97 protein-coding genes, 3 tRNA genes and 2 pseudogenes (1 of these 102 only partly in view) are annotated in these 113,856 nt (G+C 72.7%); 45 read left to right on the top strand and 57 right to left on the bottom strand.

Annotated features, from left to right (window positions below; genetic code table 11):
* Positions 1-347: the beginning of a metal ABC transporter ATP-binding protein gene (locus ACZ407_RS03310; RefSeq protein ID WP_468125467.1), read on the bottom strand. The gene continues 472 nt to the left of window position 1, outside the view; only the first 347 of its 819 coding nucleotides appear in the window; its start codon is at positions 345-347; its stop codon lies beyond the left edge, outside the window.
* Positions 348-376: 29 nt separating this feature from the next.
* On the bottom strand, positions 377-1,345 hold the full coding sequence (locus tag ACZ407_RS03305) for a metal ABC transporter substrate-binding protein (protein ID WP_468125079.1): 969 nt from the start codon (positions 1,343-1,345) through the stop codon (positions 377-379).
* A 155-nt stretch (positions 1,346-1,500) separates the two neighbouring features.
* On the opposite strand from ACZ407_RS03305, the gene ACZ407_RS03300 reads away from it, so the two are divergent.
* Positions 1,501-2,883: a glycine--tRNA ligase gene (locus tag ACZ407_RS03300; RefSeq protein WP_468125077.1), complete on the top strand. Its 1,383-nt coding sequence runs from the start codon at positions 1,501-1,503 to the stop codon at positions 2,881-2,883.
* A gap of 109 nt (positions 2,884-2,992) precedes the next feature.
* Here the strand turns inward: ACZ407_RS03300 and ACZ407_RS03295 are convergent, their stop codons facing one another.
* The 4 genes from ACZ407_RS03295 to ACZ407_RS03280 form a co-directional block, all read right to left on the bottom strand.
* On the bottom strand, positions 2,993-3,697 hold the full coding sequence (locus tag ACZ407_RS03295; protein ID WP_468125075.1) for a VC0807 family protein: 705 nt from the start codon (positions 3,695-3,697) through the stop codon (positions 2,993-2,995).
* 168 nt (positions 3,698-3,865) lie between these two features.
* Positions 3,866-4,453 carry a TetR/AcrR family transcriptional regulator gene (locus tag ACZ407_RS03290; RefSeq protein ID WP_468125074.1) on the bottom strand — a complete coding sequence of 196 codons (588 nt, stop codon included), beginning with the start codon at positions 4,451-4,453 and terminating at the stop codon, positions 3,866-3,868.
* Between the two features lie 20 nt (positions 4,454-4,473).
* A complete protein-coding gene (locus ACZ407_RS03285; protein ID WP_468125072.1) occupies positions 4,474-5,487 on the bottom strand; it encodes an aldo/keto reductase in 1,014 nt (337 codons plus the stop codon).
* Between the two features lie 112 nt (positions 5,488-5,599).
* Positions 5,600-7,054: an MFS transporter gene (locus ACZ407_RS03280; RefSeq protein WP_468125070.1), complete on the bottom strand. Its 1,455-nt coding sequence runs from the start codon at positions 7,052-7,054 to the stop codon at positions 5,600-5,602.
* 38 nt (positions 7,055-7,092) lie between these two features.
* On the opposite strand from ACZ407_RS03280, the gene dusB reads away from it, so the two are divergent.
* The 3 genes from dusB to ACZ407_RS03265 all read left to right on the top strand — a co-directional run bounded on the left by dusB (position 7,093) and on the right by ACZ407_RS03265 (position 12,810).
* On the top strand, positions 7,093-8,253 hold the full coding sequence (gene dusB / locus ACZ407_RS03275) for a tRNA dihydrouridine synthase DusB (RefSeq protein WP_468125069.1): 1,161 nt from the start codon (positions 7,093-7,095) through the stop codon (positions 8,251-8,253).
* A 354-nt stretch (positions 8,254-8,607) separates the two neighbouring features.
* On the top strand, positions 8,608-11,319 hold the full coding sequence (ppdK, locus tag ACZ407_RS03270) for a pyruvate, phosphate dikinase (RefSeq protein ID WP_468125068.1): 2,712 nt from the start codon (positions 8,608-8,610) through the stop codon (positions 11,317-11,319).
* Positions 11,320-11,811: 492 nt separating this feature from the next.
* Positions 11,812-12,810, top strand: coding sequence for an ArsR/SmtB family transcription factor (locus tag ACZ407_RS03265; protein WP_468125066.1), 999 nt, complete (start codon positions 11,812-11,814; stop codon positions 12,808-12,810).
* Positions 12,811-12,912: 102 nt separating this feature from the next.
* Here ACZ407_RS03265 and ACZ407_RS03260 read toward each other — a convergent pair whose 3' ends face one another.
* A complete protein-coding gene (locus ACZ407_RS03260; RefSeq protein WP_468125065.1) occupies positions 12,913-14,073 on the bottom strand; it encodes an alkaline phosphatase PhoX in 1,161 nt (386 codons plus the stop codon).
* Between the two features lie 306 nt (positions 14,074-14,379).
* Between ACZ407_RS03260 and ACZ407_RS03255 the strand changes: the two genes are divergently transcribed.
* Positions 14,380-14,793, top strand: a complete 414-nt coding sequence (locus tag ACZ407_RS03255) for a VOC family protein (protein WP_468125466.1) — start codon at positions 14,380-14,382, stop codon at positions 14,791-14,793.
* 13 nt (positions 14,794-14,806) lie between these two features.
* Here the strand turns inward: ACZ407_RS03255 and nirD are convergent, their stop codons facing one another.
* The 5 genes from nirD to ACZ407_RS03230 form a co-directional block, all read right to left on the bottom strand.
* Positions 14,807-15,163, bottom strand: a complete 357-nt coding sequence (nirD, locus tag ACZ407_RS03250; RefSeq protein ID WP_468125064.1) for a nitrite reductase small subunit NirD — start codon at positions 15,161-15,163, stop codon at positions 14,807-14,809.
* Positions 15,160-17,727 (bottom strand): nitrite reductase large subunit NirB, encoded by a 2,568-nt coding sequence (nirB, locus tag ACZ407_RS03245; protein WP_468125063.1) that lies wholly within the window; start codon positions 17,725-17,727, stop codon positions 15,160-15,162. The genes nirD and nirB overlap by 4 nt, the downstream gene beginning before the upstream one ends.
* 1 nt (position 17,728) lies before the next feature.
* The gene (locus tag ACZ407_RS03240; protein WP_468125061.1) at positions 17,729-19,024 is read right to left on the bottom strand and encodes an NAD(P)/FAD-dependent oxidoreductase; all 1,296 of its coding nucleotides are present in this window, start codon (positions 19,022-19,024) and stop codon (positions 17,729-17,731) included.
* 183 nt (positions 19,025-19,207) lie between these two features.
* Entirely contained in the window at positions 19,208-19,921 is a 714-nt protein-coding gene (locus ACZ407_RS03235) for a class F sortase (RefSeq protein WP_468125059.1), read from the bottom strand.
* A 199-nt stretch (positions 19,922-20,120) separates the two neighbouring features.
* Positions 20,121-20,645: a hypothetical protein gene (locus ACZ407_RS03230; protein ID WP_468125058.1), complete on the bottom strand. Its 525-nt coding sequence runs from the start codon at positions 20,643-20,645 to the stop codon at positions 20,121-20,123.
* 729 nt (positions 20,646-21,374) lie between these two features.
* Between ACZ407_RS03230 and cutA the strand changes: the two genes are divergently transcribed.
* A complete protein-coding gene (gene cutA, locus ACZ407_RS03225; RefSeq protein ID WP_468125057.1) occupies positions 21,375-21,734 on the top strand; it encodes a divalent-cation tolerance protein CutA in 360 nt (119 codons plus the stop codon).
* Complete coding sequence (locus tag ACZ407_RS03220; RefSeq protein WP_468125056.1) at positions 21,731-22,162, top strand: gamma-glutamylcyclotransferase family protein; 432 nt, start codon at positions 21,731-21,733, stop codon at positions 22,160-22,162. The genes cutA and ACZ407_RS03220 overlap by 4 nt, the downstream gene beginning before the upstream one ends.
* An 83-nt stretch (positions 22,163-22,245) precedes the next feature.
* Here the strand turns inward: ACZ407_RS03220 and ACZ407_RS03215 are convergent, their stop codons facing one another.
* The 3 genes from ACZ407_RS03215 to ACZ407_RS03205 all read right to left on the bottom strand — a co-directional run bounded on the left by ACZ407_RS03215 (position 22,246) and on the right by ACZ407_RS03205 (position 26,098).
* Complete coding sequence (locus ACZ407_RS03215) at positions 22,246-24,339, bottom strand: molybdopterin oxidoreductase family protein (RefSeq protein ID WP_468125055.1); 2,094 nt, start codon at positions 24,337-24,339, stop codon at positions 22,246-22,248.
* Between the two features lie 252 nt (positions 24,340-24,591).
* Positions 24,592-25,350, bottom strand: a complete 759-nt coding sequence (locus tag ACZ407_RS03210) for a glucose 1-dehydrogenase (protein WP_468125054.1) — start codon at positions 25,348-25,350, stop codon at positions 24,592-24,594.
* 91 nt (positions 25,351-25,441) lie between these two features.
* Positions 25,442-26,098 (bottom strand): SanA/YdcF family protein, encoded by a 657-nt coding sequence (locus tag ACZ407_RS03205; protein WP_468125052.1) that lies wholly within the window; start codon positions 26,096-26,098, stop codon positions 25,442-25,444.
* A 434-nt stretch (positions 26,099-26,532) separates the two neighbouring features.
* On the opposite strand from ACZ407_RS03205, the gene ACZ407_RS03200 reads away from it, so the two are divergent.
* The 4 genes from ACZ407_RS03200 to dnaG all read left to right on the top strand — a co-directional run bounded on the left by ACZ407_RS03200 (position 26,533) and on the right by dnaG (position 31,950).
* The gene (locus tag ACZ407_RS03200; RefSeq protein ID WP_468125051.1) at positions 26,533-27,297 is read left to right on the top strand and encodes a sirohydrochlorin chelatase; all 765 of its coding nucleotides are present in this window, start codon (positions 26,533-26,535) and stop codon (positions 27,295-27,297) included.
* 45 nt (positions 27,298-27,342) lie between these two features.
* Entirely contained in the window at positions 27,343-28,641 is a 1,299-nt protein-coding gene (locus ACZ407_RS03195; RefSeq protein ID WP_468125050.1) for a deoxyguanosinetriphosphate triphosphohydrolase, read from the top strand.
* Positions 28,642-28,734: 93 nt separating this feature from the next.
* Entirely contained in the window at positions 28,735-29,997 is a 1,263-nt protein-coding gene (locus ACZ407_RS03190; protein WP_468125048.1) for an NAD(P)/FAD-dependent oxidoreductase, read from the top strand.
* 48 nt (positions 29,998-30,045) lie between these two features.
* Entirely contained in the window at positions 30,046-31,950 is a 1,905-nt protein-coding gene (gene dnaG / locus ACZ407_RS03185) for a DNA primase (RefSeq protein ID WP_468125047.1), read from the top strand.
* Positions 31,951-31,977: 27 nt separating this feature from the next.
* Here the strand turns inward: dnaG and ACZ407_RS03180 are convergent, their stop codons facing one another.
* Both ACZ407_RS03180 and ACZ407_RS03175 read right to left on the bottom strand, forming a co-directional pair.
* The gene (locus ACZ407_RS03180; RefSeq protein WP_468125045.1) at positions 31,978-33,000 is read right to left on the bottom strand and encodes a nucleotidyl transferase AbiEii/AbiGii toxin family protein; all 1,023 of its coding nucleotides are present in this window, start codon (positions 32,998-33,000) and stop codon (positions 31,978-31,980) included.
* Entirely contained in the window at positions 32,997-33,560 is a 564-nt protein-coding gene (locus ACZ407_RS03175) for a hypothetical protein (RefSeq protein ID WP_468125043.1), read from the bottom strand. The genes ACZ407_RS03180 and ACZ407_RS03175 overlap by 4 nt, the downstream gene beginning before the upstream one ends.
* A gap of 182 nt (positions 33,561-33,742) precedes the next feature.
* Here ACZ407_RS03175 and ACZ407_RS03170 point away from each other — a divergent pair, with 182 nt between their 5' ends.
* Positions 33,743-34,873, top strand: coding sequence for an RNA polymerase sigma factor (locus tag ACZ407_RS03170; protein WP_468125465.1), 1,131 nt, complete (start codon positions 33,743-33,745; stop codon positions 34,871-34,873).
* Positions 34,874-34,949: 76 nt separating this feature from the next.
* Here ACZ407_RS03170 and ACZ407_RS03165 read toward each other — a convergent pair whose 3' ends face one another.
* The 4 genes from ACZ407_RS03165 to ACZ407_RS03150 form a co-directional block, all read right to left on the bottom strand.
* Entirely contained in the window at positions 34,950-36,872 is a 1,923-nt protein-coding gene (locus tag ACZ407_RS03165) for an ABC transporter ATP-binding protein (protein ID WP_468125042.1), read from the bottom strand.
* Positions 36,869-38,602, bottom strand: a complete 1,734-nt coding sequence (locus tag ACZ407_RS03160; RefSeq protein ID WP_468125040.1) for an ABC transporter ATP-binding protein — start codon at positions 38,600-38,602, stop codon at positions 36,869-36,871. Before ACZ407_RS03160 ends, ACZ407_RS03165 begins: the two co-directional genes overlap by 4 nt.
* Positions 38,603-38,731: 129 nt before the next feature.
* Positions 38,732-40,177 carry an FGGY family carbohydrate kinase gene (locus ACZ407_RS03155; RefSeq protein WP_468125039.1) on the bottom strand — a complete coding sequence of 482 codons (1,446 nt, stop codon included), beginning with the start codon at positions 40,175-40,177 and terminating at the stop codon, positions 38,732-38,734.
* Positions 40,178-40,272: 95 nt separating this feature from the next.
* A complete protein-coding gene (locus ACZ407_RS03150) occupies positions 40,273-40,569 on the bottom strand; it encodes a YtxH domain-containing protein (protein WP_468125038.1) in 297 nt (98 codons plus the stop codon).
* Between the two features lie 158 nt (positions 40,570-40,727).
* Between ACZ407_RS03150 and ACZ407_RS03145 the strand changes: the two genes are divergently transcribed.
* The 3 genes from ACZ407_RS03145 to ACZ407_RS03135 all read left to right on the top strand — a co-directional run bounded on the left by ACZ407_RS03145 (position 40,728) and on the right by ACZ407_RS03135 (position 41,142).
* A tRNA-Asn gene (locus ACZ407_RS03145) sits at positions 40,728-40,800 on the top strand.
* Positions 40,801-40,805: 5 nt separating this feature from the next.
* Positions 40,806-40,878, top strand: a tRNA-Asn gene (locus ACZ407_RS03140).
* 190 nt (positions 40,879-41,068) lie between these two features.
* A tRNA-Ile gene (locus ACZ407_RS03135) sits at positions 41,069-41,142 on the top strand.
* A 134-nt stretch (positions 41,143-41,276) separates the two neighbouring features.
* On the opposite strand, the pseudogene ACZ407_RS03130 reads toward ACZ407_RS03135, so the two are convergent.
* Positions 41,277-41,510: pseudogene (locus ACZ407_RS03130) on the bottom strand (site-specific integrase); the annotation flags it as partial.
* Between the two features lie 56 nt (positions 41,511-41,566).
* Between ACZ407_RS03130 and ACZ407_RS03125 the strand changes: the two are divergent.
* A complete protein-coding gene (locus tag ACZ407_RS03125; RefSeq protein ID WP_468125037.1) occupies positions 41,567-42,421 on the top strand; it encodes a hypothetical protein in 855 nt (284 codons plus the stop codon).
* Here ACZ407_RS03125 and ACZ407_RS03120 read toward each other — a convergent pair.
* From ACZ407_RS03120 to ACZ407_RS03080, 9 genes are all read right to left on the bottom strand, one after another.
* Positions 42,409-43,269: an aldo/keto reductase gene (locus tag ACZ407_RS03120; RefSeq protein WP_468125035.1), complete on the bottom strand. Its 861-nt coding sequence runs from the start codon at positions 43,267-43,269 to the stop codon at positions 42,409-42,411. The genes ACZ407_RS03125 and ACZ407_RS03120 overlap by 13 nt on opposite strands.
* Entirely contained in the window at positions 43,203-44,414 is a 1,212-nt protein-coding gene (locus tag ACZ407_RS03115) for a JmjC domain-containing protein (protein WP_468125033.1), read from the bottom strand. Before ACZ407_RS03115 ends, ACZ407_RS03120 begins: the two co-directional genes overlap by 67 nt.
* A gap of 87 nt (positions 44,415-44,501) precedes the next feature.
* Positions 44,502-44,663, bottom strand: coding sequence for a hypothetical protein (locus ACZ407_RS03110; RefSeq protein WP_376117963.1), 162 nt, complete (start codon positions 44,661-44,663; stop codon positions 44,502-44,504).
* A 139-nt stretch (positions 44,664-44,802) separates the two neighbouring features.
* Entirely contained in the window at positions 44,803-45,156 is a 354-nt protein-coding gene (locus ACZ407_RS03105) for a hypothetical protein (RefSeq protein WP_468125031.1), read from the bottom strand.
* 35 nt (positions 45,157-45,191) lie between these two features.
* Complete coding sequence (locus tag ACZ407_RS03100; RefSeq protein WP_468125030.1) at positions 45,192-45,779, bottom strand: class IV adenylate cyclase; 588 nt, start codon at positions 45,777-45,779, stop codon at positions 45,192-45,194.
* Entirely contained in the window at positions 45,779-46,450 is a 672-nt protein-coding gene (locus ACZ407_RS03095) for a class I SAM-dependent methyltransferase (RefSeq protein WP_468125029.1), read from the bottom strand. Before ACZ407_RS03095 ends, ACZ407_RS03100 begins: the two co-directional genes overlap by 1 nt.
* Positions 46,368-47,009, bottom strand: coding sequence for a P-loop nucleotide/nucleoside kinase family protein (locus ACZ407_RS03090; RefSeq protein WP_468125028.1), 642 nt, complete (start codon positions 47,007-47,009; stop codon positions 46,368-46,370). The genes ACZ407_RS03095 and ACZ407_RS03090 overlap by 83 nt, the downstream gene beginning before the upstream one ends.
* On the bottom strand, positions 47,002-47,904 hold the full coding sequence (locus ACZ407_RS03085; protein WP_468125026.1) for a radical SAM protein: 903 nt from the start codon (positions 47,902-47,904) through the stop codon (positions 47,002-47,004). Before ACZ407_RS03085 ends, ACZ407_RS03090 begins: the two co-directional genes overlap by 8 nt.
* A 109-nt stretch (positions 47,905-48,013) precedes the next feature.
* On the bottom strand, positions 48,014-48,706 hold the full coding sequence (locus ACZ407_RS03080; protein ID WP_468125025.1) for an HAD family hydrolase: 693 nt from the start codon (positions 48,704-48,706) through the stop codon (positions 48,014-48,016).
* Between the two features lie 95 nt (positions 48,707-48,801).
* Here ACZ407_RS03080 and ACZ407_RS03075 point away from each other — a divergent pair, with 95 nt between their 5' ends.
* Both ACZ407_RS03075 and ACZ407_RS03070 read left to right on the top strand, forming a co-directional pair.
* The gene (locus ACZ407_RS03075) at positions 48,802-49,575 is read left to right on the top strand and encodes an XRE family transcriptional regulator (RefSeq protein ID WP_468125023.1); all 774 of its coding nucleotides are present in this window, start codon (positions 48,802-48,804) and stop codon (positions 49,573-49,575) included.
* A complete protein-coding gene (locus ACZ407_RS03070) occupies positions 49,562-50,029 on the top strand; it encodes an NUDIX hydrolase (protein WP_468125021.1) in 468 nt (155 codons plus the stop codon). The genes ACZ407_RS03075 and ACZ407_RS03070 overlap by 14 nt, the downstream gene beginning before the upstream one ends.
* On the opposite strand, the gene ACZ407_RS03065 is transcribed toward ACZ407_RS03070, so the two are convergent.
* Positions 49,996-50,580 (bottom strand): HD domain-containing protein, encoded by a 585-nt coding sequence (locus ACZ407_RS03065; RefSeq protein ID WP_468125019.1) that lies wholly within the window; start codon positions 50,578-50,580, stop codon positions 49,996-49,998. The two genes, ACZ407_RS03070 and ACZ407_RS03065, sit on opposite strands and share 34 nt — an antisense overlap.
* Before the next feature lie 215 nt (positions 50,581-50,795).
* A pseudogene (locus ACZ407_RS03060) lies at positions 50,796-51,832 on the bottom strand (amino acid--tRNA ligase-related protein); the annotation flags it as partial.
* A 655-nt stretch (positions 51,833-52,487) separates the two neighbouring features.
* Between ACZ407_RS03060 and ACZ407_RS03055 the strand changes: the two are divergent.
* The 4 genes from ACZ407_RS03055 to ACZ407_RS03040 all read left to right on the top strand — a co-directional run bounded on the left by ACZ407_RS03055 (position 52,488) and on the right by ACZ407_RS03040 (position 62,332).
* On the top strand, positions 52,488-53,309 hold the full coding sequence (locus ACZ407_RS03055; RefSeq protein WP_468125018.1) for a DUF4231 domain-containing protein: 822 nt from the start codon (positions 52,488-52,490) through the stop codon (positions 53,307-53,309).
* Between the two features lie 602 nt (positions 53,310-53,911).
* A complete protein-coding gene (locus tag ACZ407_RS03050; protein WP_468125016.1) occupies positions 53,912-54,829 on the top strand; it encodes an exonuclease domain-containing protein in 918 nt (305 codons plus the stop codon).
* Between the two features lie 649 nt (positions 54,830-55,478).
* Positions 55,479-61,718: a DNRLRE domain-containing protein gene (locus tag ACZ407_RS03045; protein ID WP_468125463.1), complete on the top strand. Its 6,240-nt coding sequence runs from the start codon at positions 55,479-55,481 to the stop codon at positions 61,716-61,718.
* Positions 61,719-61,804: 86 nt separating this feature from the next.
* Positions 61,805-62,332 (top strand): hypothetical protein, encoded by a 528-nt coding sequence (locus tag ACZ407_RS03040; protein ID WP_468125015.1) that lies wholly within the window; start codon positions 61,805-61,807, stop codon positions 62,330-62,332.
* A gap of 243 nt (positions 62,333-62,575) precedes the next feature.
* On the opposite strand, the gene ACZ407_RS03035 is transcribed toward ACZ407_RS03040, so the two are convergent.
* Entirely contained in the window at positions 62,576-63,733 is a 1,158-nt protein-coding gene (locus ACZ407_RS03035; RefSeq protein ID WP_468125013.1) for a carboxylate-amine ligase, read from the bottom strand.
* A 316-nt stretch (positions 63,734-64,049) separates the two neighbouring features.
* On the opposite strand from ACZ407_RS03035, the gene ACZ407_RS03030 reads away from it, so the two are divergent.
* Positions 64,050-65,351 (top strand): MFS transporter, encoded by a 1,302-nt coding sequence (locus tag ACZ407_RS03030; RefSeq protein WP_468125012.1) that lies wholly within the window; start codon positions 64,050-64,052, stop codon positions 65,349-65,351.
* 398 nt (positions 65,352-65,749) lie between these two features.
* Here the strand turns inward: ACZ407_RS03030 and ACZ407_RS03025 are convergent, their stop codons facing one another.
* From ACZ407_RS03025 to ACZ407_RS03015, 3 genes are read right to left on the bottom strand one after another with little or no spacing between them, the layout of a single operon-like run.
* Positions 65,750-67,096: a carboxyl transferase domain-containing protein gene (locus ACZ407_RS03025; RefSeq protein ID WP_468125010.1), complete on the bottom strand. Its 1,347-nt coding sequence runs from the start codon at positions 67,094-67,096 to the stop codon at positions 65,750-65,752.
* Complete coding sequence (locus ACZ407_RS03020) at positions 67,089-68,534, bottom strand: acyl-CoA synthetase (protein ID WP_468125008.1); 1,446 nt, start codon at positions 68,532-68,534, stop codon at positions 67,089-67,091. The genes ACZ407_RS03025 and ACZ407_RS03020 overlap by 8 nt, the downstream gene beginning before the upstream one ends.
* 17 nt (positions 68,535-68,551) lie before the next feature.
* Complete coding sequence (locus ACZ407_RS03015; RefSeq protein ID WP_468125007.1) at positions 68,552-69,220, bottom strand: LysE family transporter; 669 nt, start codon at positions 69,218-69,220, stop codon at positions 68,552-68,554.
* 69 nt (positions 69,221-69,289) lie between these two features.
* Here ACZ407_RS03015 and ACZ407_RS03010 point away from each other — a divergent pair, with 69 nt between their 5' ends.
* Positions 69,290-69,727, top strand: coding sequence for an Lrp/AsnC family transcriptional regulator (locus ACZ407_RS03010; protein WP_468125005.1), 438 nt, complete (start codon positions 69,290-69,292; stop codon positions 69,725-69,727).
* Between the two features lie 33 nt (positions 69,728-69,760).
* On the opposite strand, the gene ACZ407_RS03005 is transcribed toward ACZ407_RS03010, so the two are convergent.
* Together ACZ407_RS03005 and ACZ407_RS03000 are read right to left on the bottom strand one after the other, a co-directional pair.
* Positions 69,761-71,401, bottom strand: a complete 1,641-nt coding sequence (locus ACZ407_RS03005) for a sensor histidine kinase (protein ID WP_468125003.1) — start codon at positions 71,399-71,401, stop codon at positions 69,761-69,763.
* Complete coding sequence (locus ACZ407_RS03000) at positions 71,398-72,435, bottom strand: rod shape-determining protein (protein ID WP_468125002.1); 1,038 nt, start codon at positions 72,433-72,435, stop codon at positions 71,398-71,400. Before ACZ407_RS03000 ends, ACZ407_RS03005 begins: the two co-directional genes overlap by 4 nt.
* 229 nt (positions 72,436-72,664) lie before the next feature.
* On the opposite strand from ACZ407_RS03000, the gene ACZ407_RS02995 reads away from it, so the two are divergent.
* Both ACZ407_RS02995 and ACZ407_RS02990 read left to right on the top strand, forming a co-directional pair.
* On the top strand, positions 72,665-73,375 hold the full coding sequence (locus ACZ407_RS02995) for an alpha/beta fold hydrolase (RefSeq protein WP_468125001.1): 711 nt from the start codon (positions 72,665-72,667) through the stop codon (positions 73,373-73,375).
* A gap of 172 nt (positions 73,376-73,547) precedes the next feature.
* Positions 73,548-74,489 carry an SCO2400 family protein gene (locus ACZ407_RS02990; RefSeq protein WP_468125000.1) on the top strand — a complete coding sequence of 314 codons (942 nt, stop codon included), beginning with the start codon at positions 73,548-73,550 and terminating at the stop codon, positions 74,487-74,489.
* A gap of 27 nt (positions 74,490-74,516) precedes the next feature.
* Here ACZ407_RS02990 and ACZ407_RS02985 read toward each other — a convergent pair whose 3' ends face one another.
* Positions 74,517-74,951 carry a MarR family winged helix-turn-helix transcriptional regulator gene (locus tag ACZ407_RS02985; RefSeq protein WP_468124999.1) on the bottom strand — a complete coding sequence of 145 codons (435 nt, stop codon included), beginning with the start codon at positions 74,949-74,951 and terminating at the stop codon, positions 74,517-74,519.
* A 110-nt stretch (positions 74,952-75,061) separates the two neighbouring features.
* Between ACZ407_RS02985 and ACZ407_RS02980 the strand changes: the two genes are divergently transcribed.
* The 3 genes from ACZ407_RS02980 to ACZ407_RS02970 all read left to right on the top strand — a co-directional run bounded on the left by ACZ407_RS02980 (position 75,062) and on the right by ACZ407_RS02970 (position 77,471).
* Positions 75,062-76,081 (top strand): NADP-dependent oxidoreductase, encoded by a 1,020-nt coding sequence (locus ACZ407_RS02980; protein ID WP_468124997.1) that lies wholly within the window; start codon positions 75,062-75,064, stop codon positions 76,079-76,081.
* Positions 76,082-76,147: 66 nt separating this feature from the next.
* Entirely contained in the window at positions 76,148-76,573 is a 426-nt protein-coding gene (locus tag ACZ407_RS02975) for an organic hydroperoxide resistance protein (protein WP_468124995.1), read from the top strand.
* Positions 76,574-76,646: 73 nt separating this feature from the next.
* Positions 76,647-77,471 (top strand): EI24 domain-containing protein, encoded by an 825-nt coding sequence (locus ACZ407_RS02970; RefSeq protein WP_468124994.1) that lies wholly within the window; start codon positions 76,647-76,649, stop codon positions 77,469-77,471.
* 631 nt (positions 77,472-78,102) lie between these two features.
* On the opposite strand, the gene ACZ407_RS02965 is transcribed toward ACZ407_RS02970, so the two are convergent.
* Together ACZ407_RS02965 and ACZ407_RS02960 are read right to left on the bottom strand one after the other, a co-directional pair.
* The gene (locus ACZ407_RS02965) at positions 78,103-78,810 is read right to left on the bottom strand and encodes a carbon-nitrogen hydrolase family protein (protein ID WP_468124993.1); all 708 of its coding nucleotides are present in this window, start codon (positions 78,808-78,810) and stop codon (positions 78,103-78,105) included.
* Complete coding sequence (locus tag ACZ407_RS02960) at positions 78,807-79,436, bottom strand: TetR/AcrR family transcriptional regulator (protein WP_468124992.1); 630 nt, start codon at positions 79,434-79,436, stop codon at positions 78,807-78,809. The genes ACZ407_RS02965 and ACZ407_RS02960 overlap by 4 nt, the downstream gene beginning before the upstream one ends.
* 315 nt (positions 79,437-79,751) lie before the next feature.
* Here ACZ407_RS02960 and ACZ407_RS02955 point away from each other — a divergent pair, with 315 nt between their 5' ends.
* Positions 79,752-82,139, top strand: a complete 2,388-nt coding sequence (locus ACZ407_RS02955) for a beta-glucosidase (RefSeq protein ID WP_468125462.1) — start codon at positions 79,752-79,754, stop codon at positions 82,137-82,139.
* An 82-nt stretch (positions 82,140-82,221) separates the two neighbouring features.
* Here the strand turns inward: ACZ407_RS02955 and ACZ407_RS02950 are convergent, their stop codons facing one another.
* Positions 82,222-83,142 (bottom strand): SGNH/GDSL hydrolase family protein, encoded by a 921-nt coding sequence (locus ACZ407_RS02950; protein ID WP_468124991.1) that lies wholly within the window; start codon positions 83,140-83,142, stop codon positions 82,222-82,224.
* 324 nt (positions 83,143-83,466) lie between these two features.
* On the opposite strand from ACZ407_RS02950, the gene ACZ407_RS02945 reads away from it, so the two are divergent.
* Entirely contained in the window at positions 83,467-83,961 is a 495-nt protein-coding gene (locus ACZ407_RS02945; protein ID WP_468124989.1) for a DUF3145 domain-containing protein, read from the top strand.
* Between the two features lie 97 nt (positions 83,962-84,058).
* Here ACZ407_RS02945 and fabF read toward each other — a convergent pair whose 3' ends face one another.
* From fabF to ACZ407_RS02920, 5 genes are all read right to left on the bottom strand, one after another.
* Entirely contained in the window at positions 84,059-85,321 is a 1,263-nt protein-coding gene (gene fabF / locus ACZ407_RS02940; RefSeq protein ID WP_468124988.1) for a beta-ketoacyl-ACP synthase II, read from the bottom strand.
* A 78-nt stretch (positions 85,322-85,399) separates the two neighbouring features.
* Positions 85,400-85,648 carry an acyl carrier protein gene (locus ACZ407_RS02935; RefSeq protein ID WP_468124986.1) on the bottom strand — a complete coding sequence of 83 codons (249 nt, stop codon included), beginning with the start codon at positions 85,646-85,648 and terminating at the stop codon, positions 85,400-85,402.
* Positions 85,649-85,720: 72 nt separating this feature from the next.
* The gene (locus tag ACZ407_RS02930) at positions 85,721-86,722 is read right to left on the bottom strand and encodes a beta-ketoacyl-ACP synthase 3 (RefSeq protein ID WP_468124985.1); all 1,002 of its coding nucleotides are present in this window, start codon (positions 86,720-86,722) and stop codon (positions 85,721-85,723) included.
* Positions 86,723-86,740: 18 nt separating this feature from the next.
* On the bottom strand, positions 86,741-87,661 hold the full coding sequence (locus ACZ407_RS02925) for an ACP S-malonyltransferase (RefSeq protein ID WP_468124983.1): 921 nt from the start codon (positions 87,659-87,661) through the stop codon (positions 86,741-86,743).
* Positions 87,662-87,750: 89 nt separating this feature from the next.
* Positions 87,751-88,968, bottom strand: a complete 1,218-nt coding sequence (locus ACZ407_RS02920) for a PucR family transcriptional regulator (protein WP_468124982.1) — start codon at positions 88,966-88,968, stop codon at positions 87,751-87,753.
* 58 nt (positions 88,969-89,026) lie between these two features.
* Here ACZ407_RS02920 and ACZ407_RS02915 point away from each other — a divergent pair, with 58 nt between their 5' ends.
* Positions 89,027-89,698 carry a pirin family protein gene (locus tag ACZ407_RS02915; RefSeq protein WP_468124981.1) on the top strand — a complete coding sequence of 224 codons (672 nt, stop codon included), beginning with the start codon at positions 89,027-89,029 and terminating at the stop codon, positions 89,696-89,698.
* Positions 89,699-89,707: 9 nt separating this feature from the next.
* Here the strand turns inward: ACZ407_RS02915 and ACZ407_RS02910 are convergent, their stop codons facing one another.
* Entirely contained in the window at positions 89,708-91,993 is a 2,286-nt protein-coding gene (locus ACZ407_RS02910) for a peptidoglycan recognition protein family protein (protein WP_468124980.1), read from the bottom strand.
* A 121-nt stretch (positions 91,994-92,114) separates the two neighbouring features.
* A complete protein-coding gene (locus ACZ407_RS02905; RefSeq protein WP_468124979.1) occupies positions 92,115-92,936 on the bottom strand; it encodes a serine hydrolase domain-containing protein in 822 nt (273 codons plus the stop codon).
* Between the two features lie 104 nt (positions 92,937-93,040).
* On the opposite strand from ACZ407_RS02905, the gene ACZ407_RS02900 reads away from it, so the two are divergent.
* Together ACZ407_RS02900 and ACZ407_RS02895 are read left to right on the top strand one after the other, a co-directional pair.
* Positions 93,041-93,418 (top strand): MerR family transcriptional regulator, encoded by a 378-nt coding sequence (locus ACZ407_RS02900; protein WP_468124978.1) that lies wholly within the window; start codon positions 93,041-93,043, stop codon positions 93,416-93,418.
* The gene (locus ACZ407_RS02895; protein ID WP_468124976.1) at positions 93,415-94,434 is read left to right on the top strand and encodes an aldo/keto reductase; all 1,020 of its coding nucleotides are present in this window, start codon (positions 93,415-93,417) and stop codon (positions 94,432-94,434) included. The genes ACZ407_RS02900 and ACZ407_RS02895 overlap by 4 nt, the downstream gene beginning before the upstream one ends.
* Positions 94,435-94,487: 53 nt before the next feature.
* On the opposite strand, the gene ACZ407_RS02890 is transcribed toward ACZ407_RS02895, so the two are convergent.
* The 3 genes from ACZ407_RS02890 to ACZ407_RS02880 form a co-directional block, all read right to left on the bottom strand.
* Positions 94,488-95,363 (bottom strand): DUF4429 domain-containing protein, encoded by an 876-nt coding sequence (locus ACZ407_RS02890; protein WP_468124974.1) that lies wholly within the window; start codon positions 95,361-95,363, stop codon positions 94,488-94,490.
* Positions 95,364-95,437: 74 nt separating this feature from the next.
* Entirely contained in the window at positions 95,438-96,577 is a 1,140-nt protein-coding gene (locus ACZ407_RS02885; RefSeq protein ID WP_468125460.1) for an alpha/beta hydrolase, read from the bottom strand.
* Between the two features lie 226 nt (positions 96,578-96,803).
* A complete protein-coding gene (locus ACZ407_RS02880) occupies positions 96,804-97,481 on the bottom strand; it encodes a TetR family transcriptional regulator (RefSeq protein ID WP_468125458.1) in 678 nt (225 codons plus the stop codon).
* A 353-nt stretch (positions 97,482-97,834) separates the two neighbouring features.
* Between ACZ407_RS02880 and ACZ407_RS02875 the strand changes: the two genes are divergently transcribed.
* Positions 97,835-98,257, top strand: a complete 423-nt coding sequence (locus tag ACZ407_RS02875) for a peptidase inhibitor family I36 protein (protein WP_468124973.1) — start codon at positions 97,835-97,837, stop codon at positions 98,255-98,257.
* Here ACZ407_RS02875 and ACZ407_RS02870 read toward each other — a convergent pair.
* Complete coding sequence (locus ACZ407_RS02870) at positions 98,238-99,029, bottom strand: potassium channel family protein (protein WP_468124972.1); 792 nt, start codon at positions 99,027-99,029, stop codon at positions 98,238-98,240. The two genes, ACZ407_RS02875 and ACZ407_RS02870, sit on opposite strands and share 20 nt — an antisense overlap.
* 98 nt (positions 99,030-99,127) lie before the next feature.
* Positions 99,128-101,860 carry a pyruvate dehydrogenase (acetyl-transferring), homodimeric type gene (gene aceE / locus ACZ407_RS02865; protein ID WP_468124971.1) on the bottom strand — a complete coding sequence of 911 codons (2,733 nt, stop codon included), beginning with the start codon at positions 101,858-101,860 and terminating at the stop codon, positions 99,128-99,130.
* Positions 101,861-102,330: 470 nt separating this feature from the next.
* On the opposite strand from aceE, the gene ACZ407_RS02860 reads away from it, so the two are divergent.
* From ACZ407_RS02860 to ACZ407_RS02835, 6 genes are all read left to right on the top strand, one after another.
* On the top strand, positions 102,331-102,762 hold the full coding sequence (locus ACZ407_RS02860) for a DUF3052 domain-containing protein (protein ID WP_468124969.1): 432 nt from the start codon (positions 102,331-102,333) through the stop codon (positions 102,760-102,762).
* A 155-nt stretch (positions 102,763-102,917) separates the two neighbouring features.
* A complete protein-coding gene (locus ACZ407_RS02855; protein WP_468124968.1) occupies positions 102,918-103,385 on the top strand; it encodes a peroxiredoxin in 468 nt (155 codons plus the stop codon).
* Positions 103,386-103,505: 120 nt separating this feature from the next.
* Complete coding sequence (locus ACZ407_RS02850; protein WP_468124966.1) at positions 103,506-104,081, top strand: TerD family protein; 576 nt, start codon at positions 103,506-103,508, stop codon at positions 104,079-104,081.
* 130 nt (positions 104,082-104,211) lie between these two features.
* Positions 104,212-104,787, top strand: coding sequence for a TerD family protein (locus ACZ407_RS02845; RefSeq protein ID WP_468124964.1), 576 nt, complete (start codon positions 104,212-104,214; stop codon positions 104,785-104,787).
* A gap of 23 nt (positions 104,788-104,810) precedes the next feature.
* Positions 104,811-105,950 (top strand): DUF475 domain-containing protein, encoded by a 1,140-nt coding sequence (locus tag ACZ407_RS02840; protein WP_468124962.1) that lies wholly within the window; start codon positions 104,811-104,813, stop codon positions 105,948-105,950.
* 150 nt (positions 105,951-106,100) lie between these two features.
* On the top strand, positions 106,101-106,838 hold the full coding sequence (locus ACZ407_RS02835; protein ID WP_468124960.1) for a TerD family protein: 738 nt from the start codon (positions 106,101-106,103) through the stop codon (positions 106,836-106,838).
* Positions 106,839-106,920: 82 nt separating this feature from the next.
* Here ACZ407_RS02835 and ACZ407_RS02830 read toward each other — a convergent pair whose 3' ends face one another.
* Positions 106,921-107,712, bottom strand: coding sequence for a TerD family protein (locus ACZ407_RS02830; protein ID WP_468124959.1), 792 nt, complete (start codon positions 107,710-107,712; stop codon positions 106,921-106,923).
* Between the two features lie 198 nt (positions 107,713-107,910).
* On the opposite strand from ACZ407_RS02830, the gene ACZ407_RS02825 reads away from it, so the two are divergent.
* The 4 genes from ACZ407_RS02825 to ACZ407_RS02810 all read left to right on the top strand — a co-directional run bounded on the left by ACZ407_RS02825 (position 107,911) and on the right by ACZ407_RS02810 (position 113,304).
* The gene (locus tag ACZ407_RS02825) at positions 107,911-109,074 is read left to right on the top strand and encodes an HpcH/HpaI aldolase/citrate lyase family protein (protein WP_468124957.1); all 1,164 of its coding nucleotides are present in this window, start codon (positions 107,911-107,913) and stop codon (positions 109,072-109,074) included.
* 248 nt (positions 109,075-109,322) lie between these two features.
* The gene (locus tag ACZ407_RS02820) at positions 109,323-111,809 is read left to right on the top strand and encodes a phosphoribosyltransferase (protein WP_468125456.1); all 2,487 of its coding nucleotides are present in this window, start codon (positions 109,323-109,325) and stop codon (positions 111,807-111,809) included.
* A complete protein-coding gene (locus tag ACZ407_RS02815) occupies positions 111,806-112,639 on the top strand; it encodes an HAD family hydrolase (protein WP_468124955.1) in 834 nt (277 codons plus the stop codon). The genes ACZ407_RS02820 and ACZ407_RS02815 overlap by 4 nt, the downstream gene beginning before the upstream one ends.
* A gap of 5 nt (positions 112,640-112,644) precedes the next feature.
* A complete protein-coding gene (locus ACZ407_RS02810) occupies positions 112,645-113,304 on the top strand; it encodes an O-methyltransferase (protein ID WP_468124954.1) in 660 nt (219 codons plus the stop codon).
* A gap of 120 nt (positions 113,305-113,424) precedes the next feature.
* Here the strand turns inward: ACZ407_RS02810 and ACZ407_RS02805 are convergent, their stop codons facing one another.
* Positions 113,425-113,625 carry an FmdB family zinc ribbon protein gene (locus ACZ407_RS02805; protein WP_468124953.1) on the bottom strand — a complete coding sequence of 67 codons (201 nt, stop codon included), beginning with the start codon at positions 113,623-113,625 and terminating at the stop codon, positions 113,425-113,427.
* Positions 113,626-113,856 lie beyond the last annotated feature (231 nt).

The following is a 113,856-nucleotide window of genomic DNA, read 5'->3' as shown; positions in this document are numbered from 1 at the left end:
ACCACCTCGCGGACGGTCGCGGGCACCCCGCCGGCGGCGGTGGTGCGCTGCGGTACGTAGCCGATCCGGGACCAGTCGCGGAAGCGCTTGAACGGGGTCCCGAACAGGGCGAGTTCGCCCCCGCTCAGCGGCACCTGGCCGACGACCGAGCGCACCGCGGTCGACTTGCCGGAGCCGTTGGCCCCGAGCAGGGCGACGACCTCGCCGCGCCGGACGGTGAGGTCGATGCCGCGCAGGACGGTGCGCGAACCGAGCGAGGCGGTGGCCCCGCGCAGGGATATGACGGTCCGGTCCGCCGCTGCGGGACCGTCCGGTCCGGGTGCCTGTGCGGGCAGGGTCGACTCCATGGCCTGCGCCTCCGTCACTGCTGTGGTGGTCACTTGGCGCCGAGCGCCTTTTCGAGGTTCTTGAGGTTGGACCGCATGACCTCGAAGTAGTCCTTGCCCTGGGACTTGTCGGAGATCCCCTCCAGGGGGTCCAGCACGTCCGTCTTGAGGCCGAGGTCCTCGGCGAGGGTGTCGGCGGTCTTGGGGCTGGCCAGGGTCTCGAAGAAGACGGTCGAGACCTTCTCCTTCTTCGCCAGCGCCTGGAGCTCCTTCATGCGGGCGGGGCTGGGCTCGGACTCGGGGTCCACGCCCGCGATGCCCTCCTGGTCCAGCCCGTAGCGCTCGGCGAGGTAGCCGAAGGCGGAGTGGGTGGTGATGAAGGTCTTGCCCGCGGTGTCCTTCAGGCCGTTCTTGAACTCGGTGTCCAGGGCGCCGAGCCGGGCGACCAGGTCCGCGGTGTTCTTCTCGTAGTCGGCGGCGTGGGCCGGGTCCGCCTTCTCGAAGGCCTTGCCGACCCCGCGGGCGATCTCCGCGTACTTCACCGGGTCCAGCCAGACGTGCGGGTCCTCGCCGGCCTCGCCGTGGTCGTGGCCGTGCCCGTCGCCCTCGGCGCCGTGCTCGTGGTCCTCCTCGCCGGCGAGGTGGTGGACCTCCATGGTGGTCAGCGCGGCGGCGTCGATCTTCGTCTCGGCCCCGGCCTGCTCCACGGCCTTGTCCACGGCCGGCTGGAGCGACTTCAGGTAGAGGACCACGTCCGACTCGTCGAGCCGGGCGGTCTGGCGGGGGGTGATCTCCAGGTCGTGGGGCTCGACTCCCGGCTTGGTCAGGGAGGAGACCGCGGTGTGCTCCCCGCCTATCTGCTCGGCGAGGAACTGGAGGGGGTAGAACGACGCGACCACGCTCAGCTTGCCGTCCGCCGAGCCGGCGGCGTTGGCTCCGGAGCAGGCGGTCAGGGCCGTCGCGCCGAGGGCGACTGCTCCGGCGAGGGCGGTGGCGGGTATGAGGCGTCGTACGTTCATGACAGTCATTTTCATCAAAAATGGAAACGATTGTCAAAAGCCCCGGCGTGCGCGCCTGCCTCGCGCGCGGTATAGAGGAACCGATTTGAAAGTGGGGGTGAGGGCGCCGGTACCCTGAGGCCTTCGCCGTTCATCCTCGTAATGAAGAGAGCACCGTGGCCGCCGACAAGATCGACACCATCGTCAGCCTCAGCAAGCGCCGTGGCTTCGTCTACCCGTGCAGCGAGATCTACGGCGGTCAGCGTGCCGCCTGGGACTACGGGCCGCTGGGTGTCGAGCTCAAGGAGAACATCAAGCGCCAGTGGTGGAAGGCGATGGTGACCTCCCGCGAGGACGTCGTCGGCATCGACTCCTCCGTGATCCTGGCGCCCGAGGTCTGGGTGGCCTCCGGTCACGTCGCGACCTTCTCGGACCCGCTGACCGAGTGCACCTCCTGCCACAAGCGCCACCGCGCCGACCACCTGGAGGAGGCGTACGAGGCCAAGCACGGCCGCCTCCCCGAGAACGGCCTCGCCGACGTCAACTGCCCCAACTGCGGCGTCAAGGGCCAGTTCACCGAGCCCAAGCAGTTCTCCGGCATGCTGGAGACCCACCTCGGCCCGACCCAGGACACCGGCTCCAAGGCGTACCTGCGCCCCGAGACCGCCCAGGGCATCTTCACCAACTTCGCCCAGGTGCAGCTGACCTCGCGCAAGAAGCCCCCGTTCGGCATCGCGCAGATGGGCAAGTCCTTCCGGAACGAGATCACTCCGGGCAACTTCATCTTCCGCACCCGCGAGTTCGAGCAGATGGAGATGGAGTTCTTCGTCAAGCCGGGCGAGGACGAGCAGTGGCAGGAGTACTGGATGCAGGAGCGGTGGAACTGGTACCGCGACCTCGGCATCCGCGAGGACAACATCCGCTGGTACGAGCACCCGAAGGAGAAGCTGTCCCACTACTCGAAGCGCACCGCCGACATCGAGTACCGCTTCAACTTCGGCGGCTCCGAGTTCTCCGAGCTCGAGGGCGTGGCCAACCGCACCGACTTCGACCTGAAGGCGCACTCCCAGGCCTCCGGCCAGGACCTGACGTACTTCGACCAGGAGGCCGGCGAGCGCTGGACCCCGTACGTCATCGAGCCGGCGGCCGGCGTCAACCGCGCCATGCTCGCCTTCATGCTCGACGCGTACATCGAGGACGAGGCCCCCAACGCCAAGGGCGTCATGGAGAAGCGCACCGTCATGCGCCTCGACCCGCGCCTGGCGCCGGTCAAGGTCGCGGTGCTGCCGCTGTCCCGCAACCCGCAGCTGTCCCCGAAGGCCAAGGGCCTCGCCGCCGACCTGCGCCGCAACTGGAACATCGAGTTCGACGACGCGGGCGCCATCGGCCGCCGCTACCGCCGTCAGGACGAGATCGGCACCCCGTTCTGCGTCACTGTCGACTTCGACACCCTGGACGACAACGCGGTGACCGTGCGCGAGCGCGACACCATGAAGCAGGAGCGCGTGTCCCTCGACCAGATCCAGGCCTACCTGGGTGCGCGTCTGATCGGCTGCTAGCAGCCGGTCGATCCGGAAGGCGATCCGGAACGGCGGAAAAGGCCGTGGCCCGTGTGCAGACGCGCACGGGCCACGGCCATTTCGGGTGCCAGGCGCCGGGTGCCGGGTGTCAGGAGGCGGCGGCGGACGCCGCGGCAGCGGCCTCGGCGGCGCGGGCCTCGCCCCGGGCCCGCGACCGCTTGCCGTACACGGCGGTCCACGCGGCCAGGGCGCCGAGCACCCCGTAGATCATGACCGGGCTCAGTGCCACCATGGTGTCGGTGTCCAGCGTGTAGGCGAGGGCGATGCGCACCAGGGCCTCGGCCACGTAGGCCACGCCCCACACGGTGGTCATCGTGATCATGGTGCGCCGGAAGCCCTCGAACTCCCACAGGCCGTTCCACCACGCCGTGCTCTCGGGAGTCCCGTCGGTGGCGAACTTGCGGCCGAAGTAGAACATCAGCGGACGCGGCGCCAGCAGGGTGCCCAGGCAGAGCAGCCCGAACAGCCCGGTGACCCCGGAGTCCTTGACGAGCAGCGCGCGCGCCGAATGCGTGCCGACCAGCGACACCACCGCCGTGATCACGATGAACACGAGGGTGACGAGGGCGAACTCGTCGAGCTTGCGCCGCCAGGCGACCATGACCGCGGTGTCGAGCACCGGCCAGGCGCTGCTGGCCAGCAGCGCACCGAACTCGCTCCACCCGTGGTCGACGAGTGCGTTGTACGTGAGGATCGGCGCCACGACGTTGAGGCCGATGGTCAGGACCCAGCCGATTGCGGCGGCGGGTCCGGAACGTGCGGGAGGCGCCGGGCGGGCCGGAGCGCTGGACATGCTTCCCCCTGAGAAGTGCCTGATGAATGGGGCAGGGGGCAACCTAGTGGGGGCACGGTCAGGGGCGCAGGCCCTTTTGCCCAAAATGATCGCCAAGGTGACCGGAAGCAGCAGCTCCGGCCGCCTCGGCCCCGCCGTCGGGCGGGGAGGCGGTCGGGCGGTGGGCGATCAGGCGCGCAGGCCGCGGAGGATCAGGGCGGCGACCGCTTCGAACTCCGCGTCGATCTCCGGGCGCCGCCATTCCGGGGCGTACTGCGGATCGTGGAAGCGGCCGCTGGCGTCGAAGACGGCGCGGGCCGCCGCCGGGACGTCCGGGGCCGTGAACTCGCCGGCCGCCGCGCCCTCCGCGATGATCCGGGCCAGCTGGGCGATCAGCTCGGTCAGGTGGGCGTCGACGACCCCGCTGTTCTCGGCGAGCAGCACGGTGTACGTGGCGAACAGCTCGGGGTCGTCGCCCGCCTTGTGCTTCTTGGCCTCGAACAGGGCGGCCAGCCAGTCGGCCAGCCGCTCGGCCGCCGGGCGGCCCGGCTCGGCGGCGATCCGCTCCAGGACCCCCACCGTGCGGCCGAGCCAGCGGTCGGTGACCGCCTCGCGCAGGGCCGCCTTCGAGGGGAAGTGCCGGTAGACGCTGCCGTGGCTGACCCCCAGGGCGCGGGCCACGTCCACCACGGTGGCCTTGCCCGGGCCGTAGCGGCGCAGCACCTCCTCGGTCGCTTCGAGGATGCGCTCGGGGGTCAGGGCTTCGGCGGCAGGCATGGAACGACGGTACCCGGCGCTCAGTGCTCGCTGTCGAGGTGGGCCATCTGGGCGGCCGGGTAGCGCTCGCCGGAGGCCGCGCCGGCCGGGACGGCCGCCTCGATCGCGGCGATGTCCCCGGCGTCGAGGACCAGGTCCATGGCACCGAGTGCCTCGGCCAGCCGGTCCCGGCGGCGGGCGCCGACCAGGGGCACGATGTCCTCGCCGCGGGAGAGCACCCAGGCGATGGCGGTCTGGGCCACGGAGACCCCCTTGGCGTCGGAGACCTTCCGCAGGGCCTCGACCAGGTCGAGGTTGCGGTGCAGGTTCTCGCCCTGGAAGCGCGGGCTCATGCCGCGGAAGTCCCCGGGGGCCAGCAGCCGGTCCCGGGTGAAGTGGCCGCTGATCAGGCCGCGGGAGAGCACTCCGTACGCCGTCACGCCGATGCCGAGCTCGCGGGCGGTGGGCAGGATCTCCGCCTCGATGCCGCGGGAGATCAGGGAGTACTCGATCTGCAGGTCGGCGATGGGGGCCACGGCGGCGGCCCGCCGCATGGTCTCGGCGCCCACCTCGGAGAGCCCGATGTGCCGGACGTGCCCGGCCTCGACGGCCTCGGCGATGGCGCCGACGGTCTCCTCGACCGGGACGTCCGGGTCCACCCGGGCGATCCGGTAGATGTCGATGTGGTCCCGGCCGAGCCGCTGGAGCGAGTAGGCCAGGAAGTTCTTCACGGCCTCGGGCCGGCCGTCGTAGCCGGTGAAACCGCCCTCGACGGTGCGCAGCGCGCCGAACTTCACGCTGGTCAGGGCCTGCTCGCGGGAGGCGGCGGGGGCGGTGCGCAGCGCCTCGTTGATGAGCAGCTCGTTGTGGCCCATGCCGTAGAAGTCGCCCGTGTCGAGCAGGGTGACCCCGGCTTCCAGGGCGGCGTGGATGGTCGCGATCGACTCGGCGCGGTCGGCCTCTCCGTAGAGGGCGGACATCCCCATGCAGCCGAGGCCGAGGGGGAAGACGGCGGGGCCGGTGGTGCCGAGGACGCGGGTGCGGTGAGTGGTCATGCGACAAGAATGGCATGACGGATGACAGATTTCAATTTTTGTCATTCGTGACCGTGGTGGAGGTGTGGGGTTGGGGGAAGGACACGGTCGGGAGGGCGGGGCGGCGGTCGGTTCAGGTCCGGGCGGCCGGTGCGGTTCCCGCCGACCCCGGCCCCGGCCCCGGTGCCGCCAGGGCCCGTGCGGTGCGTTCCGCGGTGGCCCGGGCCCAGGGGCCGCTGGTGGCCGCACCCACCCCGAGCACCGCCAGCCCGCAGCCGGCGATGATCCACCAGCCCGGGCGGGCGGCCTCGGCGTACGGGGCGCCGGTCAGGCCGGAGGCCAGCACCGCGCCGATCACCGCCACGCCCAGGGCGGTCCCGGTCTGCCGGCTCGTGGAGGCCACGGCCGCCGCCACCCCGGCCTGGGCGCGCGGCATCCCGGACACCGCCGTATGGGTGATCGGCGCGTTGACCAGGCCGAAGCCCAGCCCGAAGAGGACGTAGCCGGTGAACAGCAGCGCCGTGCCCGACCCGGGCGGGGCGAGGGCGAACAGCAGCCCGCTGGCGCCCATCGCCAGGCCCGCGGCCAGCAGCGGCAGCCGCGGCCCGCGGCTGCCGACCAGCCGGCCGGACAGCGGCGCCACCACGAAGGTCAGCGCGGCCATCGGGAGCATCCAGAGCCCGGCGTGCAGGGCGTCGAGCCCGCGGACGTCCTGGAGGTAGAGGGTGTTGAGGAAGAGGAACCCGGACAGGGCGGCGAACGCGCAGATCGCGATGACGACGGCGCCGGCGAACGGGGCGCTGCCGAAGAACCGCGGGTCGATCAGCGGCTCCGGGTGCCGCCGCTCGTACCGAAGCAGGACCCCGAGGGCGGCCGCAGCCACCGCCGCGCAGCCGAGCACCGCCAGCGAGGTCCAGCCCGCCGCCGGCGCCTCGATGATCCCGTACGTCAGGGAGCCGAGCAGGGCCACGACCAGGAGCTGCCCGGCCGGGTCGGGGCGGCGCGGCCGGTCGGCCCGGGACTCGGGCACGTACCGCAGGGTCAGGGCCAGGGCGAGCAGGCCGACGGGCAGGTTCATCCAGAACACCGCGCGCCAGCCGACCGAGTCCACCAGCAGGCCGCCGACCAGCGGGCCCGCGGCCATGGAGAGGCCCACGACCCCGCCCCAGACTCCGATGGCGCGGGCCCGCTCCCGGGGGTCGGTGAAGGTGTTCGCGATGATCGACATCGCCACGGGGTTCAGCATCGAGCCGCCCACCGCCTGGACCACGCGGAAGGCGATCAGCCAGCCGAGGCCGGGCGCCAGCGAGCAGAGCGCCGAGCCGGCGGTGAAGAGGACCAGGCCCGCGGCGAACACCCGGCGGCGCCCGATCCGGTCGGCCGTGGCGCCGGCGAGCATCAGCAGCGAGGCGAGGGTCAGCGTGTACGCGTCGATGGTCCACTGCAGGCCCGCGACCGAGGCGTGCAGCTCTCGGCGCATCACGGGCAGGGCCACGTTCAGGGCCGTGGTGTCCAGGCTGACGATCAGCAGGCTCATGCAGCAGATCGCCAGCACCAGTACGCGCCGCCGGGGGCCGGGCTCGGACATGTCTCGATAGTACGCCTAACTAATGGTTCGAGTGCCGAATGGGCGACAATGGGGGGATGACCACGCTCCCCGCCGCCCTGCAGATCGGCCCGCACACCGTGCAGCCGCCGGTGGTGCTCGCGCCCATGGCCGGTATCACCAACGCTCCCTTCCGCACCCTCTGCCGCGAGTTCAGCGGCGGGAAGGGGCTGTTCGTGAGCGAGATGATCACCACCCGGGCGCTGGTCGAGCGCAACGACAAGACCATGCAGCTGATCCACTTCGACGCGTCCGAGACCCCGCGCTCGATCCAGCTCTACGGAGTGGACCCGGTCACCGTCGGCAAGGCCGTGCGGATGATCGTCGAGGAGGACCGGGCCGACCACATCGACCTGAACTTCGGCTGCCCCGTCCCCAAGGTCACCCGCAAGGGCGGCGGCTCGGCCCTGCCGTACAAGCGGAACCTGCTGCGGGCCATCCTGCGCGAGGCCGTGGCCGGCGCCGGGGACCTGCCGGTGACGATGAAGATGCGCAAGGGCATCGACGACGACCACCTCACCTACCTCGATGCCGGCCGGATCGCCGTCGAGGAGGGGGTCACCGCGATCGCCCTGCACGGGCGCACCACCGCCCAGCACTACGGCGGCACCGCCGACTGGGAGGCCATCGCCCGGCTAAAGGAGCACGTGCCGGAGATCCCCGTGCTCGGCAACGGGGACATCTGGTGCGCCGAGGACGCCCTGCGGATGGTCCGGGAGACCGGGTGCGACGGCGTGGTGGTCGGGCGCGGCTGCCTGGGCCGGCCGTGGCTCTTCAACGACCTGGTGGCGGCCTTCGAGGGCCGGCCGCAGGACTACACCGCCCCCGGGCTGCGCGAGGTCGCGGACGTCATGGTGCGCCACGCGACGCTGCTGGGGGAGTGGATCGGCGACGAGGCCCGCGGCGTGATCGACTTCCGTAAGCACGTGGCCTGGTACCTCAAGGGCTTCTCGGTGGGCTCCGAGATGCGCAAGAAGCTGGCCGTGGCCTCCTCCCTGGACGAACTGCGCGCTCATCTGAGCGAGCTGGACCTGGACCAGCCCTGGCCCGAGGGCGCGGACGGCCCGCGCGGCCGGACGTCCGGAAACAACCGGGTTGTCCTCCCGGAGGGCTGGCTCAAGGATCCGTACGACTGCGCCGGGGTGAGCGAAGAAGCCGAACTGGACACGTCCGGGGGCTGAACAACGGGCGTGATATGCGCCACGCATGCGAGGGGTTGCGCTCAGATGAGCGCAAAAATCGCGGATGCACTTCTCAAAGGGTGGCACTGGGTGCCACCCTTTGAGCGTTCAAGAGTTGAACGCAAATGGATCGATGATCGCTCATCTGAGCGTAAACAAGCCGAAGCGAGCGCCTCTCCCTTCGGGAGGTGAATGCTCTTCGGAGGTTCTGGCTACCGTGCAGTCACTTTCGATCCGCTGGCGGACGGGTGGTTGAAGCCGTACGACGACCAAGTGGGCGTACCGAGATGCCTTCGATCTGGGTATGTTCCTCGCCGTCAGGGCAGCCACCGAGTCCTCGAGGAGTCGAGACCCGTGTCGGAAAACAAAGATCAGAAGTTCGTCTACGACTTCACCGAGGGCAACCGCGACCTCAAGGACCTTCTCGGCGGCAAGGGTGCCAACCTCGCCGAGATGACCAACCTGGGTCTGCCGGTGCCCCCCGGCTTCACCATCACCACCGAGGCCTGCAAGGTCTACCTCGAGAGCGGCGAGGCCCCGGCCGAGCTGCGCGACGAGGTCAGTGCGCACCTGGTCGCCCTCGAGGCGAAGATGGGCAAGAAGCTCGGCCAGTCGGACGACCCGCTGCTGGTCTCCGTCCGCTCCGGCGCCAAGTTCTCGATGCCGGGCATGATGGACACGGTGCTCAACATCGGCCTCTCCGACGAGTCGGTCCAGGGCCTGGCCGCGCAGGCCGGCAACGAGCGCTTCGCCTGGGACTCGTACCGCCGCCTGATCCAGATGTTCGGCAAGACCGTGCTGGGCGTGGACGGCGAGCTCTTCGAGGAGGCCCTCGAGGAGGCCAAGGCCGCGAAGAAGATCACCGTCGACACCGACCTCGACGCCGCCGACCTCAAGAAGATCGTCAAGACCTTCAAGAAGATCGTCGCCAAGGAGACGGGCCGAGAGTTCCCGCAGGACCCGCGCGAGCAGATGGACCTGGCCGTCACGGCCGTCTTCGACTCGTGGAACGGCGACCGCGCCAAGCTGTACCGCCGCCAGGAGCGCATCCCGGGCGACCTCGGCACCGCCGTCAACATCTGCTCCATGGTCTTCGGCAACCTCGGCCCGGACTCCGGCACCGGCGTCGCCTTCACCCGCGACCCCGCCAGCGGCCACCAGGGCGTCTACGGCGACTACCTGCAGAACGCGCAGGGCGAGGACGTGGTGGCGGGCATCCGCAACACCGTCCCGCTGGCCGACCTGGAGCAGCTGGACAAGAAGTCCTACGACCAGCTCATGGGCATCATGGAGACGCTCGAAACGCACTACAAGGACCTGTGCGACATCGAGTTCACCATCGAGCGCGGCCAGCTGTGGATGCTCCAGACCCGCGTCGGCAAGCGCACCGCCGGCGCCGCCTTCCGCATCGCCACCCAGCTCGTGGACCAGGGCCTGATCGACGAGGCCGAGGCCCTCCAGCGCGTCAACGGCGCCCAGCTGGCCCAGCTGATGTTCCCCCGCTTCGACGAGGACGCGAAGGTCACCCTGCTGGGCCGCGGCATCGCCGCCTCCCCGGGCGCGGCCGTCGGCAAGGCCGTCTTCGACTCGTACACGGCCGTCAAGTGGTCCCGCTCCGGCGAGAAGGTCATCCTGATCCGCCGTGAGACCAACCCCGACGACCTCGACGGCATGATCGCCTCCGAGGGCATCCTGACCTCGCGCGGCGGCAAGACCTCGCACGCCGCCGTCGTCGCCCGCGGCATGGGCAAGACCTGTGTCTGCGGCGCCGAGGAGCTGGACGTCGACACCAAGCGCCGCCGCATGACCACGTCCTCCGGACAGGTCATCGAGGAGGGCGACGTCGTCTCCATCGACGGCTCCACCGGCAAGGTCTACCTCGGCGAGGTGCCCGTCGTGCCCTCCCCGGTCGTCGAGTACTTCGAGGGCCGCATGCACGCCGGCGCCGACGACGCCGACGAGCTCGTGCAGGCCGTGCACCGGATCATGGCGTACGCCGACCGCGTCCGCCGCCTGCGGGTGCGCGCCAACGCCGACAACGCCGAGGACGCGATGCGCGCCCGCCGCTTCGGCGCCCAGGGCATCGGCCTGTGCCGCACCGAGCACATGTTCCTCGGCGAGCGCCGCGAGCTGGTCGAGCGCCTGATCCTCGCCGACGCCGAGGAGGAGCGCGAGGCGGCACTCAGTGCCCTCCTGCCGCTCCAGAAGAAGGACTTCGTCGAGCTCTTCGAGGCGATGGACGGGCTGCCCGTCACGGTCCGCCTGCTGGACCCGCCGCTGCACGAGTTCCTGCCCGACATCACCGAGCTCTCGGTGCGCGTCGCCCTCGCCGAGGCCCGCAAGGACCACAACGAGAACGACCTGCGCCTGCTCCAGGCCGTGCACAAGCTGCACGAGCAGAACCCGATGCTGGGTCTGCGCGGCGTCCGCCTCGGCCTGGTCATCCCCGGCCTGTTCGCCATGCAGGTCCGGGCGATCGCCGAGGCCGCGGCCGAGCGCAAGAACGCCAAGGGCGACCCGCGCGCCGAGATCATGATCCCGCTCGTGGGCACCGTCCAGGAGCTGGAGATCGTCCGCGAGGAGGCCGACGCGGTCATCGCCGAGATCGAGGCCGCCACCGGCACCAGCCTCAAGCTGAGCATCGGCACCATGATCGAGCTGCCCCGGGCCGCGCTGACCGCCGCCCAGATCGCCGAGGCCGCGCAGTTCTTCTCCTTCGGCACGAACGACCTGACCCAGACGGTGTGGGGCTTCTCCCGCGACGACGTCGAGGCCAGCTTCTTCACCGCGTACCTGGAGAAGGGCATCTTCGGGGTCTCCCCGTTCGAGACCATCGACAAGGACGGCGTGGGCTCCCTCGTCCGCCACGCGGTCAAGCAGGGCCGGGCCACCCGCCCCGACCTGAAGCTCGGCGTCTGCGGCGAGCACGGCGGCGACCCCGAGTCGGTGCACTTCTTCCACGAGGTCGGCCTCGACTACGTCTCCTGCTCGCCCTTCCGGATCCCGGTGGCGCGCCTGGAGGCCGGCCGCGCCGCCGCCGAGGCCAAGGGAAGCGACAGCCGCTGATCCCGGGCCCGCCCCCAGTCCGCGCCCTCCCCCGGGGACCCTGACCCCCTGGGGAGGGGCGCACCCAACCCGGAACCGTCGTCGGCACCCTCATGCCGGCGGCGGTTCCGTCACGTCCGGGTCCGCCGCATGCGGGTGCGGCAGAGGTGCAGCGGTTCCGCGCGGACGGCCCTGCCGGGCCGATCAATGAGAAACGGGAATTGAACACCAGCAGGCGGCGGACGGATCCCCACCCGCCCGCCGCCTCCTGTCAATCTGCCGGACACGTCGGCGCTTCCCAGGTCGACCGACCGCCAGGCTCCGCAAAGCCCCCCACGGCCTTCGCGGAGCGTTTCCGGTCGCCCCGGAGTGTGCCCGGCGGAGTACAGCATTTCGCTTGTCACGCCCCTGCCGAAAGGGGTTTCAACTGTGGCCGAAAGGGCGTGGTCACGTCGCGTGACGGTGTGCATACTCGTGGGGCGGGGGGATTGCGGTTGCACAGGTGGGGGTTCGGTGCTGCGTATCCATTTCACTGGAGTGGACCTGGCACGGGTGCGGATGGCGGGAAGACCCGATGCGTTGTGGGAAACGATTCTGAGTTTCCATCGATTAAGAGACCGGCGGGATGTCCGACTGTTCGGTGAATGGCGTACGGAAACACGTACCCGGTTGAATGGTGAAACACGCCTCCTGGGCGCGCTGATACCTACCCGTGGGTATTTCCCGGACTTTCTGACCCCCGGCGAGGGGCAGTACGGCATGGACCTCGGGCTCGACGCGCTCATGGGGACGCGCTCCCACCGGATCCGCCGCGAGGCGGCCCTCGTGGCGGGCAGCGGGCAGCCGGTGCCGCCCCGGATACGGGAGTTCGCCGAGGGCGGGCCCGAGCAGCTGGGCCGGCTCGTCACCGAGCTGCGGCGGTACCACCGGGCGGCCGTGGAGCCGTACTGGACGCACATCCAGGCGCAGATCGAGGCCGAGCGGGCCGCCCGCGGCCGCGCCCTGCTCGACGGGGGCGCGGACGAACTCCTGGCCTCCCTGCCGCCGATGATGCGGTGGCGGGCCCCGGTCCTGGAGTGCGACTACCCCGTGGACCGGGACGTCCGGCTGCGCGGGCGGGGGCTGCTGCTCCAGCCCTCGTTCTTCTGCCGGCGCACCGCGGTGACCCTCCAGGACCCCGAGCTGCCGCCCGTGCTGGTCTACCCTGCCGCCGCGGAGCTCGCCACCGCCCACCGCGGGACCGAGTACGCGCGGCCGGAGGAGCACCGGCAGCGGACCCTCGGGAAGCTGGTCGGGCACACCCGCTCGGTCGTGCTGCGCGCCATAGGGGACGGGGCCACGACCAGCGAGCTGGCCCGCCGGGCAGGGGTCTCCCTGGCCTCGGCCAGCCAGCACGCCTGCGTGATGCGCGAGGCGGGCCTGGTGACCACCCTGCGGCACGGCAACGCCGTCCTGCACACGGTCACCCCCCTGGGCGCGGCCCTGCTGCGCGGCGGCGCGGTCGCCTCCTGAGCGGCCGCCCCGCCACCGGGGCGCCGGTGGCGGAAGGCGGCTGCGGACCGCACGAAGGCCCCCGGCCGGGACGAGTTCCCGGCCGGGGGCCTTCGTACCCGCTCAGGTGCGGAACGGGCCCGTCACCTCGTAGGTGATGCCGCCCGAGGAACTGCCGCTCGTGCCGCGCTGGCTGGAGAAGTACAGCCGGTTGCCCGCGGGGGAGAAGGCCGGGCCGGTGATCTCCGAGGAGGACTGGCCGGTGACCCGCAGGAAGGGGGCCACCACGTCGTCCGGGGTGATCACGCAGATCTCCATGTTGCCGCCGTCCTCGGCCACGTACAGGTCCCCGAAGGTGGAGCCGGTGACGTTGTCCACGCCGGTCAGCGGTGCGCCGCCGCCCACCACGAGGGAGTCGTCGTAGGCGAGCTCGTACGTGCCGTTCGCCAGGTTGACCTGCCAGACCCGGTTGTCGCCCTTGGTGGTGAACCAGACCGTGTCGTTCGCGTAGTGGCAGCCCTCGCCGCCGTTGAAGCGCTTGGCCCCGGACACCTGGTTGCGGGTGGCGGTGGGGGAGCCGTCCGGGTCCGGGACCGTCTGCCAGGTGAAGGAGCCCGAGGCGGCGGTGCCGGCCTTGAGCACCTGGAGGGTGCCGGCGGAGAGGTTGCCCCAGGTGGTGGGCAGGAAGCGGTAGAAGCAGCCGTCCGTCTCGTCCTCGGTCAGGTAGACCGCCTGCCGCACCGGGTCGGCGGCCGCGGCCTCGTGCTTGAACCTGCCGAGCGCCGGCCGCTGCACGGCCGCGTTCACGCCCCACGGGTCGGTCTCGTAGACGAAGCCGAGGCTCACCTCCTCGCAGGACAGCCAGGTGTTCCAGGGGGTCTTGCCGCCGGCGCAGTTCTGCCGGGTGTTCGACAGGACCCGGTAGGCGCCGGTGATCGTGCCCGAGGAGTTGAACTTCACCGCGCTCGCGCCGCCCGAGGGGTTGATCTCGGAGTTGGAGACGTAGATCCAGCCCGATCCGTCGGCGAAGCAGGCGCCGCCGTCCGGGGCGCTGTGCCAGGCGTACGAGGTCCCGGCGACGGTCTGGCCGGAGCGGGCGACCACCCGGCTGGTGAAGCCGGCCGGCAGCATGATCCCGTTGGCGTCGGCCGCGCCGAGGGCCCCGTACGGGCCCGGGCCGGGCTGGGCGGGGGCGGCGTAGGCCGCGCCGCGCATCAGGGAGCCGCCGAAGGCGGCGGCCGAGGTGCCGATCACGGCTCCGCGCAGGAAGGTGCGACGTTCCACGGTCACTCCAGGGGGAGGGCGGGCCCCTGCGCACCGGCCGGTCCGCAGGGGTCGAGCGCCGAGGAAACTAGGCGCGCCGCGTGGCCTCCGGGGCAACGCGGCGTGTCGGGACGGGGACCGCCGCCGGTCGGCCCGGGGGAAAGCCCTGGCCAACGCTCCGGCCTTCGCCCCCGGCGAGCCGGGGGTGCGCCGACCGAGGCGGCGAAAAAAGTTCGAAGGAACCTTCGGAGGGCCGATGAGTTCCGGACCGGCCCGCGGTCTACCTTCTCGCAAGGAGCACACAGCACCGAGAGAGACGTGAGCACGATGTCCGCAACCATGATCTTCGTGAACCTGCCGGTCAAGGACCTGGAGGCCGCCAAGGCCTTCTGGGGCAAGGTGGGCTACTCCTTCAACCCCGAGTTCAGCGACGAGACCGCGGCCTGCATGGTCATCAGCGACACGATCTTCGCCATGCTCCTGACCGAGCCGAAGTTCAAGCAGTTCACCGGCAAGGAGATCGCGGACGCCACCCGCACCACCGAGGCCATCCTCGCGCTGAGCGCCGGGAGCCGGGAAGCGGTGGACGAGCTGGCCGACGCGGCCCTCGCCGCCGGCGGCACCGAGACCCGGCCCGCCGACGACTACGGGTTCATGTACTCCCGCTCCTTCGGCGACCTCGACGGCCACCTCTGGGAGGTCGTCTGGATGGACCCGGCCGGGGCCGGGGCCCAGGGCTGAGCCGCCGGGCTCCTCAGACCGCGGTCGGCGCCGGCGCGGTGGCGGTGCGCACCCGGTAGGTGGGCACCGCCACCCCGTCGTCGTCCAGGCAGCGCCCCGACTCCAGGTCGAAGCGCTGCTTGAGCAGCGGGGAGGCCACGAAGGGCCGCCCCGAGGCCGAGCCCAGCAGGCCCCGGGAGAGCACCTGGGCCCCGGTGAAGGGGTCCTGGTTGCCGATGGCGTACGGGCGGCCGGCCCGGTCGAGGAAGACCGCGGCCTGGCTCCCGTCGGGCAGCAGCGCGGCCACCCCGCGGCCGGGGACCAGCGCGGCCACCTCGCACACCGTCAGCCAGGAGCCGTCCAGGCACAGTTCGAGGGTCTCGGGCATCATCGTGCGGAGCTTCCTTCCAGGGGGCGGCGGTCCGCGGGAGCCGCGGGGCGGATGTCGAGCAGCGCGAGATCGGGCTTGACCTGGTCGCGCTCGGGGACGAACCGCACCGACGGGTCCGGCGCGCCGGGCGCGTTCACGAAGGACACGAACCGGCGCAGCCGCTCCGGGTCCTCCAGGGTCTCGGCCCATTCGTCGCGGTAATGCGCCACGTGGTCGGCCATCATCGATTCGAGTTCTCCGCACAGCCCCAGGGAATCGTGGACGATCACGTCCCTGAGGTGGCCGAGCCCGCCTTCGAGGCGTTCCAGCCACGTGGACGTGCGCTCCAGCCGGTCGGCGGTGCGGATGTAGAACATCAGGAAACGGTCGATGAGACGGACGAGTTCCGTGTCGGACAGGTCCTGGGCGAGCAGATCGGCATGGCGCGGAGTGGCCCCGCCGTTGCCCCCGACGTACAAGTTCCAGCCATTCGCCGTGGCGATGACCCCGAAGTCCTTGCTCTGTGCCTCCGCGCACTCGCGGGCGCAGCCGGACACCGCCGACTTCAGCTTGTGCGGGGCCCGCAGCCCGCGGTAGCGCAGCTCCAGCTCGATCGCCATCCGCACGCTGTCCTGGACCCCGTACCGGCACCAGGTCTGCCCCACACAGGACTTCACCGTCCGCAGCGCCTTGCCGTACGCGTGCCCCGACTCGAAGCCCGCGTCCACCAGCCGGGCCCAGATCGCGGGCAGCTGCTCCACCCGGGCGCCGAACAGGTCGATCCGCTGGCCGCCGGTGATCTTCGTGTAGAGCCCGTAGTCGCGGGCCACCTCGCCGATCACGATCAGCTTGTCGGGGGTGATCTCCCCGCCGGGGATCCGCGGCACCACCGAGTACGAGCCGTTGCGCTGCATGTTCGCGAGGAAGTGGTCGTTGGTGTCCTGCAGGGCGGCCTGCTCCCCGTCGAGCACGTAGCCCCCGGCACCGATCGTGGGCGCGAGCGAGGCGATGATCGAACCCACGGCCGGCTTGCAGACCTCGCATCCGTCGCCGCCGCGGGCCCCCGGCCGGCCGTGGCTGTCCAGCAGGGCGGCGAACGAGGTCAGGCGCAGCGTGCGGACGATCTCGTACAGCTCGGCGCGGGTGTGCGGGAAGCAGCCGCACAGGCCCTTGTCCCCGGCGGCCGGCAGCAGCTGCCCGATCACCTTCACGCAGGAGCCGCAGCCGGTGCCCGCCCTGGTGCACTTCTTGACCTCGGGCAGGGTCGCACAGGCGGTGATGGCCTTCTTCGTGACGTTGTGGCAGGAGCAGACGACGGCGTCGTCGGGCAGCGCGGCGGGGCCGAGCGACACCGGCGCCCCGACCCCGGCCGGCAGCACCAGCTGCTCGGGGGAGGCGGGCGGCACCGTGCCGGTCAGCGGGCGCAGCAGCCCGTACGCCTCGGCCTCGCCGACGAGGACCCCGCCGAGCAGGGTGCCGTCGCTGCCGATCACCAGCTTCTTGTAGACACCGGAGCGGGAGTCGGAGTACACCACGTCGAGGCAGCCCTCGGCGGTCCCGTGCGCGTCGCCGAAGGAGGCCACGTCCACGCCGAGCAGCTTCAGCTTCGTGGACAGGTCCGCCCCGGTGAAGGTGCGCTCCCCGGCGGGACCCGCCAGGTCGGCCGCGGCCGTCTGGGCCATCTCGTAGCCGGGGGCCACCAGGCCGTAGACCCGGCCGTCGGCCGCGAGGGCGCACTCGCCGATCGCGTAGACGTGCGGGTCGGAGGTGCGGCAGTGCGCGTCCACGACGATGCCGCCGCGCTCGCCCACCTCCAGGCCGGCCGCCCGGGCCAGCTGGTCGCGGGGGCGGACGCCGGCGGAGAAGACGACCAGCTCGGTGTCCACGGCGGTGCCGTCCGACAGCAGCATCCCGCTGACCGAGCCGTCCTCCCCGGTGACGACCTCCTGGGTGCCGGTGCCGGTGTGGACGGTCAGGCCCATGGACTCGATGGTGCGGAGCAGGGCCGCGCCGCCGCCCTCGTCCACCTGCACGGGCATCAGCCGGGGCGCGAACTCGACGATCCGGGTCTCCAGGCCGAGCCCCTGGAGGGCGCCCGCGGCCTCCAGCCCGAGCAGCCCGCCGCCGACGACCGCGCCGCGGGTGCGGCCCCTGGCGTACTCCTCGATGGCCAGCAGGTCCTCGATGGTGCGGTAGACGAAGCAGCCGGGGGCGTCCCTGCCGGGCACCGGGGGCACGAACGGGAAGGAGCCGGTGGCCAGTACGAGCGTGTCGTAGCCGAAGACCCGCCCGGACCGGGCCGTCACGGTACGGGCCGTGCGGTCGATGCGCTCGGCGGGGTCCCCGAGGTGCAGCTCGATCCCGTGCTCGGCCATGAACCCGGCCGGGGTCAGGGACAGGTCCTCGGGGGTGCTGCCGGAGAAGTACGAGGTCAGGTGGACGCGGTCGTACGCGGGGCGGGGCTCCTCGCCCAGCACGACGATCCGGTGGGTGCGGCCGGTCACGCCGTGTTCGGTGAGCGCTTCGAGGTAGCGCTGACCGACCATGCCGTGCCCGATGAGCACGATCGTCGGGGGGTTGGTCATGTCAGGAGCCTCCGTCGTCGGTGAGCAGGTGGAGCAGCGGATTCCGTGGGGAATCCGGAAGCGGTTCGTCGCCCTCCCAGGCGCGGGCGAGGGCGCCCACGGCGGAGAGCTCGCCGAGCAGCACCCCGCCCACCAGGCGGTCGCCGCGGACGACGACCTTCCGGTAGGTGCTGCGGGTGGCGTCGGCCAGGCGGAGCACGTCGTCGCCCGGCTGCGGGGTGGGCTCGCCGAAGGCGGCCAGGTCCAGGGGGCGTTCGCCGGCGGCGAGGGTGAGGCGGGTCAGGGCGCGGGTGCCGGTGTAGCGGGGGGCGGTGCGGGCGCGGGCGCCGGTGCCGGGACGGGCGCCGGGACCGGTGCGGGCCCGGGTGCCCGATCCGATCAGCTCGGCCAGGACGTCGGCCTGTTCCAGCGCCGGGCCGGCCAGCCCGTACACCCGGCCCTCGTGCTCGGCGCAGTCGCCGATGGCGTGGATGCGCGGGTCGGTGGTGCGCAGCTCGTCGTCGACGACCACGCCCTTGCGGACGGCGAGCCCCGCGGCCCGGGCCAGGCCGGTCCGCGGCCGCACCCCGCAGGCCAGCACGACCAGGTCGGCGTCCAGGCGCAGCCCGTTGGCGAGCTCGACTCCCGTCACCCGGCGGGGGGCCGGGGCGGTCAGCAGGCCGCGGACCCGGCACTCGGTGTGCACCTCCACGCCCAGTCCGGCCACGTGCTCCCGGAGCAAGGCCGAGGCGCCCTCGTCGAGCTGCCTCTCCATCAGCCGGTCGCCCTGCTGGGCCAGGACCACCTCGCCGCCCGGACCGGCCCGCTCGGCGAGGGCGCGGGCCGCGGAGACCCCGAGCAGGCCGCCGCCGACGACCACCGCGCGCAGCCCGGGCCGGGCCTGCGCCGACAGCGCGAGGCAGTCGGCCATCGTGCGGAACGGGTGCACCCCGTCCGGCAGGTCCCGGCCCTCCGGCTCGAACAGGCCGCGCAGCGGGGGCAGGACCGGGTTGGAGCCGGTGGCCAGCACGAGCGTGTCGTACGGCTCGGCGGAACCGTCGTCGCACTGCACGGTCCGGTTCCCGCGGTCGATGCGCACCGCCCGGACACCGCGGCGCAGCACCGGGCCGGGGTCCGGGAGGGCCGCGACCTCGGGGCCGTAGCGGCCCGCGAGGACCTCGGCGAGCAGCACCCGGTTGTACGGGGCGTGCGGCTCTTCGCCGAGTACGGTCACGGAGGCGGCCGGGCCGAGGCGCTGGGCGAGGCGCAGCCCGGCCAGTCCGCCGCCGATCACCACCACACGCTGTTGCGAGGTCATACCAGCGAGGGTGCGGGCGGGCTGTTTCCCGCGGGCATCCCTCCTGTTTCCCCGGGGGAACGCTGCCCTCACCCGGCGGGGCGGGGGCTGTGAGCGGGGGCGGGGCGGGGGGCGTGGTGCGCCGCGCGGCGGCAGGGGCGGGACGGCGCGGGTCGGCGCGGGTCGGACCCGGGGCCGGGCGGGTCAGTAGGTGCCGGTCAGGTGGGCGAACACCACCACGTTGCCCCGGTAGCCGGTGCGCTCGGAGAAGCCGCCCCCGCAGGTGATCACGCGCAGCTCGGCGCGCGAGGACGGGCCGTACACCTTCCGGTCGGGGAAGCGCCGGGCGTCGTACACCTCGACGGCGTGCACCGTGAACACCGCGGTACGGCCGTCCTGCCGCGCCACCTCGATCGCCGCGCCCCGGCGCAGCGCGCCGAGCTCGTAGAAGACCGCGCGGCCCTTGGCGTGGTCCACGTGCCCGGCGACGATCGCGGTGCCGGTGGCGCCCGGTGCCGTGCCGTCCCGGTACCAGCCGGCCAGGTCGCGGCGCTCCGGGGGCGGCACCTCCAGCCGGCCGTCCGGCTGGAGGCCGAGCCCGGTCAGCGGGGCGTCCACGCGGATGGCGGGAATCCTGATCCGCCGGGGCGGCGAGGGCGGCAGCGGGGCGAGGTCCCGGCCGGCGGGGCCGACCCGGCCGGGCGGGGTGCCGGCGGCCGCCGGGGGCCGGGTGTCCGCTGCGGCCGCCGGGGCTTCGGCGGCTTCGGCGGATTCCGCGGCGGCGAAGGACTCGGCGGCGGCGGGCTGCGGGGGTTCCTCCCGGCCGCCGCCCAGTCCGATGCCGATCAGCCAGATTCCGGTGCAGGCGGCGAGGGCCACGATCCCGCCGTGGCGGGCGGTGCGCTTCTCGCCGGTCATGGGGGCGACCCCCTAGGTCTGACGGGTCGGGTGGGTCGGGTGGGTCGGGTGGGCGGCGGGCGGGGCGGTGGTGCGGCCGGCCCCGTCCGCCGGGGCGCGGTCGGCGCCCGTTCGGGGGAGGACGGCCGTCGCCCGCCGCCACGAGCGGGGACCTCGCGGGGCGGGCGACGGGGACGGTACCTGCGGACCGGGGAGTCCGTCAGGCCTGTGCGCCGCTCGCCCGGCGCCGCAGGATCCAGGTACCGCCGACGGCGGCCGCGGCCAGCAGGGCCGCTCCCGCCGCGATCGTGACGGGGTCGGCGGTGTCCCTCGTACCGCCGCCCACGCCGGTCTGCACGTGGCCTTGGGGGCCGCGTCCGGTCACGGTCACATCGCCGGTGGCGAACGTGCCGTCGGCGCAGGTGACCCCGATGCCGTAGGTGCCGGGGGAGGTGTCCGGGGCGATCCGGAACCGCCCGGCCACGGTGTCCCCGGCCCCGCCGTGCCCGGGTGCCAGCCGGAACCGGCCGCCGCCCACGGTGGTGGCGTCCCCGTCGGCCTGGCCGTCGCGCCCGCAGGCCGAAGTGCTCGCCGTCACCGTCTCGCCGGGCGCCGCCGAGCGGGGGCTCAGCTCCAGCGGAGCGAAGTCCCCCGCCGCCGCGAACGCGACCGCCGGCACCGGGCCCAGCCCCAGCAGGAGCGCGGCCAGGATGCCGGTCGGCAGGAATGCGGTGCGGCGGGGCATGCGGGGTCCTCCGGAGGTCGGGCCGGTGCGGCACGGACCACGGCCGGCGGCCGGGAGCTGCCCCCCGTCCGAAGCCGGTGCCCGTGCCTCCGAGCTAAGGCCCGGCACGGCCTCCGCGCCTTCCGGCAGACCACCGGATCCGCCCCACCCGCCGCCCGTTCGCCCCCCGGCCCGCCCGTTTCCCCACGTCAACGCGTCGCCAACTTTCTCCGCGGCATCCGGGCCCCTCCGGCCCGTCCGGGTGACGCCCGCCCCGACCGCCCACCCCCGCACGGCCCTCGCCTCGCCGCGCGCCCCCACGGCACGCTGCCGAGACCGGGCGCCCCGGCGCCCTCGTCCAGCACCCGAAACCGCCTCCTGAGCCCCCGGCTCGTCCTGCCCCCCACACCCGCCCCCTTCGCCCCCCCGCACCCGCCCGGCCCGCCACCCCGCTGCCCGGCAGGCCCGGCCCGGCCCGCCTGCTCTGCCTGCCCGGCGAGGTCCGGTCCGGCCAGGCCCCGCCCGGCAGGGTCCGGTCCCGGGCAGGGGGACGGTCCGGCCTGGCGAGGTCCGGTCCGGTCCGGCCAGGCCCCCTCCGGCCCCGGACCGCGGCCGGACGACCGACCGCAGGCCCCCTCCGTCACGGCCGCCGGGAGGATGGGGGACAGCGGCGCATACGATGCGCCCGCACACGTCGTTCGGGACGTTCGGCCGGGCCGGACCTCCCGTTGCATCCGAGGGAGGCACCCCGTGACATCGGTCGATCGGCCATCTCCGCCCGCCCCCGCCGGCCCCGCCGTCCTGGCCGTGCTCACCACCGTCGGCTCGGAGGAGGCGGCCCGCGAGCTCGCCGAGGGCGCCGTCGGGGCCCGGCTCGCCGCCTGCGCGCAGACGGCCGGACCGGTGACCTCCGTCTACCGCTGGAAGGGCGAGGTGACGCAGGACCGGGAGTGGCAGGTGCTGCTGAAGACGACCGCCGGCGCGTACGAGGCCCTGGAGGCCTGGCTGTCGGCGGCGCACCCCTACGAGACCCCGGAGATCATCGCCACCCCCGTCGTACGGGGCAGCGCCGCGTACCTGGCGTGGGTGGCCGCAGAGGTCTCCGCATGAGCCCCGCGCCCGAGCTGCCGTTCTTCGTCTACGGGACCCTGCGCCCGGGCGAGGTCAACCACGACCTGTTCCTGCGCGGCCGCACCGCCGCCGAGGTCCCCGCCCGGCTCCCGGGCGCCGCCCTCTACGACGGGCCCGGCTACCCGTACGCCGTGGCCCGGGCGGACTCCGAGATAGTCGGCGAACTCGTCACCCCGGCCCCCGGCGGGTACGCGGAGCTCCTCGCGGAACTGGACCGGCTGGAGGAGTACCACGGCCCCGGCCGCCCCCGGAACCTGTACGACCGGGTCGCCTGCCGGGTCCGGCTCGCCGACGGCACCGAGGCCGAGGCCTGGGTCTACCTGGCCACAGCCCCCCTGGCCACTCGGCTCGCCACCTCCGGCACCCCGATCCCCGGCGGCGACTGGACCCGCCGCCACCGCGGCTGACCGCGGCCCCGACCCCTCCGCCCGGCCGAGCCGGGCCGGGGGACCTGGCCGCGCCCGGCCACGCCGATGCCGACCGCAGCCGCTCAGGCCGGCTGCACCCGCACCGCGCACACCTTGAACTCCGGCATCCGCGACACCGGGTCCAGGGCCGGGTTCGTCAGGGAGTTGGCCCGGCCCTCGCCCGGCCAGTGGAACGGCATGAACACCGTGTCCGCCCGGATCCCGTCCGAGATCCGGGCCGGCGCCACCGCCCGGCCCCGCCGCGAGACCACCTCCAGCGGCTGCCCCTCCACCGCCCCGATCCGCTCCGCGAGCCGCGGGTGCAGCTCCACGAACGGCCCCGGCGCGGCCGCGTTCAGCTCGTCCACCCGGCGGGTCTGCGCCCCCGACTGGTACTGGGCCACGACCCGGCCCGTGGTGAGCAGCAGCGGGTACTCCGCGTCCGGCAGCTCGTCCGCATCCCGGTGCGCCACCGGCACGAACCGGGCCCGGCCGTCCTCCGTGGCGAACCGCTCCAGGAACAGCCGGGGGGTGCCCGACGCCCCCTCCGGACAGGGCCAGAACACCCCGTCCTCCGCGGCGATCCGCGCGTAGTCGATGCCCGAGTAGTCCGCCGGACCGCCCGCCGAGGCCCGCCGCAGCTCCTCGAAGACCTCCTCGGGATCCTCCGGGAAGCCCTTGTCCACGCCCAGCCGGGACGCCAGCCCGTGCAGCACCGACAGGTCGCTGCGCACCCCCGGCGGCGGGGTCAGGGCCTGGCGGCGCAGCAGCACCCGCCCCTCCAGGTTGGTCGTGGTGCCCGTCTCCTCCGCCCACTGGGTCACCGGCAGCACCACGTCCGCCAGCGCCGCCGTCTCCGACAGCACCACGTCCGCGACCGCCAGGAAGTCCAGCGCGCGCAGCCGCTCCTCCACGTGCGCGGCCCGCGGGGCCGACACCACCGGGTTCGACCCCATCAGCAGCAGGGCCTTCACCTCCCCGCCCAGCGCGTCCAGCAGCTCGTACGCACTGCGCCCCGGCCCGGGCAGGGACGCGGGGTCCACCCCCCAGACCCCGGCCACGTGGGCCCGGGCCGCCGGGTCGGTCAGCTTGCGGTAGCCGGGCAGCTGGTCCGCCTTCTGGCCGTGCTCGCGGCCGCCCTGCCCGTTGCCCTGCCCGGTCAGGCAGCCGTACCCGGACAGCGGGCGGCCGGCCCGGCCGGTGGCCAGGCACAGGTTGATCCACGCACCCACCGTGTCGGTGCCCTTGGACTGCTGCTCGGGGCCGCGGGCGGTGAGGACCATCGCCGCCTCGGGGGCGCAGAACATCCGCACCGCCTCCCGCAGCTTCGGCACCGGCACGCCCGTGATCCGCTCGACCAGCTCCGGCCAGTGCGCCATCGCGGCCGCCCGGGCCTCAGGCCACCCCGAGGTGCGCTCCGCGATGAACCCCTCATCGGTCCGGCCCTCCGCCACCACCAGGTGCAGCAGGCCCAGGGCCAGCGCGAGGTCGGTGCCGGGCCGCGGGGCCAGGTGCAGGTCGGCCTGCTCGGCGGTGCGGGTGCGGCGGGGATCGACGACGATCAGCGTGCCGCCGTTCTCCTTCAGCTCGGTCAGGTAGCGCAGGGCGGGCGGCATGGTCTCGGCGAGGTTGGAGCCGACCAGGATCACGCAGCCGGTGCGGGGCACGTCCTCCAGCGGGAAGGGCAGCCCCCGGTCGAGGCCGAAGGCCCGCTGGTGCGCGGCGGCTGCCGAGGACATGCAGAACCGGCCGTTGTAGTCGATCTGCGAGGTGCCCAGCGCCACCCGCGCGAACTTGCCCAGCGCGTACGCCTTCTCGTTCGTCAGCCCGCCGCCGCCGAAGACCCCGACGGAGTCGGGGCCGTGGGCCCGGCGGGTGCGCGCGAGGCCGTCGGCGACCGCGTCGAGGGCCTCCTCCCAGGTGGCCGGTTCGAGCTGCCCCGTGGCGTGGGTGCGGACGAGGGGCGAGGTCAGGCGCACCCGGGAGGAGAGCAGTGCGGGCGCGGTGCGGCCCTTGCCGCACAGCGCCCCCCGGTTGACCGGGAAGTCCGGGCGCTCGGCCACCGCCACGCCGTCCCCTGCGGGTGCCGGGTGCAGGTTCATGCCGCACTGGAGGGCGCAGTACGGGCAGTGGGTCGCGGTGGCGGCCGGCGGGGCGGGGGTGTGCGGGGTGGACATGCGGTCCAGCGTGTGCGGCCGGTGTTACGCGGGCGGCCGTCCTGCGTTACGTACCGGGTACGCGCGGCTCAGCGGAGCCGGTCCTGCACGGTGAGCGGGCCCGCTCCGGGGGCTCCGCCCCCGTGCCCCAGCGCCCCCGCGCGTCCCGCCCGCCCGTTGCGCCGGACGTGCGGCCCGCCGGTGGTTTTCGGGGCTCCGCCCCGGACCCCGGTCCTCAAACGCCGGACGGGCTGGAGTGTGCCCCCCGCAGGGCTACCGGGTGCGGGCCGGGCCCGCCGTCCAGCCGCCGTCCACGGCCAGTTCCGCCCCCGTCACGTACGCCGCCCCGTCCGAGAGGAGGAACGCGACCGCGGAGGCGATCTCCTCGGGGACCGCGATCCGGCCCATCGGGGCCTTCGGGAAGAGGCCCTCTCCGGCCCGGGCCCCGGCCGCCGCGGCCATGGGGGTCAGGGTCATGCCCGGGTGCACCGAGTTCACCCGGATCCGGTCTGCCGCCAGCTCCACCGAGCCGATCTTCGACAGGCCGCGCACCCCCCACTTGGAGGCCCCGTACCCGGCGGTCAGCGCCAGTCCGGTCAGTCCGGCCGCCGAGGACACGTTGACGATCGAGCCGCCCCCGTTCGCACGGAGCAGCGGTACGGCGGTCTTGATGCCGATGAACGCGCCCAGCAGGTTCACCTCCAGCACCTGCCGGAAGGACTCCACGCTCTCGTGCTCCAGCGGCCCGGTGGAGAGGATCCCGGCGTTGTTGACGAGCCCGTCGAGCCGGCCGAACTCGGCCACGGCGTGCTCCAGCGCCGCCTTCCAGTCCTCCTCGCTGGTCACGTCGTGCCGCAGGAAGCGCGCCGCCCCGCCCAGCGCGGCCGCGGTGGCCTCGCCCTCCTCCGCCAGCACGTCCGTGATCAGCACCCGGCCGCCGCCGTCCACCACGGCCCGCGCCGCCGCCGCTCCGAGACCGCGGGCCCCGCCGGTGATCACGACCGCCTTGCCGGACAGATCCACTGCAGCCACGGAGAACCCCTCGACGCCCGGTACGCGAACGGGATGTGACGGGCCGCCACACACCGACGGTCGGCCAGTCTGCCAGAGCGCCCCAGCCCTGTCAGCGCCCCTCAGCCGCCGCGAGCGCATGCTCCACGCCCGGCTCGCGGGGGCCGAGGAAGTGCGGATCCGGCTTCAGCGCCGCGTCCAGGGCCGCCTTGCCCGCCGCGAACACCTCCCGGGCGCCGCCGTAGTACCAGACCGAGTCCAGCGGCTCGGACACCCCGACCCCGTACGACTCCACCCCGGCGGCCCGGCACAGCGCGACCGCCCGGCGTATGTGGAAGCCCTGGCTGATCAGCACGGCCCGGTCCACGTCGAATATCTTCTTCGCGCGCACGCACGAGTCCCAGGTGTCGAAGCCCGCGTAATCGCTCACGACCCGGTCGTCGGGCACGCCGTGCGCCGTCAGGTAGGTGCGCATCGCGTCCGGCTCGTCGTACTCGGTGCGGCTGTTGTCCCCGGTCACCAGCACCACCTTGACCTTGCCCGTCCGGTACAGCTCGGCGGCCGCGTCCAGCCGGTGCGCCAGGTACGGCGTCGGGCGCCCGCGCCACAGCCCGGCCCCGAACACCACGGCCACGTCGGACGCCGGTGCGTCCGCCGTCGTCCGCAGCCGGTCCGCGGCCGTCACATGGGTCCAGGCGGAGGGCAGCAGCGCCAGCACGCACACCGCCATCACGGCCTGGACGGTCCGCCGCCACGCTCGGATGCTCATGGTCCCCCCGTCCTGGCGCGGCCGGGGCCGCGCCGATGATCTCCCCCCTGTGGACGCGCCCCGCCCCGCCGCGGTTTCATCCGGCGGGCCGGCGATCCGCCGGCCCGCACCCCCGTCCACCTGCTGCGACCAGCAAAGCACCCGCCACTGACAACCGGCCGCCCCGCCCGGTGAGCCGCCGGAAAACACTCGTCACGCCCGCGCAACGGCACGGCAACCTGCGCCCGCGAGGATCGGCCCATGACGGAGCCGGCCCGCCCTCCCGAGTCCCCTTCCCCGTCCTCACCGCCGCCCTCGCCCGCACCCCCGCCGCCACCCCAACCGCTGTTCCCCTTCGCCAGCGCAGCCGACCTGCTCGGCCGCATCACCGCCCAGCTCGGCACCCAGCTCAGCGGCCTTCGCCCGCCGGGGCCCCGCCGGAACGGAGCCCCCGCATGCAGCACCGCACCCCCGCCGATCCCGCCGCCCCCACCCTCGTCGCCGTCGCGCACGGCAGCCGCGACCCCCGGGCCCTGCACAGCGTGACCGCCCTGCTCGACCGGGTCCGCGAGCTCCGGCCCCGGCTCCGCGTCCGGCTCGGGCACATCGAGCTGAACGAGCCCCTCCTCGACGACACCCTCGCCGCCCTCGACGGATCCGGCGAGGCCGTCCTCGTCCCGCTCCTCCTCGGCCGCGGCCACCACGTCAAGCACGACCTGCCCCGGGCCGCCGCGCGCGCGGCCGCCGCCACCGGCCTGCGCACCCGCACAGCCGCCCCCCTCGGCCCGCACCACCTCCTCGTCGAGGCCCTCGCCGACCGGCTGGCCGAGACCGGCTGGACGCCCGGCGCAGGCGCCGCCGTGGTCCTCGCCGCCGCCGGCTCGCGCGACCCGCAGTCCGCCGACGACGCCCGCCGCACCGCCCGCATGCTCTCCGAACGCCTCGGCGGCACCCCCGTGCTCCCCGGCTACGCCTCCGCCGCCGCGCCCACCGTCCCCGAGGCGGTCCGCGCCCTCACCGCCCGCGGCCACCACCGCATCGCCGTCGCCTCGTACTTCACCGCCCCCGGCCGCTTCGCCGCCCAGTGCGCCGCCGCCGGCCCCGGCCCCGCCGCCGCGCCCCTCGGCGACCACCCGGCCCTCGCCCGGCTGCTCCTGCACCGCTACGACCGGGCCCCGGCCCGCCCGCACCCCGCCGCCCGCCTGGAAACGGCCGCCTGAGCCGTTTGCACCCGGATTGTCGGTCCGTCCGGTTAACGTCTCTGCATGGAAGGCAGCACCGCACCCGACACGTTCTACGACCCCTCCGCCACCGAACGCTGGGCCCCCGAGCCCGACAAACGGCCCGGCCGCACCGCCTTCCAGCGCGACCGCGCCCGCGTGCTGCACTCCGCCGCGCTGCGCCGCCTCGCCGGAAAGACCCAGGTCGTCACCCCCGGCACCCGGTCCTGGGACTGGGACGCCAGCCCCCGCACCCGGCTCACCCACTCCCTCGAATGCGCCCAGGTGGGCCGCGAGCTCGGCGCCGCCCTCGGCTGCGACCCCGACCTCGTCGAGGCCGCCTGCCTCTCCCACGACATGGGCCACCCGCCCTTCGGCCACAACGGCGAAGAGGTCCTCAACGAGTTCGCGAAGGACTGCGGCGGGTTCGAGGGCAACGCGCAGTCCCTGCGGCTGCTCACCCGCCTCGAACCCAAGCGGTTCACCACCGACCCCGGCACCGGCGAGCTGACCAGCGTCGGCCTCAACCTCACCCGGGCCTGCCTCGACGCCGCCACCAAGTACCCCTGGGCTCGCGGCGGCCACCCCACCGACCCCGACTCGGTGAAGTTCGGGGCGTACGAGGACGACCTGCCGGTCTTCGAGTGGCTGCGCCGCGGCGCCCCCGCCGACCGCAAGTGCTTCGAGGCCCAGGTCATGGACTGGTCCGACGACGTCGCGTACTCCGTGCACGACTTCGAGGACGGCCTGCACGCCGGGCACCTCGACCCCAACCTGCTCTTCGCCGAGCCCGAGCGCACCGACATCTGGCGCGTGGCCATCGGACGCTACGTCCCCGCCGGCACCGAGCCCGAGGAGCTGAGCGAGGCCCTCGACCGGCTGATGGGCGAGGAGTGGTGGCCGCACGGGTACGACGGCTCGGCCGTCGCGCAGGCCCGGCTCAAGGACGCCACCAGCCAGCTCATCGGCCGGTTCTGCCTCTCCGCCGAGGGCGCCACCCGCGAGGCCTTCGGCCCCGGCCGCCTGACCCGCTACGGCGCCGAACTCGTCGTACCCCGCGAGACCCGCAACGAGTGCGCGGTCCTCAAGGCCGTCGCCGACCTGTACGTCATGCAGCGCGAGGAGCAGGAGCGGCTGCGCGCCGACCAGCGCATCGTCCTGGCCGAACTGGCCGAGGCGCTCAGCGCCCGCGCCCCCGAGGGCCTCGACCCCCAGTTCCGCGCCCTGTTCGACGCCGCACCCGACGACCGGGCCCGCAAACGCGCCGTCATCGACCAGATCGCCTCCCTCACCGACGCCTCCGCCCGCAGCCTCCACGCCCGCCTCACGGCGCGCCGGGGGTGAGCCGATCGGGCCACGGCCTCTTCACGGGGCAGGCTCAGTGCGGGACGCTCGCATACGGTCGCAAGTGGCTCAGAGGTTATGAGGAGGCATCAGGTGGTCGACGCACACCGGACGTTCGTCATCGTCGGCGGAGGGCTCGCCGGAGCAAAGGCGGCCGAAACGCTCAGGGACGAGGGGTTCACCGGCCGGGTGATCATGATCTGCGACGAGCGCGACCACCCGTACGAACGGCCCCCGCTGTCGAAGGGCTTCCTCACCGGGAAGGAGGAGCGGGACTCCGTCTTCGTGCACGAGCCGGCCTGGTACGCCCGCGCCGACATCGAGCTGCACCTCGGCCAGCCCGCCGTCCGCCTCGACCGCGAGGCGAAGACCGTCACCCTCGGCGACGGCACCCTCGTCCCGTACGACCGGCTGCTCCTGGCCACCGGCTCCGAGCCGCGCCGCCTGGACATCCCCGGCACCGACCTCGCCGGGGTCCACCACCTGCGCCGCCTCGCGCACGCCGAACGGCTGCGCCGGGTGCTCACCGCCCTGGGCAGGGACAACGGCCACCTGGTGATCGCCGGCGGCGGTTGGATCGGCCTGGAGGTGGCCGCGGCCGCCCGCGGCTACGGCGCCGAGGTCACCGTCGTCGAACCCGAGCCCACCCCCCTGCACGCCGTCCTCGGCCCCGAGATCGGCCGGCTGTTCACCGACCTGCACACCGCCCACGGGGTCCGCTTCCACTTCGGGACCCGGCTCACCGAGATCACCGGCCAGGACGGCATGGTCCTCGCCGCCCGCACCGACGACGGCGAGGAGCACCCGGCGCACGCCGTGCTCGCCGCCATCGGCGCCGCCCCCCGCACCGCGCTCGCCGAGGCCGCCGGACTGGCCCTCGTCGACCGCGAGCACGGCGGCGGCATCGCCGTGGACGCCTCCCTGCGCACCTCCGACCCGGACGTCTACGCCGCCGGCGACGTGGCCGCCGCCCACCACCCGCTCCTGGGTACCCGGCTGCGCGTGGAGCACTGGGCCAACGCCCTCAACGGCGGACCGGCCGCCGCCCGCGCCATGCTCGGCCAGGAGGTCGCGTACGACCGCGTCCCCTACTTCTTCTCCGACCAGTACGACCTCGGCATGGAGTACTCGGGCTACGCCCCGCCCGGCAGCTACGACCAGGTGCTGATCCGCGGGGACGCCGCCAAGCGCGAGTTCATCGCCTTCTGGCTCTCCGGAGGCCGGGTGCTCGCCGGGATGAACGTGAACGTGTGGGACGTCACCCCCCACATCCAGGCCCTGATCAGGTCCGGGAGCACCCCCGACCCGGACCGGCTCGCCGACCCGTCCGTACCGCTGGAGTCCCTGACCGGCTGAGCGCGGACCGCCGAGAGGTTTGTCCGACCGCGGCCGTAGACTTCACGCGTGGCAGGCAGGATCAACGACGACGACGTGAAGGCGGTACGGGACGCGGTCCCGATCGACGCCGTGGTGTCCGAATACCTCCAGCTGCGCAACGCCGGCGGCGGCAACCTCAAGGGCCTCTGCCCCTTCCACGACGAGAAGTCCCCGTCCTTCCAGGTCAGCCCCAGCAAGGGCCTGTACCACTGCTTCGGCTGCCAGGCGGGCGGGGACACCCTCGACTTCATCATGAAGATCGACCACCTCTCCTTCTCGGAGGCGGTCGAGCGGCTGGCGGGCACCGCCGGCATCACCCTCCGGTACGAGGAGGGCGGCTACACCGCGGGCACCAGCGGCCGCGGGGAGCGGATCCGGCTGGTCGAGGCGCACAAGGCGGCCGCCGCCTTCTACGTGGACCAGCTGGAGAGCCCCGAGGCCGAGATCGCCCGGAAGTTCCTCGCCGGGCGCGGCTTCGACCAGGCCGCGGCCGCCCACTTCGGGGTGGGCTACAGCCCGGCCGGCTGGGACCACCTGACCCGCTTCCTGCGCGGCAAGGGCTTCACCGACAAGGAGCTGATCCTCTCCGGCCTCGCCCAGGACAGCCGCAGCGGCAAGCCCATCGACCGGTTCCGCGGCCGCCTGATGTGGCCCATCCGCGACATCACCGGCGAGGTCGTCGGCTTCGGCGCCCGCAAGCTGCGCGACGACGACAACGGCCCCAAGTACCTCAACACGCCCGAGACCGCGATCTACAAGAAGTCGCAGGTGCTCTACGGCATCGACCTCGCCAAGAAGGAGATCGCCCGCACCAGCAGGGCGGTCGTGGTCGAGGGCTACACCGACGTCATGGCCTGCCACCTGGCCGGGGTCACCACCGCCATCGCCACCTGCGGCACCGCCTTCGGCGGCGAGCACATCAAGATCCTGCGGCGGCTGCTGATGGACAACGCCACCGCCGAGGTGATCTTCACCTTCGACGGGGACGCGGCCGGCCAGAAGGCCGCCCTGCGGGCCTTCGAGGACGACCAGAAGTTCGCCGCGGAAACCTCCATCGCCATCACCCCGGGCGGCATGGACCCCTGCGAGCTGCGGCTCGCGGAGGGCAACCAGGCCGTGGAGGACCTGGTCGAGTCCCGCACCCCGCTCTTCGAGTTCGCCCTGCGCCACATCGTGTCCCGGCACAACCTGGAGAACCCCGCCGGTCGGGCCGCCGCCCTCGACGAGGCCGCCCCGGTCGTCGCCCACATCAAGAACATCGCCATCCAGCACGAGTCCGCCGTCCAGCTCGCGGGCATGCTCGGCGTGCGCGACGAGCAGTTCGTCGTCAAGCGGGTGGCGCAGCTCGCCCGCTGGGCCCGCGAGCGCGGCAGCCGGTCCCCGCAGCAGTCCGCCCGGGCCGGGGCCGCGTACGAGACGGCCGCGCCCGCCCCGGCCGCGGCGGCCCCGGGCCCCGCGCTGAACCTGCGCAGCCCCGCCCACCGCACCGAGCGGGAGCTGCTGAAGCTGGCACTCCAGCGCCCCGAGCTGGTCTCCCCGGCCTTCGACGCGTACGGGGTGGACGAGTTCACCGCGCCCCCGTACGCGACGGTCCGCCAGGCCATCCAGGACGCCGGCGGCGCCGCGCAGGGCGGCCCGGACTACCTGGCCAAGGTCCGCGAGGCCGCGCCGAACGACACGGTCCGCGCGATGGTCACCGAGCTGGCCGTCGAGCCCATCCACGCGAAGACGGTGGACGAGGTCTACGCCGGGGTGCAGCTGGTCCAGGTCCGGCTGCGCGCCGTGGACCGCCGGGTCCACGACATCCAGGGCTCCCTGGCCCGCCTGGGCCCGAACGGCCCGGCGGACCGGCTCGCGGCCGTACAGAACGAGCTCTGGGTCCTCCAGCAGTACGGCCAGTCCCTGCGCAACAAGGGCGCGGCCGCGCTCTAGTGCGCTGACCGGACGCCGCGCCCCGGCTCAGGCGGGGAAGGCGGGAGCCAGCGCGGCCAGCAGGCGGCCGGTGAGCTCCTCGTGGCGGCCGGCGAGCCCCGGGTACTCGCTCTCGAAGTGCCGCCACTCCACCCCGACCTCGCGGGCGAGCTGCTCGAAGTGCCCCAACCGGACCTCGTCGCGCGGCCATTCGCCCGAATCCCGGCACAGCGTCGTCACCAACTCGCACGGTGCCGGGTGCCGCTCGGCGAGCAGCACCGCGTCGTAGAGGTCCTTGCCCTGCGGGTGGGAGTCGGTGAGCAGCCACAGCAGCTTCCACGCCAGGGACAGCACCGGCGTGGCGGCCTGGAGCACGGCCCCCTCGCCGCCCGCGAGCCCCGGCACGTACACCGGCTCCGGGGGCAGCGGCAGCCGCTCGTTGAAGACGAAGTCGAGCTGTACGTGGCCGCCCGGCAGCCCGTCGGCCTCCCAGGGCAGCACCATCCGGCGGCCCGGCACCCGGTCGTACGTCCAGATCTCGTCCGTGGCCGCGTCCCGCGCGGAGATCCGCAGCCCGGCGGCCCCGGCCCGCTGCTGCGCGCCGAGGGCGATCCCGTCCAGCATCCGCGCGGTGCGCCCGTCCTCCATCCGCCAGGTCCGCGGCAGGACGACGAAGTCGAGGTCGCCCGGCTCGCGCGCGGCCTCCCCGAACCAGCCGGCGAGGAGCACGCTGCCGCGCAGCACCAGGTTGTCCACCCACGGGGAGTCGGCGACGGCGGCGAGCACCGTGTCGAGCGCCGCGCGCCGGGCCCGCCGCCAGGCGGCGGTCCGCGCCGGGTCCCCGAAGACGGGGTCGGCCGCCCGGTAGCCGTTGGAGAACTGCTTCAGCGCCGGATCGAACACCGGCAGCTGGGTGAGGTCCTCGCCGAGGACGGGCCGCAGGGTGTGCGGCAGGTCCCGCTCCCGCCGCCGCTCCTCGGACAGCGGGGTCCTCGGCACCTCGGTGCTCCAGCAGCTGAACCGGTCCCAGGTCCCGGCCCCGTCCGCGCTCTCGTGCCCCGTTCCGCTCATGCGGCTTCCCCCTCCTCGATCCAGCCCTCGTCCACCGACAGGTCGCTGTCGTACAGCACGTACTCCCGCTCCTCCGAACGGATTTCGTACCCGGCGCCGCGCAGCTCGGCCGCCAGCGCATCGCAGGCCGCCCCGGCGGCCGCGGCCCCCGCCGGTCCCGGGCGGCGCTGGGTGACGAACCGTTCGTGGCGGCCGCCGGACAGCACCCGGCGCGCGTTCCACGACAGGTGCGCCCCGTGCCGCACCGCCAGCGCCTCCAGGGCCGGGCGGTCGAAGCCGGGCTCCAGGCGCAGCTTGAGGTGGTGCTCGAAGTACCCGCCGCCGGGGCCGGCCGGCTCCGCGGTCCACGGCACCGTCTCCACCTTGACCCGCACCGGCTCGAAGCCGTCCGCGCGCAGGGCGGCCACCAGCTCCGGGTGCCCCTCGCGGCCGGGCAGGGTCAGCATCGGCTGCGAGGTCATCCGGCCCCGCGCCAGGACGATGTGCGTCACCTTCAGACCGCGCCCGGCGGCCCACCGTTCCAGCCGGCCCAGCTCCGTCCCGGCGCACCGGACGGTCACGTGCGTCTCACAAGCCTCGTACACCGCGCGATCTTCTCAGACGTGTGTGCGAGTCCGCATCGGAGTTCCCCCGGTGGGTAACCATCCGGTCACGCACCGGACTCAGAAAGTGCCCGCACGCCCCTCGTGGCCGTGATGTGTCGTACCCCACACTGAGGAGCGGTGCTTGAGTCCTCGGAGCCCTGGAGGTCGCCCCCGTGCAGACCCAGACCCTGACCGAAGCCGTGTCCCCGGCGAGCCCGGCCGAGCACCCCGTGGGCGCCGACCTGCCCGCCGCGGAGGCGCCCGAGCCCGACGCGCCGGAGACGGACGGGCCCGGGCCGGACATGTCCGACGGGGACATGCCCGAGGCCGGACTCGACGCGGACCTGCCCGAGCAGCGCAAACGGAACGACACCGGGGGGCCCACCTCCGACCTGTTCCGGCAGTACCTGCGCGAGATAGGCAGGATTCCGCTGCTCACCGCGGCGGAGGAAGTGGAACTCGCCCGACGGGTCGAGGCCGGGCTCTTCGCCGAGGAGAAGCTGAGCACCGCCACCGACCTGGACTCCCAGCTCGCCGTCGACCTCGACCGGCTCGTGGTCATGGGCCGCATGGCCAAACGCCGCCTCATCGAGGCCAACCTGCGCCTGGTCGTCTCCGTGGCCAAGCGGTACGTGGGCCGCGGCCTCACCATGCTCGACCTCGTGCAGGAGGGCAACCTCGGACTCATCCGTGCCGTCGAGAAGTTCGACTACGCGCGCGGCTACAAGTTCTCCACGTACGCGACCTGGTGGATCCGCCAGGCCATGTCCCGCGCCCTCGCCGACCAGGCCCGCACCATCCGGGTCCCGGTGCACGTCGTGGAGCTGATCAACCGCGTGGTGCGGGTGCAGCGCCGGATGCTCCAGGAGCGCGGCTACGAGCCCACCGCCGAAGAGGTCGCCTGCCAGCTGGAACTGACCCCCGAGCGGGTCGGCGAGGTGCTCCGGCTCGCCCAGGAACCGGTCTCCCTGCACGCTCCGGTCGGCGAGGAGGACGACGTGGCCCTCGGCGACCTCATCGAGGACGGGGACGCCGCCTCGCCGGTCGAATCGGCCGCGTTCTTCCTGCTCCGCGAGCACCTGGAGGCCGTGCTCTCCACCCTCGGCGAACGCGAACGCAAGGTCGTCCAGCTCCGCTACGGACTCGCCGACGGCCGCCCCCGCACCCTGGAGGAGATCGGCCGCATCTTCGGGGTCACCCGCGAGCGCATCCGCCAGATCGAGTCCAAGACCCTCAACAAGCTCCGCGACCACGCCTTCGCCGACCAGCTCCGCGGCTACCTCGACTGACGCCGTCACGCCGGAACGCCGGAGGGGGAGGGCCGCAGCCCTCCCCCTCCGCGCCGGTCCGCGAGCGGCCGCCCGGTCAGTCCACCTCGGCGACCGCCTGCGCGAACTGCGCCGCGTACAGCCGCGCGTACGCGCCCTCCGCCGCGAGCAGCTCCGCGTGCGAGCCCTGCTCCACGATCGAGCCGTTCTCCATCACCAGGATCACGTCCGCATCGCGGATCGTGGACAGCCGGTGCGCGATCACGAACGAGGTCCGGCCGTGCGCCAGGCGCGCCATCGCCTTCTGGATGAGCACCTCGGTACGGGTGTCCACGGAGCTCGTCGCCTCGTCGAGGACGAGGATCACCGGATCCGACAGGAACGCCCGCGCGATCGTGATCAGCTGCTTCTCGCCCGCGCTGACCCCGGCGCCCTCCTCGTCCAGCACCGTGTCGTAGCCGTCCGGCAGGGTCCGCACGAACCGGTCCGCGTGGGCGGCCTTCGCCGCCTCCTCGATCTCCGCACGGGTCACCTCGCGGGAGGCGCCGTACGCGATGTTCTCCGCGATGGTCCCGCCGAACAGCCAGGTGTCCTGGAGCACCATGCCGATGCCCGCGCGCAGCTCCTCGCGGGTCATGCGCGAGATGTCCACCCCGTCCAGGGAGATCGTCCCGCCCGTCACGTCGTAGAACCGCATCAGCAGGTTGACCAGCGTGGTCTTGCCGGCCCCGGTCGGGCCGACGATGGCCACCGTCTGCCCCGGCTCCACCGACAGCGACAGGTCCTCGATCAGCGGCTTGTCGGGCTCGTAGCGGAACGCCACCTTGTCCAGGGTCACCTGGCCCTTGAGCTCGGCCGGGCGCTCCGGGAGCTCGGAGTCCGGCGCCTGCTCGGGCGCGTCCAGCAGCTCGTAGACCCGCTCGGCCGAGGCCACGCCGGACTGCACCAGGTTCGCCATCGACGCCACCTGCGTCAGCGGCATCGAGAACTGCCGCGAGTACTGGATGAACGCCTGCACGTCGCCGATCGACAGGGTGCCCGAGGCCACCCGCAGCCCGCCGACGACCGCCACCAGCACGTAGTTGATGTTCGAGACGAAGAACATCACCGGCTGCATCAGCCCGCTGACGAACTGGGCCCGGAACGAGGCCCGGAACAGCGCCTCGTTGGACTCCGCGAACACCGCCGCGGACTCCTGCTGCCGGCCGAAGACCTTCACCAGGGTGTGCCCCGAGTACATCTCCTCGATGTGCGCGTTCAGCGCGCCCGTGCTCTTCCACTGGGCCACGAACTGCGGCTGGGACTTCTTGCCGATCCGCGCCGCGATCACCACCGACACCGGCACCGTCACCAGCGCGACCAGCGCCAGCAGCGGAGAGATCCAGAACATCATCGCCAGCACGCCGACGATCGTCAGCAGCGAGTTCAGCAGCTGGCCCATCGTCTGCTGGAGGGTCTGGCCGATGTTGTCGATGTCGTTGGTGGCCCGGCTCAGCACCTCGCCGCGCTTCTGCCGGTCGAAGTACGACAGCGGCAGCCGCGACAGCTTCGCCTGGAGCTCCCCGCGCATCCGGAAGAGCATGCCGTTCATCACGTGGTTCGACAGCCGGGTCGCCACCAGCATGAACAGGCCGGCCAGGGTGAACACCAGCAGCGCCCACAGCGCCACCGAGCCCACCGCACCGAAGTCGATCCCCTTGCCCGGGGTGAAGTCGGTGCCCGACAGCATGTCCGCCATGCCGCCCTGGCCCCTGGCGCGCAGCCGCTCCAAGGCCTGTTCCTTGGTGATCCCGGCCGGCATCTGCCGGCCCACGATCCCCCCGAACACGAGGTCGGTGGCCTTGCCGAGGATCTTCGGCCCGATCACCGTCATCGTGACGCTGCCGACCACGGCCGCGACCATGCCCCACAGCTTGACCCGGTCCTGCGCCAGCTGCTTCAGCAGCCGCCGGCCCGAGCCCTTGAAGTCCAGGGACCGCTGGGCGGGCCCCATCATCATCCGTCCACCGGGCCCGCTCATGCGGCCTCCGCCTCCGTCAGCTGGGAGAGCACGATCTCCCGGTACGTCTCGTTGCCGGCCATCAGCTCGTGGTGCCGGCCGACTCCCACCACCTGGCCCTCGTCGAGGACCACGATCCGGTCGGCGTCGCGGATCGTCGACACGCGCTGCGCGACGATCACGACCGTCGCGTCCTCGGTCTCCCGGGCGAGCGCCGCACGCAGCGCCGCGTCCGTCGCGTAGTCGAGGGCCGAGAACGAGTCGTCGAACAGGTAGATCTCCGGACGCTGCACCAGGGTCCGCGCGATCGCCAGCCGCTGGCGCTGCCCGCCCGACACGTTGGTGCCGCCCTGGGTGATCGGCGCCTCCAGGCCGCCCTCCAGCGCGGAGACGAACTCCTTGGCCTGGGCCACCTCCAGCGCCCGCCACAGCTCCTCGTCGGTCGCGTCGGGCCGCCCGTAGCGCAGGTTCGAGGCCACCGTCCCCGAGAACAGGTACGGCTTCTGCGGCACCAGCCCGACCGTACGGGAGAGCAGCGCGGGATCGATGCGCCGCACGTCCTCGCCGTCCACGAGCACCTCGCCGCCCGTCGCGTCGAACAGCCGCGGCACCAGGCCCAGCAGTGTGGACTTCCCGCTGCCGGTGGACCCGATGACCGCGGTGGTCTCGCCCGGCCGGGCCACCAGGTCCACCCCGATGAGGACGGGGGCCTCGGCACCCGGATAGCGGAAGTCCGTGCCCCGCAGCTCCAGCGAACCGCGCTCGCGCAGCTCCCGCACCGGGTCGACCGGGGGCACCACGCTGGTCTCGGTGTCCAGTACCTCCTGGATCCGCTCGGCGCAGACCTCCGCGCGCGGCACCATCATGAACATGAAGGTGGCCATCATCACGGACATCACGATCTGCATCAGGTAGGCGAGGAAGGCGGTCAGCGCGCCGATCTCCATGCCCCCGCTGTCGATCCGCATCGCACCGAACCAGACCACGGCCACGCTCGACATGTTCACCACGACGATCACCGTCGGGAACATGAACGCCATCAGCCGTCCGGCGGACAGCGAGACCCCGGTCAGCCCGGCGTTCGCCTCCCGGAACCGGTCCTTCTCGTACGCGTCCCGGACGAACGCGCGGATCACCCGGTTGCCGGTGATCTGCTCGCGCAGCACCCGGTTCACCGTGTCCAGGCGGGTCTGCATCTGCCGGAACAGCGGCCGGGTGCGGTAGACGATGCTGCCGACCGCGATGCCGAGGACCGGCACCACCGCCAGCAGCACCCCGGACAGCTTCACGTCCAGGGACAGCGCCATCGCGATGCCGCCGATGCACATGATCGGGGCCGAGACCATCAGGGTGAAGGCCATCAGCACCAGCATCTGGACCTGCTGGACGTCGTTCGTCGTCCGGGTGATCAGCGAAGGCGCCCCGAACTGGCCGAGCTCCCGGGCGGAGAAGCTCTGCACCCGGTCGAACACGGCGGCGCGGACGTCCCGGCCGAGCGAGGCCGCGGTGCGCGCGCCGAAGTAGACGGCTCCTGTGTTGCACACCAGCTGGACGAGGCTGACCCCGAGCATCAGGGAACCGAAGCCCAGGATGTAGCCGGTGTCGCCCTTGACGACGCCGTTGTCGATGATGTCGGCGTTCAGGGTGGGCAGGTAGAGGGTCGCGCTCGTCTGCAGGAGCTGGAGCAGGACCAGCAGCGCGATGGGTTTCCGGTACGGGCCCAGATGGGTCCGCAGAAGTCTGATGAGCACGCGTAGGCTCCGGGTCGCAAGATCGGGGGTTCACCCCATCTTCGGCCAACCGCGACGCGGAGCCCCACCCTTTTTCGCAAAGCCGGGCCAAAGCCTTGCGCAGACCAGCCGTACGGAGCCGGGCCCGGCCTAGGCCTGGAACGCCCCGGGGTGCAGCTGCTCCCGGGTGGCCACGTACTGCTGGCGCACCGCCTGCCAGGCCGCGTACTCCTCGCCCGCCTCGAAGACCTGCACCGCCGCCCCCTGCCAGGCCGGCGGGGTGTGCGGGGCCAGGACGCCCTGCTGGACGCCCAGGGCCCAGGCGGCCTGCCGGGCCGCCCCGAGGGCCGCGTAGTCCGCCGGCTGGGGGACCACGATCTGCGTGCCGAAGAGGCCGGGAGCGGCCGCCTGCACGGCCGGCAGCCCGGCCGCCGCGCCCAGCAGGAACACCCGGCGGATCTCCACCCCGCGCATCCGCAGCACGTCCAGGGCGTCCACCAGCCCGCAGAGCATGCCCTCGAAGGCCGCCCGGGCCAGGTGCTCCGGCTTCATCGAGTCCCGGCGCAGCCCGCTGAGGGTGCCGGCGGTGTGGGGGAGCTCCGGGGTCCGCTCGCCCTCCAGGTAGGGCAGCATGACCAGCCCGTGGGCGCCCGGGGTGGACTTCAGGGCCAGCGCCGACAGCCCCTCCAGATCGGTGCCCAGCAGCTCGGCGGTGCCGCGCAGGGTCCGTACCGCGTTGGACGTGTGCACGACGGGCAGGTGCATGCCGGCCGCGTCGGCGAGCGAGGTGACCATCCCGCCGGGCTCGGTCACCGCCTCGTGGTGCACGGCCATGACGGAGCCGGAGGCGCCCAGGGAGACCACCGCGTCCCCGGGCCCCAGGCCCAGGCCCAGGGCGGCCGCCATGGTCTCGCCGGTGCCGGCGGAGATCAGCAGCCCTTCGGGGGTGGTGCCGGCCGCGTCGGAGGGCGCGAGCACCTCCGGCAGCACGGCCCGGTGCCCGAGCGCCAGCTCCACCAGATCGGGCCGGTAGGAGCCGGTGCGCGGGGACCAGTAGCCGGTGCCGGAGGCGGCGCCGCGGTCGGTGGTGCGGCGGGCCGGCCGGCCCAGGAGCTGCCAGACCAGCCAGTCGTGCGGCTGCATCAGCACGGCGGTGCGGCGGGCCGCCTCCGGTTCGTTGCGGGCCAGCCAGGCCAGCTTCGCCACCGGCTGCGCAGGCTGGGGGACGCAGCCCACCGCCTCGGCCCACGCCTGCCGGCCGCCCAGCGCGTCGATCAGGTCGAGGGCCGCCACCTGGGGCCGCTTGTCGTTGCCGACGAGGGCCGGCCGCACCAGGCCGCCCTGGGCGTCCAGCGGCAGCAGCCCGTGCTGCTGGGCGGAGACGCCGATGGCCTGTACGCCCTCCAGCAGGCCGCCGCCGGCCGCCTCGCCCAGCGAGAGCAGCCAGGACTGCGGATCGGTCTCGTGCGGTGTGGATTCGCCCTCGGGCTGGGGGTGGGGCGCGTAGCCCTGCCGCAGTACGGCACCCGTGTCCGAGTCGCAGACGACGATGCGAGTGAAGGTGGAAGAGCTGTCCAGCCCGGCGACTATCCCCATGACGGAGATTCTGCCGCACCACCCCGCCGGACGGACCGCGCCCCGGCCCCCGCTTTGCGCTCCGCCCGCGGGCGGGCCCCGGGGGTTCCCGGGGCTCAGGTGTTGCTGGTGCCCCAGTCGTCGTCGAAGCCGTTGCGGTCCCGCAGCGAGCGCATCCGCCCGGCGAGCGCGGCCGGCATGGCGTCGCCGACCTTGTCGCTCATCGCGTGGAACGCCTTGCCCGCGTACTGGCGCCCGGTCTGGCCGGCGCTCTCGGCGGCGTTGCGCACCGCCGGGTTGTGCGCGAGGTCCTGCGCGGACTTCTTCAGCTGTTCGTAGCGCTCCCGCCCCGCACGCGTCCCGAACACGTACCCGAGGGCCAGTCCGACGACGAACGTGAGCTTGTAACGCATGCCTGCCACCCTTCGTTGAGCCGGTGCCCGACCGCCCTGCGGTACGTCTGCCGATACCGATTGGCGGAGCACCCCCCTGCTTGCGCTAATCTATGTCTCGCAACGGGCGCCCGCCCCCCGGCAAGCCGGAGGTGGGGCTGTTCGGTGCAACGCAGCAATCCCCTGTAGCTCAATTGGCAGAGCAGCCGGCTGTTAACCGGCAGGTTACTGGTTCGAGTCCAGTCGGGGGAGCGCGATCCCCTGTAGCTCAATTGGCAGAGCATTCGGCTGTTAACCGGAGGGTTGCTGGTTCGAGTCCAGCCGGGGGAGCGGAACGAAAGAGGACCCCCTGGTGGGTCCTCTTTCGTGTTTTCCCGGCCGTTTCCCGGAACCGGGCAGCGCGCAGAGCGGTCTCACTGGGCAAGCGAAGCCGATCACACCGGGCATCCGAAGCAGGAGATCGTATGAGCGGCTATGCTGCGGCAGACGGCGCGCACACATGTACGCGCCACGCCGTCGAGGGGCGGTAGCTCAGCCGGTTAGAGCAGCGGACTCATAATCCGTCGGCCGTGGGTTCGAGTCCCACCCGCCCCACCGCAAGGTTGGTCAGAAGAAACGTTCTGACCGGCCGCCTTGGTGCCCCGCCCGGTCTCGCCGGGTCGGGGCACCTTGTCGTTTACCCCCTGGGGCGTGAGCGATGCGTGAGCGGCGGTTTCCGCGCCCGCCGCCTTCCGAGCCCGCGGCACGACCCGAGCAGCTCCCTCGGCAGCAGCCCTGTCCACCTCGGGCAGCAGACTCGTGTACGTGTCCGAGGTGAGCGTGATCGTGGAGTGCCGCAGCGTCTCCTTGATCGTGTGAAGGTCCCCGCCACCGGCATGCGCTGCGACGTGGCGTAGATCACGAAGGCTGATCGGCGGTAGATCGGTGCTCGCAAGGATCCGCCGAAAGGTCTCGGACACCGATGGCCGGTCCGGACGCGTGGTTCTTGCTAGCGTCATTCAGTCGCCAAGGAGGTCCAGTGTCGTCTTCCCTGTCCACCACTGTCCGTGCCGACCTTCGAGTTGAGCCTGTGGACGACGTGCTCAACGAAGTCGAGCAGGCGCTCCGAGCGCAACTCGACCGGGAAAGCCTGGTGCGTAAGCGACGATCCCTGGGCGCGCGCACCGATCGCGGGACGTGGGTGCGTATGGAGCGCCGCCGGTTGGACAAGATCGGAAGCCAGGGGTGGAATGGCACTGAGTGCGCTGCTCTCCTCGAAGGCGTAGTTAAGCCCAAGTGGCATCGAGGCCTGGCATGGAGGCAGTCGGACGACGTGATGTGGCGAGCCGACGAGACGGACCTCTTGCCCGGTGCACCGGTCGGCAGCAGCGTTCTGGCCGTCGTCCCCGAGTTGTCTGATGAGTGGTGGCGGGCGCTCAACGCTTCGCTGGATGCCTTGGCCGGACAGTCCACGAGGCGCGTAGCCACCCCGGATACCTTGACGATCACCCAGAGCGGTGTCGCGGAGGCGATTCGCCGATTTCTGCCCGACGGCGTGGACACGACGGTGAGCCGCTGGCACCCGGCACATGCGGATCTGAACTGGGCGAACATGACTGCCCCGAAGTTCTGCCTGTTCGACTGGGAGGACTGGGGCATGGCCCCGCGGGGCCTGGACGCCGCCTCGTTGTGGGGTAACTCCCTTGCCGTCCCGGCTCTGGCCGAGCGTGTACGCCACGAGCGGCGGCACGACCTGGAGAGCCGGGACGGCAAGTTGATGACCTTGTTCGTCTGCGCGAAGATCCTCGCCCCGGATGCGCATCCTGAGGACCCGCGCCTCGACCCCGCCCGACAGATGGCGGAGCAGGTCGCGGCGGACCTTCAGGGCGCCTGACGTTCGGCCCGCTGCCAAAGGAGCCGGCGGTACGTCCGCAGCCTGCCTGCGTCGGGTTCGTACCGGAGCGCGTCGACCAGCTCCCGGAGGTGGGAAGGGCTGTCCGTACCGACGGCGATCCTTCCCACCCTTGGGAGCAAGAAGGCCGTGCGGAACGCGGCCTGAAGGCCGGAGGGGGCGTCATCCGCGTCTTCGATGAAGATGCGAGGGTCGAGACGTCCCCATACGGGATCGGCCGGATTGCCTCCGAATGGGCTCATTCCCCAGACCTCGTCCGGGGTGAGGCCCCACCGCGTTGCGAGTGCTTCGGACGCTTCGAGGACGTCGACTCCGGCGAGGAGACCCGCGCGGACCATGAGCACGGCGGGACTGGGCAGACTGGCGTCGACCAGGCCAGGCAGGGGCCGGGGATCCCAGGATGAGATGCCCCAGGCCCCGCACAGCCCCGCTTCCACGGCTGCTGTCAGGGCGGCGCATGCCCGGCCGAGGGCGTCCCGGTTCGCGGCCGTGGGGGAGGGAAGTGAGCGTTCCGGGTTGTGCAGGAACACCAGATCCGGCATACGACGCAGGCCGCGGTGGGTCTGTTCGAGGGCTGCCCGGAGGCGGGTCGGGTCGAGGGAGTGCTCGGCCTGGCTGCCGGCGGGGAAGAAGCCGACCTTCGTGGAGAGCGTGAAATGGGGCAGGAGATCACCTGCGACTGCTGCGAGGGCGGCGTGGGCGGTGAAGCCTCGGTAGTTGAAGCTGGTGTCGATGGCGGTGATGCCGAGGTCCAGCGCGCTGGTCAGGATCCGGCGTTCGTAACGAGACCGGTGTAGCCCGAGGACAATTCGGGGGTCAGGCTCGCGCACAGTTCCTCCTCCACCAGGATCTTCGCCAGTGCCTCCACCTCGGCGCCCACCGATCGGGCGGCCTCGTCCAGCCGTACGGGGTACCCGCTTAGCAGCGCGCGGAGGCCGGGCAGGGCCTTGGCCGCGAAGGTGAGCTTCTTGCCCGCCGCCTCCACGACGACCGTCTCCCCGTCCTCCGTGATCGCCGGCGGGAAGTCGGTGACGCACACCGCGGCCTCCAGGGGGCCGAAGATGTCCAGGAAGGGGACGTGGCGGCCGGGCGGGGCTTCCTGCTCGCGGCGCCGGAGGAACTCCGCCGGGTCGCGGGCGTCGATGAGGCGGGAGGCTGCGGTGGCCAGCTGGCGCTGCTGGTCCTGCTGCTGGTCGGGGCTGGCCCAGCGGTTGAGGTCGTGGCGGAAGATCTCCTCCTGGCGGGACCAGTCGGCCAGCCAGGTCAGCCAGCTCACGGCGGTGCGCTTGGCGAAGCCGAAGGTCACATGGGTGCTGTGCCCGTCACCGTGGCCGACGCGGGTGGCCGCGTGCCAGTAGCCGCGCGGGATGTGCATGACGTCGCCGGCCTTCATGGCGCCGGTCCACACGATCTCCTCGCTGGGCATGTTGTTCCGTTCAGCGTCCCGGTACATCGGCACCGGCCGGGAGGCACCGCGTACCTCCCACTGCTTCTCGCCGGCAAGCTGGACGATGACGACGTCGTGGTCGTCCCAGTGCAGGTCGAAGCCAGAGGCGTCGTTCGTGGTCAGGTACACGTTCGCCTGGACGTGCTCGCGCGACCACCACTGCAACGCCCGGCACGCCACCTCCATGGTGGGGTCGAAGACGTTCGACTGGTCGAGGACCAGCGTCGCTCCGTCCCGCAGGTGGTTGCCGACGCGGCGCATGTCCGCCATCGGTATGGCCTGCCCGCGGGGTGTGACCTGCCGGTTCAGGTAGGCGTCGGGGTGCATCTCCGCGCCGCCCTTGAAGAACCGGAACTGCGGGTTGGACACGCTCCGGCGCATGACCATGTCGAGCAGCCGCTGCGGCGTGAGGAGCCTGGTGACGACCTCGGGGTCGCTGATGCTGCCCCGGGCGAACCTCGTCCCGAGCGGTGCCGGGCCATCCCATCCCAGCGCCTCTTCGATTGCGTGGACCAGACGGTGTTCCATGAGCCGTTCCCTTTCCCTGTCTCGGATGGGACGTGAAAGGCGGAGGGGTCGCGCACCGTGGCCCCTCCGCCCTGGAGCCGGCGGCGCTTACGCCGCGTGGTTCAGCCCGTCACCGGTGGGCCAGGGGCCGTCGCCCGACGAGCCCTGTCCCGGGTCGGAGGCGTTGCTGTCGTGCCGGTCGTGGACGCTCGCGAGGGCTTCCACGGCCACCAGGAGGCCCTCCTCGACGGAGGGCTTGGTGTCCTTCACTTGGTGCTCCTTCCTCTACCGATCTCCCGCCGGGTCCGGCGGGAAGCTTTGGTGTGCGGAGGTGCTAGTCAGGTACTGCGAGGGGCCGCCCCCGTGGCCGTGGGGTTTCACCACAGGGGCGGGGTTCAGGGGCCTGCGTTCACGGGCGCAGGCGCTGTCCCGGCGGGCGGTGGCGTCCACCGTTGGGCTCGGAGGGCGGCGACCCCATGCCGGGATGTGGCTCGGGCTGCGCCGGGCGGGTCGGCTCACCGCCCAGGAGGATCGCCTGCCAGACCCGCTCCTGGAGCTCCTGACTGCAGGGCCCACAGGCATACATGGGTGCCTGGGCGCCGGCGACGCTGACGGGGCCGATCCACAGGACGCGGGTCCACTGCTGTCCGCAGCAGAGCCAGCAGCGGCCGTCCTCCCACCGGTTGCCGTCGTCGGTCGCTGCCGCAGCGGGCAGCCCACCGCGCGCGAAGTCGGCGATGCCGGGGATCACTCGGGGTGGCATGCCCAGTTCCAGAAGCACTGCGCGGCCTTCACAGTTCAGTCGGCCTGAACGGCCACGGGGGTGGGGCCGCCCTTCTCGGCGTCCGAGAAGAGGAGCGTGGGCTCGGCGAGGATGTCGCGGCCCGCCTCGCTCTTGTAGATCTCGTCCACGCTGCCGAACCGGGCTTCGGTGTAGTCGAGTTCGAGCAAGGCGGCGGCCTGACGGACGGACGCCTCGTCGGGGCCCTCGATCTCGACGAAGGTGGGGAGGTCGGGCCAGGTGTCGAAGTCGAAGGCGACCTCTCCGAGGCGCCACTCCTCGCGGTAGTTCTCCTGGTAGCGGACCTCGCGCAGACCGAGCTGGCGGAGGATGTCCGCCATGGCGTGCAGGTCGGCGATCTCGGTCTCGATCTCGGTGGTGCCATCGATCGTGGTGGAGTCGGTGACCTGCTTGAGCGTGAGCGTGGAGCGGGTGCCCTCGTCTCGCAGGCGGAGCCAGGCCCCGCCGTCCAGGTTGTCGTTCTCGAAGATCTTGCGGGTGAGGAGGGTCTGGGGGAACGCCTGGACGGCGCCCAGCCTGGTCAGCCTGTCCTGGAGGTCGGCGACGTCGACGGCCAGGAACTTCGCCTCGTACTCGTGCTTCATCAGTCCTTCTTCCCGTAGCGGTGCAGGGTGGGCGTACGGGCCGCCAGGAGCAGGCCCATGCGGTGGGTGTGGTCCTGGAGCTGCCCGACGTGGGCCCGCTCGGTGAACTCGGTCGTCCGCAGCGTGAGCAGGACGTCCCAGTCGCCGATGAAGTGGCGGCGGAGCTTTTCGGGGGACGTGTAGTGCTCGACCAGGAAGTGGCGCTGCTCGACGGGCATCATGAACTCCGCGCCGAACAGGCCCCCGGGACGCACGAGGCGCTGCATGCGGTCGACGAACTCGGCGAGCGGGCGGTGGTGGTTGGCACTGTAGTGCCACGAGCAACTCGTCCAGACGGCGTCGCAGGGCGAGTCCAGCGGCTCGCCGGTGAGGAAGTCCTCCTCCACCACCTGCACGCGGTCGTACAGCTCCTCCAGCTTGAGCCGGTCGATCAGCCCCAGCGCGTGGGCGTGCTCGTCACCCGGAAGGTGGACCTCGCCACCGTGCAGGGCGAGCGGGTCGCGCTCTATGGCCACGACGCGGTAGCCGACGGCGGCCAGCGGCAGGATGAACTTGCCGTCACTGGCTCCGACGACGGCGACCGTGGCGTCAGGCGCGGTGTGCTCCCTCAGCGCGGCGAGGAACTGGGGGAAGAAGGTGAGGGTGTGCTCCCATAGGCTCTGCGTCTGCACGGGCGTGCGCTCCTTGGGTGTCGGTGGCGAGGATCGCCTGAAGGACCTCGTCGGGGCCGCGGCCGGTGGTGTCCACGGGGTACATCGGGAACCCCGCGTAGGCGTCGGTAACGCGGCCCGAAGCGCTCTCGACCAGGGCGTCCCAGCGGGAGTCCGGCTTGTCCCGGCTGGCGAGCCGGGCCTGGCGCTCGTCCTCCGCGCACACCAGGTAGTACGTGACCGGCTGCGGCAGGGCGGGCGGCAGCGTGATGCCGAAGCGGGCGCCGAGCGCACGGTGGTTGGCCAGGCAGCGGGCGAAGTAGCTCTCCACGACGACGGAGGTCCCGGCGGACAGGTACCGCCGAATCTCGTCGGCCGCGGTGAACAGGGCGGAGAGGTAGAAGCACATCCGGGCCTCCACGTTCCCCCGTCTGTCCACCTCCCGCCGCAGCGGCTGGTAGAAGGCCGGCACGGTCGGGACCAGGACAGCTTCCCGGGCCGCGGCCAGCATGGGAGCGATCGTCGACTTGCCGGTGCCGCGCAGCCCTTCGATGCTCTCGAACCGCGGGTGGTCATACACGGGCGTACACCACTTCGGGCACCGCAAGGGTGAGCTCGTCGGTGGCGGTCGGGCGGTGGACGATGTGGTCGGCGAGCTTGTCGTACCAGAAGGCGTGGGAGTCCTTGCCGACGGCCTTGCAGGACATGGTCAGCGCGCCGCGCGGATCGGCTTCGATCCGTTCGATCTCCACCGGTCCGCCTACGGGGGTGCAGATCTCGGGGGCGCCGTCCTCGGACAGGTCCTCGTCGACGATCACCTCGATGGCCAGCTGGGTGTCCTGGAGCTGCTCGCGCAGGCGGGCGTACGCAGCGGAGTCGGTGATCAGCAGCTCGGGGTGGTTGGCGGCATGGCCGACCGGTCGCAGGCAGTGCAGCTTGAGCTGGCGCGCGCCGAGGTTCTGGAGTGTGCGGGCCAACGGCAGGACCTCGTCGATGTTGCTGGAGGTGACCGTCATGGTCGCCCCGGTGCGGACGCCGAGCTCCCGGGCGAGGTCGAGAGCGCACAGCGCACTCTCGTAGCTGCCGGCCTTGCGGATGTGGTCGTTGGTCGAGCCGATGCCCTCCAGCGAGATCCGCAGCAAGTCCACGTAAGGGGCGATCTCGGTGAGCCGGCGCTCAATCCGGTAGCCGTTCGTGCAGATCTCGACCTGGAGGCCCAGCTCCTGCTTGGCGTGCCGGACGACGCGGCCGAGCTCCTTGTAGACGAACGGCTCGCCGCCGAGCAGGGTGACGGCCTCGGTGCCGTACTCCTCGCGCATGAGGGTGAGGAGGTTCGCGGCCTGCTCGGCGGTGAACGCGTCGGCGTGCTGGAGCCGCGTGCCGTGGAAGCAGTGCAGGCACTCGAAGTTGCAGCGGTACAGCAGCTGCAGGTACAGCATCCGGATCCTGCGGATCCCGGTGACTTCCCCGATCACGTGTGGGCCCCCTTCGACCAGTCGCCTCGTTGGAGCCCTGATCGTGGCCGAGGGGGCTGGGACCGCATCACCGCGTATACGGACGCTCCCGAGGACGTCCCGGGACGTTTCAGCGGCCCGCGAAGCCCTCCAGGAGCGCGATGACCCGTTCTGTGTCCGACAGGTCTGGCAGCACGACGGACGCGCCGGCGGCTGCCAGCTCGTCGGCGCTGTGGATACCGGAGGCGACGGCGATGATCTCCGAGCCGGTGGCGAGGGCGGCCTCGACGTCCCGGGGGGTATCCCCGATCAGCACGACCGGGACGTCTTCACCTACGCCCCGTAGGCGCTGGACCCGTTCCCGCGCGACCGCGACGAGATCGGGCCGCTGCTCGGCATCGGCCCCATACGCCCCAACAGGCAGATCCAGCAGCGGATCGAGATCGAAGGCGGACAGCTTTACTCGGGCATTGGCCGCGATGTTCCCGGTCAGCACCGAGGACACCCAGCCGGGATGCGCCGATGCCATCAGAAGTACGTCGCGCACTCCTGGCAGCGCCGTCCCCCGACGGCGCAGATCCTCCTGGCGCCTCTGGCCGGCCTCGGTGAGAGCTGCCTCGACCAGGGACCACTCAGGCTCTTCCCGCCCGTGCTGCTGGAACATCCCGCGCATGATCAGGCGATCCGTCCGGCCCTCCGTCCGGGCCGACCCCACAGGGGCGTGACCAACGAGGGCTGAGAAGGCGGCGGCATAGATCTCCTTGCTGACGCCTGCGTTCTCGATGAGGGTGTGGTCGATGTCCCATAGGACGATGAGCTGCATGGCGTCAGCGTAAGGACAGTCACCTTTCCCCATGCCGCGGGAACGTCCCGAAACGTCCTTGCCCGATCACTCCCGGCTCCGCTTGCATGACACCTGTGAACGAGCGACTGCACTCCGTGCTCGCCCAGCGCGGCGTCTCCCCCGAGTCGCTCGCCGAGCTTTGCGAGGTGGACCCCAAGACCGTTGGCCGCTGGCTTGGCGGTCGCGTGCCGCACCCACGGCATCGGTTCCGGGCCGCCCAACACCTCCGGGTGGAGGAGTCCTTCCTCTGGCCCGCCCCACAGCCACGGGCGACCAAGCCCACGGCCGCGTCAGGCAGCGAACTGGTCGGCACCTACGAGAACCGCGCCAGCGTCCCCCGAGACATGTGGCTCAGCCTCCTCCGAGAGGCACGGAAGCAGATCGGTGTGCTGGTCTTCTCCGGCACGTTCTTCGCCCAGTCCAACCCCCGGGTCGCCCAGATGCTTGCCGAGCGGGCCGCCGACGGCGTCCGCGTACGCCTGTGCTTCGGAGACCCGGGCGGCCAAGCCGTCGCCATCCGAGGACGCGAGGAAGGCATCGGCGACACGCTCGCCGCCAAGATCCGCGCCTCCCTTACTTACTACCGCCCGCTGCTGCCCGAGGCCGGCTGCGAAGTGCGGCTCCACGACACCACGCTGTACACGTCCTTGTTCCGCTACGACGACCACCTGCTGGTCAACCCGCATGTGTGGGGCCGACCCGCCAGCGCCAACCCCCTCCTGCACCTCAAGAGGGCTGACGGCGCAGGGTGGTTCGACAACTACGCTCAAAGCTTCGAAGCCGTCTGGGCCACCGCAAGGCCCTGGGCACCCGATCAGGAGGGCACCGCCGCACATGGGCAGGACTGAGTACTACAACGACCCGGCCGCACCGAAGGCGAACACCCTCATCCCCGCGAGCAACCTGCTCGTCGTCGACGAGAGCGGCGCCATCCTCCTCCAGCGCCGTCGCGACACCGGACAGTGGGCCCTGCCCGGCGGAGCCCAGGACATCGGCGAAACCGCTGCCCAGTGCGCGGTGCGCGAATGCCTGGAGGAGACCGGCATCGTCGCCGAGATCACCGGCTTCCTCGGCGTCTACACCAACCCGAACCACATCGTCGCGTACACCGACGGCGAGATCCGCCAGCAGTACGAGAACACGTACATCGGTCGCCCCATCGGCGGCGAGCCCACGATCAACGACGAGGCCGACGGCGTCCGCTTCATCCCGCCCGCCGACCTCGACCAGTACGACATCCACGCCAGCATGCGCCAGCAGATCGGCGACTACCTCGCCGGCACGTACCCCCACCTCGGCTGAGCCACGCTTGCTGCCTCCACCCGCGCGACGGCCGCGAAGATCTCCGGCGAAGCCCGACGGATGAAGCGGCCCACGAGACTGTCAGCCCCATAGCGGCCCACGATCTCCGCCACCCGCTTATCGGCGGTGGTCTGCTCACCATCGGGCGTCGTCGTCATGTCGCAGTACACGAGCGCGTCCACGACCAGAGGCTCGTCCAGCAACGGGAACTCGCGCTCCAGTACCTCCCTCAACCCACGCTCCTCGGCCTCCAGCAGCGCAAACGAATGGTTCGCCACCAACCGCACCAACCGCTCATCCGCACCATGCTCATCACGCAGGAACCGGGCCCCGTCGAGTGGATGGAACCCAGTGGCTGCCAATCGGGGTGCGTAGCCAACGTCATGCAGCACGGCCGCCGAGGCCAGTAGATCGGCGCTCTCCCCAAGGAGCGGCCCAAGCTCAACCGCCCGAGCCGTCACCCCTTGCGAATGCGCCCAGCGCCGTGGCAGCACGCTGCTCAATTCGTCCTTCGCGACGCGTTGGGCCCACTCGGCCAGTGACTCGTCCATGGATACGTCCATGCCCAACGAGGTACCAGGCACACCCTGAGGATGCCTTCGCGGCTGAAGGCCATGGGACACTTCACGTCCTTGCGCGTCGATGCCGGGCGGGTGCGCGGCATGGGCCTGCACATGGAGAGGCTTCGGAGGAACTGCCGGGCGTCCCCGATCCGCAGCCAGTCCGCGAGCTGGCGTGGATGCGCGGCACCAGGGGCCGCCAGCCCATCCCGTGCCGACGCCCACCGCTGGTGTGGCGGTGCGGGCCACGGCAGGGGCGTGATGAACACGAACTCATGCCCCGTCTGCTCCTTCATGTGCGCGGCGATCCTGCGCTCACCGTCCGGGTCCAGGTCCTCCTTGAGCCCCTCGGGCCCCAGCCGCCGGCCTGCAGGATCTGCTGCGCCTCGGCCATTGTGATCCGCGGGAACGGCGCCCCCGGCACAGCGACCTCGACCCCGAACACCTCCCGGATCTTCTCCCCATGGACCGCGGCCACCTTGGCAATGGCGTGCGCGAGCATCCGCTCCTCGAACGTCATCACGTCCTCGACGTCGTCGATCCACGACAGCTCCACGTCCACACCGGTGAACTCGGTCGCGTGCCGGGAGGTAAACGAGGGCTCAGCCCGGAAGACCGGCCCGATCTCGAAGACCCGGTCGATACCGGCCGCCACCGCCATCTGCTTGTAGAACTGCGGCGAATGGGCCAGGTACGCCGACCGGTCGAAGTACCCGAGCTTGAACACCTCCTCCCCGGACTCCGAGGCGCTCCCCATCAGCTTCGGGGTGTGCATCTCCGTGCAGCCGTGCTCCATGGCGTACTCGCGCAGCCCCTCCTCCAGGGTCGTCTGCACGGCGAACACCAGCTGCGCGGTCTCGCGCTTGCGGACGTCGAAAAACCGCCAGTCGAGCCGGTGCTCGGGCCCGGTCTGCTCGTCGATCGGCAGTGGCGTCTCCGCCAGGTTCAGCACCTCGACCGACTCGGGGACAAGCTCCAGACCGCCGAGCTTTACCTGGGGCGCGTCCACGACGTGCCCGGTGATCCGGACGGCGGACTCCGGGGTGAGGGACTCAAGGACGGCCTCTAGCGGGCCGCCGTCGCGCTTGTGGGTCACCTGGACCATGCCGGAGTGGTCGCGCAGGATCACGAATTGCATCTTGCGCTGCAGTCGGAGTGCGTTCACCCAGCCGGACACGGAGACGGCCTGGTCGATGTGGCCGCGTAGGTCAGAGGTCAGAACGCGGCTCGTAGTGTGGATCATCGCAGCCCTCCAGGGGCGTCGTCATGATCCTTTGGGAGTGCGGGCGAGAAGGGAACTCGCGGTACCACCCCACTTTCGCCGCCACCCGAAGGCAGCAGCCTCATTCAGCCCTGTGACGGGGGCGAACCGGCGGGGCATTGGGCCAGGCGGCCGTTCCTCCCCGCGCTCAGGAGGGTCTTCACCTCGGGCGCGAGTCCGCCTTCCCAGCTGCCGGCGGCTCTCTCTGCTCACGTGATCCTCGGCTACTCGTCTCCGTCGACGCGTTGCCCGAGACAGTAAGCATTCGAGTGGCTCGGTGCAACGTGATTGATGTCGTGGTGTTCGACGCTCCCGCACGCAGGGGATGCGGAGTGCTACGGGGCTAGGACGTTTCATGACCCCTGGTCGTGATCGGAAGGGATCGCTTTTCGTATTCTTGTTCGCCTTGCCCCTTCTCATGCTGTTCGATCATGGCTTGAATGCTTGGCCCTTTGCAGATTCCCCTGGTCGGATGAGTCGATTTTAGCCAGTCCGATCTTGGCTTGAATTGCCTCTTGGTGTTGGCGTGTAAGGCGTCCTTGCTGAGCTGTTGGATCTGTCTCTACTCTCGCCAACTTGTGTCGCTGAGATGCTTGGGGGATTGGTGGTAGCTGGGGCCGGTGGGGTGGGCTCTCCGATGTCGGAGCAGCGGGAGTTCGGGCTGCAGGAGGAATATCGGAGGCGAGTGAAGGAATTTGATCAGCTCGAAGCCGAACTGAAGGCGTTCAAGACCTTCCAGCGGATCTACTGGCTGTGTCTCGCTGGCGCTATCACTCTCGCCTTCCTTCTGGGATATACGGTCGTGGTTGGCCTGTGGCAGGCCAAGCCCCTCTTCACCCGGTATGCCGGCCTCGGGGCCGTCGTCGTCCTGTGGGTCGCGATGGGGTGGCTGCTGTGGCAGAACCGCAAGAAGATCGTGGCGCATACGGGGGACCTGCGTAACAAGCTCCAAGATCGGCAGACGGCGGCAGCCAAGCTGCCCCTCGACTCTCCTTCTGGGCTTCGGATCTACCGAGAAGCTTCGCTCGACATCATCGCTCAATATCGCAAATCGGCGGACAGTAACCGACGCGTCCACAACTTCTTCCAGTTGATCATCATTACGGGGTCGATCGTCACGTCGACACTGACAGCGATGAACGAGGGGGGAAGCCTTGTTCTGCGGATCGTGACGTCGGCGCTGAGTGCGCTTGTCGGTATCTCGGCTGGAGTGACGGGTTACTTCAAGTTCCGCGAGCGTGGATACAACCTCCAGTCGACAGCGGACGAGATCGAAAAGCACTACAACGCATCCCAGTTCATGCTTGATGAGTACGCGGGCAGCGGCGATGCGCCTCTTTCTGAGGAGGAGCGTTTGAGGAAGTACGCCGGCTTCGTTGAAAGGCTGAAGGAAGAGCAGAGGAAGCGTGAGCTCCAGCTCGAACAGTCCAGCTCGGCGAGCGAGGAGCGCGCCGCCTGATGGTTTCGGCAGCTGTTACGGGATGCGCAACGCGATGCATGACTACCGGTAGCGCGCGATTCTCGGCGATGGCGTTGGTTGGGCCCAGGCGTTGAATGCGCAGATAACTCGGTGGCTGCTTGCGCCGCGCTGGCAGTGGAGGGCCTGGCGCCTCAGGTGCGCCCACGGGGCATCCATGACGCCTACGACGGCTTGGTGCCTGGTCGCCCTCGCTTGGGACCCTGGCTACATCCCCTTCGTGCGGCACATGATAGCCAGGCACCCGGTTCTGGTTGGTGGTGAGCCCGGGGTGAGTCTCGATCGTTGGTCGTCCCTGGGCGCCAGGGAGCAGGCCAGGCGCCACGCATGGCTCGATAAGCACGGGGCTACTCCTTTGCACCGGTTGGGGGTTCCGGAGGAGGTCATTGAATTGGCTGGCCTCCACGTCGTTGAGTGGAAGCTTCCACCCGACCGGGACGCAGCCTCCATCGTCGCGCAGCGACGCCCTAACTCATCGGAGGGCTTTGAGCGAGGCCAAGGGTGAGCGCGCGGACGATTCCAGGCCAGCTGGTTGGCGACTTTCGGCACTGTCGCCCAACTGATCACCTCATGACACTTGCGTCATGTCTTCATGGGTAGCAATCGACTTCGAGACGGCCAACGAACACCGGGGGAGCCCCTGCTCCGTCGGGCTTGCGGCTGTGGACAGCGGACGGGTGGTGGAGACCTGGTCGGCCTACATCCAGCCGCCGGTCGCACACCGGCACTTCAATCCGTACAACGTAGGGATCCACGGCATCTCCGCCGGTGACGTGGCAGCGGCGCCCGAGTGGGGCGCGGTGTTGCGCGACATCCTGACCTTCGCTGAGGGCCGTCCGCTTGTGGCCCACAACGCTGGGTTCGACATGAGCGTGATCCGAGCCGCATGTGATGCCGAGGGGATCGCCTGGCCTGAGGTTCAGTACGCCTGTTCGCAGGTCGTTGCCCGCCGTACCTGGAAGCTGTTGAGCTACGGGCTTACCTTCTGCATGGATGCTGCCGGCCTTGCCTTCGCTGATCACCACAACGCCGAGGCAGACGCCCGCGCCGCGGCTGAGGTCATGCTCGCCGCGATGCGTGAGGCGGGGGCGGCGTCTCTGGATGAGCTCTTGGCGAAGCACGAGATCCGCTGGGGTTCCATGACCCCCGATGGACGGTGGTGGGGCAGCCAGTACCAGGGTTCGGGCGAGCGGAAGCCTGTGCCCGGGGCGGACCCGAACGCGGACGAGGACGGGGAGCTGTACGGGCTCACGGTGTGCATCACGGGCACGCTCACGTCGATGAAGAGAGATGAAGCGTTCGCGCGGCTTGCCGCAGCTGGTGCACAGCCGGCGGAGAACGTGACCAAGAAGGCCAACATCCTCGTCTCTGCTTCCCAGACCCAGCTCAAGCCTGGCGACACGCTGAGCGGCAAGGCCAAGAAGGCGCAGGCCCTGCTCGAAGCCGGGCAGGACATCGAGGTCCTGGATGAGGACGAGTTTCTGCGCCGCCTGGGCTCTTGAGACCCGGCCCGGCCTCTTGGACCCCCTGGCCTCGGCTCGACTTCTAAGCCGGGCGCGATCCCCGCTTGGAGGTGAACGTGCAGGTCAGCGCGCATCAGGGATCAACGTGTGCGTGAGCGATGCGTGAGCGGATGGGCTCGGACGGATGGGGTCCGAGCCCGTTGGGGCTCACTCAGCTGGATGGCGGGATGCCGCTGACCAGGCAAGTGACGACAGGTTGGTGTCAGGATTGATCGTCCTGGACGGGCTGCTCGGGACTCATAATCCGTCGGCCGTGGGTTCGAGTCCCACCCGCCCCACCGCAGGCCTGGTCAGAAGAAACGTTCTGACCGGCCGCCCCAGTGCCCCGCCCGGATCTCCGGGACGGGGCACTCGTTGTTTCGGGCCTCGGTGGAGATCAAGATCGGGTAACGGTTCCCCGGGGAGATGCCCCCCTGTGGAGCCATTGGTTCCACTTTCCCCCCGTGTGCGGAGGCATAGGTTCCGCTGACCGCCCCGTGTCAGTGAAGCGGCGGCGGCACATGCCGAACGATCTCAGGGGTGGCCGTTGTACTCCCGCATACCCTCGGGCGCGCTGACGCAGCGCGTCCGCTCGTTGATGAATGGACCGGGCGGGCTCCGCGCCACCGCGACCGCCGTGGCCCTCGTGATGACCGTCTCCTCGATCTACGGCGCCGAGGAGGCCGTGGCCCAGCAGGCTGCGAACCGGGCCGCCGCCGCACAGAACAAGGCCGCGGACAAGCCGTCCGCCGTGACTGCTGCGGCCGACATCGCGTCGGCGCGGGTGGCGGCGCGGCTGTCGGGCAAGCGGGTCGAGGCGTTGTCGGAGCGTACGGAGACTTCGACGACGTGGGTGAACAAGGACGGTTCGCTCACCTCGGAGATTTCCGCGGGTCCGATCCGCTTCCGCGACCCGGCGACGGGTGAGTGGCGTGATGTGGACGTGGCGCTGGCGGAGGCCGCGGACGGTTCCGTGGCTTCGAAGGCGCACCCGCGGGGCCTGCGGCTGGCCGGGAAGACCGGGACGAAGGCCGCCTCGCTGAAGGCTTCGCAGGCGGCTCCGGCGACGGATCTGGTGACCCTCGGCGAGGGCGACCAGGCGATCACCCTCCAGTGGCGTGGTGGTCTGCCGAAGCCGGTGCTGGACGGGACGCGCGCCACTTACGAGAACGCGGTTCCGGGTGCGGATGTGGTCGTGGAGGCGACGCGTACCGGGTTCGAGCAGTTCGTCGAGGTGAAGGCGAAGCCCGCAGTCGGGTTCTCGTACACGCTGCCGTTGCGGACCAGGGGTTTGAAGGTTGCGCAGCAGGCTGATGGCAGTGTGCTGTTCACGGACAAGCGGTCGAAGAAGTCGGCGGTGATGCCGGCTCCGGTGATGTGGGACGCGACGGTCGACAAGGTCTCGGGTGAGCACACCCGGCGGGCGAAGGTCGCCTTGAAGGTCGTCAAGGCCAAGGGCGGTGTCGATCTCGTCATCACCCCGGATGCGGGGTTCCTGGCGGATCCGGCGACGAGGTATCCGGTGACGGTGGACCCGTCCACCTCCACTCTCGGGAACCTGTTCGACACGTATGTGCAGCAGGGTGAGACGGTCGACTGGTCGAACGACACCGAGCTGGACTTGGGCAACCCGGGGACGAAGAACGCCGACGGTACGTTCCGTACCGCGCGTTCCTTCATCACCTGGAACACCGCTCCGGTCGCCGACGCGCTGATCTCGAACGCCACGCTGTCGCTGTGGAACTTCCACTCGGGGAACACGGACTGCTCGGCGCAGCCGTGGGAGTTGTGGACGGCGAACAACGCCTCCACCTCTTCGCGCTGGACGAATCAGCCGGCGATGGTCACGAAGATGGCGACCTCGACGGAGACCAAGGGCAATGCGTCCTGCGCCGCTGACGGCTGGGTCAACGCGAATGCGACGAGCCTGGTGCAGCACTGGGCGAACAACAAGTGGGCGTACTCGGGGATGGGCCTGCGGGCGACCGACGAGACGGATGTCAAGGAGTGGAAGCGGGTCAACTCCGCCAACGCGGCCTCGAATCCGCCGAAGCTGACGGTCACCTACAACTACCGGCCCAAGACCGGTACGAAGCAGGAGGCCGGGGCCCCGTTCTTCTCCTACGGCGGCTCCTACGTGGTCAACACGACCACGCCCACCCTGCGCGACACGTTCGTGGACGCCAACGGCGACAAGGTCAACGGCACCTTCCAGATCTACGACGCGGTCACCGACACGCAGGTCGGGAACGTGATCGTCTCGCCGTGGGTGAACTCCGGGCAGCCGGCCTCGGTGACCGTCCCGGCCGGGGTGCTGACGAACGGCAAGACGTACAAGTTCCGCACCTCTCCGTATGACGGGACGCACTACAACCTGGGCTGGTCGGCCTGGAAGACGTTCACCGTCGACACCAGCGCCCCTTCCGCCCCCACCGGCCTGACCTCCACCGACTACCCGTCGAACGCGTGGGTCAAGGGCGAGGGCCAGGCGGGGAACTTCACCGTCACCCCGCCCACTGCCGATCACAACTGGCTGGAGTGGTCCTTGGACGGGGTCACCTGGACCAAGGTGGTCACCGGCGGTGTCAACGGCACCAAGACCCTCGGCATCGCCCCGCCCAAGGACGGCACGCACACCCTGCAGGTGCGGACGGTGGACAAGGCGGACAACAAGTCGGAAGCCGTCTCGTACACCTTCCATGCGGGTCCGGGTGGTTTCGTGCAGCCCGCGGAGGGCGAGCGCACCGCCCGTCGTCTGCCGCTCGTGGCGGAGGCCGACGGGGCCAAGTACGACAAGGTGTCCTTCTCCTGGCGGCGCTCGGAGGCCGATGCGTGGACGGTGATCCCGGCCGGTGACGTCACCTCCGGCGGCACCCCGCTGACCGCCTGGCCCGCCCCGCTGGTGAACGGCAAGAACGCCGCGCTCGTCTGGAACGCGACCGACACGGTCAACCCGGACGGCACCGTGCAGATCAAGGCCGACTTCACCGGCCCCAACACCGCCACCGGCGCCACCCAGCCCCTCACCGTCATCGTCGACCGCAACGCCACCGGCGCCGCGACGGACACCGCAGGCCCCGGTTCGGTGAACCTGCTGACCGGTGATTTCGCGCTCTCCGCCACCGACGCCGCCGCGCTCGGCCTGTCGGTCTCGCGCACCGCCTCTTCCCGTGAGCCGCAGAAGGGCGGCGGCCAGGAGGGCCAGGCCGCGATCTTCGGCAAGGAGTGGGTCTCCGGTGTCGTGGCCGAGGCCGTCGACTCCGACTGGTCGCACGTGCGCAAGGTGTCGGACACCGCGGTGGACGTCGTCAGCTCCGGCGGGGACGCCATCCACTTCACCGCGAACGCGGCCCGGACCGGCTGGATCCCGGAGGCCGGATCCGAGGACCTGACCCTCACCGGCAGCGTCACCGGCTCCTTCACGCTCTCGGACACCGAGGGCACGGTCACCGAGTTCACCAAGCCCGACCCGGCCGTCGCCACCTGGCAGGTCTCCTCGACCCTGCTGAACGGGCTCAACAACTCCACGACCACCGTGGTCTCGGAGACCGTGACGGTGGACGGAAAGAAGCTGGCCCGCCCCAAGCGGGTCATCGCCCCCACCTCGGCCGTCTCCGCCGCCACCTGCACCGCCACGCCCGCCACCAAGGGCTGCCGCGCGCTGGAGTTCGTCTACGGCTCCTCCACCACCGCCACCGACCTCGTCTTCGGCGATGTCACCGGCCAGGTGAAGGAGATCCGCCTGTGGTCCACCGACCCGGGCGCCGCCTCCGCGACCTCCAAGGCCGTGCAGACGTACGCCTACGACGCCACCGGCCGCCTGCGCCAGGCGTGGAACCCGCTGATCAGCCCCGCGCTGAAGACGGAGTACACCTACGACTCCGCCGGCCGGGTCACCACCCAGACCCCGCCCGGCGAGCTGCCGTGGACCTTCACCTACGGGCAGGCGGGCAACGCCGCCACCGCCGGTGCCGGCATGCTGCTCAAGGCCTCCCGCTCCGGCCTCCAGCAGGGCACCACCAACGTCGAGCAGGGCACCAACACCACCTCCGTCGTCTACGACGTCCCGCTGACCGGCACCAAGGCCCCGTACGCCATGGGCGCCAACGACGTGAAGGCCTGGGGCCAGACCGACGCCCCGACCGACGCCACCGCCGTCTTCCCCGGCGACTCCGTCCCCTCGTCCCACTCCGGCGACGCGCTCACCAGCGGCTCGTACGCCCGGGCGGACGTGACGTACCTCGGTGTCTCCGGGCGCCAGGTCAACGCGGCGGTGCCCGGCGGGCACATCAGCACCACCGAGGCCGACCGCTTCGGCAACACCGTCCGCGAGCTCTCGGCCGCCAACCGGGCCGTGGCCCTCGGCATCAGCGCCGCCGACCGCGCCGTGCAGGCCGACCTCGGCATCGCCCAGCTGCCGTCCGGGGAGCGGGCCAACCTGCTCGCCACGGACTCGGTGTTCAACAGCACCGGCACCCGCGAGCTGGAGGAGTTCGGCCCGCTGCGGCGGATCGACCTCACCGCCGACCTCAAGGACGGCGCCACCCTCCTCGTCCCGGCCGGCACTTCGGTGACCGCCCGTTCGTGGACGGTGAACGAGTACGACGCGGGCCGTCCCACCGACGGCACCGCCAAGGTCAAGGACCAGGTCACCAAGACCACCACCGGCGCGCAGGTGCGCGAGCACGCGTCGGTCCAGGGTGAGCCGCGGACCGTGCAGACCGTGTACGACTGGGCCAAGGGCCTGCCCACGCAGACCGTCAAGGACCCGGGCGGCCTCGCGATCACCGAGTCCACCGAGTACGACGACCAGGGTCGGGTCACCAAGCAGCTGCTGCCCGGCGCCACCGGCACCGACGCGGGCACCCGCGTGACCACGTACTGGTCGGCGACCGGCACCGGCACCTGCCAGGGCCGCCCCGAGTGGGCCGACCAGGTCTGCTCCACCGGTCCGGCCGGTGCCATCACCGGCGGCGGCTCCAACCCGGCCCAGCTGCCGACCACCACCACCGAGTACGACTGGTGGGGCTCGGCGGAGAAGGTCACCGAGACCGCCAACGGCACCACCCGCACCACCACGACCACCTTCGACTCCGCGGGCCGTCCGACCAAGGTCGCCACGACCGGCGGTCTGGGCCAGGCGGTGCCCGAGTCGACCACCGAGTACGACCCGGCCAACGGCAAGGCGGTGAAGACCACCTCCCCGACCGGCGGCACGATCACCAAGGCGTACGACAAGCTCGGCCGCCCGATCTCGTACACGGACGCCGACGGCGGCACCACCACGACCGAGCTGGACCTGCTCGACCGCCCGGTCAAGGTCACCGACAGCGTCCCCTCCACGGTGACGTTCACCTACGACACGGCCGTCGAACCGCGCGGCATGGCCACGAAGCAGACCGACTCCATCGCCGGCTCCTTCCAGCCCACGTACGACGCGGACGGCTCCGTCAGCTCCGAGAAGCTGCCCGGCGGCTACACCCTCACCACCACCGAGGACACCACCGGTGCCACGGTCGGGCGGACCTACACCCGTGACAGCGACGGGGTGACCGTCTACTCCGACGCCACCACCGAGTCCGTCCACGGCCAGGTCACCAGCCACGCCGGCTGGTCCGGCCAGCGCTACGGCTACGACGCCGCCGGCCGCCTGACCTCGGTCGAGGACACCGCCGACACGGTCTGCACCAAGCGCACCTACACCTTCGACAGCCGCGCCAACCGCAAGTCCCTGACCACCGCCGCCGGCACCCCCGGCGCCGACTGCCCCACCACGGGAGGCACCACCGCCACCTCGACGTACGACAGCGCCGACCGGATCACCGATGCCGGCCACACGTACGACAACCTCGGCCGCACCACCGCCCTGCCGGGCCACGGCACGATCGGCTACTACGCCAACGACCTCGTCCACCAGCAGGTCAGCGGCAGCAACCGGCAGACCTGGCAGCTCGACGCGAGCCTGCGCTTCCGCAGCTGGAAGACCGAGACCGGCAGCGGGTCCACCTGGACCCAGACCGGCTCGAAGGTCAACCACTACGACAGCGACAGCGACAACCCGCGCTGGATCACCGAGGACACCGCCACCGGCGCGCTCACCCGCAACGTCGAGTCGGCCTCCGGAGACCTCGCCGCCACCACGAGCAAGACCGGTGAAACCGTCCTCCAGTTCACGACCGTCCACGGCGACGTGGCGCTCCAGCTCCCGCTGGACGTGTCCCAGACCCCGGTGGTCCTGGACAACGACGAGTACGGCAACCCGCGCGCCGGCCAGGCGGCCACCCGCTACGACTGGCTGGGTGCCAAGGAGCGCTCCTCGGAGACGCTCACCGGCCTCACCCTGATGGGCGTCCGCCTGTACAACCCGCTCAGCGGCCGCTTCCTGTCGCTCGACCCGGTCTACGGCGGCAACGCCAACGCCTACGACTACGTCCACGGCGACCCGGTCAACCGCTACGACCTCGACGGCCGCTTCGGCTGGGGCAAGCTGTTCGACCGGGTGGGCACCGGACTGGCCATCGCGGGCATGTTCGGCTGCGCGGCCTGCGCAGCCGTGTCCGCCGGCATCAGCCTGGCCCGCGGCGCCTACAAGGTCTACAAGGGCGACCGCTCCGGCTGGATGGACATCGCCGGCTCGGTCACCTTCGGCGCCGGCAGGGCCTTCTCCTGGTACAACAAGGCGCGCAAGGCCAGGAACATCGCCCGCTCGCCCAAGGGTGTGCGCGGCAAGTCCCGGGCCCACAAGCGGGCCCGCAGCCGGGCGGCCAAGCACCACCGCCGCTACCACCACCGCGTGGTCCGGCGGGCGCACCGCGTGGACAAGTACTACGGATGGTTCAGCACCGGGTACTCGCTCTACGGTGAGTACAAGGACTGGCGCCACCGCTGAGCCGTACCCCGTCCACGGGAGCGGGGCGGCGTGCGCGCACCGGCGCCGCCCCGCGCTCGACCGGAAACCAGACCGGAAGCAGAGAGATGAGCACCACCACACAGCCCTCGTCCCCGTTCCCGTCGGCTCCGTCGAAGAGTTCCGTCCGGCGGTTCGAGCGGATCCTCATGTCCGGACTCCTGCTGGTGTCCGAACGCGGGGACCGGGCCGCCGCCGCGGCGGCCCTCGCGGAGACCGAAGCGGTGCTGGACACGGTCGCCGGGGCCCGCCCGGGGCGGATCGCGCGGAAGGCCGAGCCGGTCTGGGACGAGGCCGTCTCCCTGCTGGGCTTCCGGGCGGGAGCCTGGTTCGTGATCGCGGCGGCCGTGCTCGTGGGCGGGCTGTTCCTGCCCCGCGGGGCGGCCACCGGGTACCTCGTGGTGACCCTGGCCGCCTTCCCCGCCGCGTTCTTCGCGGCCCGCGAGGCGGCCCACGAGATCGCGAAGTCGGCGCTGCGCAGGCAGCGGCTGACGGAGCGGGCCGGGCGCTGGCTGGCCCGGGTGCAGCGGGACGCGTTCGCGCTCCTGCTGGCCGTGCCGATGTGGGGGGTCTGGGCGCTGGTCGTCCAGCCGTAGCCGTAGCCGTTGCTGCACGCAGCCGCAGCCGCAGCCGCAGCCGCAGCCCGACGCAGGCGTGTCCACGGCCGTTGCCCTTGCGCACCCCGGGACCGGGGTGCGGCCGGCCCACCGGAGCCGCAGGCGGGGATCCTCCCGCCTGCGGCTCCGCCGTTTCCGCGGGCCGGGGTGCGGCCGCACGGACGGGGACGACAGGGCCGCGGGGCCGCGGGCCGTGTGGCCGCGGGCTCGCGGCCCGGCGGATCAGACGGCCTCGGTGGCGTCCGCCAGATGGTGGAGGACGTCCGCCAGTTGCTCGCGGCGGGCGTACACCGCCCGCTGGCGGTGCGCTCCCGAGCCGTCGCGAAGCAGCGCGGCCAGGGCGTCGGCGGTGTGGTCGAGGTCGCCGGCCGCGGCCAGTGCCGGGGCCAGCCGGTCCAGCAGGGATTCGGCGAGGGCGGCGGCGGGCACCTCGGCGCCGGTGTACGGGTCCAGGCCGAACCCCTCCAGGCCGTCGTGCGCAGCCCGCCAGCGGGCCAGGCGCAGTACGTCGTCCCGTACGACGGGCTCGGGCCGCGCCCCCTCGTGCTCGCGCAGCGCGGTGGCGACCAGGGCCCGGCCGAGGGCGGCCTGCAGGACGGCCGCGTCCAGGTCGGGGGACATGTCGGGGGCCCGGATCTCCAGCGTGGGCCAGGTACCGGAGGGCCGGAGGTCCCAGTAGACCATCTTGGTGTCGAGCGCCGCCCCCGAGCCGATGAGCATCTCCACCGCGTGCCGGTAGTGGGCGGTGGACGTGAAGTGCGGCGGGAGCCCGGCGGAGGGCCAGGAGCCCCAGGCCAGCGCCCGCCAGCTGGCGTGGCCGGTGTCCCGGCCGTCCCAGAAGGGCGAGTTGGCGCCCAGCGCGATCAGCGTGGGCAGCCAGGGCCGGACCCGGTTGGCGACGGCCACGGCGGTGTCCGTGTCGAGGGTCCCGACGTGGACGTGCCGGCCGCAGCCCACGAGGTTGTCGGTGAGCGCGCCGAACCGCTGGAACTGGGCGCGCTGGCGGGGTTCGTCGTGGTTGAGCGCGAGGGGCAGCTCCCGGGCCAGGACGGGCGAAGGACTGGCGAGCAGCCGGCAGCCGTGCTGCCGGGCCGCCTTGCTGAGGATCCGCCGCAGCCCGGAGAGCTCCTCGCGGAGCCGTTCGGCGGTGTCGACCACCGGAGTGGCGATCTCCACCTGGTAGCGGGTGCCCTCGGAGTGCAGCTCCGGCCGGACGCCGCCCACGGATTCGAGTACCTCCGTCGCGACGGGCACGAGCCGCCAGGTGCGGGCGTCGACGAGCAGGAACTCCTCTTCGACACCCAGGGTGAGGGGAACGGTTCCGGTCGGCTGCGCGGGGGCCCCGGAGATTTCGGATGTGCTCTTGCCAGGTTCGATCACTGCGCCTCCCTGGACATACGAGTCGTTTCATCATGAGCCGACCGGGGGCCGCAGGCGAACACCGTTTCGGTCAATCCCCGGTGAACTGCGGCGAGTTCCTCTGCGCCTGTTGTGCGAACAGCAAGCGCGGCGGACCTCGGGAGTGGCTCCCGGGGCCCGGGGTGCCGCCGGTGTGCGCGGTGGCGGTGGGCCGACGACGGCGGCGGCGGTACGGGCCGACCGGCGGGGGCGGGTGCCGCGGCGGGCCGGGCGGGACTGCCGTCCCGCGGGCCGGGAACGCGCTTTCGACCCGAGGGCGTGCGGTTTACCATCCCGTGTGACCCGAACGACCGCGGACAAAGCCCCCCAGGACCCGCCCGCACAGCCGGACGGCGGCCGGCCGCCCCGTGCGCGGATCTTCGCCGACCTCACACCGCTGCGCGAGTCCCCGGACTACCGGCGGCTGTGGCTGGGGAACACGATCGTCTGGCTCGGGCAGGCGATGACCTCCCTGGCGATCTCCCTCCAGGTCTACGACATCACCCGGTCCAGCTTCTCCGTGGGACTGGTCGGCCTCTGCTCGCTCGTCCCGCTCGTGGTCTTCGGGCTGTACGGGGGCGCCATCGCCGACACCGTGGACCGGCGCAAGCTCGGGCTGTACAGCTCGGCCGGGGCCGCCGCGCTGACCGTGGCCCTGGCGGTAGCGGCCGTGCTCGGCTTCCACCGGGTCTGGTTCCTCTACACCGTCGTGGCGCTCCAGTCGGTCTGCTTCGCGCTGATCGCACCCGCCCGCGCCGCCATGGTCCCCAAGCTGCTGCCGCCCGCGCAGCTGCCCGCCGCCAACGCCCTGACCTCGGTCACCAACACCTTCGGCATGACGATCGGGCCGGTGCTCGGCGGGGTCATCACCGGCTGGTGGGGCTACCAGGCCGCCTACATCGTGGACGCCGTCAGCTTCTCCGCCGCCCTGTACGCGATGTGGCGGCTGCCCGCGATGCCGCCCGAGCGGGCCGAGGGCAAGCAGGGGAGGGCCTCCGTACTCGACGGGCTGCGGTTCCTCGCCACCCGGCCCAACATCCGGATGACCTTCTTCTCCGACCTGTGCGCCATGGTCCTCGCGCACCCCCGGGCGCTGTTCCCCGCGGTCGCCGGACTCTGGTACGGGGGCGATGCCAAGACCGTCGGCCTGCTGGTGGCGGCCCCGGCCGTGGGCGCCATGCTCGGCGGGGTCTTCTCCGGCTGGCAGGGGCGGATCCGGCGGCACGGGCTGGTGATCCTGGTCTCGGTGGCCGCGTGGGGGCTGGCCGTCGCGGTGTTCGGGATCACGCGGAACCTGTGGCTCGGGCTGCTCTTCCTGGCCGTCGCCGGGTGGGCCGACACCATCTCCATGGTGTTCCGCACGACCATGCTCCAGACCGCGACCCCCGACGACATGCGCGGCCGGCTCCAAGGCGTCTTCATCATCGTGGTCGCGGGCGGGCCCCGGCTCGGGGACTTCCTCGCGGGCTCGGCGGCCGACCTGGCCTCGCCGCGCGTCGCCGTCATCGGCGGCGGCCTCGCGTGCGTGCTGGCCGTGGGCCTGCTGGCGGCCCGCTGGCGCGGCTTCGCCCGCTACGACGCGCGCGACCCGCAGCCCTGAGCGGGGTCCGGGGGATCCGCCCCGGACCCCGCGCCTCCCACCCCTCCGGCAGCCGCCGCCGTACCGGCCGCCCCGTCTCGGGGTGCTCCGCAGCCTGCCCGTACCGCAGGCGCTGCGGCTGCCCCCGGAAGGCCGGGCGGCCCCGAACCAGACCTTCGAATCCCCCCTGCGGCACCGACGCCGAGGGCCGCAGCCTCCAGCGGATCCAGACCCGGGAACGCGGCCGGGACGCGGAATTCACCCCGGCCCGGCAGTACGCCCACCCCGTAGGCCCCGGCCAAACCGGTGGAGCTCGCGCCCACGCGGGACGGCCGGCTGCTGGTCCAGGAGCGAGGTGTCACCCGCGAGTCCGCCGGCACCGTGCGGCGGTGCCGAGGGGCGGGCGCCCGGCCCGGCGGTCAGGACGCCGGGCCGACCACCCCGCGCGCGACGCCCAGTGCGACGAGGTCCTGCGGGCGCAGCCGCAGCTGGTCCGCCGTCAGCGGGGCCTCGTCCAGGGTCCGCTTCAGGATGGCCGTGGCCATCTCCGGTGCGATCACGGAGAAGTAGCTGTCCGGCGTGACCCACGTGTTCCCCGGCGCGGCCAGCGCCAGCGCCCCGCCCGAGCCGCCCTCGCCGATCAGCAGGGTGGTCACCGGCACCCGGGCCCCCGCCACCGCGGCGAACGTGTCCGCGATGGCCGCCCCGGCCCCCGCGTGCTCGGCGGCCGCGTCGTTCGCCGCGCCCGGGGTGTCCACCAGGGTGAGGACCGGGAAGCCGAGCCGGTCCGCGAGCCGGATCAGCCGGGCCGCGGTGCGGTACCCGGCGGGCCGGGTGGCGGTGCCGCACTGGGCCGCGTACGCGACGGTCCGGCCCTCCCGCAGCCCGAAGCCGCACAGCATTCCCGCATCGGTGCCGCCCGCCCGGTCCCCGGACAGCGGCATCCGCAGCTCGAAGTGGGCGTCGAGATAGGCCTCGGCGCGCGGCCGGTCCGGATGCCGGGCCTGCTGCACCGCCTCCCACCCGCTCGCGGGCGGCGGTACGGCGGCCAGCGCGGCGGGGGGTTCGGCCGCCCGGACCGGCTCCGCGGGAGCGGCGAGCACCCGCAGCCAGTCGGCGAGCACGCCCGGCAGCTCCGCGCCCGGCACCACCGCGTCCACGTGCCCGGCCGCGTACTGGCCCTCGGCCGTGTAGGCGGCCGGATCGGCATCGGCCGGGCGCACCCGGGACCCGGCGAAGCCCACCTGCGCCCCGGGCAGGGCCAGCACCACGTCGGCCCCCGCCCCGAGGGTGGCCCAGCCGCCGCCCGTGGTCGGATCGCGCAGCACCGCCAGCTGCGGCAGGCCGGCCGCCCGGGTCAGCACGGACTGCCGGGCCACGCGCTGGAGCTGGGTGAGGGCGATCATGCCCTCCTGCATCCGCGAGCCGCCGGTCGCGATGAGCGACACCAGCGGCAGCCGGCGCTCCCGGGCGTGCACGTACGCGGCTTCGAGCCGGTCCCCCGTGCACTCGCCCAGCGAGCCGCCCAGGAACCCGAACTCGAAGGAGATCAGCACCGCTTCCCGGCCGCCGACCCGCGCGGTCCCGCAGACCACCGACTCCTGCTCGCCGGTGCGCCCGGCGGCCCGCTCGCGGGAGGCGTCGTAGCCGGGCCAGCCCAGGGGGCCGTCCGTGCGGTCCGGGCGCGGCGGGGCGGGGAGTTCCGCGAAGCTGCCGGGATCGGTGAGGGCCGCGAGGGCCTCGCGGGCGGAGAGCCGGTCAGCCATGGAGGGCCCGCTTCATGATCTTGCCCAGGTCGTTGCGGGGCAGCGCGTCGAGGTAGCGGACGGTGCGCGGCCGCTTGTGCGGGGCGAGGCGGCCCGCCACGTGGTCGGCGAGCTCCTGCGCGGAGGGCGGGGACTGCGGATCGGCCGGCACGATCCAGGCGACGACCCGCTCGCCGAGATCGGGGTCGGGCTCGCCGGTCACCGCGGCCTCGCGCACCCCGGGGTGGTCCAGCAGGGCGTTCTCGATCTCCCCGGCCCCGATCTTGAACCCGCCGCTCTTGATGAGGTCGGTGGCCTTGCGGCCGACGATCCGCAGGTGCCCCTCGCGGTCCCGGGTGGCCATGTCCCCGGTGCGGAACCAGCCGTCGGCGGTGAGCGCCTCGGCGGTGGCCTCCGGCCGGTTCAGGTAATGCGTGAACAGGTTCGGCCCGCGCACCTGGATCTCTCCGATGGTCTCCCCGTCGTACGCGTCGAGGACGGCGCCGGACTCGTCCACCAGGCGCAGCGCGACCCCCTGCACCGGCACCCCGACCGTCCCGGGGAGGGAGGCCTTGTCGTCGGCGCGGACGCTCGTGTTCATCAGCGTCTCGGTCATGCCGTAGCGCTCGATCACCCGGCGGCCGGTGGCCGCGGCGATCCGCTCGTGGTCGTACAGCGGCAGCCCGGCGGAACCGGAGACCAGCAGCCGGGCCCCGGCCAGCGCCTTGACCAGCTCCGGGTCCCCGTCCACCGCCTCGGCCAGCCGGTGGTACATCGTCGGCACCCCGAAGAGCATCGTGCCGCCGCCCGCCCCGAGGGCCGCCGTCACCGCCTCGGCGCCGAAGCGGCCCAGGTGGTGGACCGAGCCGCCGCGCCGCAGCGGACCCAGGGTGCCGAGCACCAGCCCGTGCACGTGGAACAGGGGCAGCGCGTGCACGACCGTGTCGGCTCCGGTCCAGTCCCAGGCGTCCTCCAGCGCGTCGAGAGTGCTCGCCACCGCGCGGCGGGGGAGGACCGCGCCCTTCGGCGGGCCCGTGGTGCCGGAGGTGTAGATGACGAAGGCCGCGTCCTCGTCCCCGGCGGCCGCCGCCGGGAGCGGCGCGTCCCCCTCGGTGGGGACCGCCGTACGGGGGAGGGCCGCGAGCGCCTCCGGCAGCTCCGCGTCCGCCGCCGCGAGCACCAGGTCCGGGGCGCTGTCGGCCAGGATGTGGGCCAGCTCCCGGTCGCCGGTACGGGGGTTGAGCGGGACCACGGTGACCCCGGCCGCGAGGGCCGCCACCGCGCCCACCGCCGTCTCCAGGGTGGGCGTGGCCCACAGGGCCACCCGCCGGGCGCCCGCGATCCGGGCCGCCAGGGTGCCTGCGGCACCGGCCAGGCGGCGATAGCTCAGGACCCGGTCGCCGAAGCGCAGCGCCGTCCGGTCCGAAGGGGTCTCCAGGGCAGGGAAGAGTGTGGCCACGGGATCACCCTACGGGGTCAGGGCAGGGGCAGCGCGATCTTCACGGCATAGACCGCGACGAGCCCGTACCCGGCCCGGAAGGTCCACGCGCGGGCCGCGGGGGAGATCCGCGACCCCGCGAACGAACCGGCCGCCACGAGGAGTTGCTGCCAGACCAGGGAGGCCGCGAACACCGCCCCGGCGAACACCGCCCCGCTCGCGCCGCTGCCGAGGGTGCTGCCCTGCGCGGTGGTGAGGGCGGCGAAGTAGAGGGCGGTCGTCGGGTTCACGAGGGTCAGCCCCGTGAACCGGAGGAACGCGCCCCAGGGGGTGGGCCCGTCCCCGGCCCGGCCGGGGGTCCCGCGGTCCGGGGCCCCCGGGCCCGCGTCCGGTGCGGCCGCCGGTGCGGACCGCCCGCGGGACGACCGGAGCCCGTGGGTGGCGATGGCCAGCAGGATCAGGGCCGACAGCAGGCGGACCCAGGCCTCCACCCCGGACAGGGCCGCGGAGACCAGCGGGCCCACGGCCGTGGCCAGGCCCGCGTAGACCAGGTCGACCACCGCCACGGCGGCCGCGGCGGCCACCGCGGCGCGCCGCGGGCCGCGCATGCTCTGCTGGACCAGCAGCACGCCCACGGCTCCCACCGGCATCGCCACACCCAGTCCCGCAGCCGCCCCCGCCAGGGCGGTCGTCGTCAGTTCGCTCATGCCGCCAGTAGGCCTCCGCGGCTGCGCGCTCCGGGGTCGAATATCGGCCAGGACTGCGAGAATCGCGGTATGGACCGCATCGACAGGGAAATCCTCGGCGTCCTCCGGCAGGATGCGCGGATCTCGTACCGGGACCTCGGGGTACGGGTCGGGCTGAGCGCCAACGCCGCCGCCGACCGGGTGCGCAGGATGCGCCGCGACGGGGTGATCCGCGGGTTCACCACCCTCGTGGACCCGGCCGCCGACACCTCGGGCGGGCTCGTCGTCTTCATCGACGTCACCCTGCGGACCGACACCACCAACGAGGAGTTCGAGAAGGCCGTCACCCGCCTGCCCGGCATCACGGAGGTGGTGCACGTGACCGGCGCCCACGACTACCTCGTACGGGCCCGGGCCTCCGACCCGGCCGCCCTCGACACCCTGCTGCGCCGGCTCAAGCGCGAGGCCGGAGTGGCCCACTCCAACACCCGCATCGCCCTGCGCGCCGCCACCCGGCCGGCCCCGTGACCCCGCCCGCCGCAGCCGCCCGCGGTCCGCGGCTCAGAGCGCGGACTCCCAGGTCACGGTGGTGCCGCGGCTGCCCGCACCGGCCCCCGCCGCCCCCGTGGGGCCGTCGTCCACGACCGTCAGCCGTACCGCGCCCCGCCCGTCCTCGCCGGCTTCCGCCGCCACCTGCACCTCGATCGAGGTGACCCCCGTACGCCGGTGCGCCGCGGCCAGCGCCCCCCGCAGCGCCGTCAGCAGCCGGTCCGCGACCGGCTCCGGGACCAGCGCGTCCACCGCCCCGGCGAAGTGCACCGACGGCTGGAAGCCCAGCAGCGCCGCGGCCCCGCCCGTCTCCCGCAGCACCCGGCCGCGGAAGGTCGCCGGCGCGTCGGAGGGCGGCTGCTGGAGCGCGAAGATGGCGGTGCGGACCTCCTGGATCGTCGAGTCCAGCTCGTCCACGGCCCGGCCCAGCTCGTCCCCGACCGTGTCGGCGTCCGGGGCCGAGGCCCCGCGCCGCCGGGTGGCGTCGAGCATCATCTCCGTCGCGAAGAGCCGCTGGACCACCAGGTCGTGCAGGTCCCGCGCGATCCGGTCCCGGTCCTCGAAGACGGCCAGCCGCTCCCGGTCGTGCTGGGCGTCGGCGAGCACCAGGGCGAGCGCCGCCTGAGAGGCGAACTGCGCGGCCAGCAGCCGGTCCACCGCGTCGTACGGCTTGCCGCCCCGGCGGCGCGGCAGCGCGAGGGTGCCGATCAGCTGGCCGCCGCTCTGGAGCGGCAGCAGCATGCTCGGCCCGAAGCGCTCCCGTACGTGCGTGGTCATCCGCGGATCGGTCGCCGAGTCCTCGACGAACACCGGCTCCCCGCCGAGGAGCTGCTCCAGAACCGGGCTGCCGGGCGCGATGGTGGTGCCGACCAGGTCCCCGGGGTCGTCCTGGGTGGAGGCGGCCACGATCTCCATGCCGCCCTCCGGGGTCGGCTGGAGCACCACGCCCGCGGCCGCGTCCGCCACCAGCCGGGCCCGTTCCGCCACGCAGATCAGGGCGTCCTGGGCCGGCCGCCCGGTCAGCAGGGCCGTGGTCACGGCCGCCGCGCCCTCGATCCAGCGCTCGCGCCGCCGGGCCGTGTCGTACAGGCGGGCGTTGCCGATCGCTATCCCCGCCTGCGAGGCCAGCACCCGCAGCAGGGCGAGGTCGTCCTCGGTGAACGGCCCGCCGCCCTGCTTCTCGGCCAGGTAGAGGTTCCCGAACACCTCGGTGTGCACCCGGATGGGGACCCCCAGGAAGGTGCGCATCGGGGGATGGCCGGGCGGGAAGCCCGCGGCCCGGGGGTCGGTGGTGACATCGTCGAGCAGCAGCGGGCGCGGGTCGCGCACGAGCAGGCCGAGGATCCCCGAGCGCCCGTCCGGCAGGCGGGGGATCCCGGCCCGCTCCTCCTCGGTGAGGCCCGAGGAGATGAGCTCGGTGAGCCGGCCGCCGGTCGCGGCGTCCGGCTCGATGATGCCGAGCGCCCCGTACCGGGCCGCGCACAGCTCGCGCGCCGACTCCACGATGTGCCGCAGGGTCGCCTTGAGTTCGAGATCGGTGCCCACGCTGAGCACCGCTTCGAGCAGCATCGGCAGGCCGTGCGGGACGGTGCGCTCGGCCGCCCCGTCGCCGCCGGCCTGCTCCGGTCCGGAGGGGCGGGGCGGTCCGGTCATTCGGACAGCGGGTCCAGCACCATCGGGGCGATCTTCCCTTCGAGCATCGCGCCGAGTCCCAGGACGGCGCACACGTCGGGCCGTTCCGCGATCGCCACGGGCATGCCCGTGGCGTCCCGCAGCATCTGGTCCAGCCCCGGCAGCAGGGCGCTGCCGCCCACCATCATGATCCCCTTGTCGGTCAGGTCGGCGACCAGGTCCGGCGGGCACTCGCGCAGCACCTTGCCGATGCCGTCGAGGACGGCGGTGAGCGGGGTGTGGATCGCGTCGCGCACCGCCGCCGTGTCCACCTGGACGGACCGGGCGAGGCCGGTGGCCACGTCGCGGCCGTGGATCTCGGTGGAGGCGGGGCCGTGATCGGTGATGCCGTTGCCGTGCAGGGCCAGCTGGAGCGGGCGCACCGCCTGGCTCGGCAGCATGAGTTCGTGCTGGTGGCGCAGGTGCTGGACGATCGCGTGGTCGACGGCGTCGCCGCCGACCGCCACCCGTTCGGCGGTCACGATCGAGCCCAGGGACAGCACGGCGATCTGGGTGGCCGCGGCCCCGCACACCATGATCATCGTCGCGGTCGGCTGCTCCACGGGCAGGCCGCAGCCGACGGCCGCCGCGATCAGGGTGTCCACGAGCTCGACCCGGCGGGCGCCGAGCCCGACCAGGGTCTCGACCGCGGCCCGCTGGGCGAGCGGGTCGGCGTCGTGCGGGGTGCAGGCGGCGGCGCGCAGCCGCGGCTTGCGGCGCAGGGCCCGGCGGAGCTTCTCGCCGAGCAGGTGACGGAGCATCCGCTGGGCCATCTCGATGTCGACGACGGTGCCGCCGGAGACGGGGCGGACCACGCGGATGTAGTCGGGGGTGCGGCCGGTCATGCGTTCGGCGAAGGTGCCGACCGCGATGAGTGCGCCGGTGCGGGTGTTGACCGCGGCGACGCTGGGCTCGTCCACGACCAGCCCGGCGCCCTTGACGTACACACGGGTTCGCGCTGCCCCCAGGTCGACGGCGACGTGGCAGCGGCGCAACTGCTCAAGGCTGACGGTCACGGCAGGTCCTCCCGAGGCGGTGACGCTTGCTGATTCAAGACCGGCGACTGCTGGTCACATTTCGCATCTTTTCGGGCATATCGGACATCATGCGCGTTGGGCTGGGCCGGTCGGGGGGTGGTGCCGGTGCGCCGAGTGTGTCGAGGGGTGCTGCACGGGGGTGGTCTTCTGGCGTGTCAGCCCGCACCATGCCGCTACTACCCGCGCGTAACGAGGTAAGGGGGAGGCCGTGCTGACGGTCCGCCAGAGAGTCGTCGCCCTGCTCGCGCTCCTCGCGCTGCTCGGCGCACCACTGACCGCCCAGGCCGCCGAACGGGTGGCGGGCACCGCCTCCCACCAGGCAGAACAGCGCAATCCGGTGGTGTTCGTGCACGGTTACAACGCCGACCCCGGGGTCTGGGGCGGCCTGCGCGCCGACCTCCGGGCCGACGGCTACCCCGACTCCCGGCTCTTCTCGTGGGGTTACGACACCCACCAGTCGGTCAACGAGGTGCTCTCCGGACGCTTCGCCGCGTACGTCGACCAGGTGCGCGCCCAGACCGGCGCCGCGCAGGTGGACGTGGTCGCGCACTCCTTCGGCTCGCTCGTCAGCCGCTGGTACGTCAAGTTCGGCGGCGGCGAGCGGAAGGTCGGCCACTGGGTCTCCCTGGCCGGCCCCAACCACGGCACGTACATCAGCTGGGGCTGCGTCATCTGGGACCAGGCCTGCCGGGACATGAGCCCCGGCTCCTACGTGCAGAAGAAGCTCGCGGAGGGGGACGAGACCCCCGGGGCCGTGGCGTACGCGACCTTCTGGTCGGACTGCGACGAGGTGATCAACCCGGACTCCAGCGTGCCCCTGTCCGGCGCGTCGAACACGTACGCGGGCTGCCTCGAGCACAACGATTTCCTGGGCCACGACGGGGTCTCCGCCGGGGTCCGCGCCTTCCTCGGCACGTGACGCAGCGCAGCCGTCCGGGCACGCCGGAGGGGGTGCCGGGCGGCCGCCGTCACGCCCGGTGGCGGCCGGGTGGCGCTGCGGTGCCCGCCGTCCCGCCGGGCCGAAAAGCACACAGGATCCTTACAGGACGGCAGCGCCGACGCGGCCGGGGGTCGCATAGCCTGCGGGCGCCATGGACTACTGCCACGCCTGCCGGCGGCACCTCAACGGCGCACTGGCGTGCGCCGGCTGCGGAACCCCCGCCGAGCACCTGACCGCCGCCCCTGCGCCGCCCGCCGCTGCCCCCGCGCCGCCCGCCGCGGCGTCCGGGCCGCCCGCCGCTGCGGGGTACGGCGCCGACGGGTACGGGTCGCATGCGTACGGTGCCGGCGCATACCGGCCCGGCGCATACGAGCCCGCTGCGTACGAGGCCGCTCCGTACGAGCCCGGTGCGTACGAGGCCGCCGCACACGAGTCCCCCGGCGTCGGGGCGGAGCTGCCCGCGGTCGAGCTCGGCGGTCCCGCCGCCTTCGCGGAGTACGCGGGCCCCGGCCGGGAGGCCGGGCGCCGCCGGGCCGCCGCGGGCCGCAAGCGCCGCCGGGCCGGTCTCACCGTCGCGCTCGGGCTGCTCTTCGCGGCCGGCGGCTCGCTGGCGGTGGCGGCCCTCACCGACGGCGCCGGCGGCTCCGACCGCGCCGCCACCGTCGTGCAGCAGGATCTCGGCACCCGGCAGCCCGCGGCGCCCGAGACCCCCGGCGTCCCCGCCTCGCTGCCCGCGGGCCCCGGGACGGCGGCCGCGTCGGCCCCCGGCCCCGCCGGGAGCGCCGCCGCCGAACCCGGCACCGCCCCGGCCGACGGGACCGCCGGGCCGCAGGCGGAGCAGACCGGGGACGGCGGAGCCCCGGACGGGACCGGGCCGGGCGCGACGGAGGAGCCGGACGGCTCCGGACCCCAGGAGTCCCCCTCGGCCGGCGAGGGCCCGCGGGAGTCGGCCCGCCCGAAGCCCTCGAAGACGCGCGGCAAGCCTTCGCCCGGAGGCACCGCGAGCACTGCCCCCGCCGGCTCCCCGTCCCCGGTCCAGCCGACCGCGGAACCCACGCAGGACTGCGAGTGGTTCCTGTGGTGGTGCGTCTGAGCCCGGTGCGAGGGCCAGGCGCTCGGGTCAGCCCTGCGGCGGGCTGCCCAGCATCCGCTGGAGCAGGTCGCGCAGGACGGTGCGCTCCTCCGTGCTGAGCCCGGCCAGGGGCTCGCGGGCGAAGTCCAGCGCGTCGCGGAGCCGGCCGGCGGTCTGTACGCCCTCCTCGGTGGCGGCGGCCAGTTTCACCCGGCGGTCGGCCGGGTCGGGCCGGCGTTCCACCAGGCCGCGGCTCTCCAGCCGGTCCACGATCCCGGTGATGTTCGAGGGCTCGCACTTGAGCTTCTGGGCGATCCGGCGCATCGGCAGCGGATCGTAGGACAGCAGGGCCAGGACGCGGGCCTGGGCGCCGGTCAGCTGGTGGCTGGCCGCCGCCTCCTCGTACTCCTCGTGGTAGCGGGCCACGACGGCGCCGATGAGCTCGACGACCTCAAGGGTCAGGGGGTCTGTGCGACGGGGCATGGCACCAGCCTACTCATTTACTTGACAACATGAAATATCCAGGAGCATGGTTGTTTCAGTCCCTGAAGTAATCCGGGGGCGTCCGCAGCGCATCTTTACCGGGAGCACCCATGACCGACTTCCCCGCCGTCAGCCGCGAGTGGCACCTCGTCGCCCGTCCGCAGGGCTGGCCGACCGCCTCGGACTTCGCCCTGCGCGAGGTCCCCGTCACCGCTCCCGCTCCCGGCCGGATCCTGGTCCGCAACCTGCACATGTCGGTCGACCCGTACATGCGCGGCCGCATGAACGACGCGAAGTCGTACATCCCGCCCTTCGAGCTGGACAAGCCGATGGACGGCGGGGCGGTCGGCGAGGTCGTGGCCTCCGCGGCCGAGGGCTTCGAGGTGGGCGACCACGTCCTGCACGGCCTGGGCTGGCGCGAGTACGCGGACGTGAACGCCGCGCACGCCACCAAGGTGGACGCCTCGCTCGCCCCGCTCTCCGCTTACCTCGGGGTGCTGGGCATGCCCGGCCTGACGGCGTACGCCGGCCTCTTCGAGACCGCCTCCTTCAAGGAGGGCGACGCGGTGTTCGTCTCCGGCGCCGCGGGTGCCGTCGGCAGCCTCGTGGGCCAGTTCGCGAAGATCAAGGGCGCCTCCCGGGTGATCGGCTCGGCCGGCTCCGACGACAAGGTCAACCTCCTCACCGAGAAGTACGGCTTCGACGCCGCCTTCAACTACAAGAACGGCCCGGTGGCCGAGCAGCTCCACGGCGCCGCCCCCGAGGGCATCGACGTGTACTTCGACAATGTCGGCGGCGACCACCTGGAGGCGGCCATCGGCGCGCTGAAGGTACACGGCCGCGCCACCCTGTGCGGGGCCATCGCGCAGTACAACGACACCGAGCCGGCCCCCGGCCCGCGCAACCTCGTCGCGGTCATCGGCAAGCGCCTGCGCCTCCAGGGCATCCTCGTCGGGGACCACGCCGGGCTCCAGCAGCAGTTCGTGCAGGACGTGGCCGGCTGGCTGCGCTCCGGGGAGCTGAAGGCCGACGAGACGGTGGTCCACGGCATCGAGAACGGGGCCGACGCCTTCCTCGGGATGCTCCGCGGGGAGAACACCGGAAAGATGATCGTTTCTTTCACCCGCTAGGCTCACCTCCAAGCCGTCGCGATCGTGGGCGCGAGTCGCGGCGTCAACCAGGAGGATCCTTCCAAGATGTCCATCCAGCAGACCGACGTGCTCTACACCGCCGTGGCCACCGCCGAGAACGGCCGCGACGGCCGTGTGGCCAGCGACGACGGCCAGCTCGACGTGGTCGTGAACCCGCCGAAGGCCATGGGCGGCAGCGGCGCCGGCACCAACCCGGAGCAGCTGTTCGCCGCCGGCTACAGCGCCTGCTTCCAGGGCGCCCTCGGCGTCGTCGCCCGCAACGAGAACGCCGACATCACCGGTGCCACCGTCACCGCCGAGGTCGGCATCGGCAAGAACGACGAGGGCTTCGGCATCATCGTCAAGATCGTCGCCGCCATCCCGACCGTGGACCAGGAGCGCGCCAAGGACCTGGTGGAGAAGGCCCACCAGGTGTGCCCGTACTCCAAGGCCACCCGCGGCAACATCACCGTCGAGCTCGCCGTCGCCTGACGCGTCCTCGGCAGCACGTCGGCCAGGCCGCACCCCGCGTTCGGGGGTGCGGCCTGCGCCGTAAGCTGGCCCGATGCGTGATCTCGTGGGGGGTTTCCGGTACCTGCTTGCCGGACAGCGATGGGTGGCCGGACACGGCCGGTGGTTCGGCTTCGGGCTGCTCCCGGGTCTCGTGGCGCTCGTGCTCTACGCCGGCGCCCTGGTGGGGCTCGGCTTCGGCGCCGACGACTTCACGGCCTGGGCCACGCCATTCGCGGACGACTGGGCCTCGCCCTGGCGGGGCCTGTTCCGGGGGGCGCTGACCGGGCTGGTCATCGGCCTCGGCCTGTTCCTGTCGGTGATCACTTTCACCGCCGTGACCCTGCTGGTCGGCCAGCCGTTCTACGAGTCCCTGTCCGAGCAGGTGGACCGGGCCGAGGGCGGCGAGGTCCCGGAATCCGGGCTGCCGCTGTGGCGGGAGCTGTGGATCTCGGCGCGGGACAGCCTCAGGATCGTGCTGCGGGTGGCCTGCTACAGCATCCTGCTGTTCGCGCTCGGGTTCCTCCCGGTGGTCGGGCAGACGGTCGTCCCGGCCCTCGGCTTCTGCGTCTCCGGCTTCTTCCTGACCGAGGAGCTCACTGCGGTGGCCCTCCAGCGGCGGCGGGTCGAGCTGCCCGAGCGGCTGCGGCTGCTGCGGGGGCGGCGGGGGCTGGCCATCGGCTTCGGCGTCCCGCTCGTCCTGGCCTTCCTGGTCCCGCTGGTCGCGGTCTTCCTGATGCCCGGCGCGGTGGCCGGCGCCACCCTCATGACCCGCGACCTCCTCCCCGCCCCGGACCCCACCCCCGCCGCCCCGAACTCCACCCCCGACCCGGCGCCCCCCGCCGACCCGGACTCCACCCCCGACCCGGCCGACGCCTGAGATCAGGCGGGCGATCCGACGCGGCCCGGCACATTCCCGCCCGCCGGTGCGTGAAGCGCGGGGGCGAACTCCAGCCCCGCCGGCGTTTGAGGCGCGGGTCCGGGCGGAGCCCGGTGCCCGGCGGCAGCCGGGTTGTCTTGGGCCTTGCCCCAGACCCCGCTGCTCAAGCGCGGGAGGGGCTGGGGTCGGCCCGGCCGTGGGTGTCCGCGGGCCGTCGTCTCGGGGCTCTGCCCCGAACCCCGCTCCTCAAGCGCCGGAGGGGCTGGGTGTTGCTCGCCGCTCGGCGTGCAATCCGCTCAACGAGCCAGCGCGGCGGGGCAAGATCCAGCCCCGCCGGCGTTTGAGGCGCGGGTCCGGGCAGAGCCCGGTGCCCGGCGCCAGCCGGGTTGCCTTGGGCCTTGCCCCAGACCCCGCTGCTCAAGCGCGGGAGGGGCTGGGGTCGGCCCGGCCGTGGGCGTCGGCGGGCCGTCGTCTCGGGGCTCTGCCCCGAACCCCGCTCCTCAAGCGCCGGAGGGGCTGGAGTTGCGCTGCGGAGGGGCTGGAGGTCGGCCCGGCCGTGGGCAGCTGCCCGCCGTCGTCTCGGGGCTCCGACCCGCCCCGCGGGGTACGGGCCCCGCGGGGGCGGGGTCGGTCAGGGGAGGGCTGCCGTCGTGACCATCGGCGTCCGGTCGTCCGCCTCCGCGAGGAGGCATCCGTCCGGGCCCCAGACGGCCGCGCCCCCGCACCCCGTCCACGGCCCCGCCGGCCCCACGTGGTTGGCCAGGAGCACGGCCATGCCCGTGGCCGCCGCGATCGCCGGATGGACCGAGGCCCGCTCGCGCACCCCCTCGCCCGTGCCGTAGAGCGAGGAGGCCAGGTGCACCGTGCAGCCGTCCTCCGCCCCGCGGCCCGTCAGCTCCGGGAAGTGGTTGTCGTAGCAGGTCGCCAGGGCGAAGCGGACCCCGCCGAGCTCGAAGCGGCCGTCGCGGCTGCCAGGCTCGAACAGGCCCTGCTCCTGCTGGTACAGGCACTGCTTGTCGTACGTCGTCAGCAGGCTCCCGTCCGCCGCGTACACGAACGACGTCAGGGCGGGCAGCGGACCGCCCGTCGGGGCCGCGCAGTTGACGACCACGGCGATCCCGCACGACCGCAACGGGTCCAGCCGCGGGTCCTCCGGGTGCACCCACAGCCCGGGATCGGCGCGCAGCGCCCCGAGCTCGTAGCCGGTCAGGGCGAGTTCGGGGAACACCACCAGCTCGGCCCCCTGCTCCCGGGCCGCCCCGGCCAGGCGCACCAACTCGGCCGCGTTCGCCTCCACATCGGCCGGTACGCAGGTCAGCTGGGCTGCGGCGACTCTCATGCGCGCGCTCCGTTCCCACTCTCGTGCCCGGGTCCGCCCCCGGACGGGTCCTCGGCCGCACTCCCGTGCAGCAGGGTGACGAAGGCGCGGAAGGCCGCCGGCATGTCCACCGCGTCCGGGGCCAGCAGCCACTGGTACTGGAGCCCGTCCAGCACCGCCACCAGCAGCGGGGCCGCGTCCTCCGGGGACAGCCCGGAGGGCAGCCGGGAGCCGAACTCCGCCCGCAGGACCGCGGCCATCTCGGAGCGCACCTGCGCGTAGCGCGCGGTGAAGAACTCCCGCGCCGGATGCCCGTCCGTGACGCTCTCCCCGAGCAGCGCCGAGAAGGTCTGCACGATCCCCGGGCGCATCGCGTTGTACTCCACCAGCGAGGCCAGCAGGTCCAGCCGCCAACTCTGCGCCGTGTGCCGCGAGCCGCCGCCGGTGTCCCAGCGGTCGCGCTCCTCCAGCACCGCGACGAGCAGCGCCTCCTTGGAGGGGAAGTGGTGCAGGACCCCCTGCTGGGTCAGCCCGACCCGCTCGGCGACCGCGCCCAGCGAGGCGCCCCGGTAGCCGCGCTCGGCGATGACCTCCAGCGCCGCGCGCAGGATCTCCCCGCGCCGCTCCTCGCTCCTGGCCCTGGCCATCGGCCCCGTACCCCTTCCCGCACACGGTCGTCCGTCCGTCAGGAGGACCGTACGCCATGGGGAACAGATCACGAAAAGATAACAACACCTACCGCCTTACAGGCGACCGCGCCACCATGGGCCCACCCGCACCCCACCCACCCCAGGAGGCCGGCCGTGGCAGGCGCGACGACCCATCCCCACTCCGACCACTCCGACCACGACCACTCCGACCACGACCACTCCGACCACGGCCGCGCCGCCCACTCCGACCGGCTCACGCAGCAGGACCGGGCCCGCGAAGAGGCCGTCGAGGCGGCCCTCGGCGCCCTCGACCTGGACACCAAGGCCCGGCTGCTGTCCGGCCAGGACATGTGGACCCTGCCCGCACTCCCCGAGATCGGCCTGGAGTCCCTGGTCATGTCCGACGGCCCGATCGGGGTCCGCGGCGTCCGCTGGACCGCCGACGACCCCTCGGTCGCCCTGCCCTCGCCCACCGCTCTCGCCGCCACCTGGGACCCGGAACTGGCCCGCCGGGCCGGCCGCCTCCTCGCCCAGGAGGCCCGCCGCAAGGGGGTCCACGTCCTGCTGGCCCCCACCGTCAACCTGCACCGCTCCCCGCTGGGCGGCCGCCACTTCGAGTGCTACTCCGAGGACCCGCACCTCACCGGCGCGATCGGCACCGGCTACGTGCGCGGGGTCCAGGAGGGCGGAGTCGGCACCACCGTCAAGCACTTCGTGGGCAACGACTCCGAGACCGACCGCTTCACCGTCGACAACGAGATCGCCGAGGGGCCGCTGCGCGAGCTGTACCTCGCCCCCTTCGAGGCGATCGTCGCCGGCGCCCGCCCCTGGGGGATCATGACCGCCTACAACCAGGTCAACGGCACCACCATGACCGAACACCGCCGCCTCGTACGCGAAGTCCTGCGCGGCGAGTGGGGGTTCGACGGGGTCAACGTCTCCGACTGGATGGCCGCCCGGGCCACCGCCGCCGGCATCCTCGGCGGCCTCGACGTGGCCATGCCCGGCCCGCAGACCGTCTACGGCCCCGCCCTCGCCGAGGCGGTCCGCTCCGGCGCCGTCCCCGAGACCGCGCTCGACGGGGCCGTGCGCAACGTCCTGCGCCTCGCCGCCCGGGTGGGCGCCCTCGACGGCGCCCCGCCCGCCGTCCCGGTGCCGCCCGCCCCCGTCGACGGACCGGCCCTGGCCCGGGAGATCGCCCGCCGCGGCTGCGTCCTCGTACGCAACGAGAACGGCGTGCTCCCGCTCGCCCCCGGCCGCATCGCGCTCTCCGGGGCCGCCGCCCGCGAGGCCCGGGTGCTCGGCGGCGGCTCCGCCACCGTCTTCCCCGAGCGGGTCGTCTCCCCCCTCGAAGGGCTCACCGAGGCCCTCGCCGCGCTGCCCGGCGCCTCGCTGACCTACGCCACCGGCGCCGACCCCTCCGACGAACTCGTCCCCGCCGGCCGGGGGTTCACCCTCCGCGCCGTCTGCCGGGACGCCTCGGGCGCCGTGCTCGGCGAGGGCAGCCTGCCCTCCGGACAGGTCCAGTGGATCGGCGAGGACCTGCCCGCCGGAGTCGCGTACGACACCATGGCCGAGATCGAGGTCACCGGCACCTTCGTGCCCGGCGAGAGCGGCGCACACGCCTTCGGCACCCGGGGCCTGGGCGCCTTCGCCCTCACCGTCGGCGGGACCCTCCTGTGGGAGGGGGTCCAGGAGACGGGCGACGAGGCCGACCCCTTCGAGGCCTTCTTCGGGGCGCCCACCGAGCGCGGCCGCATCCTCCTCACCGAGGGCGAGCCGGTGCAGGTCTCGCTCCGCTGCACCGTCCCCGACCTGTCCGCCGTCCCCCTCAAGGCGGTCATGTTCTCGCTGCTCCACCTCGGCCCGCGCCGCGACCCCGACGCCCTCATCGCCGAGGCCGCGGCGGCCGCCCGAGGGGCCGACACCGCAGTGGTCGTCGTCGCGACCACCGAACGCGTCGAATCCGAGGGGTTCGACCGCAAGGACCTGGCCCTGCCCGGCCGCCAGGACGACCTGGTGCGCGCGGTCGCCGCCGCCAACCCCCGCACCGTCGTGGTCGTCAACGCCGGCTCCCCGGTGGAGATGCCCTGGCGGGACGAGGTGGCCGCGGTCCTCCTCACCTGGTTCCCCGGCCAGGAGGGCGGGGCCGCCCTCGCCGAGGTCCTCACCGGCGCCGCCGAACCCGGCGGACGGCTGCCCACCACCTGGCCCGCGGCCCTCGCCGACGCCCCGGTCACCGACGTCACCCCGCAGGACGGCCGGCTCGTCTACCGCGAGGGCCTCTTCATCGGCTACCGCGCCTACGAGAAGGCGGGGGTGGTCCCCGCGTACCCGTTCGGCCACGGACTCGGCTACACCGACTGGTCGTACGAGTCCCTGGAGGCCGCGCCCGCCACCGTCCGGGTCCGCGTCCGCAACACCGGCACCCGCCCCGGCCGCGAGGTGGTCCAGGTCTACCTGGCGCCGCCGACGGCCCCCGCCGGCCGGCCCGAGCGCCCCGCCCGGGTGCTCGCCGGCTTCGCCGTGGTCGAGGCGGGCCCGGGCGAGAGCGCCGAGGCGGAGATCGCCCTGCCCGCGCGGGCCTTCGAGATCTGGGACGAGGCGGCGGGCGGCTGGGTGCGGACCCCGGGCCGGTACGGGGTGCAGGCCGGCCGCTCGGTCGCCGACCTCCGGCTCACCGCCACCGTCGAGGTCTGAGCGCCGCAGACCCTCCCGGACCGGACCGGGGGCGGGCCCTGACACCCGCCCCCGGCTCCGCGCACCCCTCCCGCGCTCCCCGTCAGTGCGGCGGCCCGGCCGCCGTCACCTGACGGTGCGCCAGCTCCGCCAGCCGCGCCTGCCCGTCCTTGCCCGGATGGAACCAGTCCCACCGGCTCAGCTGGGACGCCGTGAACGGGTAGCGGAAGACCGCACCCCCGTCGTACCGGCACAGCGGATCCTTTGCACAGACCTCCCGCAGCACCCCGTTGTACGCGACCACCCGCGCCTGCACCGCCGCCCGCCGCCTGGCCGCCGCCGCGTCCACCGCCTCCGGGTCGGCCAGCATCGACGGGCAGATGCCCAGCTTCCAGATCTGCCGCCCCAGCGGACTGTCCCGGCCGGTCTCCCACAGCCGCATCAGGTCCGGCACGCTGGACACGTACACCTGCGTCTTCGGCAGCGCCTTGCGCAGCCGCCCGAGGCCCTTGGCGAAGTCCGAGCGGAACTCCTCGACCGGGGTCATCGAGGCCGCCGAGGTCCGGCAGGCGTCGTTCGCCCCCGCCATCACCGTGACCAGCTCGGGCCGCCGGGCCGCGGCCGCGTCCAGCTGCGCCGGGAGGTCCGCCATGCGGGCCCCGGTGCGCGCGAAGTTCCAGCTGCGGTCGGCGGCCCCGGCATCGCCCAGCAACCGGCTGGCGAGACTGCGCACCGCCGGGTCGTTCCCGGTGGCCCAGGAGGCCTCGGGACAGTCCGCGAGAACCGAACAGGCGTCGAATCCACGGGTGATGGAGTCACCCACAGCGGCGATGGAGGACGGATTCCGGTTCCACGCCGGGGCGGGCTTGGCGGGGGGCCGGGCCCCGGACCCGCCGGCCCGCTCGGCGCGATCCCCCGCGGACCCCGCTGAGCAGCCGGTACCCGCCCCGACCAGGGCAACTGCCAGTGCCGCCGCGGCCGCCAGCGCAGTGCGCGGACGGCTGCTCCGCGTGGTCTTCCGCATCCGGTGGTCCCCTCCCTCGCCGCGGGTCGCCCGGGCGCGGCGTCCTGCTGAGTGAAAGCTCGTGGTTTCCCTGTCCTCGGACCGACCGTACGTCACACCTGGACCCCCGGCGCACGGTAGCTTTTCCCCGTGGAGGGTGCCGCAGCAGCCCGTCCGCTCACCGGTGGCGCAATGTCAGATCGGTTCCGGTAAATTACATCACGTCACATACTGTCCGTTTTCAGGAGATTCACTCCCGATGTTGTTTACTATGGGTGACCTCGGGAGCGGCACCGGCACGAGGCCGCTGGGGAAGGCGAACCTCGTCCCACACTGGAGGTCCCGGTGACGACACGTGGAGTTCTGTACGTGCATTCCGCACCGCGCGCGCTCTGTCCGCATGTGGAGTGGGCAGTGGCGGGCGTGCTCGGAGTGCGCGTGAATCTCGACTGGATCAGACAGCCCGCCTCGCCCGGCACCTGGCGGGCCGAGTTCTCCTGGCAGGCCGAGGCCGGCACGGCCTCCAAGCTCGCCTCGGCCCTGCGCGGCTGGCACATGCTGCGCTTCGAAGTGACGGCGGAGCCCTGCCCCACCGCCGAGGGCGAGCGCTACAGCTCCACCCCCGAACTCGGCATCTTCCACGCCGTCACCGGCCTGCACGGGGACATCCTGGTCCCGGAGGACCGGCTGCGCGCCGCCCTCGCCCGGGCCGCCGAGGACGGGACCGCCCTGGAGGCGGAGATCGCCCGGCTGCTGGGCAAGCCCTGGGACGACGAGCTGGAGCCGTTCCGGTACGCGGGCGAGGGCGCCCCGGTGCGCTGGCTCCACCAGGTCGTCTGAGCGCCGTACCGCCCGGCGTCCCGGCAGCGGACCCCGGACGTGCGAGGGGCCCCGCCCGGCAGCAGCCGGGCGGGGCCCCTCGACGTGTGCGGCTCGGTCAGACCGAGCGGAACGCCAGCGTGACGTTGTGGCCGCCGAAGCCGAACGAGTTGTTGATCGCGGCGATCGTGCCCTCGGGCAGCTTGCGCGGCTCGCCCGTGACGATGTCCGCGTCGATGCCCTCGTCGAGCTCGTCCACGTTGATGGTCGGCGGGGCCAGCCGGTGGTACAGCGCGAGCACGGTCGCCACGCTCTCGATACCGCCGGCGCCGCCGAGCAGGTGGCCCGTCATCGACTTGGTCGCGGAGACCGCCACGTGGTCGAGGTCCTCGCCGAGCACCTTGCGCAGGGCCATGATCTCGGCGCTGTCGCCCTGCGGGGTCGAGGTCGCGTGCGCGTTGAGGTGGACCACCTCGGACGGCTTCAGACCCGTGTTGTCCAGCAGGTTCTGCACGGCGGCGGCGACACCGCGGCCGGTGGGCTCGGGCTGCGCGATGTGGTGGCTGTCGGCCGACAGGCCCTGGCCCAGCACCTCGCAGTAGACGCGGGCACCGCGCTTGGCGGCGTGCTCCGCGGACTCCAGGACGATCACGCCGGCACCCTCGCCGAGGACGAACCCGTCGCGGTTCTTGTCGTACGGGCGGGAGGCCTTGGTGGGCTCGTCGTTGTTCTTGGACATCGCCATCATGTTGGCGAAGGCCGCGATCGGCAGCGGGTGGATCGCCGCCTCGGTGCCGCCCGCGACGACCACGTCGGCACGGCCGGTGCGGATCATCTCCACGGCGTAGCCGATGGCCTCGGCGCCGGAGGCGCAGGCGCTGACCGGAGTGTGCACACCGGCGCGGGCGTTGACCTCCAGGCCGACGTTCGCCGACGGGCTGTTCGGCATGAGCATGGGGACGGTGTGCGGGGAGACCCGGCGCACACCCTTTTCCTTCAGTACGTCGTACTGGTCGAGCAGGGTGGTCACGCCGCCGATGCCGGAGGCGATCACGGTGCCCAGGCGCTCCGGTTCCACGGACGCGTCCTCGCCCGCGGGAGCGGTGTAGCCGGCGTCCGCCCAGGCCTCCTTGGCCGCGATCAGCGCGAACTGCGCCGAGCGGTCCAGCTTGCGGGCCAGCGGGCGGGGCAGGACGTCGCCGGGGTCGACGGCGGCCTGTGCGGCGATGCGGACCGGGAGGTCGGCGAAGCGCTCGCCCTCCAGGGGCCGGACCCCGGAACGGCCCGCGAGCAGGCCTTCCCAGGTCGATGCGCTGTCGCCACCCAGCGGAGTGGTTGCGCCGATACCGGTGACGACCACGGTGCGATTGGTCGGGCTCACAGGAATTCTTTCTCCACGTTTGAGGGGTGCTGAATTGTCACGGCGCCACCGCCGGGTGGCGACAAACGCTCGTCAGGCTCAGGCCTGGTGGTTCAGGATGTAGTTCGCCGCGTCGCCGACGGTACGCAGGTTCTTGACGTCCTCGTCCGGGATCTTCACGTCGAAGCGCTCTTCGGCGGCGACGACGACCTCGACCATGGAGAGCGAGTCGACGTCCAGGTCGTCGGTGAAGGACTTCTCGAGCTCGACGTCCTCGACCGGGATGCCCGCGATCTCGTTCACGATGTCGGCGAGACCGGCGACGATCTCTTCCAGGGTGGCGGCCATGTGGCGCTCCTTCGATAGCTGTCTGAAAGGTGAAACGTGGTACTGCGCGGCGTCCAGGTGAAACCGGAGCGCCTAGGGGAGGGTAACCACCGTGGCGGCGTAGACGAGACCTGCCCCGAAACCGATGACGAGCGCGGTGTCGCCGCTCTTCGCCTGCCCCGTCGCCAGGAGCCGCTCCATCGCGAGCGGAATCGAGGCGGCCGAGGTGTTGCCGGTGGTCTCCACGTCACGGGCGACCGTGACGTGCTCCGGCAGCTTGAGAGTCTTCACCATCGAATCGATGATCCGCATGTTGGCCTGGTGCGGGATGAAGACGTCCAGGTCGTCGGCCGTGATGCCGGCCGCGTCCAGCGCCTGCTGGGCCACCTTCGCCATCTCGAAGACGGCCCAGCGGAACACCGCCTGGCCCTCCTGCGTGATGGCGGGGAACTTCTCGACGGTGCCGGAACGGTACTCGTCCCAGGGCACGGTCTGCTTGATCGTCTCGGACTTGTCGCCCTCCGAACCCCACACCGTGGGGCCGATGGCCGGCTCGTCGGACGGGCCGACGATCACGGCGCCCGCGCCGTCGCCGAACAGGAAGGCCGTCGCGCGGTCCTCCAGGTCGGTCAGGTCGGACAGCCGCTCCACGCCGATGACGAGGACGTACTTCGCGGAACCCTCGACGACGAGCCCCTTGGCCAGGGTCAGCCCGTAGCCGAAGCCCGCGCAGCCGGCGGAGATGTCGAACGCCGCGGGCTTGACCGCGCCGACCCGGTCGGCGATCTCGGTCGCGACCGCCGGGGTCTGCTTGAAGTGCGAGACGGTGGAGACGATCACGGCGCCGATCTGCTCCGGCGCGATGCCGGCGTCCGCGAGGGCCTTGCCGGCCGCCTCGACGGACATCGCCGCGACGGTCTCCTGCGGGGAGGCCCAGTGCCGGGTGGCGATCCCGGAACGGGAGCGGATCCACTCGTCGGACGAGTCGATCGTCTCCAGGATGACCTCGTTCGGCACCACCCGGGTCGGGCGGTAGCCGCCGACCCCGAGGATGCGGGCGTACGGAGACCCTTGAGCAGGCTTGATCTTCGACATGCGGTGGGGCTCCTTCGCTCAGACGGCCGCGTGCTCGGCGATGAGCGCGGCGGCCTTCTCCAGGTCGTCCGGGGTCTTGATCGCCAGCGTGGCGACGCCCGGCAGGGCGCGCTTGGCCAGACCCGTCAGGGTGCCGCCGGGGCACGCCTCGACGAGGGCGGTGACGCCCAGCTCCTTGAAGGTCTCCATGCACAGGTCCCAGCGGACCGGGTTGGCCACCTGGCCCACCAGCCGGGCGACGACCTCGGCGCCCGAGGAGACGGTACGGCCGTCCTTGTTGGACACGTACGCCAGGACCGGGTCCGCCGGGGACAGGGCCTTCGCGGCCTCGTCCAGCGTGGCGACCGCCGGGGCCATGTGGTGCGTGTGGAAGGCGCCCGCGACCTTGAGGGCGACGACCTTGCGGACGCCCTCGGGCTTGTCCTCCGCGAGGGCGGCGATCTGCTCGGCGGTGCCCGCGGCCACGATCTGGCCCGCGCCGTTGATGTTCGCCGGGGTCAGGCCCAGCTTCTCCAGGTGCGGGACGGTCACCTCGGGGTCGCCGCCGAGCAGGGCGGCCATCCCGGTGTCGGTGACGGCGGCGGCCTCGGCCATCGCCAGACCGCGGGTGCGGACCAGCGTCAGCGCGGAGACCTCGTCGAGGACGCCCGCGTAGGCGGCCGCGGTGATCTCGCCGACGCTGTGGCCCGCGACCGCACCGAAGGAGGCCGGGACGTCCAGCGAGGACGCCGACAGGAGGCCGGCCGCGACCAGCAGCGGCTGCGCCACCGCGGTGTCGCGGATCTCGTCCGCGTCGGCCTTGGTGCCGTAGTGGACGAGGTCGAGACCGATGGCGTCGGACCAGGCGGCGAGGCGGTCAGCCACACCGGGGAGGTCGAGCCAGGGGGTCAGGAAGCCGGGCGTCTGAGCGCCTTGGCCGGGAGCGACGAGTACGAGCACCCTCACACTCTCTCTTGTGGATGGTCCGCGCCGCCCGTGGGGACAGGGACCAAGAACCGTCGGGGGAATTGTTGATGTCCGACAAAAGTCTAGGACTGGAGATCCCCGTCGGCCAGACGCCCGAGGATCAGGGCGATCCTCAGCGTGAACGCCGAGCGGACATCAGAGGGTGACCATCCGGTGACGTCTGTCACACGTCGAAGCCGGTAGCGCACCGTGTTCGGGTGTACGAACAGCATCCGAGCTGCGCCTTCGAGGCTGCTCGCCTGCTCCAGGTAGACGCTCAGCGTCTCCAGCAGGGCCGAGCCCGCCTCCTCAAGCGGTCTGTAGATCTCCTCCACCAGCTGCTCGCGCGCCGAGGGGTCGCCCGCGATCGCGCGCTCCGGCAGGAGATCGTCCGCCAGCACCGGCCGCGGGGCGTCCTGCCAGGCGGAGCAGGCCTTCAGACCGGCCGCGGCGGCCTGCGCGGAGCGGGTGGCCGCCAGCAGGTCGGAGACCACCGGGCCGGCCACCACGGGACCGTTCGCGAACGGCCCGATCAGCGACTTCGCCACCTGGAGCGGGTGGTCGCTGCCGCCCGCGATCACCACCAGCCGGTCCCCGAGCACTCCCGTGAGCACCTGGAGCTTCGCGTGCCGGGCGGCCCGGCGGATCGCCTCGACCGTCAGCTCGCTGTCCCCGTCCGGGGCCGTGCCCAGGACCACGCACACGTGCTCGGGGGAGTTCCAGCCCAGGGCCGCGGCCCGCGAGAGCGCACCCTCGTCGGCCTCCCCGGACAGCACCGCGTTCACGACCAGGGACTCCAGCCGGGCGTCCCAGGCGCCGCGGGCCTCCGCGGCCTGCGCGTACACCTGGGCGGTCGCGAAGGCGATCTCCCGGGCGTAGACGAGCAGGGCCTCGCGCAGGGTGGACTCGTCGCCCGGAGCGGCGACCTCCTCGATCGCCGCCTCCATGACCTCGATGGTGGTGCGCACCATCTCGACGGTCTGGCGCAGGGTGATCGCCCGGGTCAGCTCCCGCGGAGCCGTCCCGAACACGTCGGTCGAGATCGCCTGCGGGGTCTCGGGGTGCCGGAACCACTCCGTGAACGCGGCGATGCCGGCCTGGGCGACCAGGCCGATCCACGACCGGTTCTCCGGTGGCATCGCCCGGTACCACGGCAGCATCTCGTCCATGCGGGCGATCGCGTTCGCGGCGAGACGGCCGGAGGACTTCTCCAGCCGGCGCAGGGTTGCGGCGTGGGGATGGGCAGGGCGCGCCGGGGCCGCGGGGGACGCCGGAGAGGGCTCAGGATCTGCGTGGGGCACGGGACAAGACTGCCTTATCCGGCCGCCCGGTCGGAGTGCCGGGGCTACGGTGGCCCCCATGATTGATGTACGGCGCGGCGCTGACCGGTACCAGGGCGGGGACCGGGAGGCCGGGATCTCCACCCGGCACGCCTTCTCCTTCGGGGGCTTCTACGACCCGGACAACCTGCGCTTCGGCGCGCTCATGGCGTGCAACGAGGAGAGCCTCGCGCCCGGCGCCGGCTTCGACGAGCACCCGCACAGCCACACCGAGATCGTCACCTGGGTCACCGAGGGCGAACTCACCCACCGGGACTCGGCCGGGCACGCCACCGTGCTGCGCCCCGGCGACGTGCAGCGGCTCAGCTCCGCGTCCGGGGTGCGGCACGTGGAGCGCAACGACGGCGGGCTGCCGCTGCGGTTCGTGCAGATGTGGCTGGCTCCGGTGGAGCCGGGGGGCGAACCCGGCCACGAGGTGGTGCGCGGGCTCCCCGACGGCACCCCGTACGAGGTGCCCCGCGCCCGCGCCGTCCTGCACGTGCGGCGGCCCGGGGCGGGGGAGCGGATCGCGGTGCCGGCGGCGCCGCGGGTGTACCTCCACGTGGTCGCGGGGGAGCTGGAGCTCGCCGGGGGCCCGGACGGCGCGCCGGAGCGGCTCGCCCCGGGGGACTCGGCGCGGATCACGGGCGCCGAGGGACTGGAGGTCCTGGCCCGGACCCCGGGGGAGCTGCTCCTGTGGGAACTCGGCTGAGTCCCGCGGCTACTTGAGGTAGACGATGCCGTCCGTGGTGATGGTCGGGCGGCCCGCGGTGCCCACGACGGCGATCTTCAGCTTGTGCGTGGCACTGGTGGTCCACGTCTTGGTGAAGAGCGCGTCCCGGTACTTGGTGGTCGCCGACTTCAGGTCCACGGTCGCCACCTTGACCCCGTCCAGGTAGACGTACGCCTGGCCGGAGGTGCCGGCCCGGGAGACCACCCAGGCCACCGAGCGGCCGGTGAAGGTCCAGGTGAGGCTGGAGCCGGGGGTGGCGCTGGAGAGCGAGGTGCCGCCGAGGTAGCTGGTCGAGGAGCGGCTGCTCCACGTGCCGGTCTTCGCGGCCGCCGTCTCCTGGAGGATGACCGGGGTGCCGGCGACCGAGGCCGCGGCGGTGTTCCCGGCGAAGTCGTAGGCCGTCAGGTTCCAGCTGGTGGCCACCCCGGACTTGGCGCTCTGGGGGGAGCTCAGGGTGCTCGCCGCGTAGGTCGCCGCCAGCGGCGCGGTCAGCCGTACGTCCTTCAGCGCGCCGGTGTCGGCGGCCTTCCACGCGAGGGTGACGGGGACGGCGGTGGTGTTCACGGTCCCGGCGCGCAGGGCCAGCGAGGGCTTGGCGGTGAAGGTGGGCGCGGTGGTCTCGGCGACCACGGTGACCGCGGCGGAGGTGGCGGTCCTGCCGGACTGGTGGGTGGCGCGGACCTGGACCCGGTGGCTGCCGAGGGCCAGGGACGCGGCGGCCGAGGTGGCCGTCCCGGAGGCGGTGGCCACGGACGTGCCGTCGACCAGCAGCTCGTACCTGGTGATCAGCGGAGCGGGGGTGGTGGCGCCCCAGCCGACGGTGATCCGTCCCTTGGTCCAGTACGTCCCGCCGGAGAGGGAGGCGCCGGTCACGCTCTTGACCGCGAGTCCGGCGACCGGGCCGCTCGCCCAGGAGCGGATCAGGGGCAGCTGGCCGTAGAGGGTGGTGCCCGGGCACTCGGTGGCGTAGCCGTCGCGGTGGCCGGAGATCCGCTGGAAGGTCGCGGTCTGGCCGGCGGTGAACTTGCCGTTGTTGATCGCAGCGGTCATCTGGACCGTGCTCTGCGGGTCGTAGCGGTACTGGCCGAGCTTCCAGGCGGCGATGCGGGCCACGGCGGTCTTCGCCACGGCCTCGGCGTCCACGTCGGTGTAGCTGCCGATGACCGCGATGCCGGCGGTGTCGGTGTTCCAGCCCATGGTGTGGGCGCCGATGACGGGCAGGTCGAGCCCGCCCTTGCGGCCCTCGAAGACCGTGCCGCACTTGTCGACGAGGAAGTTGTAGCCGACGTCCTTCCAGCCGTTCGTCTTCACGTGCAGCGTGTGGATGCCGCGGACGATCGCCGCCGAGTCGGCGCAGGTGTAGGTGTTCGTCTGCGCGGTGTGGTGCACGAAGACGGCCTTGACCTCCTTGCCGTAGGTCGGGGCCTCGTCGTTCATCGTCTCGTCGGCGCCCCACTGGGCGCGCGTGACGTACGCCGGCTGCGGCACGGTGGAGACCGGCGCGGTGGGCGGCGAGGACACGCTCGGGCTCGGCACGGCCGAAGCCGAGGCGGAGACCGCGGGGGAGGCGCTCTCGGTGGGCGCGGTGGTGGGCTCCGTCGTGGGCGCTTCGGAGGTGGCCGGGGCGCCGGTGCCGGTGGCCTCCGGGGTGGGCGCGGCCGACTCGGTGGCCGACGGGCCGGTCGAGGCCTCCGGGGTCTGCGTCGGCCCCTCCGTCTCGGTGCCCTCGGCCTCGGCCGCGTCCACGGCGAAGGCGGCGGGCTCGGCCCGCAGCACGCGGGAGGCGCCCGGGTCCACCATGTCCACGCGCAGTCCGGCGGGCAGCTTCGCGCCCTTGCCGGTCACCCGGACCTCGACCCCGTCCGAGGGGCCGGCCCAGGCGGGCTCGGAGACCCCGCGCAGACCGGGGCGGGCGGCGCCGTCGTTGAAGGACTCGCCCTCGGAGCCCAGGTCGAGCCACCGGGACCAGCTGCCGGACCGGGTGGAGTGGGTGCGGACCTGGATCCGGCCGTCCACCCTGCGCCCGGGGTCGTCCCAGGACACCGCGAGCATGCTGAAGGCCTTGGTGTCCTCGTCCTTGAAGACGGCCTCGTTGCCGGACACGGCCAGGCCCGCCGTGCGGACCTTCGAGACCACGGGACCGGAGGCGATGCCCGGGGCCTTGCCGTCGTCGCCGTCGAAGGCATCCGTGCCGGTCACACCCTGGAGGGTGAGTACGCCGACGATGCCGGTGGCGACGGTCGCGGCCGTCACCCAGATTCTGCGCGTGCGCACCGGTGGTCTCCGTGATCCCAGGGGAATGAGAAACGGAATCTACCGATCGATTTCCGTCGGGCAACCGGGAGGAACCGCCGGAACCAGACAGATCATCAGCATGTGTGGTGTGATCTACGTCTCAACGGCCCAGTGTGAGCCCGGAGAGCACCGCATCGGTGAACTCCGGCCAGACCTCGACCGCCCACGGGCCGAACGGACGGTCCGTCAGCGCCACGCACGCCGCCCGCGCCTGCGGGTCCACCCACAGGAACGTGCCGGACTGGCCGAAGTGCCCGAAGGTGCGCGGCGAGGAGTTCCGGCCGGTCCAGTGCGGGGACTTCCCGTCGCGGATCTCGAAGCCCAGCCCCCAGTCGTTGGGCACCTGGTGCCCGTACCCGGGCAACACGCCCTTGAGCCCCGGGTGCACCACCGCCGTGGCCTCGGCGACCGTGCGGGCGTCCAGCAGCCGCGGGGCCTGGAGCTCGGCCGCGAAGCGCACCAGGTCCGAGACCGTCGAGACGCCGTCCTTCGCGGGGGAGCCCTCCAGCGAGGTCGAGGCCATGCCGAGCGGCTCCAGCACCGCCTGGTGCAGGTACTCGGCGAACGGGATGTCGGTCGCCTTCGCGATGTGGTCCCCGAGCACCTCGAAACCGGCGTTCGAGTACAGGCGGCGCTCCCCGGGCGGGGCCATCACCCGGTGCTCGTCGAAGGCCAGTCCGCTGGTGTGCGCCAGCAGGTGCCGTACGGTCGCCCCCTCGGGCCCCGCCGGCTCGTCGAGCTCGATCGCACCCTCCTCGTACGCCACCAGCGCGGCGTAGGCGGCGAGCGGCTTGGTGACGGAGGCCAGCGGGAAGCGGTGGTCCACCGGGCCGTGGCTCCCGGCGAGGGTGCCGTCGGCGCGCACGACGGCCGCCGCAGCGGTGGGTACCGGCCAGTTCTCGATCATCCGCAGGCTTTCCATGCCCCGAGCCTACTTGTTCGGCCCGGCGGGATCCGGAGCCGATCTCCGGGATCGTCCGGCCGCTGCTTGCCTGGAGTGCACTCGAACGTTCTAGCGTGGGGGTCATGAACCTGACGGAGACCCGGTACACGATCAGCGAGGTCGCGGCACGGACCGGTCTGACCCAGCACACGCTGCGCTGGTACGAGCGGATCGGGCTGCTGCACCACGTGGACCGGTCGCACTCCGGGCAGCGCAGGTTCAGCGAAGCGGACCTGGCCTGGCTGGACTTCGTCGGCAAGCTGCGCAGCACCGGGATGCCGGTGGCCGACATGGTCCGGTACGCGGAGCTCGTCCGCGAGGGGGACCACACCTTCGACGAGCGGCGGGAACTGCTGGAGCGCACCCGCCGCGAGGTGGCGGCGCGCATCGACGAGCTCACCGGAACGCTTTCCATACTCGACTACAAGATCGGTTTATACACCGGAAAGGCTCAGCCTTGACGAACGGCAAGATCGCACAGGTGCAGCTCGGCGCGGGCGGCCCGCTGGTGGGCGTCCAGGGCCTGGGCTGCATGGGCATCAGCGACTTCTACGGGGACACCGACGAGGCGGCCGCCCGCGAGACCCTCGACGCGGCGCTGGCCGCGGGGGTCACCCTCTTCGACACCGCCGACATCTACGGGCGCGGGGCCAACGAGGAGTTCCTCGCCCCCTTCCTCGCCGCACACCGCGAGGAGGTCGTGCTCGCCACCAAGTTCGGCATCGAGCGCACCGACGACCCGCACTACCGGGGCATACGCAACGACCGCGGGTACATCCGGCAGGCCGCCGAGGACAGCCTGCGCCGCCTCGGCACCGACACCATCGACCTCTACTACATGCACCGCCGCGATCCGCAGGTGCCGCTGGCCGAGTCGGTCGGCGCGATGGCCGAGCTGGTCGCCGAGGGCAAGGTCCGCCACCTCGGCCTGAGCGAGGTCACCGGCGCCGAGCTGCGCGAGGCGCACTCCGTGCACCCCATCGCGGCCGTGCAGTCCGAATGGTCGCTCTTCAGCCGGGACGTGGAGATCAGCGTGGCGGGCGCGGCCGCCGAGCTGGGCGTGGCCTTCGTGCCGTACTCCCCGCTCGGCCGCGGGTTCCTGACCGGGGCCTTCGCGGACGCCGGCAAGGAGCTGTCCGACGGGGACTTCCGCCGGTTCCAGCCGCGGTTCACCGGCGACAACGCCAAGGCCAACGCCGCGCTGCTGGAGCCCGTACGGGAGATCGCCGAGGCGCACGGGGCCACCCCGGCGCAGGTGGCCCTGGCCTGGGTGCACCAGCGGGCGCAGGTGCACCCCGGCCTCACCGTGGTCCCGATCCCCGGCACCCGCAAGAGCAGCCGGCTCGCCGAGAACCTCGCGGCGGCCGCGCTCACCCTCAGCGCGGCGGAGCTGGAGCGGCTGGAGCCGATCGCCGGCGCCGTGGCCGGCGACCGGTACCCGGACATGAACTACACCTCGGCGGCCCGCGAGGCGTGACCGGCCGGGGGCCCGAGGGCCCGGCGGCGGGGCGGGGGTGTCCGCCCCGCCGGTCACAGCTCCGCGAGCAGCTCCGCCTTCTTCGAGCTGAACTCGGCGTCGGTGAGCAGACCGGCGCCGTGCAGCTCGCCGAGGTGGCGGATCCGCTCGGCGATGTCGGCCGGGTCCCGGCGGGCCGGCCGGACCGCGGCCACCGGCAGCGCCGGAGCCCGTCCGCGCACCGCCCGCAGCACGGCCGCCGCGAACGGCAGCGACTCGTACACCGCTCCGTAGCCGAGGCCGAAGAGGACCGCCGACGGGTCCTGGTCGGCCGGTACGGCCCCCGCGGCCGCACCGCCCGCCCCGGATCCCTCGCGGCGCACCAGCCTCAGGTACCCGCCCGGCTCCTCCGGGGTGCGCCACTCCACCCCGCAGATCCCGTCCAGCCCGAAGTGCTGGTCCCCCGCCTTCCACTTCGTGCTGGAGGCGCCGGTGCGGGACCAGCGGAACGTGACCGCCGAGCCGTCGAAGACGGCCTTCGCGTCGTAGCCCTTGAACTGGAGCGGGGCCTCCGGCGCCGGGACCAGGAAGCGCCCGGCCGGCTCCTCGCGGTCCGCGGCCATCGCCGAGCGCAGCTCGTCCGCGAGCCCCGCGGCCGCCGCGGTCCGCTCGGCGGGCAGCACGAGGCGGTACGGATCGGAGCTCTCGCGCAGCTGTCCCGCGGCGGCCTCCATCAGCGGATCGGCGCCCGGGCGCGGCACGGCGTGCAGCACCACGGTGTCCCGCTTCCCCGGGGTCAGCGTCACGGCGGCCAACGCGTCGTACGGAATGCGTCGTTGACCCAGCGCAGACCACAAGCGTGGTGTGCGGATCCCCCGTTCGAAGCGGATGAGCACCGAATCCGAGTGGAACTCCCACACGGCATGATTTCCGGCCAGCACTTCACCCATGCGGCTCATCGTAAGCGGCCTCCCCACCGGCGTCCCCCTCACTGCCGGGGGCGATTTTCCCGCATGTACGCGTGTCAGTACCCTTCCGTGCCGGAAATTCCACGGCGGCAGTCGGCATCGCTCTCGGCGCAGACCACGGAACCGAACGAACCGGTTCCGATTCGGGCGAAGTTGTCCACCGCCACCGTGCCTGGCTCAAAGTAACCGGTGTGCCCCTCGGCGCCCCCCGCGGAGAGCCGCCGGGCCCCGAAACCGGAGGAGACCGGGTCGGCCCCGTGGCCCACCCCGCCGACCTCCAGGTACGGAACGTCCGCGATCCAGTCCCCGGGATCGCGCATCGCCCAGATCCTGGCGTCCGTCCCCAGGCCGGCGGCGCTCCCGGCCCGCATGCCGGGACTCCCCGCCACGCCCACGTCGGTGACCCGGGCGGGCAGGCCGCGCGCCGCGACCCCGCACACCACCGAGCCGTAGCTGTGGCAGAACAGCGCCACCGAGGAGCGCCCGGGCAGCGAGTCCACCAGCGAGGTCAGCCGCCGCGCGCCCTCCGCGGCGAGCCGCCCGGTGGCCGCGTCCATGCCGACCCCCTCGGGCGCGGTGTACCCGGCCCAGGCGATGACCGCCGTACGGACCCCCGGCGCGGCCGCGTGCTCGGCCCGGTACAGGGAGTCCGCCATGCCGACGGGCGCGGTGTAGCGGCGCGCGGTCCGCTCGAACGTCAGCAGGTTGGTGTCCACGCCCGGCACGATCACCGAGACCCGGCGGGCCTGGTCGAGGTCGCCGAACACCTCGGCGACCCGGCCGCTGCCGGTGGGGTCGAAGACCAGGATCTGCCGGCCGTCCTCCTCCAGGGAGGCGAACCGGTGGGAGAGCCGCCGGGCCTGGTCACGGTCCGCGGGGGCCAGCCGGTAGTCGGCCGCCCGGCGCAGCGCGGCCGTCCGGGCCCGCCCCAGCGCCAGCCGGTTGGCCCGGTAGCGCACCGCGGCCGGCACCCCGTCCAGATTGCCCACGGCCAGCGGGTGCCGCTCGGCCAGCCGGGCCCGCTGGCCCGGGTCGAGCAGCCCGAAGAAGCGGGCGATGACCGGGGCCGGGGCATCGGAAGGGGGCAGCGGGCGGCCGTCGATGCGGCCGCGGTCCCACAGCGCGAAGGCGGCCGCCAGCGGGGCGCCGCCGTGGTCGGGCCGGTGCAGCGCCGTCCAGCCGGTGGTGGCGAGCATGACGAACACCACCACGAGCGCGAGCAGGGCGCGCCAGGCGGGGGCGGAGGAGGAGAGCGGCGCGTGGTGCCCGGGGTCGGCGGGCGCCGCGGCACGTGCCGGGCCGGAGGAGTTCACTGGCGGCCAGCCTAAAAGACCGCGTGGGCGAACGGCACACCGGGTGATCAGGGTCACCGCCCGATCGAGCGGTTCTCCGCCGATTCCGGACGATCCGACGGGAACGCCCTCACGCTCCGCTTCCGGCCGGTGCCCGCCAGTCGGCGGCCAGGGCGGGGGAGAGGTGGTCGAGGTGGTCCCCGATGATCCGGCGGATCGCGGCCACGCTGGGGTCCTCGCCCCGCCCCCACAGCCGCCCGGTGACCCGCACGACGGCCGAGAAGGCGGCGGCCGCGACCCGGGGCCGGGGGTCCGCGTCCACGTCCAGGCCCTCGCGCTCCGCGATGATCCGGGCGATCTCCTCGTCCACCTCGGCCGAGCGGCGCAGGTGCACCGCCAGCAGCGCCGGGGTCGACTCGATGAGCAGGTAGGTCCGCATGTACAGGTCCACCGGGACCACGTCCGCGATGGCCTCCTCCACGGTGTCCCAGGCGGCGAGCACCGCGCCGCGCAGCGCCGTGAACGGGCCCTCCGCGGCCGGCCGGGCCCGCAGCGCCGCCAGGAAGTGCGACTGCACCACGTCCTGCACGGCGAAGGCGGCCTCCTCCTTGTTCGCGAAGTACCGGAAGAAGGTGCGCTGCGAGACCTCCACCGCCTCGGTGATCTCGTCGACGGTCGTCCGTTCGTAGCCCTGGGTCGTGAACAGCACCAGCGCGGCGCGCAGCAGGGCGTCCCGGGTGCGCCGCTTCTTGCGCTCGCGCAGTCCGGCCGGCGGCGCCGGGACCGCCCCGGCCTGCTCCTGGGTCATCACCACTGTGCCGTCCTCCCTCCGCCCGGTGGGCTGGCTCACCTTACCGGCGCCCGGCCCGGGCGCCCTCGCCTCGGCGGGGCCGGTTCGGGTGCCCGCACCGGCCCGCACCGGCCCGCACCCGGCGCCCACGCCCGGGCGGCCCCGATGGTTCCCCGGCGTCAACCGCGCGCCCGGTCCGCGGGCCGGGCAGGCCCGTCCCCGCCAAGGCCACCTATCAGGGTGGAACCGGCCCGAACCCCTTCCGCCCGGGCATCTGCGCAGGTCAGCGTGGGGTGCAACGGCGGCCGCACGGGCTCCCGGTCCACCGGACCACCCGTGAGGGGGGTACGCCGTACAAGGAGTTGACACCGATGCGCACGTATTCCACGGCCCTCGCCGCCGTCTTCCTGACCGCCTGCGCCCTGCTGCCGAGCGCGGTCCCCGCGGCCCAGGCCGCACCCGGGCACCGGCCCGCGCCCCCGGGCCGGGCCGCCGCCCCGCCGGGCCTCGGGCCCTGCGCCCCGGGGCAGCTGTGCCTGTGGGCCAAACCGGGCTTCACCGGCGGGCGCACGGTCCGCGAGCTGGGCGACGAGGACCTCGCGGTGGACAGCTGCATCCCGCTGGGGGACAAACGCGTCGTGCAGTCCCTCGCCAACCGCACCGGGCGGCCGGTGACCACCTACCAGTCGGCGCAGTGCGCGGAGACCGGCGAGTTCCAGACCTACCCGGGCGACGGGGTCTGGCTGCCCCAGTCCCCGTACCAGGTGCGGGCCTTCAAGGTCTGGGAGAACTAGTGCCGGCCGGGCCGGGGAGGGCCGGCGGTGCGGGGAGCGCGGAGGGGGCGTTCCCCGACAGCCGGGCCACCTCGGTCCGCAGGGCCCGGACCTCGTCGGTCAGGGCCTCGATCGCGGCGGTCTGGAGCCGCTCCTCCAGGTCGTCGCGCTCGAAGCGCGAGATGAACCAGGCGGCGATGTTGGCCGTCACCACACCGAGCAGCGCGATCCCGGACAGCATCAGCCCCACCGCGATCATCCGGCCCATGCCCGTCGTCGGCGCGTGGTCCCCGTACCCGACCGTGGTCATCGTGGTGAACGACCACCACACCGCGTCCCCGAGGTTCCTGATGTTCCCGCCGGGCGCGTCCCGCTCCACGCTGAGCACCGCCAGCGAACCGAACATCAGCAGCCCGACCACGGAGCCGGCGACGTACGTCGTCAGCTTGACCTGCGGGGCCATCCGGGCCCGCCGGCCCACCAGCAGCAGGGTCGCGACCAGCCGCAGCAGCCGCAGCGGCTGGAGCATCGGCAGCAGCACCGCGCCCAGGTCCAGCCAGTGGGTGCGCACGAAGCGCCGCCGGTCCGAGGCCAGCCCCAGCCGCACCAGGTAGTCCAGCGCGAAGGCCCCCCAGACCAGCCACTCCACCAGCAGGCAGTGCTCGTGCACCGCAGGGCTCGCGTCGGGAAGGATGATCGGCACCGCGTAGGCCACGGCGAACGCCACCGCGCAAGCGAACAGGGGGGCCTGGGTGTGCCGCTCCCAGCGGAGCTGCGCGGACTGTTCCTTCATGCGCGCATCGTATGAAACGTAAGGAACCCGTAAAACATGCGCCCAAGGGCGGGCCCCGGCCCTGCCGGAAGCCCGCCCCTCGGCCCTGCGCGCCGGTGCTAGGCGTCGCCGCCCGCGGCGCCCGGGTCGGCCGCCGCCACGTCCAGCAGCTGGTAGCGGTCCACCGCCTGCTTCAGTACCGAGCGGTCCACCCGGCCCGCCTTCGCGAGCTCGGTCAGCACCGCCAGCACCACCGACTGGGCGTCGATGTGGAAGAACCGGCGGGCCGCGCCCCGGGTGTCGGCGAAGCCGAAGCCGTCCGCACCCAGCGAGGTGTACGCACCCGGCACCCAGCGCGAGATCTGGTCCGGCACCGACCGCATCCAGTCCGAGACCGCCACGAACGGGCCCTCGGCCCCGGAGAGCTTGCGGGTCACGTACGGGACGCGCTGCTCCTCCTCCGGGTGGAGCAGGTTGTGGTGCTCCGCCTCCACGGCCTCCCGGCGCAGCTCGTTCCAGGAGGTCGCCGACCAGACGTCCGCCTTGACGTTCCACTCCTCGGCCAGGATCCGCTGGGCCTCCAGGGCCCACGGCACGGCCACGCCCGAGGCGAGGATCTGCGCCGGGACCGCGCCCGCCTGCCCGGCCGAGACCCGGTGGATGCCCTTGAGGATGCCGTCCACGTCCACGTCCGCCGGCTCGGCCGGGTGCACGATCGGCTCGTTGTAGACCGTGAGGTAGTAGAAGACGTCCTCGGCCTCGGGGCCGTACATCCGGCGCAGGCCGTCCTTGACGATGTGCGCGATCTCGTAGCCGTAGGCCGGGTCGTACGCGACGCAGGCCGGGTTGGTCGAGGCCAGCAGCTGGGAGTGGCCGTCCGCGTGCTGGAGGCCCTCACCGGTCAGCGTCGTGCGGCCGGCGGTCGCACCCAGCACGAAACCGCGCGCCAGCTGGTCGGCCATCTGCCAGAACTGGTCGCCGGTGCGCTGGAAACCGAACATCGAGTAGAAGACGTACACCGGGATCAGCGGCTCGCCGTGCGTCGCGTACGCCGAGCCCGCGGCGATCAGCGAGGCCGTGCAGCCCGCCTCCGAGATGCCGTCGTGGAGCATCTGCCCGGTCGGCGACTCCTTGTAGGCGAGCAGCAGGTCGCGGTCGACCGCCTCGTACTGCTGGCCCAGCGGGTTGTAGATCTTGGCGCTCGGGAAGAACGCGTCCATGCCGAAGGTGCGGTACTCGTCCGGCGCGATCAGCACGAATCGCTTGCCGATCTCCTTGTCCCGCATCAGGTCCTTCAGGATGCGGACGAAGGCCATCGTGGTCGCGATGGACTGGTGCCCCGAACCCTTCCTGGCCGTCGCGTACGTCGTGTCGTCCGGCAGCCGGAGCGGCTTCGCGCGGACCACGCGGGTGGGCACGTAGCCGCCCAGCGCGTTGCGGCGGTCGTGCATGTACTGGATCTCGGGCGAGTTGCGGCCCGGGTGGTAGTACGGCGGGGCGCCGTTCTCCAGCTGCGCGTCCGTGATCGGGATGTGCAGCCGGTCGCGGAACCGCTTCAGGTCGTCGACCGTCAGCTTCTTCATCTGGTGGGTCGCGTTGCGGCCCTCGAAGTTCGGACCGAGGGTCCAGCCCTTGACCGTCTGCGCGAGGATCACCGTCGGCTGGCCCTTGTGCGCCTTCGCCGCCGCGTACGCCGCGTAGATCTTCTTGTGGTCGTGGCCGCCGCGGCCCAGGTGCAGCAGCTGCTGGTCCGACATGTTCTCGACCATCGCGCGCAGGCGGTGGTCCCCGCCGAAGAAGTGCTCGCGGATGTACGCGCCGGTCTCGGTCGCGTACGTCTGGAACTGCCCGTCCGGGGTGGAGTTCATCTTGTTGACGAGGATGCCGTCCCGGTCCTGCGCCAGCAGCGGGTCCCAGGAGCGGTCCCAGATCAGCTTGATGACGTTCCAGCCGGCCCCGCGGAACTGCGACTCCAGCTCCTGGATGATCTTCCCGTTGCCGCGGACCGGCCCGTCGAGGCGCTGCAGGTTGCAGTTCACCACGAAGGTCAGGTTGTCCAGGCCCTCGCGCGCGGCGATCGACAGCTGGCCCAGCGACTCCGGCTCGTCCATCTCGCCGTCGCCGAGATACGCCCAAACGTGGGACTTGGAGGTGTCCGCGATCCCGCGCGCCTCCATGTACCGGTTCATGCGGGCCTGGTAGATCGCCCCCAGCGGGCCGAGGCCCATCGAGACGGTCGGGAACTCCCAGAAGTCCGGCATCAGGCGCGGGTGCGGATAGCTGGAGAGCCCGTACGGCGCCTTCGACCGCTCCTGGCGGAACGCGTCGAGCTGCTGCTCGGAGAGCCGGTCCAGGAGGTAGGCGCGGGCGTAGATGCCGGGGGAGGCGTGGCCCTGGAAGAAGATCTGGTCCCCGCCGTCGCCCTCGTCCTTCCCCCGGAAGAAGTGGTTGAAGCCCACGTCGTAGAGGGAGGCGGAGGAGGCGAAGGTGGCGATGTGGCCGCCGACCCCGATGCCCGGGCGCTGGGCGCGGGAGACCATGACGGCCGCGTTCCAGCGGGTGGCGTTGAGGACCTTCCGCTCGATCTCCTCGTTGCCCGGGAAGTACGGCTCGTCCTTCGTCGCGATGGTGTTGACGTAGTCCGTGCTGCGCATCTCGGGCACGGCCACGCGCTTCTCGCGGGCCCGCTCGATCAGCCGCAGCATCAGGTAGCGGGCCCGCTCACGGCCCCGCTCGTCGACGGCGGCGTCCAGGGAGTCGAGCCACTCCCGGGTCTCCTCCGGATCGAAGTCCGGGACCTGGCTCGGCAGGCCGCCAATGATGATCGGATTGCGATCGGGTGCGGAAGCCACGCTGTTCCTTCGCTGTCGGGGGGGACGGGCCTTGGGGACGCCGCCTCCCATCGTGTACCGCTGCGCCAGAATCGTCATCTTTACCGCTCGGCAACCCCTTGAACCGCGGGTTCGGGAAAACGGAGGGTCACTCCGCCCGCACGGTCCTGGGTGCGCAAGACGGGACGGTCCGGACAGATCGCAACCTTACGCCCAAGAGTTTCAGGGGGTTCGTAAGGCCGTTCGTCCCTCAAAGAGGTAGGAAAGTCCCCAAGCCTCGCCGATGGTGCTGGAATGGTGTGGCATGAATCACCGGAGTCCACCACAGGAGTGCCTGGAGTTGCGGCGAGACGGCCGCAATCGTCACCGTTTCGACGGTCACGGCCGTCGGGCTACTTGCGCGATCCGCCGCGCCCGTGTGGACTACGCCCAGATGCTGCGCGCACGCGCGCAGCCAGAAGACATCACCGAACACGAGCAGGAGGCAACCCGTGAGCGCGACCGCGGACCACGCGGAGACCAGCCTGGCCGCCCGGCTGGGCTTCCAGTCCGACCAGGTGGTCCAGGAGATCGGCTACGACGACGACGCCGATCAGGACTTCCGCGAGGCCATTGAGGACCTCATCGGCAACGACCTCGTCGACGAGGACTACGACGACGTCGCCGATGCCGTGCTCCTCTGGTTCCGGGAGGACGACGGCGACCTGACGGATGCGCTGGTCGACGCCACCGAGCTGGTCGAGGACAATGCGCTGATCCTGCTGCTGACGCCCAAGACCGGCCGTGCCGGTTACGTGGAGCCCAGCGACATCAGCGAGGCCGCCCAGACCGCGGGCCTTTCGCAGACCAAGAGCGTCAGCGTGGGCAAGGAGTGGAGCGCCAGCCGGCTGGTGACGCCGAAGGCCGCCAAGTCCAAGCGCTGACCCGCAGCAGTCAGACGGAACAGGCCCCCGCCGACCCGCCCGGTCGGCGGGGGTCCGGCGTTCCCGGCCGGCCGGGCCGCAGGGTCCGGACCCGGCCCCCGGCCCAGGCCCTAGGCTGGGCACCACCCGAACAGCCCCGCGAAGGGATGCACGACATGGCGATCGAGGTCGGCGACAAGGCCCCGGACTTCGAACTCAAGGACAACCACGGCGCCACCGTCCGGCTGTCCGATTTCCAGGGTTCGCACGGCGCCAAGAACGTCGTCCTGCTCTTCTACCCGTTCGCCTTCACGGGTGTCTGCACCACCGAGCTCTGCGAGCTGCGCGACCAGCTGCCGCGCTTCCAGAACGACGAGGTCCAGCTGCTCGCCGTCTCCAACGACTCCGTCCCCACCCTGCGCGTCTTCGCCGAGCAGGAGGGCCTGGACTACCCGCTGCTCTCCGATTTCTGGCCGCACGGCGAGACCTCCCGGGCGTACGGGGTCTTCGCCGAGGACAAGGGCTGCGCGGTGCGCGGGACCTTCATCATCGACAAGGACGGCATCGTCCGCTGGACCGTCGTCAACGGCCTGCCCGACGCCCGGGACCTGAACGAGTACATCCGGGCCCTCGACAGCATCTGAGACGGCACGGCAGCCTGGGAAAAACCGGTACGGACCGGGAACCCGTCACTAGGATCGAACCGTTGATCCGGTAGCAACCGCACGACGGGGCCCCGCCCCACACAAACCAATGGAGGACCCGTGGGAGTCAGCCTCAGCAAGGGCGGCAACGTCTCGCTGACCAAGGCCGCCCCCAACCTGACGGCGGTCATCGTCGGTCTGGGCTGGGACGCTCGCACCACCACCGGGGTCGACTTCGACCTCGACGCGAGCGCGCTGCTGACGAACGACCAGGGCAAGGTCACGAACGACTCGAACTTCGTGTTCTTCAACAACCTGAAGAGCCCGGACGGCTCGGTCGAGCACACCGGCGACAACCTCACCGGCGAGGGCGAGGGCGACGACGAGCAGATCAAGGTCAACCTGGCCGGCGTCCCGGGCGACGTCCACAAGATCGTGTTCCCGGTGTCGATCTACGAGGCCGAGAGCCGCCAGCAGAGCTTCGGACAGGTGCGCAACGCGTACATCCGCGTGGTGAACCAGGCGGACAACGTGGAGCTCGCCCGCTACGACCTCTCCGAGGACGCGTCCACCGAGACCGCCATGGTCTTCGGCGAGCTCTACCGCAACGGTGCCGAGTGGAAGTTCCGCGCCATCGGCCAGGGCTACGCCTCGGGCCTGCGCGGCATCGCCCAGGACTTCGGCGTCAACGTCTGAGGCAGCCGCCTGCCGCAGGCGCAGCCGCAGCGCGCAGTACCGCAGTGAGACCCTCCGGCGCCGTGCACCCCCGGGTGCGCGGCGCCGGAGCCGGTTTGCCACCACAGAGTCGTCCGGGGAGGACAAGATCATGGGCGTCACACTCGCCAAGGGGGGCAACGTCTCCCTCTCGAAGGCCGCACCGAACCTGACCCGTGTGCTCGTCGGGCTGGGCTGGGACGCGCGCTCCACGACGGGGGCCGACTTCGACCTCGACGCCAGCGCCCTGCTCTGCCGCAACGGCCGGGTGCTCGGGGACGAGTACTTCGTCTTCTACAACAACCTGCGCAGCCCCGAGGGCTCCGTCGAGCACACGGGCGACAACCTCACCGGCGAGGGTGAAGGCGACGACGAGTCGATCATCGTGGACCTGACCATGGTGCCGGCCGATGTGGACAAGATCGTCTTCCCGGTCTCCATTCACGAGGCGGACGCCCGCCGCCAGACGTTCGGCCAGGTCACCAACGCTTTCATCCGCGTGGTGAACGAAGCCGACGGCCAGGAGCTCGCCCGCTACGACCTCTCCGAGGACGCCTCCACCGAGACCGCGATGATCTTCGGCGAGGTCTACCGGTACGGCGGCGAATGGAAGTTCCGAGCGGTCGGACAGGGGTACGCGTCCGGTCTGCGGGGCATCGCTCTAGACTTCGGGGTCAATGTTTCGTAAAGCCGCGTCCGGATGAGGTACCTGTGGTTGTGAGAACCTTCGGCTGGTCGTTCGCCATCACGGCGATCGGCCTCGCCTTTGCCGCGTGGCAGTGGGGGTGGGAGGCGTTCGGGGTCGTTCTGATCCTGTCGATCCTCGAGATCTCGCTGTCCTTCGACAACGCGGTCGTGAACGCCGGAATCCTGAAGAAGATGAATGCCTTCTGGCAGAAGATCTTCCTCTCGGTCGGCGTGCTGATCGCCGTGTTCGGCATGCGTCTCGTCTTTCCCGTGGCGATCGTGGCGATCAGCGCCAAGGTCGGGCCCATCGAGGCGGTCAACCTGGCCCTCGACAACCCGAAGAAGTACGAGTCGCTCGTCACCGACGCCCACCCGGCCATCGCCGCGTTCGGCGGAATGTTCCTGCTGATGATCTTCCTCGACTTCATCTTCGAGGAGCGGGAGATCAAGTGGCTGGCCTGGCTGGAGCGCCCGCTGGCGAAGCTCGGCAAGGTGGACATGCTGTCGGTCTGCATCGCGCTGATCGCCCTGCTGGTCACCGCGATGACCTTCGCGACCCACGCGCACACCAGCACCGGCCACGCGGACAAGTCCGCCACCGTCCTGCTGGCCGGCGTGGCCGGTCTGATCACGTACCTCATCGTCGGAGGCCTCTCCGGCTACTTCGAGGACAAGCTCGAAGAGGAAGAGGAGCGCGAGCACGAGGAGGAGGAGAAGGCCAAGGCGGAGGGCAAGCAGGTCACCGCGGTCGGCCTGGCCGGCAAGGCGGCCTTCTTCCTGTTCCTGTACCTGGAGGTCCTCGACGCCTCCTTCTCCTTCGACGGCGTCATCGGCGCCTTCGCCATCACGAACCACATCTTCTGGATGGCGCTGGGCCTCGGCATCGGCGCGATGTACGTCCGGTCGCTCACGGTCTACCTGGTCCGCCAGGGCACCCTGGACGACTACGTGTACCTGGAGCACGGCGCGCACTACGCCATCGGCGCCCTCGCCGTGATCCTCCTGGTCACCATCCAGCACGAGATCAGCGAGATCATCACCGGCCTCATCGGCGTGGTGCTCATCGCGGCCTCCTTCTGGTCCTCCGTGATCCGCAACAAGCGGATGGAGGCCGGGGGCGGCACCGGCTCCGACGGCAAGGCGGAGGTCGCGTCCGGGGTGTGACCCGGGCGCGCACCACGTCCGGGGGTGTGACCCGGGCGTGAATGCGGAACGCTTCCTCCGAGGGGCGGCCGAGGGGTCCACGGACCCTGCGGCCGCCCCTCGGCCTTGCCGTGCACACATCTGATTTCTTCGCGAGCCTTGGGGGCCGGGGTGGGATTCTTCGACGGGTTACGGGGCGGCCGGGCGGCGCAGTTCCAGTCGGGCAGCGCATCGTCCAACGCGATCGAGCTGACCAAACGACAACCCACGGTCTCGCTCACCAAACAGGGCGCCGTGACGGGCAACCTGCGGGTCAACCTGTCCTGGCGGATGCGGACCTCCGACATCGGCGGCCGGTCCGCGCACAGCAGCCTGCTGCGGCACCCGTTCAAGATGTTCAAGCCGGAGATCGTGCAGGCCCACACCCAGGGCATGGTCAACGTGGACCTGGACATCGGCTGCCTGTACGAGCTGACGGACGGCAGCCGGGGCGTGGTCCAGCCCCTGGGCAACTTCCTCGGGGAGATCAACAGCCCGCCGTACGTGAAGCTCAGCGGGGACGACCGGTTCGGGGCCCCGTCCGGGGAGACGCTCTTCGTCAACCTCGACCACGCCGACAAGATCAAGCGGCTGCTCGTCTTCGTCTACATCTACGACCAGACCCCGGCCTTCGACCGCACCCACGCGGTGGTCACCCTGTACCCGACCACCGGCCCGCGCATCGAGATCTCCCTGGACGAGCGGCACCCGCAGGCCCGCTCCTGCGCCGTGCTCCTGCTGGAGAACGTCCGCGAGGAGCTGGTCGTACGCCGCGAGGTGAAGTTCGTGTACGGCTTCCAGGCCGAGCTCGACCGGCTGTACGGGTGGGGGCTCCAGTGGGGGCGGGGCTACAAGGCCGGGAAGGCCTGAGCGGCCTCGGGACCGGGCCCGGGGTCGCGGCGGGGCCCGGGCCGGGCCGGGGGCGCGGCGCGCGCCCCCGCCAGGGCGGCGGCTACCGCCGGAGGAACTGCGGGCCCTGGGGCGGCAGCCGGAAGGCCTGGTCCCCGCCGTGGGCAGGGGAGGGCACCGGCACCGGCGGAGCCGCCGGGGGCGGCGGCGGGGTCGCGCCGACGGACTGGGGGTAGCCGTAGGCGGGCTGTGCGGCCGGCGGGGCCTGGGTCCGGGGCGCCGGGGCGGCCATGGCCTGCGTGGTCGGCGCAGCGGCGTGCTGCGTGGCCCCCGGGTCGGCACCGCCCTGGTTCTCGTCCACCGAGATGCCGTGGTCGGTGGCCAGGCCCACCAGCCCGTCGGAATAGCCCTCGCCGAGCGCCCGGAACTTCCAGCCCTCGCCGCGCCGGTACAGCTCCCCGCAGATCAGCGCGGTCTCCGCACCGGTCTCGGGCCGCACGTCGAAGAAGGCCAGCGGCTCGGAACCGCCCCCGACCGTGGCGTCGTAGAGCAGGATCCGCAGGTCGCGGACCCGCTCGAAGGGGACGTCCTCGGCGGAGGCCACCACCAGCACCCGGTCCACCACGGCCGGCACCGCGGCCAGGTCGGCCTGGATCGCGTCCGTGACGTCCTCGCCCAGCAGCTTCTTCCCCAGCCGCCACACGGACCCCGAGGGGTGCCGGGGCTGGTTGTAGAAGACGAAGTCCTCGTCCGAGCGCACACGGCCGTCCCGGCCCAGGACCAGGGCCGAGGCGTCCACATCCGGGACCTCGGGGCCGGTGGTCCAGCGCAGCACCGCCCGGACCGCCGTCGGCGTCACGGGGATGTTGGAGCCCTTCTGCATCGCGTGCGTCATGCCCGTCATCCTGCCCTCTCGGCGCGGAGCGGGACAATGCGGCCCCCCTTGCCGCCCCCCTTGTCCCGGGACCGACGGGTGGGCATGGTGCAAGAGGGTCACCTGAATTTCATGTGCTTGGGGAACTCTTGACACTCATTCGTACGTACTATTACCGGCCACGCCAGTCGGGCCGCCGAGGCAGTACGGGGGAAGCACATGCGTCACTTCGGGCACATTTCGCCCGCGCTCCGCAGGGACCTCTTCCACCGGGAGCCCTGTGAGTTCACGGCCGACTCCCCGGCCCGGATCCTGGCCGCCGCCCTCGGCGCCACCCTGTACAGCCCCGCCACCCGCCCCCGCCTCGCCGAGGACGTGCGCAAGCAGGCCGGCCGCGGGGTCGTGTCGATGGTGCTCTGCCTGGAGGATTCCATCGGCGACGCGGAGGTGGCCGGAGCCGAGGAGAACCTCGTGCGCCAGTTCGCCGAACTCGATGCGCAGGGCGGCGAGCTGCCGCTGCTGTTCGTCCGGGTCCGCGTGCCGGAGCAGATACCCGACCTGGTCTCCCGGCTGGGACCCTCCGTCCGCAGGTTGGCCGGATTCGTACTTCCGAAGTTCACGGCCGAGCGCGGGGAGCTCTTCCTCGACGCCGTCGCCCGGGCGGCCGAATCCTGCGGACGGCGCCTCTTCGCCATGCCCGTACTCGAATCCCCCGAGCTGCTCCATCTGGAGACCCGGGCCGAGACCCTCGCCGCCGTCTCCCGCACGGTCAACCGGCACCGCGACCGGGTCCTCGCCCTGCGCCTCGGCGTCACCGACTTCTGCTCCGCGTACGGGCTGCGCCGCACCCCCGACATGACCGCGTACGACGTGCAGATCGTCGCCGGGGTCATCGCGGACGTGGTCAACGTGCTCAGCCGGGCCGACGGCACCGGGTTCACCGTGACCGGGCCGGTCTGGGAGTACTTCCGCCACCAGGAGCGGCTGTTCAAGCCCCAGCTGCGGCGCAGCCCCTTCCTCGACGGGCAGGCCGAGGAGCTGCGCACCGCCCTGATCGAGCACGACCTCGACGGACTGCTCCGCGAGATCGAGCTGGACCGGGCCAACGGCCTGCTCGGCAAGACGTGCATCCATCCCGCGCACGTCACCCCGGTGCACGCCCTGTCGGTGGTCTCCCACGAGGAGTACTGCGACGCCGAGGACATCCTGCGCCCCGAGCGGGGCGGCGGCGGGGTGATGCGGTCGGCTTATACGAACAAAATGAACGAGGTGAAGCCGCACCGGGCCTGGGCGGAGCGCACGATGCTCCGCGCCGAGGTCTTCGGCGTGGCGAAGGAGCAGGTCGGCTTCGTCGACCTGCTCACCGCCGGGCTCTCGGTCTGAGCCCGGTGACGACGAGACGAAGGACGACGGTCGACGTGGTGTGGTCGGGAACGTGGGTGGCCCAGCGGCTCGGCGTGACCCTGGAGGAGCACGGCCCGGCGGCGGAAGCCGCCTCCGGTGCCGCCCCCGGAGGCGGAACCGGTCCCGGGTCCGGCGTGGCGCCGGGGGCCCGGCCGGGCGCCGCAGCGGCCGGGGGCACGGCGCGGGCGCCGCGCCGGGCGGAGCGGCCGGGGCCCGGGCCGGCGGACCTGCCGCGCCCCTCGGACCTGCCCGCGCTGACGGACCTGCTGGGCCTGGCGCTGCGGCGCAATCCCAAGCGGGCCCACCTGCTGGTGTCCCAGGTGCTCGGCAAGCACGTGCCCCAGTCCCCGGCGGTCGTCTACGAGGCCGGCCACGGCCTCGGCGTACGGGTCCGCGAGCTGCTGGGACCCGAGGAGGCGGCCCGGGCCGTGGTCCTCGGCTACGCGGAGACCGCCACCGGGCTGGGTCACTGCGTGGCCGACGGCCTGGGCCCCGCCGCGTACCTGCACTCCACCCGGCGCCCGGTGCCCGGGATCGCCCCGGCCGGCGGCTTCGAGGAGGCGCACTCGCACGCGACCTCGCACCTGCTGCTCCCGGCGGACCCCGGTCTGCTGGCCGGCTCCGGCCCGCTGGTCCTTGTGGACGACGAGTTCTCCACCGGCAACACCGTCCTCAACACCATCCGCGACCTGCACGCCCGCCACCCGCGCGAGCGCTACGTCGTCGTGGCCCTGGTGGACATGCGCTCGGCCGCCGACCGCGACCGCCTGGCCGGCTTCGCCGCCGGCCTCGGCGCCCGCATCGACCTGGTCGCCCTGGCCACCGGCACCGTCGGCCTCCCCGAGGACGTGCTCGCCAAGGGCATGGCCCTGGTCGAGCAGTACGACCGGGAACCGGAGCCGGGCGCGGAACCGGCGGCGCACCCGGCCGGCGGGCCGGAGGCCGCCCCCGCCACCCCCACCGCACCCGCCACCCCCACCGCCGCCGCCCCGCGCATCGCGCTCGGCTGGCCCGCCGGGGTGCCCGACGGCGGCCGCCACGGCTTCGGCCCCGCCGACCGGGAAGCGCTCGACAAGGCCCTGCCCGCCATGGCCGCCCGGATCGCCGAGGCCCTCGGGACCCCGGCCGGCCGGGTGCTCGTACTCGGCAGTGAGGAGCTGATGTACGCGCCGCTGCGCCTCGCCCGGGAGCTGGAGGCCGCAGGCGCGGCCGCCGAGGTCCGCTTCTCGACCACCACCCGCTCGCCCGTGCTCGCCGTGGACGACCCCGGCTACGCCATCCGCACCCGGCTCGTCTTCCCCGCCCACGACGACCCCGCCGACGGCCCCGGCGAGCGCTACGCCTACAACGTCGCCGGCGCCGGCTTCGACGCCGTCGTGGCGGTCGTCGACTCGGCCGGCGACACCCCGGCCCTGCATGCCCCCGACGGGCTCCTGGCCCGCCTCGCCCCGCACACCGGCCGGGTCCTGCTGGCCGTCGTACCGTCCCACGTCCCCGACCCGCAGGAGCCGACGATGCCCAAGCCCTCCCCGGAGTGGGACGGCCCGGCCCCGCTGCGCGGCCCGGAGTTCTCCTCGTACCCCGCCGAGGACGTGGGCTGGCTGCTCCAGGACCTCTCCGGCACCGCCCTGGAGGCCCCCACCGAGGAGCGCGAAGAGGCGATCCAGGCCGGCGGGGCCCACTACGCCGAGTCCCTGCCCGTCGAGTACCAGCCGACCGCCGCCTACCAGGAGCTCTACCGGGCCGCCCTCGACGCCTCCGCGACCCGGCTCGCCCGGGCCGTCGGCACGGTCACCGAAACCGTCCTCGCCGAGCTCCCGCAGCGCCGCGGCCGCCGCGGCTGGGACCCGCAGCCGACCCCCGTCCTCGTCTCCCTCGCCCGCGCCGGCACCCCCGTAGGGGTGCTCATGCGCCGCTGGGCCCGCTACCGCCACGGCCTGGACCTGCCCCACTACGCCGTCTCCATCGTGCGCGGCCGCGGCATCGACGAGAACGCCCTGCGCTGGCTGGCCGCCCACCACGACCCCGCCGACGTGGTGTTCGTGGACGGCTGGACGGGCAAGGGCGCCATCACCCGCGAACTGGCCGCCGCCCTCGCCGACTTCCCCGGCTTCGACCCCGAGATCGTCGTGCTCGCCGACCCCGGCGGCTGCGTCTCCACGTACGGCACGCGCGAGGACTTCCTCATCCCCTCCGCCTGCCTCAACTCCACCGTGTCCGGGCTCATATCGCGCACCGTGCTGCGCGCCGACCTGGTCGGCCCGCGGGACTTCCACGGCGCGAAGTTCTACCGCGAACTGGCCGGCTCCGACGTCTCCGTCGACTTCGTCGACACCGTCGCCGCCCGCTTCGGCGAGGTGGCCGACGCCGTGGCCGCGGACGTCAAGGAACTCCTCGCCGCCGACCGCACCCCCACCTGGGAGGGCTGGGCGGCCGTCGAGCGCATCAGCGAGGAGTACGGCATCCACGACGTCAACCTCGTCAAGCCCGGCGTCGGCGAGACCACCCGCGTGCTGCTGCGCCGCGTCCCCTGGAAGATCCTCGCCCGCCGCGGAGCCGGCGCCGACCTCGGCCACGTACGCCTGCTCGCCGAGCAGCGCGGCGTACCCGTCGAGGAGGTCGACGACCTGCCCTACACCTGTGTCGGTCTCATCCACCCGCGCTACACACGAGGCGCCACCGGCGCCGACGGAAAGGCAGTGGCCTCGCAGTGACCGTGCTGATCGCAAGCGACCTCGACCGGACCCTCATCTACTCCTCCGCGGCCCTCGGGCTGGCCGGGCCCGACGCCCAGGCCCCCCGGCTGCTGTGCGTGGAGGTGCACGAGAGCAAGCCGCTCTCCTACATGACCGAGACGGCGGCCGGGCTGCTCGCGGCCCTCACCGAGGACCCCTCGGTGGTCTTCGTGCCCACCACCACCCGCACCCGCAAGCAGTACCAGCGCATCCGCTTCCCCGGCCGACCGGTCCCGTACGCGATCTGCGCCAACGGCGGGCAGCTGCTGGTGGACGGGGTCCCCGACCGCGACTGGCGGCGGCAGGTCGCCGCCCGGCTCGCCGCCGAGTGCGCCCCGCTGGACGAGGTACGGGCCCACCTGTCGGCCACCGCCGACCCGGCGTGGCTGCGCAAGGAGCGGGTGGCGGAGGACCTGTTCGCGTACCTGGTCGTCGAGCGGCACCTGCTCCCCGGGGACTGGGTGAAGGCGCTGGCCGAGTGGGCGGGGGCCCGCGGCTGGACGGTCTCGCTCCAGGGCCGCAAGATCTACGCCGTCCCGCGCCCGCTGACGAAGAGCGCCGCGATGCGGGAGGTGGCCCGGCGCACCGGCGCCACCCGCACCTTCGCCGCCGGGGACTCCCTGCTCGACGCGGACCTGCTCGCGGCCGCCGACCGCGGCTGGCGCCCCGGGCACGGGGAGCTCGCCGACACCCGCTGGACGGCCCCGCACATCACCGCGCTCACGGAGGCGGGGGTGCTGGCGGGAGAGGAGATCGTCCGGCAGTTCGGCCGTGCGGCGCGCGCAACGGACGGCCCCTCGGCAGACTGAGGCCCATGACCAAGGGCAACTCCACGAAGATCACCGAAGAGCTCTACGCGTACGTGCTCGCGCACAACCCCCCGCTGGACGAGATCCAGCGGGGGCTGATCGCGACCACCTACGAGCAGTTCCCCGACGCGGCCGGCATGCAGTCCGCCGAGGAGCAGGGCCCTCTGCTGGCCTTCCTGGTCGGGCTGACCGGCGCCCGCACCATCGTCGAAGTCGGCACGTTCACCGGCTTCTCGACCCTCGCCATGGCCCGGGCCCTGCCCGCCGACGGCACGCTGATCGCCTGCGACATCTCCGAGGAGTGGACGGCGTACGGCCGCGCCGCCTGGGAGGCGGCCGGGGTCGCGGACCGCATCGACCTGCGCATCGCCCCGGCCCTCGACACCCTGCGCGCCCTGCCCGCCGAGCCGCACGTGGACATGGCGTACCTCGACGCGGACAAGGAGAACCAGATCGCGTACTGGGAGGAACTCGTCCCGCGCATGCGCCCGGGCGGCCTCATCGTCACCGACAACACGCTCTTCCACGGCCGCGTCCTGGACACCGAGCCCAGCGCCTCGGCGGCCGGGGTCCAGGCCTTCAACGAGCACGTCCTGAAGGATCCGCGCATGGAGAGCGTCCTGACGGTGATCTCGGACGGCCTGACGCTGTCCCGCAAGCGCTGAGGGGGGCGGGGCCGGGGGCGGGGCGCGGGCGGGGCGGTCCCGCTCCCGGCGCTGGGTCGGCGGATCGGTGGATCAGCGGATCGGCCGGTCGGCGGCTCCGCGGATCGGGCGGTCGGCGGATCAGCCGCAGCCGCCGCCCCCGCAGCACCCGCCGCTCGGCGCGGGCGCGGCGGCGGTCCCGCCCACGGCCACTGCGGACAGCAGCTTGACGGTGTCCTCGTGCCCGTCGGGGCAGGAGGCGGGTGCGGCGGATTCCGCCATGGGCCGGTTCAGCTCAAAGGTGTTGCCGCAGGTCCGGCACCGGTATTCGTATCGAGGCATGCGGCCAGGGTAAGCGGCGCGGGGCGGGCGACGGAACGGGCCGGGCAACGGCGGGGACACGGCCGGGCCGGTCCGGGCGGGGCACGCGGGGCATGCGGAGCATGCGGGGCACGCGGGGCATGCGGGGCATGCGGGGCACAGCCGTGGGGGGGGGGGGGGGGGGGGGGGGGGGGGGGGGGGGGGGGGGGGGGGGGGGGGGGGGGGTGGGGGGGGGGGAGGGTGGGGGGGGGG

It is taken from the genome of Streptomyces sp. NPDC030809, assembly GCF_055572195.1.
Note: the sequence above shows the minus strand (reverse complement) of the source record. Positions and strands in the feature narration are given on the sequence as shown.

Bases quoted from the DNA above. Each gene is read 5' to 3' on its own strand.
- ACZ407_RS03305 (WP_468125079.1), bottom strand. From the start codon at position 1,345: ATGAACGTACGACGCCTCATACCCGCCACCGCCCTCGCCGGAGCAGTC.
- ACZ407_RS03295 (WP_468125075.1), bottom strand. From the start codon at position 3,697: ATGTCCAGCGCTCCGGCCCGCCCGGCGCCTCCCGCACGTTCCGGACCC.
- ACZ407_RS03290 (WP_468125074.1), bottom strand. From the start codon at position 4,453: ATGCCTGCCGCCGAAGCCCTGACCCCCGAGCGCATCCTCGAAGCGACC.
- ACZ407_RS03285 (WP_468125072.1), bottom strand. From the start codon at position 5,487: ATGACCACTCACCGCACCCGCGTCCTCGGCACCACCGGCCCCGCCGTC.
- ACZ407_RS03280 (WP_468125070.1), bottom strand. From the start codon at position 7,054: ATGTCCGAGCCCGGCCCCCGGCGGCGCGTACTGGTGCTGGCGATCTGC.
- dusB (WP_468125069.1), top strand. From the start codon at position 7,093: ATGGGCGACAATGGGGGGATGACCACGCTCCCCGCCGCCCTGCAGATC.
- ACZ407_RS03255 (WP_468125466.1), top strand. From the start codon at position 14,380: ATGTCCGCAACCATGATCTTCGTGAACCTGCCGGTCAAGGACCTGGAG.
- nirD (WP_468125064.1), bottom strand. From the start codon at position 15,163: ATGATGCCCGAGACCCTCGAACTGTGCCTGGACGGCTCCTGGCTGACG.
- nirB (WP_468125063.1), bottom strand. From the start codon at position 17,727: ATGACCAACCCCCCGACGATCGTGCTCATCGGGCACGGCATGGTCGGT.
- ACZ407_RS03240 (WP_468125061.1), bottom strand. From the start codon at position 19,024: ATGACCTCGCAACAGCGTGTGGTGGTGATCGGCGGCGGACTGGCCGGG.
- ACZ407_RS03235 (WP_468125059.1), bottom strand. From the start codon at position 19,921: ATGACCGGCGAGAAGCGCACCGCCCGCCACGGCGGGATCGTGGCCCTC.
- ACZ407_RS03230 (WP_468125058.1), bottom strand. From the start codon at position 20,645: ATGCCCCGCCGCACCGCATTCCTGCCGACCGGCATCCTGGCCGCGCTC.
- ACZ407_RS03220 (WP_468125056.1), top strand. From the start codon at position 21,731: ATGAGCCCCGCGCCCGAGCTGCCGTTCTTCGTCTACGGGACCCTGCGC.
- ACZ407_RS03215 (WP_468125055.1), bottom strand. From the start codon at position 24,339: ATGTCCACCCCGCACACCCCCGCCCCGCCGGCCGCCACCGCGACCCAC.
- ACZ407_RS03205 (WP_468125052.1), bottom strand. From the start codon at position 26,098: ATGAGCATCCGAGCGTGGCGGCGGACCGTCCAGGCCGTGATGGCGGTG.
- ACZ407_RS03200 (WP_468125051.1), top strand. From the start codon at position 26,533: ATGCAGCACCGCACCCCCGCCGATCCCGCCGCCCCCACCCTCGTCGCC.
- ACZ407_RS03195 (WP_468125050.1), top strand. From the start codon at position 27,343: ATGGAAGGCAGCACCGCACCCGACACGTTCTACGACCCCTCCGCCACC.
- ACZ407_RS03180 (WP_468125045.1), bottom strand. From the start codon at position 33,000: ATGAGCGGAACGGGGCACGAGAGCGCGGACGGGGCCGGGACCTGGGAC.
- ACZ407_RS03165 (WP_468125042.1), bottom strand. From the start codon at position 36,872: ATGAGCGGGCCCGGTGGACGGATGATGATGGGGCCCGCCCAGCGGTCC.
- ACZ407_RS03155 (WP_468125039.1), bottom strand. From the start codon at position 40,177: ATGGGGATAGTCGCCGGGCTGGACAGCTCTTCCACCTTCACTCGCATC.
- ACZ407_RS03150 (WP_468125038.1), bottom strand. From the start codon at position 40,569: ATGCGTTACAAGCTCACGTTCGTCGTCGGACTGGCCCTCGGGTACGTG.
- ACZ407_RS03115 (WP_468125033.1), bottom strand. From the start codon at position 44,414: ATGGAACACCGTCTGGTCCACGCAATCGAAGAGGCGCTGGGATGGGAT.
- ACZ407_RS03105 (WP_468125031.1), bottom strand. From the start codon at position 45,156: ATGCCACCCCGAGTGATCCCCGGCATCGCCGACTTCGCGCGCGGTGGG.
- ACZ407_RS03100 (WP_468125030.1), bottom strand. From the start codon at position 45,779: ATGAAGCACGAGTACGAGGCGAAGTTCCTGGCCGTCGACGTCGCCGAC.
- ACZ407_RS03080 (WP_468125025.1), bottom strand. From the start codon at position 48,706: ATGCAGCTCATCGTCCTATGGGACATCGACCACACCCTCATCGAGAAC.
- ACZ407_RS03070 (WP_468125021.1), top strand. From the start codon at position 49,562: ATGGGCAGGACTGAGTACTACAACGACCCGGCCGCACCGAAGGCGAAC.
- ACZ407_RS03065 (WP_468125019.1), bottom strand. From the start codon at position 50,580: ATGGACGAGTCACTGGCCGAGTGGGCCCAACGCGTCGCGAAGGACGAA.
- ACZ407_RS03055 (WP_468125018.1), top strand. From the start codon at position 52,488: ATGTCGGAGCAGCGGGAGTTCGGGCTGCAGGAGGAATATCGGAGGCGA.
- ACZ407_RS03050 (WP_468125016.1), top strand. From the start codon at position 53,912: ATGTCTTCATGGGTAGCAATCGACTTCGAGACGGCCAACGAACACCGG.
- ACZ407_RS03045 (WP_468125463.1), top strand. From the start codon at position 55,479: ATGACCGTCTCCTCGATCTACGGCGCCGAGGAGGCCGTGGCCCAGCAG.
- ACZ407_RS03040 (WP_468125015.1), top strand. From the start codon at position 61,805: ATGAGCACCACCACACAGCCCTCGTCCCCGTTCCCGTCGGCTCCGTCG.
- ACZ407_RS03025 (WP_468125010.1), bottom strand. From the start codon at position 67,096: ATGGCTGACCGGCTCTCCGCCCGCGAGGCCCTCGCGGCCCTCACCGAT.
- ACZ407_RS03015 (WP_468125007.1), bottom strand. From the start codon at position 69,220: ATGAGCGAACTGACGACGACCGCCCTGGCGGGGGCGGCTGCGGGACTG.
- ACZ407_RS03010 (WP_468125005.1), top strand. From the start codon at position 69,290: ATGGACCGCATCGACAGGGAAATCCTCGGCGTCCTCCGGCAGGATGCG.
- ACZ407_RS03005 (WP_468125003.1), bottom strand. From the start codon at position 71,401: ATGACCGGACCGCCCCGCCCCTCCGGACCGGAGCAGGCCGGCGGCGAC.
- ACZ407_RS02990 (WP_468125000.1), top strand. From the start codon at position 73,548: ATGGACTACTGCCACGCCTGCCGGCGGCACCTCAACGGCGCACTGGCG.
- ACZ407_RS02985 (WP_468124999.1), bottom strand. From the start codon at position 74,951: ATGCCCCGTCGCACAGACCCCCTGACCCTTGAGGTCGTCGAGCTCATC.
- ACZ407_RS02980 (WP_468124997.1), top strand. From the start codon at position 75,062: ATGACCGACTTCCCCGCCGTCAGCCGCGAGTGGCACCTCGTCGCCCGT.
- ACZ407_RS02975 (WP_468124995.1), top strand. From the start codon at position 76,148: ATGTCCATCCAGCAGACCGACGTGCTCTACACCGCCGTGGCCACCGCC.
- ACZ407_RS02970 (WP_468124994.1), top strand. From the start codon at position 76,647: ATGCGTGATCTCGTGGGGGGTTTCCGGTACCTGCTTGCCGGACAGCGA.
- ACZ407_RS02965 (WP_468124993.1), bottom strand. From the start codon at position 78,810: ATGAGAGTCGCCGCAGCCCAGCTGACCTGCGTACCGGCCGATGTGGAG.
- ACZ407_RS02960 (WP_468124992.1), bottom strand. From the start codon at position 79,436: ATGGCCAGGGCCAGGAGCGAGGAGCGGCGCGGGGAGATCCTGCGCGCG.
- ACZ407_RS02950 (WP_468124991.1), bottom strand. From the start codon at position 83,142: ATGCGGAAGACCACGCGGAGCAGCCGTCCGCGCACTGCGCTGGCGGCC.
- ACZ407_RS02935 (WP_468124986.1), bottom strand. From the start codon at position 85,648: ATGGCCGCCACCCTGGAAGAGATCGTCGCCGGTCTCGCCGACATCGTG.
- ACZ407_RS02930 (WP_468124985.1), bottom strand. From the start codon at position 86,722: ATGTCGAAGATCAAGCCTGCTCAAGGGTCTCCGTACGCCCGCATCCTC.
- ACZ407_RS02915 (WP_468124981.1), top strand. From the start codon at position 89,027: ATGATTGATGTACGGCGCGGCGCTGACCGGTACCAGGGCGGGGACCGG.
- ACZ407_RS02905 (WP_468124979.1), bottom strand. From the start codon at position 92,936: ATGGAAAGCCTGCGGATGATCGAGAACTGGCCGGTACCCACCGCTGCG.
- ACZ407_RS02900 (WP_468124978.1), top strand. From the start codon at position 93,041: ATGAACCTGACGGAGACCCGGTACACGATCAGCGAGGTCGCGGCACGG.
- ACZ407_RS02890 (WP_468124974.1), bottom strand. From the start codon at position 95,363: ATGGGTGAAGTGCTGGCCGGAAATCATGCCGTGTGGGAGTTCCACTCG.
- ACZ407_RS02885 (WP_468125460.1), bottom strand. From the start codon at position 96,577: ATGCTCGCCACCACCGGCTGGACGGCGCTGCACCGGCCCGACCACGGC.
- ACZ407_RS02880 (WP_468125458.1), bottom strand. From the start codon at position 97,481: ATGACCCAGGAGCAGGCCGGGGCGGTCCCGGCGCCGCCGGCCGGACTG.
- ACZ407_RS02875 (WP_468124973.1), top strand. From the start codon at position 97,835: ATGCGCACGTATTCCACGGCCCTCGCCGCCGTCTTCCTGACCGCCTGC.
- ACZ407_RS02870 (WP_468124972.1), bottom strand. From the start codon at position 99,029: ATGAAGGAACAGTCCGCGCAGCTCCGCTGGGAGCGGCACACCCAGGCC.
- ACZ407_RS02855 (WP_468124968.1), top strand. From the start codon at position 102,918: ATGGCGATCGAGGTCGGCGACAAGGCCCCGGACTTCGAACTCAAGGAC.
- ACZ407_RS02845 (WP_468124964.1), top strand. From the start codon at position 104,212: ATGGGCGTCACACTCGCCAAGGGGGGCAACGTCTCCCTCTCGAAGGCC.
- ACZ407_RS02830 (WP_468124959.1), bottom strand. From the start codon at position 107,712: ATGACGCACGCGATGCAGAAGGGCTCCAACATCCCCGTGACGCCGACG.
- ACZ407_RS02825 (WP_468124957.1), top strand. From the start codon at position 107,911: ATGCGTCACTTCGGGCACATTTCGCCCGCGCTCCGCAGGGACCTCTTC.
- ACZ407_RS02810 (WP_468124954.1), top strand. From the start codon at position 112,645: ATGACCAAGGGCAACTCCACGAAGATCACCGAAGAGCTCTACGCGTAC.
- ACZ407_RS02805 (WP_468124953.1), bottom strand. From the start codon at position 113,625: ATGCCTCGATACGAATACCGGTGCCGGACCTGCGGCAACACCTTTGAG.